We start from the raw sequence: 93,265 nt of genomic DNA on the forward strand, positions 1-93,265 counted from the left end.
CTACTAATTGGAGGCAGCACCTCGGATATCAGGCCAATACTGCCGGTAAATATCCCAGCTACAAATTTACCTAACGCCAACAATCCGCTGATAATCATCGAGTTTCTGGCAACGGTCTGCTTTTCATTGTGCATAGTACGGCTCTGATACGAATTAAAAAATCAGCTTTTGTTTCTTGAGGAACATTGCCAGATAAAAGCCACCAGCAGCATACTTGCGGAACCCGTCAGCAACAAACAGGAAAGAAATGCGGGTTGACCGGTTGAGTGTAGATAAATTTCATTAATACCTGCCGAGATCATAAAAATAGCGTAAAGCAACCCAAGTATAAAAATCATCATCATCGTCACGCGCGGTGAATACCGTCAGTTTATGGCTGTTGTTTCATCCTCCCCGCAACGATTGATGAGGTCACAGGGAGGATGATTCTAGGTGGATCTTTTTCGTTCATTAGTCATCCCATCGGGTGCTCAAGTAGGCTGCAGCCAGCCCCATTGTGCTGATGAAAAACAAAAAGCCCATAAAAACCATCATATTTCCCATAATGCTATCCTCGGTTAGCTGTAATCTATAACGACCTCTGTGATTAAAAATGCGTTGGAAACGTAGTCCATAGTATTGACGCACCTCCATGGTGACGGGCCTCTGCACCGGCAGAAACCCGCCAATTGCTTTATATACCCAGTACTGCCTGAGCAATTTTGAAATAGATAATCAGCCCGGTACCGTCAATAAAGGTGGCGATAAACGGAGCGGATACCACTGCTGGATCGATCCCAGACTTTTTCAGTAACATAGGAATAATGGAAGAGACGATAGCGCTCCACACCGTGATCGCCACTAACGACAGGCTGACCACCATGGTGACATCCATGCCGACGCCCATTATCCAGGCCCGTACCCAGGCAGCCAGCCCAATGGTGACGGCAATCAACAGTGAAGTGCTCACCTCTTTGCGGATCACCGAACCCAGGTTACGCAGGCTGACCTCTCCCAACGCCATTGCCCGTACCAAGGTTGATGTGATCTGCGTACCGCTGTTACCCCCGGTGCCTATCAGTAGCGGAATAAAGAAGGCCAAGGCAATGGCTGCTTCCAGTTGCTCCTCAAACGCTTTCAGCACGTTGCCGGTATAGGCTTCAGCTACAAACAGCAGCAACAACCAGACCACGCGTTTACGCCATAATGCCCAGGGGCTGGTTTCCAGATAAGGCTTATCCAGCGGCAGGCTGGCGCCCTGACGTTGCGCATCCTCGGTATTTTCGTCTTCAATCAACCGAGCGATTTCTTTTTCGCCAAGCACACCCACCAGCGTTTTGTTGACCACCACCGGCACCACATCCAGGCCACCTTTGCCCAATAAATGTGCCACATCATTTCTGTCATCATCCGGAGAGACGTGGAAATAGGTATGGTTCATCATCGAACCGATAGCCCTGTCGCCTTCCCGGCATTGCAGCAATTTTTTTACCGACAGCATGCCCCGGAGATGGTAATCATCCGCGGTGATAAACAGTTGTGTTGGAATTTCATCGGTTTGCAACTGCGTGAGGAAGTAATCCTTGGCTTCATCGACCGTCATGGTGCCGGAGACGGTAATAAAGTCAGCGCTCATATAGTTGGCAATGGATGACTCGTCATGTGCCGCTGGTGCGGCAACGGCCATCGCCGAAGAGTATGGAATTGATTTAATCATGTTAGTCCCTATTGCTGTTTAAACTTCAACAGTGAATCGCATAGGGGCGTTAACCAAAGAGGGAGTGCAGGAAGCCTATCTCCGCGTCCAGGTTTTAGCACTATACAACGTATCTGAAAAAATCTTCAGAAGTTACCTTGGGCTAAACCTTAATCCGATAAAGCCTGTCTTAACCTTGGGCATCTCTCGATGTCGTCAGATCAGTAACCTGTGTTTGTATAGGAGCCTCGCCAAACGAGATACTGCAAATTACTACGCGGCGATTATAGGCTCGCTCGCACCAGGAGTGCTCGATAATCAGCAGTTCGTTGAGGTTATATTTAGGAAGTTTCTGGCTTGCTGCTCCGTATTTAAATGGGTTGTTTATATTAAAGGTTATTAATAAAATGGCATCTTTAGAGAATGTCTTCCGGTAATACGATCTGATATTCAGGTGAGAAATATAAGCCTATTACGTCAAGCGATATATATAAAACATGGCCAGCGGATTAAATGATTTACCCAGTGACATAAATGAAAAAACCGACCTTTTACAGTCGGTTTTCCAGAGTTACAACGGTGCAGGCATACACCCTTACCGCATGGTCACGAACTCTTCCGCTGCGGTCGGGTGGATCGCCACGGTATTGTCGAAGTCTTTCTTGGTTGCGCCCATTTTAATCGCCACGGCGAAGCCTTGCAGGATCTCATCCATACCAAAACCAATCCCGTGCAGGCCAACGATCTTCTCTTCTTTACCCACGCATACCAGCTTCATGCGGCACGGCTGGCGATGCTGAGTCACGGCACTGTACATGGCGGTGAAAGAGGATTTATAGACCTTCACGTTGTCTTCGCCAAACTGCTCTTTCGCCTGTGGTTCGGTCAGGCCAATGGTGCCGATCGGCGGATGGCTGAACACCACGGTGGCGATGTTGCTGTAATCCAGATGCTCGTCCGGCTTGTTGTTGAACAGGCGCTCAGACAGGCGACGGCCAGCGGCCACGGCTACTGGGGTCAGCTCAACCGCACCCGTGTTGTCACCCACCGCGTAGATGCCTTTCACGTTGGTGTTCTGGAATTTGTCGACCTCAATGTAACCTTTGGCATTGGTTTTTACGCCAGTTGCCGCCAGGTTGAGGTTGTCGGTCGCAGGCTCGCGGCCGATAGCCCAGACCAGGCTGTCGACGGTGAACTCTTTGCCGTTTTCCAATGCCAGAGTCAGGCTACCGTCGGCGTTTTTGACGATGGATTTAGGAATCGATTCGGTGTGCAGGGTTGGCCCTTCGGTGTTCATCACCTCAACCAACGTTTCTACAATCATCGGATCGAAGGTACGCAGCGGGGCGTGTTTACGCACGAACAGATGCGTTTCTGCACCCAGTGCGTTCATCACACCGGCAATTTCTACCGCGATATAGCCTGCACCCACCACTGCCACGCGTTTTGGCATGGCATCCAGCTCAAAGAAGCCGTCGGAGTCGATGCCGTATTCGGCACCCGGGATAGACGGATGGCTCGGGCGGCCACCGGTGGCGATCAGAATATGGTCGGCGGTGATTTTCTCACCGTTGACTTCCACGGTATGCGCGTCGATAAAGCGGGCAAAACCTTTGATTACGTCGACCTTGTTTTTGCCCAGCACGTTGTCGTAAGAGGCATGGATGCGATCGATGTAAGCAGTGCGGTTAGCGATCAGACGCTTCCAGTCAAAGGCGTTGACGGTGGTATCGAAGCCGTAATCCGGGCCGTACTGGTGAATGGCCTCGGCGATCTGTGCCGCATGCCACATGACTTTTTTCGGGACACAACCCACGTTAACGCAGGTGCCGCCAAGTTCTTTGGCTTCAATCAGTGCGCATTTCTGGCCATACATGGCTGCCCGGTTGATCGATGCGATACCGCCGCTGCCGCCGCCAATTGCTAGATAATCGTAATGTTTCGTCATCTGGGTTTTCCATGAGTTGTGTGATTCGAGAAGGGTAAGAGTTTAACGCCTGATAGGGGGTTGTCGCAAAGATTGCGTCGATGGCTGTAATAGGCAGAGGCTTGATCCTCTGCCCGGTTGATTTTACACGATAATTAATTCGGGTTTGGCCCTGTCGAGCGCCTGGCGATCGGTACTGCTGATGCCCGTATCGGTAATGATCATGTCAATCTGGCTCATCGGCAGCACCAGATTGAAACCACGGCGGCCGAACTTGGTGGAATCGACCACCGCGACCACGCGCTTGGCCGCCTGAGCCATCACGCCGCTAATCGAATAACCTTCATTAAAGGTGGTGATGCCGTTGGTGGCGTCCAACCCATCGGCCCCGACGAACATCACGTCACCGGCAATGCCCTGTAAGGAGAGTTCCGCTATGGAGCCGTGCATGGAACGCGTCTTGTGGCGCAATGTGCCACCACACAGCACCAGCGTGATGTCTTTATTGTCGGAAAGCGCAAAGGCGGCGGGCAGGTTATTGGTGATCACCGTGATATTGCCCATCTTGACCAGCTCTTCGGCGATCAGCATGGTGGTGCTACCGCTGTCGAGGATCACCGTATCGCCGGGGTTGACCATCGCCGCCGCTTTTAACGCAATGCGCTTTTTCGGATCTTTGGCCAGTTGGTAGCGCTCCTCCAGGATGACCTCTCCGGTGGTTTTTGGCGCCTCGACCTCCTGTTCCAACTGGCTGCCCGGCCTGGCGGCACCGCCGTGGAAGCGGATCAGCAGGCCTTTTTCTTCCAGCAGGCGCAGGTCAGCGCGGATGGTAACCTCAGAAATTCCGAAGGAGTTCGAAAGATCGCTGACCAAGATGCTGCCGTTCTGCTGAACCAAGTCGACAATTTTGTTTCGTCTTTCAAAAGAATTCATCATCCTGACCTATCGAAATGTTTTGCTTTTATTTTATGCGAAAGGGATATGAAAGGGGAGCTAAAGATCGAGGAGATGAGAATTGAGGCTAAATAATGGCTGCCTCAGGGCAGCCAGTGGCTAAATATCATTCTTCGCCGAGTTTGAGCATGATTTTTCCCTGCATCGGCTTGCCAGCCAAGGCCGCAACGCTGGCGGCGTATTGCTGCGGTCGATCGATGCTGGCAATCAACGGTTCCAGCGCCAGGTCCGCCGATTGGAACAGCTTCATGGCCTGCTGCCACTCTTCCCCTGGCCATGGAGCCGAATAGTTCATCCAACTGCCCAGCAGCGTCAGCTCCTTGCGCAGGATCTGGCTGAAGGTGCTGTAGGACAGGTGCAGATCTTTATGCAGTGTTCCCACCAAGGCGATTTGTGCACGGGGCCCGGCGATATCCAGCGCCAGCCCGACCGTTTGCGGCGTGCCAGCGGTTTCCAAAATCAGCTGATCGAAGCGGCGCTCCTGCAAGCGTTCGGCTATCTCCGAGGGGCTAAGCTCCGCGCTGTTAAACGCCTCTTCCGCGCCGATCTGGCGTGCCAGCTTAAGCCGATCATCATTGATATCGATCGCCGTGACGCTGCGCGCGCCCATTGCTCGGGCACACTGGATTGCCAGTTGGCCGATGGTTCCGGCCCCAATGATGATCACCTCTTTGCCCTGACAGCCCCCGGCCAACTGAATGGCATGCAGGCCGACGGTGATAGGCTCAATAAACGCCCCCTGCAATAAGCTGACGTTGGCAGGCAACTTCACCAGGTTGGCACGTTTGACCACGATAAATTCCGCATTGCCGCCGTGGCTGCGTGAGCCGACGAACTGGTAATGCTTGCACAGCGAATAGTAATGGCGCTGGCATTCCGGGCAGTCAAAGCACGGTAATAAAGGGACACAGGCCACGGCATCATGCTCACGCAGATCGGTAACCCGGTCGCCGCAGGCCACGACCCGGCCACTGAACTCATGCCCCAGGGTAATCGGGTAAAAATGCGCGCCCTTGGCGAAAATGCGGGGGATATCTGAACCGCATAGTCCGGAATAGGCCACCCGAACCAACACCTCGTCGGCGGCCTCAATAGCAGGAGCGGGGCGTTCTTCAACGCGCACTTCTCCCTCCGTGTGGATCACGACTGATTGCATAACTTGAACTCCGTAGAGATAGAGAGGGGGGAGGTAAGCTCCCCCGAAGGATCAGGACATAGCGTTGAGGCTTTTGGCAGCCTGTTGTTTGGCAGTGGCTTCAGCCTGAGCAAATTGACGGGCACGGCGCCAGGTGAGGAACACCCCGATGGCGTAAATGGCACCGATAACCACCAGACCCACCACGTTTTGCCAGGTGAGTAGCTGGATCAGCAGATAGGTAATCGGTGAGCCACCTTGGTCCATCGAAGCCACGACGCCGCCCGCTTTCAGGGCACCGGCATTGGCAGCCAGTTGGGTATGCAGCCCGATGGTTTGGGTGGCGATCCACAGCGTGATGCTCATGATGATGAAACCCGAGATCAGCGTGCGGAACAGGTTGCCCTGATGCACCGCGACGGCGATCGCCACAAAGAAACCGATGGTCGCCAGATCGCCAAACGGCAGCACCTGGTTACCAGGGACGATCACGGCGATCAGAATGGTCAGCGGGATAAAGATCAGGCTGGCGGAGACCACGGCGGTATGGCCAAGCAACAGTGCCGGATCGAGGCCGATAAGAAACTCCTGGCCACCAAAACGCGCTTGCAGGCGTTTACGGGCATGCTTGGCGATTGGCGTCAGGCCATCCATGATCGGTTTGATCACCCGTGGCATCAACAGCATCACCGCCGCGGTTTTTACCGCCAGTTGCAGAATGCCCTTCAGGTCATAACCGGCCAGCGCACCGATGATCAGCCCCATCACAAAGCCGACGGTCACTGGTTCGCCGAACGGGCCAAAGCGTTTCTGGACGTCGTCTGCGCTGAAGTGAATACGGTTCAGGCCAGGGATCTTCTCGATAATAGTGTCCACCAGCACGGCGATCGGTCCCATATAGGCGGAGGTGCCGTGCGGAATGGCAATTCCTTCCAGCCCGAAGAAGTCGCGGGTGTCTTTGGCGAACCAGTCCCCCAGTTTGTAGACGAAGGCGGCATGCACCACCACGCCCAGCATACCCAGCCAGTATGAACCGGTGGCCAGATGCACCATGGCACCGGTAAAGGTCATGTGCCAGATGTTCCAGATATCCACGTTAACTACGCGGGTCATACGCGTCAGCAGCATCACAATGTTGACCGCAATCGCCACCGGGATAGCGATCAGGGCAATCTGTGAGGCCCAGGTCATCGGTGAGGAACCTGGCCAGCCGATATCCACCACGTGCAGGTTGATCTGGAACTGCTCGGCCATCGATTTTGCCGCCGGGCCGATCGAGTCCAGCATCAGACCGATGACCAGCCCGATACCGACGAAACCGATGCCAATATGAATGCCGGATTTAAATGAATCCCCTAATTTCATCCCTAAAATCAGCGAGAAGATGATGATCACGATAGGCAGCATCACCGTAGGGCCGAGATCGAGGATGTAACGCATGATGTCGGTAAACATGGGCTACTACTCCGTCAGAATGGTCAGTATTTTTTGTTTCAGCGCATCGATACCCACGCCGGAAACAAACGGCATGCCGTGGACCAATGGAATATCGCCAAACTGCCGGTCGACGCGGGCGGTGGTGCAGATCAGGTCGGCATCGTCCATATAGGTTTCAATCTCGGTCACGCGGCACTGCACCAAATCCAGTTCGATGTGGTGCTCCGCGCACAGCTCTTTGATCTCTTCTGCGGCCATGGTGGAGGTGGCAACGGCACCGCCGCAGGCAACGATAATTTTACGTTTCACAGTGTGGCTCCTTCATATTGTGTTTTTTGTTGTGGTCGGGAGGGCGAAGTGAAAACCCGCTGGGCAAAAATATCGCCCAGTTGGTCTTCCGGGGCGGTCAGCAGCGCATTGATAAATTCGGGATGCTGCAACTGGCCAAACAGCGTGCGCAGTAAAACCAACTGTGCCGCCGGGTCGGTAACGATCAGCGCGATAATCAGCGCCACGTCGATCGTGCCGTCATCATCCGCCTGTGCGAAAGGCACTGTCTGGTCAGGGCGGATCAGGTAAATAGCCGGAGCGCGTGCATGCTCCGCTTCACAATGGGGGATGGCAACCGCGTGCTGCTCAAGGGCGATGCCGGTGGGATAAGTGTTCTCGCGTACCAGCAACGCCTGCGGATAGCTGCTGTGAACCACTCCGGCGTTGAGCATGGTGATGCCAATGTGCTCCAGCGCCTGCTGCGCATCGGCAAAGCTGATGCCGGTGCGAACGAACAGTTGGCTGCTATGCATGGGCGCTCTCCTTGGCGTTTTTGGTTTGTTCTGCGGGGGTACAGCCGAAGCGATAGGCGCGTAGCACATCCTGAATTTTGTCGATCATCAGCGCATGAGGTTGTTTTGCCAGCTTGCGTTCCATTACGCGCTGATATTGCAGCGGGAAGTATTGGCTCAGCAGCCCGGCGGGGATCTCTTGTTGGTCGAGATTATTCAGTAGCGTAGTCATACTCTGCGCGATACGTGGGTGAGGCCAGTAGTAACGGATACGGTCCGACAGGCTGAAATGCAGGTCGATCAGCGAGCGGCTGAACGTCGGGTGGTAATACTTTTTCCAGTAATCCGGCTCATCGAGCATCACTGCGTCAATGACCGCCAGGATCTGGCTGCGTTTTTCCGGGGCGATCAGGGCCTGCTCGATGCTGGCCAGCGCAAATACCGCTTCGCGCAGGGCGAACGTCAGGGCTGGTCCCACCTTGAGAATGGCGAAGTGGTCGCGCACCAGTTGCTGATAGGCATCTCGGGTTTGGTAATCGGTAGAGTGCGCCTCATAGACCAGCGGTGTGGTGGTAATAAACTGGGAAAGCTCGCGTGCCAGCTGCGGTTGGTAAGCGATCACCTGTGAGTGGTCGAATTCCACTCCTGGCTGTACGACTACGGCGATGATCCTAGGGAGCGCCGCTGCCAAGCCAGCCTTGCGGAACGCCTGATAGTGAGTTTCCAGCGTGTCGGCGGCATCCGTCGCGTGAGTGATATGTACGCTGCCAATGGCGGAGGATTCCCCTCCAGGAACCGGCACTTCGGTGCCGATCACATAGGTCAGCTGTTGTTTTTGCTCCGGGGTGGCGACCTGCTCGGCGATTTGGCACAGGCGGGCGGCGCGTTCTGCCACGACATGGGGATCCAGTGGGATCGGATCATCGGCACAGGACATGGAAGCATCTAGGTGGATCTTGCTGAATCCGGCTTTGACGTAATCGGCGATCAGCACTTCGGCCTTTTCCATTGCGCTGGCTGCGGGCTCGTTTTGCCAACAGTTAGGGCCTAAATGGTCGCCCCCTAACAGCAGCCGGGAGAGCGGAAAGCCGACGGTTGCCGCGATATCGCAGACAAACTGCCGAAAATCCGCCGGTTTCATACCGGTGTAACCGCCAAACTGATTAACCTGGTTGGAAGTGGCCTCGATCAGCACCTGACGATCGCTGTGCAGATCCAGGCGTAATGCGGCTTCAATCACTAATGGGTGCGCCGAACAGACAGAGCAGATACCGATCGGCTCCCCGGCTTTGTGTCTTGCGATAATATTTTTCATTCTACCCTCCGTTTTCTTACGAATATAATCGTAATGTTTCGAAAGGTTAGCAATCCACTTTTGTATTATTCGTGATCAAGATCGAAATCTTTACCGCTATTTTTCGTGGCGGTACTTTCAGTGTGATGGGGAGTGATTATGAGGGAGTTTATTTTATATGTTTAAAATCAGTTTATTAGGTTTTTTCAGTTACGAGCGGAGCGGTCATTCGCAATAAAGTGAAAGTGTAGTTTCCCCCTCACCCCAACCCTCTCCCATAGGGAGAGGGAGCCAGCGCGGCGTTGTGGTTGGGACAGGTGCACATTTTGGGCTGGTTAAATTGAGGCGTTGGTGCGGTTGGATGCGAGGCTAAATTGTGGCACGTACAGTCCCCTCTCCCTGTGGGAGAGGGTTAGGGTGAGGGGATTGTCGCAAAGTCTAAAGCCTGCCTTCACAACCACAAACCTGAATCACCTTTTGCACCACCTGCTGCATCGCCAGCTTGGCAGGCTGCATATAGTAACGCGGATCGTTGGCCTGCGGATGTTCTGCCAAATGCTGTTTCAGCGCATCGGAAAAGGCGATTTTCAGCTCCGTTGCCACGTTCACTTTGCATACTCCCAACCGAATCGCCTGCTGAATATCAGCATCTGGCAAGCCCGATGCACCGTGCAATACCAGGGGGATACTGACTCGGTCACGGATCTGGCCAAGGCGGATGAAATCCAGCTCCGGCTTGCCCTGATAGAGCCCGTGAGCCGTACCAATTGCCACCGCCAGTGAATCGATGCCGGTGGCGTGAACAAACTCCTCGGCCTGCTGCGGCGAAGTATAGCGAGCGTCCCTGGCATCAACGCTGATGCCATCCCCCACTCCGCCAAGCCTCCCTAGCTCCGCTTCAACGCTGACATCATAGCGATGGCAAAACTCTGCCACCTGCCGCACCAGGGCAATATTTTCCGCAAAGGGCAGATGCGAGCCATCGATCATGGCCGAGCGGATCCCTGAATTCACCTTGGTTGCAATATCCTGCAACGTTTCATGGGGATCCAGATGCACAGCCAGCGGGATACGGTATTCAGCGGCCAGTTGTTTGACGATGGCGACAACATTGGCTGTTCCCGCATAGAGATAGGTGCCAGGCGTACCGGCCAGGATCACCGGCGAGCGCATTTGTGCGGCGGTTTCTGCCACCACCTGCATGGTTTCCAGGTTATGGATGTTAAAGGCCGGTACGGCATAGCCCTGTTGTTGTGCCTTTTGCAGCATATTGTGGGTCGAAATGATGAACACCGGCTGCCTCCTGTTTTTAGTTACGTTATCTTTCGATATTCATCATCTAATCGAAAGTTAAAATAAGCAAACAGTTATTTTTCGCGTGTGATCCCGATCGGCAAAAGATCGAAGCAAAAGGAAGGGTGAAATTGGGAGAGAATTGAGAAGGGAACTGCGGTTGGTCGCCCAGGCGGGCGACCAACAAAGAACTTATTCTGGCACGACCCAGCTCACCAGATGGTGACCAATGCCGCTCGGCACCAGCACGTTGTGCAGCCATGGCAGCACGTTGTTCATCTGCTGTTCCAGTTTCCAAGGTGGGTTAATCACGATCATGCCTGAGGCGGTCATCCCGCGTTGATCGCTGTCGGGTTTCACCGCCAGTTCGATTTGCAGGATACGGCGAATGCCGGTCGCTTCCAGCTCTTTGAGCATGCGTTTGATCTGCTGGCGCATCACCACCGGATACCACAGGGCATAGGTGCCGGTGGCAAACCGCTTATAGCCTTCCTGAATGCCTTTCACCACATCTTGGTAATCGGTTTTCATCTCATAGGGTGGGTCCATCAGGATCAGGCCACGGCGTGATGCGGGCGGCAGCTGAGATTTTAACTGCTGATAACCGTCGGCGCGCAGCACCTTGGATCGCTCGTCTTTCTGGAATTCATTACGCAGCAGCGGGAAATCGCTTGGATGCAGCTCGGTCAAATGGAGCTCATCCTGCGGGCGCAGCAACTGGCGGGCGATTAGCGGCGAACCAGGGTAGTAGCGCAGGGTACCAGAACGGTTGAAGTTATGGACGACGCTCATGTAGGCCGCCAGTTCTTCCGGCAGATCGTCACGTTGCCACAGCAGGCCGATACCCTCCAGGTATTCCCCGGTGCGTTCGGCGTGCTCACCGCTCAGCTGATAGCGCCCGGCACCGGAGTGGGTATCCAGATACAGCAGCGGCTTATCTTTTTCTTTCAGCGCCTCAATGATCAGGCTCTGAACGGTATGCTTGAGCACGTCGGCGTGGTTGCCGGCGTGAAAACTGTGGCGGTAACTTAACATTTATTTTTATCCGATTGATTTTAATGCACTATTATCGAAAGCATTTATTCTGGCAGGTTGAGAGTTCTCGACGTGAAAAAGCTTGGATAAACCTGGCTTAAAACTATGCGACTTCCTGAGCCTGCATTGTGGCATATTTTTGGTTTACCTGGATATCGAAGTCGGTAAACAGTGCCATGTTGCTGGATCTGTAGGGGCGCCGCATGCTGCGCCCGCTTACTCATCCAGGCTGCGGCTATGGTCCCCACGGTAACGATAATCGGCCTGATCTGCCAGCGTATTGGCAGGTTTCACCACTTTAAGCGCTGAAGATCCCGCAGGAAGCGCACGTTCTAATGTCAGCGCATCGCCGGTTTGTTGCAGTATTTGCTCGAGTTTTTGCTGTTCGCCACACCAGATTGACTCAATATCACTATCTCGCTGCGTATCCCGCTGTTCAGAGAAGGCCACCGCCCGCACCTGGAAGCGTTCACTCCCCTGTGCTCCGGCTAGCTCAAGACCATAGCCTGGCGTTGCCGGTTTGCCGATCACCACTTTCCCCTCTTCGGACCAGGTTTGCGCATCGCTTTCATGCACCTCGTAGCCCAGCTTTGCCAACCCGGTGAGCACGGCTTCACGCCTGGCCAGCGCGGCAATATGCAATTGCTGCTGTTCCGTGGCGGCCTGAGCCGTAGCAATCGCGTCGAGTAATAGCGGTAATTCACGGGAAGTGAGCACCAGATTTAAACGTGCTATCAATTCGTTGGCTTCGGCGGTGTTATAGCTGCCCAATCCGGCAATCAGCAGGCCAAGCTGTTGCCTTTGTTCCGCCAGTGTTCTGGCAGCGCGCGTCGCTTCGGCCAAATCCAGCGTGAGCGAATCACCGAGCATGTTCCAGCTCTCGTCCTGCGCAAGCCGTTCCAGCTCCGCTGCCCGGTGAGTAAAGGCGCTGATATCCCACTGCGGATCCAGGATGGCTAATTCGGCGATATGGCGGTCAATACGCCCCAAGCGCTGAGAGGCAGGATGCTGCTCGTGCTGGTGGCTAGCCATAAGCTCTGGCTGCGTATCTTTCAGACGTTGCACCAGCGCTTGCTGTTCTTCAGTCAAACCTCTTGGTTGTTGCTCGGTGGCCAGCATCGTCTGGCGTAAAGCCAGCTCCGCATCGGTACTGCTCTGCCGCGCTCGTTGCCGTTGGCGCTGCTCAGCATGCTGCTCAATCAGTATTTCCTGCGTTTGTGCAATATCCTGGCGAATAAACGCGATCATACCTGGAATTTGTGCGGTCAAACTGGCGAAGCTCTCAACACTATGTAGGTAGAGATTGGCGCTATTGCGTTGCATTCTCTGGTAGCGCTGGCGTATTTGCTCCAGCGCCAGCGGATCGGCGGCGTTATTTTGGCGATTGAGCGCCTCCCACTGCTTCATCAATGCGCCCAGGCAGGCCATCGAACGGCGGTTGTCGGCAATATCTTCACTTTTGGCCCGAATAGTATGGACTGACGAACTCATAGCATTTCCTCGCTGATAGCCTGTTCGGCGGTAACCACCGGCTGCTGCTCCAAACCCATGGCTTGGGTGATGGCCTGCGTTAAACGCAGACGCTCCTCATGGCCATGGTGATACCATTGTTGAATCGAGATACGATGACGCATTGCGGTCACCCGTTTTAATACCGATGGGCGCCATAGCTCCCGCGCTCTGGCATGTTGCAACAGCGCATGACGTGGCATATCGCACTCAATACCCAGTAAATAGCGGCCCGTTGATGGGTCTTCGATAATGCAGTCAAAATAGAAAGCGCCATCCTGCGCAGACTCGGCAATTAACCAACCTTGCGACTGGATATACTCAACGACCGATTGCACAAAACCATCACGCTGCTCCGTCGGTGCCCGGCTGGCTAACTCGGTACGGTTCATGCGCATCAATAGCGCCTGACTTTGCGCAAACTCACCTGCTGTTAAACAGCGGGCATATTCCAGATAGCCTTGCAGGAAGTCGCGTGGAATATCCGGCTGACGACGGGTGGTCAGCAGATCGGAAATCTCCGCAATCGGCATGGAGGAAATAATCATCACCTGATTTCTGGCACGGGTGATGGCCACGTTCAAGCGTCGTTCTCCCCCCTGTTGGCCAAGAATACCGAAGTTACGCCGGAAGGTACCCTGGGTATTACGGCCAAAGGTGGTGGAGAAGATAATCACGTCCCGTTCATCCCCCTGCACGTTTTCCACGTTCTTCACAAAGAAGGACATATCCTCATCCTCTTCCAGCCGCTGTTGCTCTTCGCGGTAAGCCTGGCGGAAACCGTCAGACTGTTCGGCCCAGGCTTCCAGCACGTTTTGGATCAACTGCGCCTGCTTTTGGTTGAACGTCACCACACCAACGGACGGGCGTGCTGCATAAGGCTGCTGCCAAATTTCCGCCAGCACGCTGGCGACCTGTTCAGCCTCCCGCTGGTTACTCTGGTTTTGATATAGCCCATTGACCATCATCAGCGACACCGGCTTGACCGCCGCAATCATTTTGCCCGAGTGCTGGACCGGAATGTTTAGCCGGTTCTCATAGAACGCATGGTTGGAGAAGCTAATCAACTGCCGATAGGCAGAGCGATAGTGGATGGCCAGCGTTTGGCTCGGTAATACCGTGCGGGCCAGGTGCAGCAGGTCCGGGCAGTCGCTGATTTGCCGATAGTCCCAGCTTTCGGCCTGCTCTTCCTGCTGGGCACCATCTGTTTCAAGCAGTTCTTCGTCATCATCAGCATCGTCTTCGACCACGGCCTTGCCTGAGAAGAACGCGGATGGCGGCATCTGTTTTTCATCCCCGCTGACCACCATGTTGCGGCTGCGAAACAGCGTCGGCAACGCATATTCCACCGGCATCTGGGAGGCTTCGTCATAAATTACCGTATCGAATAGCCCGGCCTTCAGCGGCAATACCTGGCTGGCAACGTCCGGTGTCATTAGCCAGACTGGTCGCAGATGCATGAGCCCCAACGAGCTGCCTTGCTCGATAAACTCCCTCAGCCGGCGAGCTCGCTTGCCGGTCAGGCGGGTGATCTCCTCCCAGGCGCGCAGCGGGCTGACATTCTCCATTTTGATCGCTTCCGTCAGTTCCAGCTTGTTCAAGGCGCGCATTTTGCCGTCGGCGATGGTCAACTGCTCAATCCGATCGTGGATCGCTGAAGGGGGTTGCAGCAGTATCGGCAACCGCCATTCCAACTGCTGTTTCCAAACCAGGCGCATCTCGCGATCTAACGCCTGCTCAACCACTAATGCCAGCCGCTGGGGTTCGAAGCTCGCCAGCGTGGTGGTCTGTTGGCGCAAAATAGCCAGAATGTTCAGGCTGGTGGCATCCAGTTGGGCGGCAACGGGCCGGAACTGCTGATAGGCTGCTAACGTAGGTAGCGCAGCGGTAATGGCCTCAAGGGTGGCGCTTAGCGGGCGATTTTGCTGGATGGCTTGGGCAAAGGTTTCGCTGGCAGCATTTTCCAGCCAGCCTTGGAGCTCTTCTAACGCTTCGGCGCTGGCCTTTCGGGCCACACAGCGCGCAATAGCGGCGGCGATCTCTTCACATTCCCGTGCAAAACCAGCCTGCTGGTGGTCAATAATGGCGGGGATCAGGCGCTGAATACCCGCAGCGCTCGATAAGCGCAGATATTGTGCGCGGATATTGCGCAGATCCCGTTGGGTGGTAGCTAACTGGCGGGTTAATGCCAGGCTGTCCAACGGCCCTATGGCCGGCAAGCTCAGACGTTGATGCAAACGGTTCAGTTCTGTTCTGACGCTGCGCCACTGCTGCTCTGAACGGGCTGAAATCAGCAGGCGTGCCAGAGTATCCGGGGAGTTTTGCAGCCCAACCTGTTGCAGGAATAATTGTAATTTACTGCGGCGCAGGTAGTACCAAGGGTTGAGACGCTGCCACAGCGTACGCTGCTCGGCTTCTGCTGCCGCTTGGCTTAATTGCACTAGCCGTTGGCTGTCGCAGTTGGCTAACGGGGCAAACAGCAATGGATCGCTGCCAGAAGAGTCGATCTCCTGTAACCGGGCGGCAAGCTGCTCCAGTTGAGCCAAAATTTGCTCGCCCTGTACGACGCTGCCGTTATGAGCGTAAAACAACGGCAGCCATTGGGCAAGATCCGCCCATTCTTGCGCCGTTAACGAAGCCAGTGCAGTCTGGTACGTCACCAGGCTTTGTTGATATTCCTCGCTCTCGGTTACCTCAAAGGCCCGGTGCGGATTGGCCAGTTCCTGCTCCCTGTGCTGTTCAACCTGGCAAAACCGTGTGAAACGGGCGGTAAAATCCTGCAACGTGGCTTGATTAGACAGGAACGGGCTGAGCTGCGCCAACGGGCTGTGTTCGTAATCCGCCGCCAGCCAAATCGCAATGGTTGGCATAATGGCGCGTTTGATGCCCTCAATCTGCGCCAGCGTACAATGTTGCAGTACCGGTTGCAGCGCGGGTAGCTCCAAACGTTCGGTATGCGTTGCCAGCACCATCAGTTCACTGAGCAAATCCCGGTAGCTGATGCCAGTAGACTCATCCGGCTGATATAAGGCGCGATAATAACCATCCAGATCCTGTTCTAACTGATCTAGCTGACGGCCGGTATTTTCGCGTGATGCGATCCAGGGATTGACCTGGTTGGTTTCGGCGGGTTGATACAGCGTCTCAAGCTGGGCCCGTATATTACGGATGATGGTATCGCGGCCTTTCTGCGCGTCTTTGACCATCACCACGCGATCGCCCAGGCCGCCCGCCATAATGCGTTTAAATACCACCTCCAGCGCTGCCGGTTTCTGGCAGATGATCAACAGGCTGCGCTGCTGACCAATGGCATCCGCGACCATATTCACGATGGTCTGGCTCTTGCCGGTGCCAGGCGGGCCTTCAATCAACAGCCCTGGTGCATTACGCGCGGCCAACACGGCAGACTCCTGCGAAGGATCGCTGGCAGCGGTAAAATAGCACTCTTGTGCCGAGGTTGGCTGAACGACAGGGGTAGCATCCGGCCTTAAGCCCAACGCTGTTTCCAGCGAGGTACCCGCAGGGGAAAGTTGACGCAACTGGCGTAAATCCTCCCCGATCGCCTGGCCGATAAAGGCCGCATGGAATAGCACGGCGGAACCCACCAACCGGCTGGTGTCATCCGGTATTTCAACGCTCAGAGGAGGGAGGCGAACCAGTTGATGATCCTGGACAGGCACCAGTGCTGCAAAGCTTTCGATAACCTCTTCGGCACTCAATGCGGCCTGGCTCAGCAGTTGGTCGGCAATCTCCTGCCAGCGTTTAACCGCTGGAATACCAACAAAATTCTCCAACGCCGGGTTTAAACACACGGCTCCACGATCGTGATCGAAACGCAGGCTGGCAATGCCACGAATGCCTGCTTCCATATTGATGTTAATCGGCCATAGCAGCAGAGGAGCGATACGCGGCTTCATTTGCTTGGGCTGGGTATTCACCACGATGAAGGGAAACCCGAGATACATCCCGTTAATGCCGGTATCCCGCATATAGAGCTGGGTTTGCGCATACAGCGTGCGTAACTGCCGGCCAGCCTGCTCACTGTCCAACAGGATTTGGCTATCAACGGAGATAGGCAGGCGGCTACGGGTCAATAAATGGTTGAGCAGCGTTTCGGCACTATTTCTTTGCCCGCCCAGGCCAGTCAGATCGACCCGTCCGGCATGGGGGGGGATGTTCATGCGTACCAACGAACCGCGCATCGTTGAGGCGGTAATCTTACGCGTAAAGAAATCCAGCACCTGATGAATATAGCGCTGCTTTTCCGGCACCAGCCACTGTGCGGGCGGGATGGCTAACATCACCAGCGCCTGCTCCAACGGCAGGCGACGCGTCAGCATAAAGCGGGCGGCCCAGTCGTCAATATCGTTGATGCCGCAGCGGTTAAACCCATTGATACGCTCAGCTAACCGCTGGTAAATCTCCGTACGGGAGAGCGCCAGTAGCGCGCGCGATTCATCCCGATCGAAGCTCATTATATGATATCGGCCAGCCAGTTCGCTGGCCTGTACCAGCAAGCTTGCTGCCGAGGTGAATTGCTCGATGCTGGCACTGAGCAGCAGGATAAGCTCATCTTCGTTCAGGTTACGCCGATCGATGAGCGTTCTCAGCCCGCTATGAGGGGTATCCGGAAATAGCTTGCGCTGCTCTTCCCAAATCGCCAGTAGGCGCGCCCGCGAGGTGGCCAATAAGTGAATGCGTAATAGGTCTTCATTAAAGACGATCTTCAGGTTTGCCCCGCGTTGGCGAACCCGCTCTTGCCGAGCTTTTAGCTGGGACAACCAATGTGTGGGCTCGCGTTGGGCAAGGAAATCCGGTAACGAACTGACCAACAAGGCATGGCCTTCCTGCGGATGCTCCAGCAGCCAGGAAGGCGTGACAATCTCTCCCCGCAGGATCAGCGGCATAGGGGGATTGAGCACCTTAAGCACCAACATCAGGCGATAGTCGTCATTCAGATCGGCCAGCTCCACCGCTTGCTGCAACTGAGTGAGTAATGTGTCGGTCAAACCGGCCTGCTGTGCCCACGAAACTAGCGTTCCCCGCTGCATTAGCGTTAACGCTTCTTGCCAGTGAGGCTGTTCTGCCGCCGACAAGGCAAACACGGCGGGTTGCGTGTAACGCCGTTGGTTTAGCGTAATCCCGATCTGCTGATTGTCGGCGGCGGAGTGCGCTTCATCCGCAACGGCCACCGGCCGCCCATCCAGCCAGGCTTGTACTTCTGGCCACTGCCAGCGCAAGTGGCGATCGCGAGTTAACAGCCCGCGCAGCAACAGCCGTGTCTGTGGATCAAGCTGCTCAGGCAGGGTGACGCCATTGGCCAACACCTGGATTAAAAATGCGTGAGGATGGATATTGTCAAAGCAGCGACCTTGTGTGATCTGCTCGAGCAAAATGATCCCCAGGCTCCACCAGTCAGAGGCGGCCGCAACGCCACCGGCCAAGGTTTCTGGTGCGCTATAGCGCGTGATCTCCAGCGGCGAAACGATATCCAGATCGAATTCGGACAGGCAGGCTGAGCCAAATTCGATAATCACCAAATCCAGCGGATGACGGGTGCGGATCAGCAGGTTGCTGGGCCGAAGATTGCGGTGGCGTAGACCATGCTCTGCAAAGCTGGCCAAGGCACTGCCCAGCTCTCTGACGATATGGGGGATTTCTTCTGGCTGCCAGAAGTCACCTTGAGTGGCCGCGTCCGCCAGCGATCCGCTGGTGATTTCCTCCGCGACCTGCCAGGCCCGGGCATTCCAACGGCCCGTTTCCAGAATTTCTGGCACATGTTCGCGAGGCAGGTTGCGCACTACCTCATAAACGGCCATATCGGGCTCTGCGCCATAGGCGTACAGCGTCAGTATGCCGTGCTGGCCGCTTTCCTGATGCTGTGCCTGATAGCGTTCACGAATGCTGTCGTGCTGGTTAATGCGCCGCAGGATTTGCCAATGCCCGATTTGGGTCACCGTGCCGAAATCCGCAGGTGGGGTGATGGTTGGCGGAGGCGTTGCCACATCAGCCACATCCGCACCGCATACCATACAGATCAGATCCCCGTCTTCCATCGGGTGGCCGTTTTGGCAATGTGCTGTCTCTGGTAAGGCGGCAAGGCTCTCGTTGGCTTCCTGCACGATTTCTTGAGCGCTGACTACGGCGATGGGCCGCCATCCATTGGCGTGAATGGGCTCGGAAGACAGATCCCAATCGCAGGGATGATGGTTGATGTGGCCCTCACAGAAAATTTCTGTTAATCCACGTTCCGTATGGCAATTAGGGCAAAAACGCATCATTGCGGTAGCTTCCAGGCGCTGAGTTATTTGGTGACAGGGGAAAAGGAGTGCCCCTGCTGTTCGAGCAGGGTACGTAGCCGAATTAAATCATCCCGGCGCGGAATGCCGATCAGGCTGACTCTTCCCTGTTGATCAAGCGTCATATCCAGTACTTTTTCGTGCTCATTGAGTGGCTGGTGGTAGTCACTAAAATGAGTTTTACCCAGCTCGGTCAGTAAATGCAAAACTTGGTTATCACTGCCGCGCAGTTTGAGCGTTTGTGGGCTTTGTTGTTCAAACGGGCCGGAAACCAGCGCATCGATCAATCCCACCATGGAATTCAAATGGGGGAGGATGGCGTCATAGGCGTGGCCGCTAAACACCAGAATATTGCCGCTAAAATCCTGACGAATGGCCGATAGCAGGCGGCCTAGTGCCTCAGGCTGATCGAAAGGCTCTCCGCCGGAGAGGGTGATGCCATCCGCCTGGGAATACCACGGGCGCAGCTGTGCTACCAGCGCCTCAATCGCTATCTTGTCGCGGGTGAATCGCCAGGTTTCTGGCGACAGGCAGCCGGGACAACGCAAAGAGCATCCCTGAAACCAGATCCCAATACGTTTCCCCGGCCCCAGGGTGGTCACCGGAAAGTGCAAACGTGCCAGGCCCACCGTCATCAATGTTGCCTGCTCAGGATTAGCTGTGTGGAGGCTCCTGTCAGCAGCTCGATTACCTGGTAGCTTTCACCCGGTTGTGCGTCGCAATCAAACAGCGCCCGTGAAAGTGGGTTAACCAAATGCGCTTCCAGATGGTTACGAATGCCACGCCCACCGTTGGATAAGTCGGCCAGACAAAGTTCACGCAATCGCTCCAGAGCCGCCTCGCCAAGGGTGACAGTCAGTCCTAGCCTGGTTAGCCCTGCCAACGTGTTCTCTGTCATCTGGTTGAATATCTGCCCGGCAACCTCGGGACGGATAAAGTCAAAAACGATAATGTTTTCACCGATGCGGTTAAGCAGCTCTGGGCGGTTGAGCACCAGCTTGAAGTGGCGTTCAATCTCGGCTTTGACGTTTTTCTGCACCGTTTCAAACGGCTCTTCCGGCAGCACGTTGGCCACCCGTTCACCGTGATTATCCAAGCGATAGATACCCAGGTTGGAGGTGAAAATAATCAGGGCTTCGGAGAAATAGACCCGGTCGCCACGGCCGGACGTCAGCACGCCGTCATCGATAATCTGTAAAAACTTATCCATCAACCGTGGGTGGGCCTTTTCTATCTCATCAAACAGCACCACGCTAAACGGCTTCTCCCGAATGGCGTTGGTCAACTCGCCGCCCTGGTTATAACCAATATAGCCAGGCGGAGCACCAATCAAACGTTGATCCGCATGTTCGGCACTAAATTCCGACATATCGAAGCGGATATAGGCACTTTCGTCGCCAAACAGCAGCTCGGTGACGGTTTTGGCCAGCTCGGTTTTCCCCACACCGGTCGGGCCAGCTAAAAAGACCACGCCACGGGGGCGACCCCCTTGTTTTCCGCCACCGACGCCTGTTACCGCACGCTTGATGATGTCCAACATATGGGTAATGGCGTGCGTCTGCCCTTTGACGCGTTTTTGGATGGTACCTTCGGCCTGACGAATTTTCGCTTTCTCAATTTTCAGCCAGGGGTCTTCGGTGATCCCTACTTTATAGCGTCGAACCGCGTCGCTAATCTGCTCTTGGGCCACCCCTTCAATGCGGGCCAGCCGGGCAATAGCGTTCATATCCAGCAGCAGTAACCCTTCCGTTTCATCCACAAACTCCTGAGCCGCTTGCTCTTGGCGAGCTGCGTCAGCAGATTGGCCTGGTAGGGAACGTAACAGCGCGGGGGCTAACATATGGCGGGCAATGCGATCGGGTTTGGCAACCGGGATAGGGCGGATCAGCGGGTTGTTGATTAAAAACCAGTCTGGTAAATCGCCTTCTTTATCCACCACCCACAACACGGTATTAAAAAATGCCCGCCGCTGTTCACCGTAAGGGCGTGCCCGGGCCTGATGGGATAGCACCAATGCGCGAGTAAACAGGCTATGCTCCGCCGGTGAGAGGTTATCCCGGTGGTTAATCAGGCAAGAGGCGAAATCCACAATCAGCGCCACCGGTTCACTGGGGAGTTCAATCAGCCTTTCCAGCGTGGCGCTCAACAGATCCATTCCACCGCTGGCGCGACCATCTACCACGTTAAGGCCCAATTGGCTCAGCAGCTTGTGTGTGGGTGCAGGGTCTTCGCCCGGCGGCACCATCGGCATAAAACCATTCAGCAGATTAAAAATCACCACGTGCTGATAGCCTGCTTCCCGCAGTGCATTATGCAGCGATTGGTTAAACGCCAGGGGGGTGACGATGCCGGGGCTAATCTCACAGGCTTGCAGATCGCGCACGTTGCCTGACAGCACGAACTGGCTTTTTAAGGGTAAAAAGCGCAGCAGGTCGCGCATCCAACGGGGTTGCTGATAACGATTAGGCTGTTGCATTGAGATCCCTTGTGATTGTTTCCGCCGGAGTTCGTCCCGCTTCTCTTGCAGAGAGCAGCATCCGTACCGCATCCTTATTAGCCGTAAGGATAATTCATCCTGGAGATGACAGATAGGGTGCGCTTGAACACTACTCAATCTGAAACGGGCTGAATACCACGCATCACCATTGATTTTCCCACCGATTAGCACCATGTTAGAGAGAAGTTTATTTTTGTCTGGCCTGGTGTACACATCGGGCCAACCACCCTAATCAGGACTTCCTCTATGACCAACCCGTTGCTGACACCGTTTGCCTTACCGCCATTCTCTGCCATTCGCCCTGAAGATATCGTCCCTGCGGTGACATCCGCCTTGGCGGATTGCCGCGCTGCGGTCGAGCGGGTGGTTGCTCAACCGGGGCCATTTACCTGGGATAATTTGTGTGAGCCGCTGGCTGAGTGTGACGACCGTCTATCGCGTATCTGGTCACCAATCAACCATCTGAACTCGGTAAAAAACAGCCCGGAATTGCGCGAAGCCTATGAGCAGGCGTTGCCGTTGCTTTCCGAGTACGGTACCTGGGTTGGCCAGCACGAGGGGCTGTATCAGGCCTATCGCAGTCTGAAAGAGGGAAGTGATTTCGCCAATCTGTCCACGCCACAGCGCAAGTCGGTAGAAAATGCCCTGCGTGACTTTGAGCTGTCAGGCATTGGCCTGCCGGTAGAAAAACAAAAGCGCTACGGCGAGATCGTTGCGCGTCTGTCCGAGCTGGGTTCGACCTATAGCAACAACGTGCTCGACGCCACCATGGGCTGGAGCAAACTGATTACCGACGTCAGCGAACTGAGCGGTCTGCCAGAAAGCGCGCTGGCCCAAGCCCAGGCGATGGCGCAGGCCAAAGAGCAGCAAGGCTGGTTGCTGACGCTGGACATGCCGAGCTACCTGCCGGTAATGACCTATGCCGATAACCAGGCGCTGCGTGAAGAGATGTATCGCGCCTTTACCACCCGCGCCTCCGATCAGGGGCCAAATGCCGGTAAATGGGATAACAGCGAAGTGATGGCGGAAACGCTGGCACTGCGCCATGAATTGGCACAGCTGCTGGGCTTTGCCAGCTATGCAGAAAAATCGCTGGCGACCAAAATGGCCGAAAGCCCGGAGCAGGTGCTCGGTTTTCTGAGCGATCTGGCCAAGCGTGCTCGCCCACAGGCAGAGCAGGAACTGGCACAGGTAAGCGCTTTCGCCAAAGAGCATTATGGGGCGGAAGTGCTGGAAGCCTGGGATATGGCGTATTACAGCGAAAAGCAGAAGCAACACCTGTTCTCCATCAGCGATGAGCAACTGCGCCCTTATTTCCCAGAACAGCGCGTGCTGGAAGGCCTGTTTGAAGTGGTTAACCGTATTTACGGCATCACAGCCAAAGAACGGCAGGGTGTCGATACCTGGCATCCGGAGGTGCGTTTCTTCGATCTGTTCGATGCCAAGGGCGAACTGCGCGGGAGTTTCTATCTGGACTTGTATGCCCGTGAGAACAAGCGCGGTGGTGCATGGATGGATGATTGCGTCGGCAGCCTGCGTAAAGCCAATGGCGAATTGCAAAAGCCGGTCGCTTATCTGACCTGTAACTTTAACCGTCCGCTGGGTGACCAGCCGGCGCTGTTTACCCATAACGAAGTCACCACGCTGTTCCATGAGTTTGGCCACGGCCTGCACCACATGCTGACGCAGATCGATACCGCCGGAGTCTCTGGCATCAATGGTGTGCCTTGGGATGCGGTAGAGCTGCCAAGTCAGTTTATGGAAAACTGGTGCTGGGAACCGGAGGCATTGGCGTTTATTTCGGGCCACTTCCAGACCGGTGAGCCGTTGCCGAAAGACTTGCTGGACAAAATGCTGGAGGCGAAAAACTATCAGGCGGCGCTGTTTATCCTGCGTCAGTTGGAGTTTGGCCTGTTCGATTTCCGTATGCACGCCGAATATAGCCCGGAGAAAGGGGCACAGATCCTGCCAACCTTAGCCGAAGTGAAGAAAATGGTGGCAGTGATACCTTCGCCAAGCTGGGGCCGTTTCCCACATGCGTTCAGCCATATCTTTGCTGGTGGCTACGCGGCGGGTTACTACAGCTACCTGTGGGCAGAAGTGCTGTCGGCTGATGCCTACTCGCGCTTTGAAGATGAGGGGATTTTCAACGCCGAAACCGGTAAATCCTTCCTCGATAACATCTTGTCACGCGGGGGTTCCGAAGAGCCGATGGAATTGTTCAAACGCTTCCGTGGCCGTGAACCGAAGCTGGATGCTATGCTGCGCCATTACGGTATTAAAGGGTAACCCGCCAAGTGAGCGTGTTTTTATTGTGTGAAGAAGGCGCCGACCCCGGCGCCTTGTCTATTCTGGCCGAGCGTTGGCAACTGGTCTCCGAGCCGGACGCATTGATGGTGCTGGTGCTGACGCCAGAACGTTTGGAACTGCGTAAGCGTGACGAGCCAAAGCTTGGCGCTATCTTTGTCGATTTTATTTCCGGCCCGATGGCCCATCGGCGGCGTTTCGGTGGCGGCCGTGGCGAAGCGGTGGCCAAAGCGGTCGGGATCAAGGGCCGCTATGTGCCTAGCGTGGTAGATGCAACGGCTGGATTGGGGCGTGATGCGTTTGTGTTGGCGTCACTGGGTTGCCATGTTCGTATGCTGGAGCGCAATCCAGTGGTTGCCGCCCTGCTCGATGACGGTCTGCAACGGGGCTATCAGGACGCAGAGATTGGTCCTTGGCTGAGTGAGCGTATGACGTTACTGCATGCCTCCAGCCTGACGGCGCTGAGCGATCTCGATCCGCGCCCGGAAGTGGTGTATCTCGACCCGATGTATCCCCATAAGCAGAAAAGCGCGTTGGTGAAAAAAGAGATGCGGGTATTTCAGTCGCTGGTGGGCAGTGACGACGATGCCGATGGTTTGCTGGGGCCAGCCCGCAGGCTCGCGACCAAACGGATTGTGGTGAAACGCCCGGACTATGCTCCGCCGCTGGCTGATGTTCCTGCTCATGCCGCGACGACGACCAAGAACCACCGTTTCGATATTTATATGCCGCTGTGAGCCCCTCTTCCTAACCCTAAGGAGTAATGTTAGTCAGTTAAGCAACGCAATACTTGGCTAGCGTGCCGTGGTGCCCCTCACCCTAGCCCTCTCCCACAGGGAGAGGGGACCGATCGTGCCACAGATTATCTCTTGCACCTGACCGCGACTCCAGGTTAGCTCCCTCTCCCCATACAAGTGTTTATGAAACTCTCAGCCTTTACATCGGGAGAGGGCTGGGGTGAGGGGAATTCATTGAACTGACTCACATTTCCCGTGTTCATTCTGTAATCTCACTGGTAACGCTGAGATGTACGTCTCATAATCCTGTTTAATTACAATCAACTATAATGAAATTTCATGATGAAAAAGACGCTGCTTTCCCTGCTGCTTTGCTTGAGTACCTCTGCTATGGCCGCTGAACCGGTAAATATCACCATTCTGGGCACTTCCGATCTGCATGGCACCTTCGTGCCTTGGGATTACTCTACCGATACCGAAAACCTGGCGGGCAGCCTGAGCCAGATTGCCACTCAGGTACACAAAGTGCGTGCCCAACAGCCGAACGTGATCCTGGTTGACGCCGGGGACACCATTCAGGGCAACTTTGTTGAAACTTTCAAGAATGACAAAACCAGCCCGATGATCCTCGGTTTTAACGCGCTGGACTATGACGTATGGGTGATGGGCAACCACGAGTTCGATTTTGGCCTGAAAGCGCTGGCAACCCCCCTCAGCCAGTTCAAAGGAACGGCGCTGGCGGGCAATATCTTTTGGGACAGCGGCAAGCCTTACCTACCGGCATATAAGATCGTTGAGCGCCAAGGGGTGAAGATTGGCATTATCGGCATGGATACGCCGATGACTGCGGAATTTGCCAAGGGCACCGATCGCATCGATGGCCTGACGTTTACCGATCCGGTGCAGGCGGTGAAGACGGTGATCCAGCAGATCCACGGACAGGTAGACGCCATCGTACTGGTGGCCCATATGGGGATCGATAATGAGAACCAGCGGCCAGGTACTGGTGTGGGCGACATTGCGCGGGCCAACCCGGAGCTGGCAGCGATCGTTGCCGGACATATGCACGTTAAGGTGGATAAAGAGGTGATCAACGGTGTGATCGTCACCGAACCGGACAAATATGGCCGTGCGTTGTCGCGCATCGATCTGCAATTTGAGCAGCAAAACGGCAAATATGTCCTGATCAACAAAGACAGCTACACCTATCCGATCAAAGGCGTCACCTCCGATAAAAAGCTCGAAGAGATCTACCAGCCATTCCATACCACCCTGCGTGCCAACGCCAACCGGCCGATTGCCCAACTGACCGGCCAGGATCTGGTGCCGCCAGACGCGGTGAAAGGCATCCCGCAGGTGCATATTCAGGATACCGGAATCAGCGCGCTGTATCAGGAAGCGGCCCGTCATTACGCGCCCAAGGCGCAGGTGATCGCCTTGCAGATTGATAACGATAAGCCGAAGCTGAATGTGGGCACCATAACCGCCAAGGATATCGCCTTCAACTATCAATATGCCGGTGGTGAAATCACCGTCTACCAGTTGACCGGTAAAGAACTGAAAAAGTACATGGAGTGGTCAGCGGACTACTTCAATCAGCAGCATGATGGCGATGTTACCTACAGCTTCAACCCGCAGCGGCGGGCGTCCAAGTATTCGACCAATGACTTCTTTGATGGCGTGACCTATACCATCGATCTGCGCCAACCGGTTGGGCAACGTATTACCGAGTTGAAGCTGAACGACGGTACGCCAGTGACCGACAGCACGCCGATCCAGTTGGGGATGAACAGCTATCGCATGGGCCACCTGACGCAGAAAGGCGGCGTACTGGAAGGGATGCAGTTCCCGGTGCTGTCAGATACCAAGGCGGAATTTGGTGAGGAAGCCGGGACGATCCGTAATCTCACCATCCGTTATCTGACCGAGGTGAAGAAAGGTGAGTATCAGGGCAAAACCATGCAGCGTTGGCAGCTGGTGGGGCTGGAAGGCTACGAGCGTGAGCGCAAGATTGTGGACCAACTGCTTAATGACGGCAAAATCAGCGTGCCGACCACCGATGACGGCCGTTATAGCAACGTGGCCTCCATCAACGTCAAAGGGCTGCTGTTTAAGGATCCTCAAGCGATGAAGCAGCAGATTGTGGCGCTGCAACAACAGGCGCAAGCGGTGACCGATCCCGTCGCCAAACAGCGCTTGAACGACCAGATAGTGATTATCGAAGCGATTAACTGAAGTAGATCTCGTTAACAAGGCAAAAAAATGCCGGCAATATGCCGGCATTTTTCATGGAGTGGGGAGGTTAGAGCACGCCCTGAGCCAGCATCGCATCGGCAATCTTGACGAACCCGGCAATGTTGGCGCCGTGCACGTAATGCGTTTGCTTGCCTTCGCCGCCGTATTCAACGCAGGACTGATGGATATCCGCCATGATATGACGTAAACGGATATCGACTTTCTCTGCTCGCCAGTTAAGGCGTGCGGCGTTTTGTGCCATCTCCAGCCCGGAAGTGGCAACACCACCGGCGTTGGCGGCTTTACCCGGCGCGAACAGCACGCCCGCTTCCAGGAAGGCATCGGTCGCCTGGATGGTGGTTGGCATATTGGCACCTTCGGCCACGGCTTTGACGCCGTTGCGGATCAGCACCTGTGCGGCTTCCAGATCCAGTTCGTTCTGGGTAGCACAAGGCAGAGCAATATCCACCGGCACGTTCCACGGGCTTTCACCGGCCAGGAAGGTCAGGCCACGTTCGCGGGCGTAATCGGCAACCCGGCCATAGCGCTGGTTTTTGATTTCAGCCAGATGCGCCAGTTTTTCGGTGGTGAAGCCTGCTTCGTCCACCACGGTACCGCCAGAATCGGAAACGGTGATCACTCGCGCATCCAGCTCCAACGCTTTCTCAATGGTGTATTGCGCCACGTTGCCGGAACCGGAAACCGCGACACGCATCCCTTCAAAGCCCAAGCCATGGCGTTGCAGCATGGAATCGGTGAAGTAAACCAGGCCGTAGCCGGTGGCTTCCGGGCGGATCAGGCTACCGCCGAACGACAGGCCCTTCCCGGTAAATACGCAGCTGGTATTGTTCGACAGCTTTTTCATCATGCCGGCCATAAAGCCAACTTCGCGACCACCCACGCCGATATCCCCGGCTGGCACGTCGGTATCCGGGCCCAGGTGACGGTACAGTTCGGTCATCAGCGATTGGCAGAAGCGCATGACTTCGCCCTGGCTTTTACCTTTAGGATCAAAGTCTGAGCCCCCCTTGCCGCCGCCCATAGGCAACGTGGTCAGGGCATTCTTGAAGGTCTGTTCAAAACCGAGGAACTTCAGAATGGAGGTATTCACCGAAGGGTGGAAACGCATCCCTCCTTTGTACGGCCCAATGGCGGAGTTGAACTGGATACGGTAGGCACGGTTGACCTGAACTTTGCCCTGATCGTCGATCCAACTGACGCGAAACTGAATGATACGCTCAGGCTCTACCAGGCGCTCTAACAGCGCGTGGTCACGATAATGCGGGTTACGTTCAATGAATGGCCACAGAGAAGTAAAGACTTCGCGCACTGCCTGCAGATATTCCGGTTGGTGCGAGTTATGACGTTGTAAGGATTTTAGAAAGGATTCTAGCGATACAGCCTGTTCCATGGATAGCTCCTGTTTAGCATATTGGTTCCCCTGTTTTTATGATGTGTCTCACAGTTGGGGAGGATGTTGTGTCTACCTCGACTATATCACTGTGGGGTGGCTGATTAACAAGCAATAAATAACGGGGATCAATGAAAAACGCCCGCGCAGGGCGGGCGTTGGTCAAACAGGTTAGCGAATACTTACTTTTCTTCGTCGCGCAGCGGCACAATCAGCATATCGATGTGTACCGTGTTGATTAACTGGCGCGCAGAGGACATCAATTTGCTCCAGAAATCCTGGTGGTGTCCGCACAGCACCAGGTCCATATCGTATTTCTTGATAGCATCAACCAGCACCTGCGCCAGATCGCCGCTGCCGCTCAGGGTCTCGGTGATTGGATAGCCCGCATTCTGCGACAGCTCGGTTAACGCATGGTGGGTTTCTTCGGAAATACGTTTTTGCATATCGCCAAGATTAACGTCGATCAGGCCGGTATACAGATCGGAATAATTTACATCAACGTGGATCAGAGAGACCTTGGCATTGTACGGCCGCGCCATTGAAACCGCTTTCTCGACCAGGATTTTGCTTTCCGGTGATAGGTCAACCGCAATCAGTATGTGTTTGTAAGCCATGAGAATACTCCTTCCATATAATGCCGATTAAAGGGGGCAGGCATTCAGTGTTCCAGCTTGGCGTTTTCGCCTTACCTGCATAGTACCATTCAGATAACACAGTGATATGTTGGGGCGATCACACTGCATCGCATCAATCGCCCTGGTTTATACGTTTACCCACCCGTTTTACACTGCCAGGGCAAAAAATCCTATGGCTTATACGGCTATCCGTCGTTTGAACGATTGAATTATAAGCATTGTTGTCCAAAGTATAGCCTATGTCTGTTTTCCGGGCGCAGAGCGGGTAGATGAAGAATTTTGCTCTGACTGTAAATTTTATCCGGCACCGGGATCTGTTTGCGTTTCATTATTCTACACTAGTGAATGTGGACCCCGCTTATTTCCTCTGATCGTTGCAAAGCGGTCAGAGGTTGTGGGTATCTTCGGGTCCGTAAGGTGCTAGGGGGATGGGAGCCAAGGCTCCGGCAGCATAAGGTATGAAGTAGGGCCGTTGGCCCGGCGGGTAGCCGGGATGGCAACGCCTTGAGGGGGCAATCATGATTAGTACCATCGCGCTGTTTTGGGCATTGTGTGTGGTCTGTGTGATTAACATGGCCCGGTATTTTTCTTCTCTGCGTGCGCTGCTCTTTGTTTTGCGCGGCTGCGACCCGTTACTGTACCAATATGTCGATGGCGGGGGGTTCTTTACTTCGCACGGCCAGCCGAGCAAGCAGATACGCCTGGTGCGCTATATCTTCACGCAACGCTATGTTGAGCATCATGATCCGGAGTTTATCCGCCGCTGTCAGCGTGTGCGCAGCCAGTTTGTGCTGACATCTTCGCTGTGTGGCCTGGTGGTTATCAGCCTGGTGGCGTTGGCAATCTGGTATTAGCCCGCGGGTTTCAGGGCAAAAAAAATGGCGGCCATGTGGCCGCCATTGTCTTGCTGGGCAATCGTCAGATCACTTTCAGCGCCAGCCAATACAGGCCGCCGGAAAGCAGGATCGAGACTGGCAGGGTCAGTACCCAGGCCAGCAGGATGTTCTTGACGGTTTTGCTCTGTACGCCACCACCGTCCACGATCATCGTCCCGGCAACCGCCGAAGAGAGTACGTGGGTGGTGGAGACTGGCATACCGGTGTAGCTGGCCACGCCAATCGACAGGGCGGCCGTCATCTGTGCCGACACCCCTTGAGCGTAGGTCATGCCTTTCTTACCGATTTTCTCACCGATAGTCGTAGCAACACGACGCCAGCCCACCATGGTACCGAGAGACAGCGCCAAGGCCACCGCTACGATAATCCAGGTTGGTGCATACTCAACGGTTTCCAGCAGGTCTGAACGCAGGTTCTTCAGGAAACGTTGGTCGTCGAGTGAGGTTTCCGGCAGCTTGGCAACCTTGTCTGCGGTTTCCGTTACGCACATCAGCAGGCGGCGCAGATGGCTGCGCTGGTCAACCGTCAGTTGATCGTAGCTTTGCAGATTGTTCAGCAGGCTCAGGGAACGGTCTACGGCGATCAGCGCACGTGAACTGTCACAATGGAATTCCACTGGCTGATTAGGCGTTGGTGTCACCACATCTGTCGGTGCAGGAACCAATGGTGCCTGCACGCTGACATGCGCCAGTGAATCGCCATGCTGTTGGTAGAATTGCTGCAGGTGGCTCACGGCATCACGAGTACGGGTAATGTCGTAACCGGTCGCACTCATGTTGAGCACGAAGCCCGCAGGAGCAACACCGATCAGCACCAGCATAATCAGACCGATACCTTTCTGACCGTCGTTCGCGCCGTGTGAGAAGCTCACGCCGATAGCCGACAGGATCAGCGCGATACGCGTCCAGAACGGTGGCTTACGTTTGCCATCGACCTTCTCACGTTCCGCCGGAGTCATATGAATACGCTGACGTTTTTTGGTATTGCTCCAATAACGGCGCAGCACAAACACCATCAGTCCGGCAATCATCATCCCGACCAGCGGTGAGAAGATGAGTGACAGGAAAATGGTGATCATTTTTGGCACGTTCAGCGCGTCAACCACGGAGGTGTTGGTCACCAACGCATTGGTCAAGCCGACACCGATAATGGCGCCAATCAGGGTGTGGGAGCTGGAGGCCGGCAGCCCGAAATACCAGGTGCCGAGGTTCCAGATAATTGCCGCCAACAACATGGAGAAGACCATGGCTAACCCGTGTGCTGAACTGACGTTCAACAACAGATCGGTTGGTAGCAGGTGCACAATGGCGTAGGCAACACTCAAACCGCCGAGCATCACGCCAAGAAAGTTGAACAGGCCAGCCATAACGACCGCAATTTGCGAGCGCATAGCACGGGTATAAATTACAGTAGCGACCGCATTGGCCGTATCATGGAAGCCGTTAATGGCTTCATAGAACAGCACGAACAACAATGCGAGAATTAACATCAGGCCGGTATGGAAATCCAGGCCAGTGAACAAATGCAGCATAAGCGTTACGCCAGGTTTGTGGACATGAACGCCGCGCATTATCGGCGACAACCGGTGTCGGGGAAAAGGAAAATATGACGTTTTTTTAATTTGCCTGCTGCCAAGGGGCGCTTGGTCACGGCTGAATCGATGCAATTTCAGCATGTTACCGCTATTTACGCCCGTTAACATTTTCTTACGTTGGCGTTGCCCACCGATGCCTTTACAATCCCTCACCGTGGATTTAGCGGTATACAGGCAGCGAAATGGCGTAAAATGCGCGCTACTTGCCGCGATTGTTGTGGTTATTGCAAAGAGAGGTCTGGGTGGAACAGTTCGATGTTGTCGTTATTGGTGCGGGTGCCGCTGGGATGTTTTGTGCTGCGCAGGCAGGGCAACTCGGTTGCCGGGTACTGTTACTCGACAACGGTAAAAAACCAGGCCGCAAGATCCTGATGTCTGGCGGTGGGCGCTGCAACTTTACCAATATGTCGGTAGAACCGGCAGCCTATCTCTCGAATAACCCTCATTTCTGCAAATCGGCATTGGCGCGTTATACCCAATGGGATTTTATCGATCTGATTAACCGCTACGGTATCGCCTATCACGAAAAAACGCTGGGGCAGCTGTTTTGTGATGACTCAGCGCAACAGGTGGTCGAGCTGTTGGTGAAGGAGTGCGAGCTGGGTCAGGTAGTCACACGCCTGCGCAGCGAAGTGCTGAGCGTCGAAAAAACCGACGCTGGCTTCGAATTGGCGCTTAACGGAGAGAGTGTAAGTGCTCGCTCACTTGTGGTGGCGAGCGGCGGACTTTCGATGCCGGGCCTGGGGGCCACACCCTTTGGTTATAAGCTGGCAGAACAGTTTGGCCTGAAAGTATTACCCACTCGGGCTGGTTTGGTGCCTTTTACACTGCATAAGCCGTTGCTGGAGCAATCTCAGGCGCTGTCTGGCGTTTCGGTTCCTGCCGTGGTTACGGCAGAGGATGGCACCAGTTTCCGCGAAAGCATCCTGTTTACTCACCGCGGGCTTTCCGGCCCGGCTATCTTGCAGATATCCAGCTACTGGCAGCCTGGTGAGTTTGTGAGCATTAACTTACTTCCTACGCTTGACCTGGCGGGCTTCCTGAACGAACAGCGCCAGGCACATCCCAATCAGAGCCTGAAAAATACCTTGGCTTTGCACCTGCCCAAGCGCCTGGTGGAATTGTTGCAGGAGTTGGGACAACTACCAGAGGCCACGCTCAAGCAGCTCAATCCCGCGCAGCAGGCGGCGTTGGTAGAAAGTTTGCAGAGCTGGCGTGTACAGCCCAATGGCACCGAGGGCTACCGTACAGCGGAAGTGACTCTGGGCGGTGTGGATACCAAGGCGCTTTCTTCCAAAACCATGGAAGCGAACAAGGTGCCGGGCCTGTACTTTATCGGTGAAGTGGTAGACGTGACGGGCTGGCTGGGCGGCTATAACTTCCAGTGGGCCTGGAGTTCTGCCTGGGCCTGTGCTCTGGCCTTGGCTAAACAATAGAATATTACCCAGCCATGCGATGCTGCGCCCGTGTGGATAATCAATCGTCCACTTTAGGAGCATTGGCGATAGGAACAGTGCAAGTCATTAACTAATAATGGGGTCGGCTCGTACGTTCAGACAAGCGCACTCTATTATTCAAATAATTACATGGAAAGTTCTGCTCATGAAAATCAAATGCGGTTTAGCCTTGCTGGCCTCTCTGGTGCTGGTTGCCGGCTGTAGCCAATCTCTTACCTCTTCGCGCACGGCGGCTGAATCGGCCTCTGCACCGGCTCCGGTTGCCCAGGAACATAAACTGGGAACGGCTTGGGGCGAGGACGTGAGCTCCAAAGTGACCACGGTAGACGCAACGCGTCTGCGCCAGACACCCGATAGCGTCGCCAAGGTGCTTTACAGCGCGGCTCCTGCCAGTAATGGGCAATACACCAATGAGATCGTGTTGTCCTCTGTCAGAATGCGAGTGCAGACCGAACACAACCGTGATTTCGCGCTTAATCGTTATAAAAGCGGCGAGTTTTCCTTCTCAGCCAATGACGGTGAGCGCTACCAGCTGTTTTTCTATAACACCAGCCCCAGTAAAACCTATGAGGTAGTCACTGCCGTTGACGGCCTCGACGTGATCTCTGGCCGCAGTGGTTCTCTGCGCAATTCCGGCTATCTGGTGTCACCAAAAGGGACGCTGGTGATTGAGGGCTTCCGTAAAAGTGATTCGTCCGTTGCCGCGTTCCGTTTCGCAAAACCGGATGACTCCTACGCCGCGAGTTCGCTGGCGGGCGAAATAGAGAATACCGGCGTGATTGGTGTAGCGGTTTATGAAATGGCAAAGCCAGGCTTGCCGGATTGCCAACCACAGGCGTTCCCAGGCGATTCGCAATACGCCCCGGCCCCTTGTAAGAAAAAGTAATGACAGAAAAGCCCGGTCGGTATTCTGCCTACCGGGCTACAGACCAGACAACTTCTCCCTGTTTTAAGTCGATGACGCAGGATCTCCCGTGCTCCATCGTGGCTATCGAACATACAGTGCGCTGCTGAGCCAGAGGGTGTGAGCACTGCTTCCTTACCGAAAATGGCACCCCATTCCCTAAAGAGCACCGATCCCTGCTTATCGCGTTGCACTTGGCTGCCAGGACTAAGGTTTTGGCAGGTTTTCAACATAATAAATGGTGTATAGGAATTGTCTGGGTGGTAATAATTTTATTTTTGCAATTCTTGGGTTTTTGCAGAATATTCCTCTTTATCTGCTGATCGCGTTTTCCTATTGGCTTTAAGAGGTAACTTGCGGGAAAACCCGTTTTTTTTTACCCAATTTCGCTTAGGAACAGGTCAAAACGCCGATAGGAATTTTATCTTTTTTTCAGTAAAAAAGTGGCTCTGGTGCAATTCTGCGAATTGTCTTAACAATGGTGGCAATATAAAAAATCGGCGATCTTTGTGCAATGTGACCTATATCAATAAACCATGGCTGGAAAAACCTATCTTGTATAGGGCCAGCTTGGTTAGGGGCGTTTACGTTTTGTTGTGTGTCGTTAATGCATGTTAACGTGCTGCTCATTATTCAAATCTTGGCAAGGCAAAGAGTCTTAGAGGAAAGTGGTTATGCCATGGAGTCATGAAATTCAACAGGCAATTACCTTGTTACAGGCATGCCAACATCGTCATCTGGACAGTCTACCCTGTCCAGCCAGGGGGGATGAACCTGGTGCCGTAGGGACTTGTGCAGAAAAAATCATGCCGTCGATTATCCTGCTGAATGCGTTTGCCGATGTGCTTCCGCAGCATCAGGAATTACATCGCCTCGGTATGGTGCTGGAAGCCCAGGGCCTGATTGAAAAGCTAGCCCCAGGGGAGAGCTATAGCCAAAGTGCATTAGGGTACTTGCGCGCTCAGATCGAACCCTGACAGTTCCATTAGTGCCCCTTCTATTTTAGCGAGGGGTTGCTTTTTGGTTAGTATGGTACACCGCGCTATTAGCGAGCTATTTATTTCAGCGTATTCTGAAGTGAGGCAGTAATTTACGTGTAGGGCTCAGGGGCAATATAAGGTAAATGTCTCATTTTTTTCACTGATATAACTTAGCGGATCCTTATGATTGCCGCCCAGCTTAATATTAATTATTTTTACACGCAGACATATAACCCTGTCGTTGAGTGTTAATACTGTCAGCCGTATTCGTGCAGTATTAATCCGCCGCCAAGAGTTACCTCAATGCCGCTCGGCCCAGTAACCTTTTTTCATACCAGCAGTTCTCGGCATGTCTTACCCTAACTGCTTCACGGACTGACTAACGGCTTGCCTGAATGTTTTTACAGGCAGAAAATACCCTCATGGATTTCAGCTTGCGGCCAGCAGTTCGCAGCTGAAAAAGGGGAGTCGTGTAACAAGCTGGAGTGAGCATGAAGGGCAGTAATGAAATACTGGTATTGGAGGGAGTCCATTATCAAATCGACGAGCAGGTTATCCTGGACGCCGTTTCTTTCACCTTGAAGTTAGGCGAATTCAAGCTGATCACCGGGCCTTCAGGGTGTGGCAAAAGCACCTTGTTAAAGATAGTTTCCTCCTTACTTAGCCCAATCCGTGGCAGCATTACCTTCAACGGTAAAAATATCGATGATATTGCCCCGGAAGAGTACCGTAAGCAGGTTTCTTATTGCTCCCAAACGCCAGTTCTGTTTGGTAATACCGTCTACGATAACCTGGCGTTACCCTATCAAATTCGCCAGTTGAAACCTGATGAGAAGAAAATGCATGAGGGTCTGGCACAGTTGGCATTGCCGGATAGCATGTTGAAAAAAGGTATCGACGAACTCTCTGGCGGTGAGAAGCAACGTATTTCCTTGATCCGGAATCTGCAGTTTATGCCAAAGGTACTGCTGCTTGATGAGATCACCAGTGCTCTGGATGAAGACAACAAGCGAAACGTCAACGAGTTGATCCAGCGCTTAGTGGCCGATCAAGGTCTGGCGGTGCTATGGGTTACGCATGATAAAGATGAAATCGAGCATGCTGACGAGGTGATCACCTTGCCAGTGAGTCGCGTCAACAGCCAGGAGTCCCCCCATGAATCAGCATAATATCACCAACGAGTCATTGGGTCTGTCGATGCTCCTAGTGCTGGTTGCGATTCTGATCAGTCACAAAGAGAAGTTGGCGCTGGAGAAAGACATTATCTGGAGCATTTGCCGCGCGGTGGTACAGCTGGTCATCGTCGGCTATGTTTTGAAGTATATCTTTGATGTCGATAATGAAATATTAACGGTGTTAATGGTGCTGTTTATCTGCTTCAATGCGGCATATAACGCGAAAAAACGCAGTAAATATATTGATAACGCGTTTACCATTTCGTTTATTGCCATTACTACCGGGGCGTCGTTAACGCTACTAGTGTTGGTATTGAGTGGCTCGATTGCCTTTACGCCAATGCAGGTGATCCCTATCTCTGGCATGATTGCGGGCAACGCGATGGTGGCGGTGGGTCTGTGTTACAACAACCTTGGGCAGCGTTTTAAAGACCAACAGCAGAAGATCCAGGAAATGCTCAGCCTGGGCGCTTCCCCTAAATTCGCTTCTGCGGCACTGATCCGTGACAGTATTCGTGCATCGCTGATCCCGACGATAGATTCCGCTAAAACGGTGGGGCTGGTTAGCCTGCCAGGAATGATGTCCGGCTTGATCTTTGCCGGTATCGATCCGGTAAAAGCCATCAAGTATCAGATTATGGTGACATTTATGCTGCTTTCTACCGCCAGCCTGTCAACCATCATCGCCTGCTATCTGGCTTATCGGAAGTTTTACAATCAGCGTGATCAACTGGTGGTTCGCACGCTCAAATAGGCACCTTTCACGCTACGCCGTATGTGGAAAGCGAAGCCCCCGAACCCACGGGGGCTATGCGTTTATCCCTGCAGCAATGCGATACTTTGGCGGATCTCACGTTCGATATCGCCCTCTGTCCAAGTATTGAGTTGTGAAGAGAACGGCTCGAAGGAATAGATCCCCTGGTAGCCCAAACGCTCCAGGTTCTGCACTTGGATTACGCTCGCCAACCGGTCTTTATCGCTCAGCATAATGCGTTCTTCATCGCTCAATGCGCCTTTGATGCGTGGATCCTCGACGCCTGAGAGATGCACCAAACCAATCTGCTCAACTCGAATCTGAGCGTCGAACTCAGGTTGTGTCACGTCGCTCAGGTAGTGATGGAAAGTATCCAGCACCAGCTTATAGGGCGCGCCAGAGTCGTGAATGATTGATTGAGCCAGCAGGGAAGAGCGTAGCGAACTGATGCCAAAGCCTAGCGGCTCGACATAGCCTTCGACGCCATATTGTTTAAAGAGTGGGGCCAGCAGTTGTAGGGCTGCCAGCGTATCTTGCCTCTTCTGTACCTCGCTACGCCGATCGCTGGTGCTGCAATGTGGGCACATTACCAAGGCCTTGCTGTGGATCGCTTTCGCCTGGATCAGCAGCGCCTCGGCGTTTTTCAACAGTGCAGTCTGGTCTTCTAACAGGTTGAACATCCCCAAGGCGTTAATGGTGACGATCTCAATGCCGAACTCCGTGGCTAATGCATTTAGCTGCTCGTTGCTCAGGTTGTCGGTCACTTTACCGCTTGGCATATCGTTCCGCAGTTCGACCTTGCTCAGCCCACACTTCTTCACCAACTGGAAGAACTTCTCCAGCTCAAGGTTAGGGGCGATCTTACGGTTGATACAAAAACGTTCTAATGCAATGGCCATAGTGCATCACTCCTGGAGATATTGGGGGGTAGATTCAGGCTTTGCCATCTTCTACCGGTACGATTTCAGGTAACGGCTGGCGATAGCGTTTTGCCATTACCACATCTTCCATTTTTTCCAGCGATACCCCTTTGGTTTCCGGGATAAAGCGGGCGATAAACCAATAGCTGAACAGGCAGCAGACGGCAAAGACCCACATTGGGAAAGCCCCGTGGAAGGTCGAGAACAGATAAGGCTGGTCATTGATCATCGGGAAGCTCTGGGCTACCACGAAGTTAGCCAGCCACATACAGCCAACGGCAATGCTCATCCCCTGTGAACGCATACGGTTAGGGAAGATTTCAGAGACCAGTACCCAGGCACCCACGCCCCACGACATGGCGTAGAACACCATAAAGAACAGCATGCCAAACAGTGCGAAGTAGCCGGTGGCTTGGGTATACAGGGCATAAGAGGTGATCAGCAGGCCAACGATGGTGCCCAAAGTGCCCCAGCGCATCAATGGGATACGGCCTATGCGATCCATCAACATTGCGCCGATCACCGAGCCGACCAGTTGCAATACGCCGATCCAGATTGTCTGGAACAGGGCTTCCTGCGCATTTTCGGTCACGGTTTTCAGCACGACGGGGGCGTAGTACATCATCACGTTAACCCCGGTTACCTGTTGCAGCATGGCAATCATGCAGCCGACAAACAGAATGAAGCGTACGCGTACATCGCTGTAATTCAGTTTCTGTTTGCGGTGCTGTTCGTCCTGGCGAACCGAGTCTTTGATTTCTTTCAGCACGCTTTGTGCGTGCTCCGCATTTGAAACGCGGGTCAACATGGCTAATGCCTGGTCGTCGCGCCCTACCATTACGCTCCAACGTGGTGACTCAGGGATGATAAAGACCAGGGCAGTAAACAGCAGGCAGGGAATAACCTCTGAGCCAATCATCCAGCGCCAGCCCATTTCAACCAGCCAGGCTTCGCTGGCGTAGCTGGCAATCTTGAAGTTAACGTAAAAAATCACGATCTGGCCGAACACAATGGCGAACTGCTGCATGCTGAGCGCCCGGCCCCGCATATCTTTCGGCGAGACTTCCGACATATACATGGGGGATACCGTAGCGGCGAGCCCGACGGCCAGCCCCCCAATGATGCGATAGATAACAAACCAGGTGAAGGTGGTAGCCAAGGCAGCACCGACCGCAGAAATGGTAAACAGCAAGGCGGCGACAACCAGAGCTTTTTTACGCCCATAACGCCCGGCCAGCGGCCCGGCACCAAAGGCACCGACCACACAACCGATCACCACGTTGGAAACGGCCCAGCCGGTCTCTGCCGGGCTAAGGTCAAAGTAGCTTTTAAGGGCTTCGATCGCGCCGGAAATCACGGCGGTGTCGTAACCAAACAGAATGCCACCGAGTGCTGCAATCCCGCAGATGCGCAGAATATACCCAGTATTGTGTTTACGCTGATGTGACATATGTTGCTCCGATTTTTATCCTGGCTTCTGCCTACTTGGGTGACTTGTAGGGGTCGAGGGAGGCAGAAGGGTGAACCGTGCCTGTCATCAAGGCGGTGTTTATCAGGGTGTCCTTTACCAGACAAGAACATTTATTTCATAATTAGTGAATAATGAAATATTAATTTTTAGATCCAGTTCAAAAATTTGAGTGTAAATAGCGCAAATGGCTCTGCTGATCTGCATGGATCATTGGAAAACTGACCCGCCCTGGCGAAAAAACGTATCTTTATAAAAACTAGGGATTAGTAGGTAAGGCCCTGCCGTTACTGGATCGCAGATAGATTTATTCGCGACCCTGCATTCGGCTGACTGACATGACAAATTTGCGATCGGTGGCGCTAAAAACAAATTTTCTAAAATATTTTATTTGAAACTTTTTTTTCAATGAAATAGAGTTTGATTCATCTGGTCAGGATTTAATCTGCCTGTGGGCCGTACTCTTGCAGGCGGCACGATGAGCGTCACGGCATGCGGCAACGCGTCGAGCCGTGGCGATAGCGGACTTTAAAGAGGGTGAAACATGAAAACCGTGGGTAACTTTATTGGTGAGCAGGTTTGCCTGAGCAGCAGTCATCAGACCGTCGACGTGCACAATCCGGCGACCGGCCAGGTTGAACGTCGTGTGACACAGAGCACCGCCGCCGAGGTGAAACAGGCTATTGATGTCGCCCATCAGGCATTTACCGACTGGGCGCGCACCACGCCGCTACGCCGGGCGCGTATCATGTTCAATTTCAAAGCATTGCTAGAGCAGCACCGTGAAGAACTGGCACAGTTGATCGTCAGCGAGCATGGCAAAGTCTATTCCGATGCGCTGGGTGAATTGACCCGCGGCATGGAAGTGGTGGAGTTTGCCTGTGGCATTCCGCACCTGATCAAAGGGGAGTTCTCACCGGACGTGGGCACGGGCGTAGACAGTTTCTCGCTGATGCAGCCGCTGGGCGTAGTGGCAGGGATTACACCGTTTAACTTCCCAGCCATGGTGCCGATGTGGATGTTCCCTATCGCACTGGCCTGCGGCAATACCTTCGTGTTGAAGCCCCCTGCGCTGGTGCCTTCTGCTTCCGTGCGTCTGGCCGAACTGCTGAAAGAGGCGGGTCTGCCGGATGGGGTGTTCAACGTGGTGCACTGTGGCAATGAAGAAGCCTCACAGCTTTGTACCGATCCACGCATTCAGGCGGTGAGCTTTGTCGGTTCATCCACCGTTGCGGAACATATTTACACCACTGCCAGCGCCCACGGTAAACGTGTACAAGCTTTTGGGGCCGCTAAAAATCAGGCTATCGTCATGCCGGATGCGGATCTGGATGCTACGGTCAATGCGTTGATGGGAGGGGCATTTGGCTCAGCCGGCGAGCGTTGTATGGCACTGCCGGTGGCCGTTGTCGTCGGTGATAGCACCGCAGATAAACTGATTGCCAAACTCAAACCGCTGATCGCCCAACTGCGCGTTGGGCCGGGTATGCAGCAAGGTGGTGAAGAAAACGAAATGGGGCCGCTGGTCTCATCCGTCCATCAGAAAAAGGTGCTGGGGTACATTGATATTGGCGTCGAAGAAGGTGCAACGCTGGTGGTTGATGGCCGCAATTATCAGGTACCGGGTTATCCGGAAGGTTATTACGTAGGGGGAACTCTATTTGATAACGTCACACCGGATATGCGCATCTACCGCGAGGAGATCTTCGGGCCAGTGCTGGGTATTGTGCGTGTGGCAGATTACCAAACGGCTATCGATACGGTGAACAGCCACGAATTTGGTAACGGCAGCGCTATCTTTACCAATAACGGCCACTATGCTCGCCAGTTTGTGCATGAGGTTCAGGCGGGGATGGTCGGGGTTAACGTGCCGGTACCGGTACCGATGGCCTTCCACAGCTTTGGTGGCTGGAAACGCTCGGTATTTGGTGCGCTTAACGTACATGGCACGGACGGCGTGCGATTCTATACCCGCATGAAGACGGCTACCGCCCGTTGGCCAACTGGCCAGCAAACGGTCTCCGAATACAGTATGCCAACGCTGGGCTAAGTCGCAGCCAGATAAACCGGGGCCGTTATTCCATCGGGATAGCGGCCGCTGTTGCTGGTATCAACGCCTTGTAGCCACATTTATAAGTACGGGATTAAAGGAGAATGGTCATGTCATCACTACTTGCGAAATGTCAGCAACCGGATGCCCAGGGGCGTATTCAGTCAGTTACCCCAGAAAATGCCCACTGGCGTTTTGTCGGGTTCGAGGTCTATCGGCTAGCGGCTGGGCAGTCGTTGCAGTTGGCTAGTGGCGATAAGGAGCTTTGCCTGGTGCTGGTGGCGGGAATTGCCTCTGTGGCAACTCAACGTGCGGAATATCCCCACATTGGCAAGCGGATGAGTCCCTTTGAGCGTACTCCACCTTATTCCGTTTATGTTCCGCATCATGATCATGTTGAGGTGCGGGCAGAAACCGATCTGGAACTGGCGGTATGCAGCGCACCGGGTGAAGGACACTTGCCTTCACGCCTGATCACTCCGGCCGATGTCGGCGTAGAACGGCGGGGTAAAGGCCGTAACCAACGGCTGGTGCACAATATTCTGCCGGACAGCCAACCGGCCGACAGTCTGCTGGTGGTGGAGGTCTATACCGACGAAGGCAATACCAGCTCCTACCCAAGCCATAAGCACGACCAGGAAAACTGCCCGGACGAAACCTACCTGGAAGAGACCTATTATCACCGTCTTAACCCTGAGCAAGGGTTCTGCCTGCAACGCGTCTATACCGACGATCGCTCGTTGGATGAGTGTATGCCGGTGTATAACCGCGACGTGGTGAAAGTACCGCGTGGTTACCACCCGGTGGCCACCTTGGCCGGTTATGACAACTACTATCTTAACGTGATGGCGGGGCCGGTACGCATGTGGAAGTTCACCTGGGAAAAAGATCACGCCTGGATCAACAGCGACAGCTATTGATCGACTATGTAGGGGCGCCGCATGCAGCGCCCGATTAGCCACATACCGCGCCCGCTCTGTAATTACAACTCCTTGGCGTTATTCAACGCCAAGGATACCGCTAGCGTCTGCGCCAGGCACATGGAGGCCACCTGCGAGCGGAACCCGTCAACCTGAGCTTCACGCACCACAAAACAGACGTCGCTAAAGGCGGCCAGCGGGCTGACCTGGCTGTCGGTAATGGCGATTAGCTGTGCGCCCTGCTTGGCTCCCAACTCAACCAGTTCTACCGCCTCTTTGGCATAAGGTGAGTAGCTGATGGCAACTACCACGTCCTTGGGTTTCACCATGCTGAGCTGCTCGGTAAACATCCCGCCTAATCCATCGATCAGGAAGGCTCGCCTTTCCAGATGGCGCAGGGCATAGGTGAAATAAGAAGCCACGCTGAATGAGCGGCGTAGGCCGATCACGTAAATATTTTCCGCGCTATTCAGCAGTTCTACTGCCCGATCCAATTGCTCGGCGCTGGTTTGCATCGCCAACTGTTGCAGCGCCTGCGAGTTGACCATCGTGAACACGTTGAGGATTTCCGCCGGCTTTTCCGGGGCAACGCTGTCGTCGGTGGAGGTTTGGCGGAACAGGCGTGCACGCTCGGTATAGTTCACCGTTTCTTCCATCAAATGCTGGCGGAAGACCTGTTTCATTTCGTTGAAGCCGCTGAAACCAAAGGCGTTGGCGAAACGGATCAGGGTAGAAGGTGGCACGCTGGCCTGCGCGGCGATGGAGGCAACGGTATCGAAAGCAATGCTGTTACTGTTATCCAGGATGTAACGTGCCACCTGTTTCAAGCGCTTGCTCAGCGTTTCATAACGGCGGCGTATCTCGTCCTGTAACAGCGAAAGTTGAGTTGGGTTAGTCATCCATTCGGCTCGCAGTATTGGCTGAAGCGTATTGGTTGATACGCTTAAAATAGTGTCCGGTTATTCTAACAGATGGTGCGGACATTTCATTTCGACAAAAAGCGATTTATTCCATCGCCGGTTGCGTTAGTTCACAGAAAATCGGCAAAAAAATCCCCTTAAAGCAGTGAAAATCACTTTAAGGGGCGGGTTCGTCAACGCGCAGACTCAGCGCTGGTTGGTTTGACTCGCAGGCTGCGAGCGATATTGTCGCCAGAAACCGATCAGCGTCAGGTATTTCTGTTTCACCTGTTCGATCAGCCCGGCATCATCGATCTCACCTTGCAGCCAAAGGCGTGATGGAGCGCCAAAAATAGTGCGGCCAACCGCGAAGCCTTTTACCCAGCGGGCATCGGCAGCCGCGGCGAATCCGGCTTTCAGCGTTTCCTGCGGAGAGTCTAGCCCGAGGATTAACACCCCGCGGCAGAACGGATCGTGAGTTTCAATCAATTCACCCACTTTTTGCCAGTTGGCGGCGCTAAGCGGCGGCAACTTCCACCAGTCTGGTTGAACGCCCAACCGGTAGAAATGTTCCATTACCTGCAAATAGTTGCGCTCGTCTTTGTCGGCATTGCTCTCTGGCAAAATGACCTCTAACAGCAGCTCATGACCTGATTTGCAGCAGCCATGATATACGTCAACGATCAACTCATCCTGTTCACGCCGCAGCGCCTCAGCATCCTGTGGATGATAAAAGACCAGGCATTTGACCACATGCTCTTGTGGCCAGTCGATCAGTTGCGAGCCAATATTACCGTGCTCCAACCGTAAAGGGCGGGAGCTTGGTAACTCCACCGGGCGGCCAATCCACCAACCCTGGCCAGTAATGGCATTCAGCGCCGCCTGGCCGTAAGTCGTATCGGCAAGAATGCCGCTGTTGCCGTGCAATCCTGCCTCTGCAGCCGCAGCCTGTGCGGCAGCCAACAACAGTGTTTTTAACTGTGGGATCCGTTCCGTGCTCACGCCTGATCCACGCGCCATCTCCGCCAATTGCTTGCGGTGATCGAAGGCGAATACACATAGCTCAGGCCACTGCTGCTTACGTGTGGTAACGCGGTGCAGATGGTTCAGGCGGGCATCCAGATCCGGGCGTTTCACTTCTTGTTCGCGTTGCAGGTAATCGTCCAGTTCCAGCTTGGTCGGCATCGCGGGGGCGCAGCCATGGCGTGACACCACCAGTGCGCCGCAGGCATTGGCGTAGCGACAGGCTTGATCCCAGCCCTCGTCATTGAGATAGCCGCGCAGCAGGCCAGACATAAAGGCATCACCTGCGCCGAGCACGTTCAAAACCTCAACGCGAACGCCGGAGTGCAGTTTGACCTGCTGCCAATTGGCCGGGATCTCCCCTTCAAATACCGAGCAGCCTTGCGCCCCACGTTTGCACACCAAGGTAGCCTGGGTAACCTGACGAACGTTTTGCAGCGCAACCAGTGTATCGGTACTGCCACCCGCGATATGGAACTCTTCCTCGGTTCCCACAATGAGATTGAAATGGTGCAAAACTTCCTGTAGCTCGCGAGTCACCTTCTCCGATTCGATAAAGCGAGTTTCGCCATCGCCCAATGAGGTTAGCCCCCATAACACCGGCCGATAATCGATATCCAATGCGGTACGTAGCCCGTGACGGTGGGCGTACTCCAATGCTTTTAGCACCGCTGCGCGCGTTTTGGGATGGGAAAGGTGGGTGCCGGTGATTGCCAAGGCGCGTGATGAGGCAATGTAGTTTTCATCAATATCATCGGGCGTCAGCGCCATATCGGCGCAGTTTTCGCGGTAGAAAATCAGTGGGAAGGTTTCCTGATCCTTGATACCCAGGATCACCAGGCCGGTCAGGCGCTGCTTATCGGTGATTAGGCTCCGCGTGTCGGCACCGACGCGCTGAAGCTCTTCACGTAGGAAACGGCCCATGTGCTCATCCCCCACACGTGCCAGCATGCCGGACTTTAGCCCTTGGATCGCGGTGCCGTAAGCCACGTTGCCGGAAGAGCCGCCAAGGTATTTGGAGAATGAGCTGGCATCTTCCAGGCGTGCGCCGATTTGTTGAGCATAAAAATCGACAGCGATGCGCCCTAGGCAAATGACATCAAGCTGTTTTTGTTGTGTGGCCATACCCGTTTCCTTCTGTCATTAAGCAAAACCGATTGCGACCCGGTAGAGGAGGTAAGCAGGAAGCATGGATCGAATTATGAGGAATAAAAATTTCAATTTCAATATTAAATGAAATTTATACCCCGAAAATGTGATGCATTTAAAAGCGGCTTGTCACGGGAAACTGGCCACCAGAGCGCATTATCATTGACAGAACAACCTGTTGCTGAAATGGACGGCACAAACGGAGGCCATCTTGATGTTTACTGGTTCGATCGAGGAATGGGCGCGTCTGTTGAACACGAGCTATGATGACTTTATGTCTAATTATTTGAATTTTAAATATAACTCTAGCCTGAGTGGTTTGGCATTATGCGATCCTTATCGCAAAATGAAATGTTTTTTCTGTATTGATATTTTATGAAAAATATATTTGTTTATAATCAAAGCACGTTTCAAACTGCTTATTGAATGAGCAGTATGTAACAACCCAGACACGAAAAGCACTGCCTTTGTATAACAAAAGTCAGCGTTACTGCCACCGGATATGTCTGCCTGTTCGCAAGCTACAGCTTGGAGCAGAAAGGGATAACACCAAAAGAAAGGGTGAGTAAAATGGGTAAGATCAAGTTGACCATGGCACAGGCACTGGTCAGGTTTCTCGACAACCAGTACCTGCTGGTAGACGGGGTAGAAACCAAATTCGTAAAGGGTATTTTCGCCATTTTCGGCCACGGTAACGTACTCGGCCTGGGGCAGGCTCTGGAGCAAGACTGCGGCGAACTGGTGGTACATCAGGGGCGCAACGAGCAGGGCATGGCACATGCTGCTACCGGCTTTGCCAAGCAGAAACTGCGCCAACAGATCTATGCCTGCACTTCTTCCATCGGCCCCGGTGCGGCCAATATGATCACCGCTGCGGCCACGGCCACGGCTAACCGCATTCCTTTACTGCTGCTGCCAGGCGATGTGTATGCTTCCCGGCAGCCCGATCCGGTGTTACAGCAAATTGAACAATCCTACGATCTGAGCATCAGCACCAACGACGCTTTCCGTGCCGTCAGTAAATATTGGGATCGCATCGTGCGCCCAGAGCAACTGATGAGTGCCTGTATCAATGCCATGCGCGTGCTGACCGATCCGGCAGAAACCGGTGCTGTCACGCTCTGTCTGCCGCAGGACGTGCAGGGTGAAGCCTATGACTACCCAGACTATTTCTTCCAAAAGCGGCTGCATCGTCTGGACCGCCGCCCGGCCAGCGAGGCTGCGCTGACAGATGCCCTGGCATTGCTGGTGAGTAAGCGTCAGCCGTTGATCATCTGCGGTGGCGGGGTGAAATACTCGCAGGCGGGACAGGCGTTACAGCAGTTTGCCGAGCGGTTCCATATCCCGTTTGCGGAAACTCAGGCTGGCAAAGGCACGGTGCTCTCCTCACACCCATACAACGTGGGTGGCGTCGGCGAAACGGGCTGTCTGGCGGCTAACACCTTGGCGAAACAGGCCGATCTGGTGATTGGCATCGGCACCCGTTATAGCGACTTCACCACTTCGTCAAAATGGCTGTTCCAAAACCCGGATGTGGCTTTCCTTAATATCAACGTCAGCGCATTTGACGCGGGCAAGCTGGACGGTGTGCAACTCTTGGCAGATGCCCGCGCAGCGCTGTCCTCCCTCAGCCCACTGTTGGCACAGGCCGATTACCGTTCAGATTGGCAAGCAAGCATTGATGAGGCACTTGGCGAACAGCACAAAGAGACAGAGCGTGTCTATCAGGTGACCTATACCGGCGCAGGTTTTGTGCCAGAAATTGACGATAGCCTCGAGCGCGAGCGGGTCTTCGCCGAATTTATTGAAAAAACCGGTTCCGTACTAACCCAAAGCCGGGTGCTGGGGGTGCTGAATCAGCACTTACCGCAGGACGGCGTGATCGTTGCCGCAGCTGGCAGCCTGCCGGGAGATTTGCAGCGTGTCTGGCAGAACCGCGGGGAGCACGGCTATCACGTGGAATACGGTTATTCCTGTATGGGTTACGAGGTTAATGCTGCCTTAGGCGTCAAGCTCGCGGAACCGCAGCGTGAGGTTTATGCCATGGTGGGGGATGGGGCATTCATGATGCTGCATTCTGAGCTGGTCACCTCGATTCAGGAAGGCTGCAAAATCAACGTGGTGTTATTCGACAACATGACCAACGGCTGCATCAACAACCTGCAAATAGAACACGGCATGGGGAGCTATACCACCGAGTTCCGTTTCCGTAATCCGCAAGGGGGCAAGCTGGACGGCAATATGGTTCCGGTTAACTTTGCCATGCTAGCGGCCGCCTATGGTTGCAAAACCTACAGTATTACCACCGAACAACAGTTGATCGATGCGCTGGCAGATGCCCGCAAGCAGCAAGTTTCTACCCTGCTGGATATTAAAGTGTTGCCAAAAACCATGGTGCACAAATACCTCAGTTGGTGGCGCGTGGGCGGTGCCCAGGTAGCCGAAAGTGAAAAAATCATCGCCGTCGCCCGCAAGCTGCAAGAGAACATTGATAAAGCCCGCGACTACTGATCACGCATTATCTTGGTCATCGTCGGTGCGGGGAATACGCCGCACCCTCATACGTTTACAGTCCACGAGGATAACGAAAATGACATTGAACATTGGGGTTATTGGTACCGGCGCCATCGGCAGGGATCATATTCGCCGTTGCAGCCAGGTGTTGCAGGGCAGCCGCGTCGTCGCGGTGAATGATATCAATCGAGACAGTGCGGCCAAGGTAGTCAGTGAGCTGAAGCTGGATGCCAAGGTGTATGACAACGCCCACGATCTGATTAATTCCTCAGACGTACAGGCGGTGCTGGTCACGTCATGGGGGCCAAGCCATGAAGAGTTTGTGCTTGCCGCTATTGCTGCTGGCAAACCGGTGTTTTGCGAAAAACCGCTGGCGGTGACGGCACAGGGCTGCAAGAACATCGTGGATGCTGAAGCCAAACAGGGTAAACGCCTGGTGCAGGTAGGCTTTATGCGCCCTTACGATCAGGGCTACCGGGCATTGAAACAGGTGCTGACCAGTGGCCAGATTGGCGAGCCGCTGATGCTGCATTGCGCCCACCGCAACCCAAGGGTGGGTGAAAACTACACCACGGATATGGCGATTACCGATACGCTTATTCACGAGTTGGACGTACTGCGCTGGCTGCTGGACGATGATTACGTCTCGGTGCAGGTGGTGTTCCCACGCAAGAGCAGCAAGGCCCTGCCACATCTGCGAGACCCACAGATTGTACTGATGGAAACCGCCAAGGGTACCCGTATTGACGTCGAAATCTTTGTTAACTGCCAATACGGCTACGACATTCAGTGCGAGGTAGTGGGGGAGACAGGCATCGCCAAGCTGCCAGAACCTTCCTCGGTACAAATGCGCAGCGGTGCCAAACTTTCCACCGAGATCCTGGTGGATTGGAAGGACCGCTTTATCGGTGCCTACGACGTTGAGCTACAAGCCTTTATCAACGATGTCCTGGCCGGAAAATTAACCGGGCCTTCGGCTTGGGATGGTTATGCGGCTGCGGTAGCGGCGGATGCCTGTATCGCCGCGCAGACCAGCGGTGAAGTGATGCCGGTGACTTTGCCCACTCGCCCTGGCTTCTATGGCCAATAAGCCCGTAGCTACTACATTCCCGCTCTAGAGGGACGACTATGAAAATCGCTTTTGATGTCGATGTGATTAAGGATTTGGGCATTACCAAGATGGTGGAACAGGTGGCTGACTGGGGCTATAAGTACATTGAGCAGTCGCCGCATCCGCAGATCAATCCCTTCTATAAGCATCCAAAAGCCGGTCGTGACGTTCTGGCGGAATATCAACGGGCGTTAAAGGCCACCGGGGTGGAGATATCTTCGTTTATCGTGGTGTATCGCTGGTCCGGCCCTGGGGAAGACCGCCGTCGTGCGGCGGTCAAGAACTGGCGGCGGATGATTGAAATCGCGGTGGAGATGGGGGTTCAGGTGATTAACACTGAGCTGGCGGGCAACCCGAACGAGCCGGAGATTTGCGAAGAGCTGTGGTACCAATCGATGGAGGAACTGCTGCCGATAATCGAACGTGAAGGCATTCGCATGGAGATCCAGTCCCATCCGTGGGACTTTTGCGAGCTAAGCAACGAAACCGCCGACATGGTGAAATCGTTGCGTAGCGACAACGTGACCTATCTCTACAGCGTTCCCCACACTTTCTATTACGACCAGGGGCGCGGCGATATCGCCAATATGCTGCGCTATGCAGGCAGCGATCTTTCCCACGTATTGATTGCCGATACCATGAATCACACCCGTCCCTGCCGGTATATCGTCAATCCGCCGGGCGTCGATGCGGTGGTACATCAGCATATGGCTATTGGCGAAGGCGAAGTAGACTTCGCGACCTTGTTCCAAACTCTGCGCGATATGGAGTTTGCCAACCGTACCTTTAAGGTCGGTGGGGAGTCCATTATCTGCACCTCGCTGTTCGGTTATCCGGAGAGAATGCCTGCCCAGGCGGTGGCAACCAGAGAGCGCATCGAAAAAGAGCTGTTGGGTAAATAACTTTCTTGGCCACACCGGCGGGAAAGGTAGCCGGTAAGTGCCTACATGACTGAGGCTGAAAATGAACAAAGACAATGTAAAGCTGGCAATCGCCCCGATTGGCTGGACGAATGACGATATGCCTGAATTAGGCAACGAGAATACGTTCCAGCAGTGCGTCAGTGAAATGGCGCTGGCCGGGTTCACCGGCAGTGAAGTGGGCAGCAAATACCCGCGTGACCCCAAAGTGTTGAAACCGATGCTGGATATCCGGGGTATTCAGATTTGTAATGCCTGGTTCAGCACGTTCTTCGCCGATGGGCTGAAGGAAAAGACCATCGACGAGTTTGTTAACCATATGAATTTCCTGCATGCCATGGGAGCCAAGGTGATTGGTTGTTCCGAGCAGAGCAAAAGCATCCAGGGCACCACCAAGGCGGTATTCGAAGAGAAGCCTTATTTCAGCGATGAAGAGTGGCAGCGAGTGGCACAGGGCTATAACGAGCTGGCGAAAATTGCCGCCGGTAAAGGGATGCAGGTCTGCCTGCACCATCATATGGGCACGGGTATCCAGACCACGGAAGAAATAGACCGCTATATGAGCATGGTCAACGACGACGTTTATCTGCTGTTCGATACCGGGCACGCCTATTATTCCGAAGGCAGCCAGGAGGCGATGCTGGCAATCCTGGAGAAATACCTGCCGCGTATCAACCACGTACACCTGAAAGATGTGCGTGACGAGGTGGTGGCCGAAGTTAAAGCCAAGCACCTGAGCTTCCTGGACGGGGTGAAAAAAGGCACTTTCACCGTACCTGGGGATGGCGTGATCGATTTCCGGCCGGTATTTAAACTGTTGGATGAGCGTGGCTATAAGGGCTGGATGGTGGTTGAAGCCGAACAGGATCCGGCGCTGGCCAATCCTTTTGAGTATGCAGTGAAAGCACGTCGCTATATTCGCGAAACAACCGGGCTTTAGATCTTTGTGGTACCTGGCAGACGGGGCGTTCATATGAGCGCCCCGTTGGCTTATGCAGTTTTGAAGCGAGCCATATGGTAGGCATCAACCATTTCACCGTCGCGGAAAGCGAAACGGCGGCTGGTGCCTTCGATCTCAAAACCAAACTTGCGATACAGCGCGATGGCACTCTGATTGTCGGTGAACACCGTTAACTCGATACGCTCAATGGCGGCCCAGTTATCACAGATATCGATCATGGCCTGCATTAGCGCACTACCCACGCCTTGGCCGTGGTAACCCGCATCTACGCTGATGCCAATGGTCGCCACATGGCGGCGGCGTACCCGCTGGTTGAGCTCCACGAACAATTGTCCCACTACGCGATCGTCAATGCAGGCCACCAGGCTGTAGGTGCCGGGCTGTGCATCATTGATACGTTGCTGCCACATGGCTTTTGACGGTAGCGGTAGTTGTAGCGTGTCACGGTAAACGGCTGGGTGTGAGAATAGCTGATGGAGGGCTTCAGCATCGTTACTTTCCACGTGACGAACTACAATCTCGCTCATTTCTTCCTCTCTTTCGCGTTTACCGTTTGAATAACCTCCCAAATTATCCGTTTACTGTCACGAGTCAATATTATTTCCCATTGGTCAAAAAAACGCTTTACAGGTGCGAATGATAATGATTATTATTGTCATGCGTTCAGAGAGAGTATCAACCTTTGATACTGTTTGCTGAAGGCACGACATTGCTCACATTGCTTCCAGTGTTTACTTAGCCAGCTCGGGTGCTGGCTTTTTTTTTGCCCAAATTCAGCGGCTAACCCATCCCACAAACCCTTTGCTACTCCTTGCCAAACTCCACCTAATTTTTTGAACAGAGGGGTGAGATTTTTGCGCTTTCATATTCCTCTGCCAGGTCTAGACTGTAGAAAACGTTGAGGAGAGTTGAATATGATTTATTTACGTAAGGCACAAGATCGCGGTCATGCCAATCACGGGTGGCTGGACAGCTGGCACACCTTCTCATTTGCTGACTATTACGATCCCGATTTTATGGGGTTCTCGGCACTGCGGGTGATCAACGAAGACGTGATCGATGCCGGGCAGGGGTTTGGTACTCATCCCCATAAAGACATGGAGATCCTGACCTACGTGCTGAGTGGCACGGTGGAGCATCAGGACAGCATGGGTAACAAAGAACAGATTAATGCCGGTGAATTCCAGATCATGAGTGCGGGAACCGGTGTACGTCACTCCGAGTACAATGCCAATAGCGATCGGCCGCTGCATCTGTATCAGATCTGGATTATTCCGGATCAGGTTGGTCTGGAGCCGCGTTATGAGCAGCGTATGTTCGATGCGCCACAGGGCCGCCAACTGGTGCTGTCACCAGATGCTCGTGAAGGCTCGTTGAAAGTGTTCCAGGATATGACCTTGTCACGCTGGGCGCTGAAGAAAGATGAGCAGTCGGTCTATCCAATCCAGGCAGAACGCCGCATTTGGATCCAGGTAGTGCGCGGCAATGTATCGATCAATGGCAATAAAGCCGGGATTAGCGATGCATTCGCGGTCTGGGATGAGGCGGCACTGTCGATCCATGCCGATGAAGACAGCGAAATTTTACTGTTCGATCTGCCACCGGTGTGATGACAGAATGATGATAAGGGCCCAGTGCAGTGTGTGCTGGGCCCTTTTTTGTCTCTGCGGGTCACAGAACCAACAATATCGGAAAGCCGTTTTATTTGCTAAAATAGCGGCCCATCCATGGTTGGCCAGCTCATTGATAATGAAGAAAAAACGCCCGGTACTTCAAGATGTCGCAGATCAGGTTGGCGTCACCAAAATGACGGTGAGCCGCTATTTGCGCAACCCCGATCAGGTTTCCGCCGCTTTACAGCAAAAAATTGCGGTAGCGTTGGACGAGCTTGGCTATATCCCCAACCGTGCGCCGGATATCCTTTCCAATGCCACCAGCCGAGCGATCGGCGTGCTGTTGCCGTCGCTGACCAACCAGGTGTTTGCCGAAGTATTGCGGGGTATTGAGAGCGTTACCGATGCGCATAACTACCAGACCATGCTGGCGCACTACGGTTATCTGCCGGAGCGTGAAGAAGAGCGCCTGACGTCACTGTTTTCTTATAATATCGATGGACTGATCCTGTCCGAACGCCACCATACCGCACGTACCCTGAAGATGATTGAAGTCGCAGGCATCCCGGTGGTGGAGTTGATGGACTGTGTCACACCTTGCATCGATCTGGCGGTTGGGTTCAACAACTTTGAAGCGGCCCGCCAAATGACCCAGCAAATTATCGCTCGCGGCCATCGCCATGTGGTGTACTTTGGTGCACGCCAGGATGAACGTACCATTATCAAACAGCAGGGCTACGAACAGGCCATGCGTGAATCGGGCCTTGAAACCTATAGCATCATGACCGCGCGTTCCTCTTCCTATTCGGCGGGGGGCGAGATGTTGCGCGAGGCGCAGCGCGATTATCCGCAGATCGACAGTATCTTTTGTACCAACGATGACTTGGCGATCGGCGCGGCGTTTGAATGTCAGCGTCAGGGGTTGTCGATCCCGCAGGATATGGCGATTGCCGGTTTCCACGGCCACGATATTGGCCAGGTGATGGTGCCGAAGCTAGCCAGCGTGCTGACGCCGCGTGAGCATATGGGGCAGATCGCCGCAGAACGCCTGTTGGCGCGCCTGCGCGGAGAAGAGGTTTCCCCGCGTATGGTGGATGTCGGTTTCACCGTGGCACCTGGTGGCAGCATCTGAACCTGGGCGCAACAGTTTGCGCCCAGCATGGCTAACCTAGGACTTCAGTGCTGCAACACAACGGTCAACTACGCCTTCAACATCGGTATCAATATCTACGCAAACCACATCTTTTTCGTCAGCCCCAGGCTCTTCCAAGGCATCAAACTGGCTCTTGAGCAGATCGGTAGGCATGAAGTGCCCGGAGCGGGCTTGCAGACGGGCCAGGATCACCTCGAAGCTGCCTTTCAGATAGATAAACACCATGTTGTCATTGTCTTTGCGCAGCAGATCGCGGTAGCGGCGTTTTAGCGCCGAGCAGACAATGATGCCACTTTCGTTCTTGTGATTAAGGCTGTAGGCCGCATCGTTGAGACGTTGCAACCAGGGCGCGCGATCATCGTCATTCAACGGTTGGCCGCTGGCCATCTTCTGGATATTGGCGCGCGGATGCAGATCGTCGCCATCAATAAATTTTGCCTTGATTTCCCGTGCTACCGCCGCGCCAATCGTGGATTTGCCGCTGCCGGAGACGCCCATCAGGATGATGCTTTTTCCCGCCATAAGTTTGATCTCTATCTCAGAATGCGAATTTTGCTGGGTTACCTGGTTCCGAATCTTACCATGTTACCGGTATCATGATACGGGTAACAAATGGAGATGTGATTACCATCACACAGCATAGAACAGGGAAATACCCGTCGTTTTCAAGCCACCAGAGGGTGGGCTGTAATCTGGAAAGCTGTACTCAACCGCCTACTCAGAGCACCAGGAAAGGGCCGTACAAAAAACAAGCACCTTCTTTCGTCGTTGTGGCGTAAAGAGGCCAAGTGATAAAAGGGTTGGAGAAAAATTATGCCACTAGTGATTGTTGCCATCGGCGTAGCCATGCTACTGCTGCTGATGATCCGCTTTAAGCTCAACGGCTTTATCTCGTTGATTCTGGTCGCGCTGGCGGTCGGTATCATGCAGGGTATGCCGGTAGATAAAGTGATTGGTTCTATCAAGGCCGGCGTGGGCGGAACGTTGGGCGGTCTGGCGCTGATCATGGGCTTTGGTGCCATGCTCGGTAAGCTGCTGGCGGACTGTGGCGGTGCGCAGCGGATTGCCACCACACTGATCGACAAGTTCGGTAAACAGCATATCCAGTGGGCCATCGTGCTGACCGGTTTTACCGTTGGCTTCGCGCTGTTCTATGAAGTGGGCTTCGTGCTGTTGCTGCCTTTGGTGTTTACCATTGCCGCCTCTGCGCGTATCCCGCTGCTGTATGTCGGCGTACCGATGGCTGCGGCGCTGTCTGTTACCCACGGTTTCCTGCCACCGCACCCAGGCCCAACGGCCATTGCCACCATTTTCCATGCGGACATGGGTAAAACCCTGCTGTACGGTACCTTGCTGGCGATCCCAACCGTGATCTTGGCAGGCCCGGTCTATGCCCGCTTCCTGAAAGGCATTGATAAGCCGGTTCCGGTCGGTTTATACAACCCGAAAACCTTTACCGAAGAAGAGATGCCTGGGTTTGGCGTCAGCGTCGCAACCGCACTGGTGCCGGTGATCCTGATGGCATTCCGTGCCGTAGCGGAAATGGCGTTGCCAAAAGGCCACCCGTTCCTGTCTTACGCCGAGTTCTTCGGTGACCCGGTAATGGCAACGCTGATTGCCGTGCTGATCGCCATCTTTACCTTTGGCCTGAACCGTGGCCGCACCATGGACGAAGTGATGGGCACCATCAGTGAATCCATCAAAATCATTGCCATGATGCTGTTGATTATCGGCGGTGGTGGGGCGTTCAAACAGGTGCTGGTAGACAGCGGCATTGAGCAATATATTGCTGGCATCATGCACGGTAGCAACGTGTCACCGATCCTGATGGCCTGGTCAATCGCCGCAGTGCTGCGTATTGCGCTGGGTTCTGCGACCGTTGCGGCAATCACCGCCGGGGGCATTGTAGCGCCGCTGATTGCCACTACCGGGGCTAGCCCGGAACTGATGGTCATTGCCGTCGGTTCAGGTAGCGTGATTTTCTCGCACGTTAACGATCCTGGCTTCTGGTTGTTCAAGGAGTATTTCAACCTGACCATTATGGAAACCATTAAATCCTGGTCGGCGTTGGAAACCATCATTTCAGTCTGTGGCCTGATTGGCTGCCTGCTGTTGGCGATGGTGGTTTAAGTCGCAAAGACGGGGCGCAGCGCTATCTGCTGCGCCCTGGCTGTTAAAGATTCAGATAGGCACGCACACCGTCCAGGAACATCTGGGTGGACAGCATCACCAGAATCAACCCCATCAGCCGTTCCAGCGCACTCACCCCTTTGCTTCCCAGTAAACGCAGAAACAGATTCGACATCAGCAGGATCGCCGCAGACAAGCCCCAGGCAATCAGCAGGGCCACCACCAAATGCGAAATCTGGTTGGGGTACTGGTGTGAAAGCAGCATCAAGGTCGCCAGAATTGACGGCCCGGCTACCAAAGGAATGGCGAGCGGTACCAGGAACGGCTCCTCACCGGCGGAAAGATCGCTGCCGCTGCCTTCCTGCGAAGGGAATATCATCTTGATGGCGATTAAGAACAGGATAATCCCGCCGGAGATCGACACGGTTTCGGTGCGCAGGTTGAGGAACGCCAAAATATGTTCGCCAGCGAACAGAAAAATCAGCATCAACACCAAGGCTATCAGCAGCTCGCGGATCACTACCGCCCGGCGACGGCGAGGTTCCAGGTGTTTCAGTACCGACATGAAAATCGGCAGGTTACCCAGCGGATCCATTATTAAAAACAGCAGCACCGTTGCCGCAATCATTTCTGTCATTTATTGCCTCAAAATCAGAAAAAACGACGGGTATAAGCCGCATTGCTGAGAATTGCCCGTGTATCGAATAAATTCACTTTGCGCTTGCGCCGACATTTTGTAAGGTGGGTAGATATTGCACACAACTTATAATTTAACTCTATCTCATGCCCTCAACAGGTAAGAGCATAGTCATCCTCCAAGGCAGGACTGTAAATATGAAAAACGTTGGTTTCATTGGTTGGCGTGGCATGGTCGGCTCGGTACTCATGCAGCGCATGACGCAAGAGCGCGATTTTGACGCCATTCGCCCGGTATTCTTCTCCACTTCGCAGCTCGGTGCTGCCGCCCCGGCTTTCGGCGGCCAGCAGCAAGGCACGCTGCAAGATGCGTATGATGTAGAGGCGTTAAGCGCCCTCGATATTATTATTACCTGCCAGGGCGGCGATTACACCAATGAAATCTATCCAAAGCTGCGTGCCACCGGCTGGCAGGGCTATTGGATCGATGCGGCCTCTTCTCTGCGTATGGAAGACGATGCCATCATCATCCTCGATCCGGTCAACCATGCGGTGATCCAGGAAGGGCTGAACAAAGGCATCAAAACCTTTGTGGGTGGTAACTGTACCGTCAGCCTGATGTTGATGTCGCTGGGCGGCCTGTTTGCCAACGATTTGGTGGAGTGGGCGTCTGTTGCCACTTATCAAGCGGCTTCTGGCGGCGGCGCGCGTCATATGCGTGAACTGTTGACCCAGATGGGTATGCTGCATGCCGATGTGGCGAAAGAGCTGCAGGATCCGGCCTCGGCCATTCTGGATATCGAGCGTAAAGTCACGGAGGCAACCCGTTCCGGTAAGTTGCCTACCGATAACTTTGGCGTTCCTTTGGCGGGTAGCCTGATCCCTTGGATCGACAAGCAACTGGATAACGGCCAAAGCCGCGAAGAGTGGAAAGGCCAGGCGGAAACCAACAAGATCCTCAGCACTTCAAGCATCATCCCGGTTGATGGTTTGTGCGTGCGCGTCGGTGCTTTGCGCTGCCACAGCCAGGCATTTACCCTGAAGCTGAAGAAAGACATTCCACTGCCGGAAATCGAGCAGTTGCTGGCCACGCACAACGACTGGGTGCGGGTGATCCCGAACGACCGCGAACTGACCATGCGTGAGCTGACGCCTGCTGCCGTAACCGGTACGTTGAACACGCCGGTTGGCCGTCTGCGCAAGCTGAATATGGGGCCGGAATACCTCTCCGCATTCACCGTGGGCGATCAGCTGTTGTGGGGTGCGGCCGAGCCGCTGCGCCGCATGCTGCGTATCCTGCTGTAATCCTGAACTGAACTTTCTGAGGGCTGATCTCTTTCAGCCCTCCAATGCCCTGTTTTCCCCGTTTCTGGTTTCGATTGCCGTAGCAATAAAGACGATGTAGGGAAGGCGGCGTCATGCCTGTCGTACCTCAGACTCAGCCACTGTCGGTTGCCCGCTCGGCCGGTTTTCCGAGCAAAAATTTTCCTTGGTAATGCCCCCATGTTTTTAGCAGAGATGACTATGCTTATTAGGTAGATGAAGGGTTCTTCATCAATGGTGAAAATTCGCCTGAAAAATAAGCATAAAGAGCGAAACTGCGAGCATGAAGGCGATCGATTAATCAATAACCGACTGAAATCACGCTTTAGGTAGCAAATGAATTGCATGATAGGTGCAACGGCTGCTTTTTGTTCAGTGTAGCCTTTTAAAAGTCATGCGGTTAATCAAAGGAAGAATGCTATGCCTGTACTTCCCGAACGTGACGTGATCAATCAACTAATTTCCGGTCACTATGCCGACCCGTTTTCCCTGCTCGGCATGCATGTGACCGAGCAGGGGCTACAGATTTGTGCCCTGCTGCCGGATGCGGGCACCGTCTGGCTGGTAGAGAGTAAAACCGGTAACCGTCTGGTTCAGCTCAATTGCGATGACGCCCGTGGTTTTTTCAGCGCTCTCGTCCCGCGTCGTAAAACCCCTTTCCGCTATCAGCTTGAAGTCAGCTGGCGCGACCATCAACAACTGCTCGAAGACCCTTATCGTTTTGGCACCCTGTTGCAGGATATTGACAGCTGGCTGCTGGCCGAAGGGACACATCTGCGGCCATATGAACGGCTGGGTGCGCATCCTGGCGCGCTGGATGGGGTGGAGGGCGTCAGCTTTGCCGTTTGGGCACCCAATGCTCAGCGCGTATCGGTAGTCGGTGAGTTCAACTTCTGGGATGGCCGACGCCACCCGATGCGCAAGCGCCGGGAGAATGGCATTTGGGAGCTGTTTTTACCGGGTGTGAAGGCCGGGCAGCTGTATAAATACGAGATTATCGATTGTTACGGCAATGTGCAGCTCAAGGCCGATCCTTATGCCTTCGAAGCGCAGATGCGGCCAGAGACGGCTTCGCTGATCACGCCGCTGCCAGCGGTGGTGGAAAACACGCCGGAAAGGCAGCGGGCCAATGATTTTGACCGCCCTATCTCGATCTACGAAGTGCACCTGGGCTCCTGGCGCCGCCATACGGACAATAATTTCTGGCTCAGCTATCAAGAACTGGCCGAACAGTTGATCCCTTACGTTAAGGATATGGGGTTTACCCATATTGAACTGCTGCCGATCAACGAACATCCGTTCGACGGGAGTTGGGGCTATCAGCCGTTGGGCATGTATGCCCCCACCCGCCGTTTTGGCACGCCAGCGGAGTTCAAAGCTTTTGTTGCCGCGGCGCATGAAGCCGGGATCAACGTGATCCTGGACTGGGTGCCGGGGCATTTCCCTAGCGATGCTCATGGCCTGGCCAACTTCGACGGCACCGCGCTGTATGAATATGCCGATCCCCGCGAAGGTTTCCATCAGGATTGGAACACGCTGATCTACAACTATGGCCGCCACGAGGTACGTAACTATTTGGCGGGTAATGCGTTTTACTGGCTGGAGCGCTTTGGTATCGACGGTCTGCGCGTCGACGCGGTGGCGTCGATGATTTACCGTGACTATAGCCGTGCCGACGGCGAGTGGGTGCCAAACTACTACGGCGGCAATGAGAACTTGGAGGCGATCTCCTTCCTGCGTTACACCAACCAGACGCTAGGCAAAGAGCGGCCAGGAGCGGTGACGCTGGCGGAAGAGTCGACCGATTATCCGGGCGTTACGTTACCGCCGGATGCCAATGGCTTAGGCTTCCACTACAAGTGGGATCTCGGCTGGATGCACGACACGCTGGACTACATGAAGTGCGATCCGGTGCACCGTAAATACCATCACAACCTGATGACCTTCGGCATGATGTATGCCTACTCCGAGAACTTCGTCCTGCCGATTTCGCACGACGAAGTGGTGCACGGCAAACGCTCCGTTCTGGACCGGATGCCGGGAGATGCCTGGCAGAAGTTTGCCAACCTGCGGGCCTATTACGGCTTTATGTGGGCGCATCCGGGCAAGAAGCTGCTGTTTATGGGCAGTGAATTTGCCCAAGGGCGTGAGTGGAACTTCGATACCAGTCTGGACTGGCATCTGCTGGAAGGGTTGGACGGTTGGCACCACGGCGTGCAGCGGCTGGTACGCGATCTCAATCACTGCTACCAGCAGAACGCACCGCTGTATGAGCGCGATTATCGCCCGGACGGTTTTGAATGGCTGGTGGTCGACGATCACGACAACTCGGTATTTGCCTTCGCACGCTACGATTCTCAGGGCAATGAGCTGATTGCCATCAGCAACTTTACCCCGGTGCCGCGTCCTCATTACCGCATTGGTATTTCACGCGCTGGCGAGTATCAGGAAATCCTCAATACCGATTCACACCATTATCACGGTAGCAACGCCGGTAATCAGGGGCGGGTGATTTCGCAGCCGATCGGCAGCCATGGCCGTGAACATTCGATCAGCGTGATGGTGCCACCGTTGGCCACCGTTTATCTGCGGCGGGAGGCTTGATGGTAGAGCTGACGCCGGGTCTTGCCGCGCCTTTAGGGGCTTGTTACGACGGTAATGGCATCAACTTTACCCTGTTTTCTGCACATGCCACGCAGGTCGAACTGTGCCTGTTCGATGCGCAATATCGTGAAACACGCCTGCCGTTGCCTGCCCGCAGCGGTGATATCTGGCACGGATATCTGCCGGGGGGCGAGCCGGGGCAACGCTATGGTTTTCGGGTGCACGGCCCGTTTGAGCCGCATCTTGGGTTGCGCTTTAACGCCAACAAGCTGCTGCTCGATCCGGCGGCACGGGCGGTAGAAGGCCCGGTGGCCGACCATGTGCATTTGCACGGGGGATACGATCAACAGGATCCACAAGACAGCGCCCCGTTGACGCCTAAATGCGTGGTGATCGATGAAAGTTACGATTGGCAGGACGATCGCCCGCCAGCCACCCCTTGGGGCAAAACGGTGATCTACGAAGCGCATGTCCGGGGGCTGACGTTAACGCACCCGGAGATCCCGGCCGTATTGCGTGGCAGTTTTGCTGCCTTGGGCCACCCGGCGATGATTGCCTACTTCAAGCGGTTAGGGATCACCGCGCTTGAGCTACTGCCGGTGCAACAGCACACCACGGAACCGCGCCTGCAGCGCCTGGGATTGATCAATTACTGGGGCTACAACGTGTTGGCTCCTTTTGCGCCAGATAACCGTTATAGCAGTTTGAGCACCGGTACAACGCCGTTGCGTGAATTCCGCGATGCGGTGAAAGCGCTGCACCGGGCGGGAATTGAAGTGATCCTGGACGTGGTATTCAACCACAGTGCCGAGCTGGATGTGGATGGGCCAACGCTGTCGCTGCGCGGGATCGACAACACCAGTTACTACTGGCTAACCCCAGACGGTGATTACGATAACCTCACCGGCTGTGGCAACACGTTGCGCCTGGATCAGCCAGCAGGTGTGGCGTGGGTGATGGATTGTCTGCGCTTTTGGGTGCGGGAGTGCCATGTCGACGGCTTCCGCTTCGATCTTGGCACCGTGTTGGGCCGCACACCAGCGTTTGACCGTGATGCACCGCTGTTTCAGGCGATGCTGGCGGACGATACGCTGGGGCGCTGCAAACTGATCGCCGAGCCTTGGGACATTGGCCCGGGCGGGTATCAGGTCGGCGAGTTTCCTGGCCGGTTTGCCGAGTGGAATGACCATTTTCGTGACGATATCCGCCGTTTCTGGCTGCGGAACGATCTGACACTGGGCCAGTTTGCCCAGCGTTTTGCCGCTTCCAGCGAGGTATTCAACCAACGTGGGCGCGCGCCCAATGCCAGCATCAACATGCTGACGGCCCACGACGGCTTTACCTTGCAGGACGTAGTGAGTTTCAAGGAGAAGCATAACCAGCCGAACGGAGAGGGAAACCGTGACGGCAGTGACCAAAACTATAGCTGTAACCACGGGGTTGAAGGCCTGATTGCCGACGAAACCGTCTTGCAACGCCGCCAGGCCAGCCAGCGAGCACTGCTTGCCACGCTGCTTCTGGCACAGGGGACACCGATGCTGCTGGCCGGTGATGAGCACGGAAATAGCCAGCAGGGCAACAACAATGCTTACTGTCAGGATAACGAAACCACCTGGCTCGATTGGGCCAATGCGGATGATTCACTGACCGCATACACCGCCGCGCTGATCCGCTTGCGCCAGCAAATTCCTGCCTTGCAGGCAGACCGCTGGTGGCAGGAGGGAGACGGCAGCGTGCAGTGGTTGAACGCGCAGGGGCAGCCGCTCAGTGCGCAACAGTGGGAACAGGGCGATCGCTGCATGCAGATCCGCCTGTCGCAACGCTGGCTGATGGTGATCAACGCCACGCAGCAGGCCGTTGAGATGACGTTACCCGAGGGTGATTGGCAGGTTGTCGCCCCCTTTACTCAGGAACCTTCGCAGGCGGTTTTACCCGCCTGGTGCCAGGCTGCGCATTCGCTTTGCGTGCTGGTAGAGAACAATTAAAAGGAGTCAGTTATGGTTAAGCACGAAAATAAAGACCCTCTGATGTTGGCGCGCCAACTGCCGAATAAATCCGTCGCCCTGATCCTGGCTGGTGGCCGTGGCTCGCGTTTGAAAGATTTAACCTCTACCCGCGCCAAGCCTGCCGTTCACTTTGGGGGTAAGTACCGCATTATCGATTTTGCCATGTCCAACTGCCTGAACTCGGGGATCCGCCGCATGGGGGTGATCACCCAATATCATTCCCATACGCTGGTGCAGCATATTCAGCGTGGCTGGTCGTTCCTGAACGAAGAGATGAATGAGTTTGTCGATTTGCTGCCTGCCCAGCAGCGTCTGAGCACCGAACATTGGTACAAAGGTACCGCAGATGCGGTCTATCAGAACCTCGATATCATTCGCCGCTATGAAGCGGAATACGTGGTGATCCTGGCGGGCGACCATATTTATAAAATGGACTATTCGCGCATGCTGATCGACCACGTCGAAAAAGGGGCGCAGTGCACGGTGGCCTGTATTCCGGTACCGCGCAAGGAAGCCAGCGAGTTTGGCGTGATGAAGGTTGATGATAATGACCTGATCCTCGAATTCCTGGAAAAACCAGCCAATCCACCGGCCATGCCTGGTAACCCGGAAATGTCGCTGGCCAGCATGGGCATCTATATCTTCAACGCCAGCTACCTCTACCAACTGCTGGAAGAGGATATGTCGACTCCTGGCTCTACCCATGACTTCGGCAAGGATCTGATCCCTAAAATCACAGCTCAGGGGGCTGCCTGGGCGCACCCGTTTACTCTTTCCTGCGTAGGATGTGGCCCGGATCTGCCGCCGTATTGGCGTGATGTCGGCACCTTGGAGGCCTACTGGCGCGCCAACCTCGATCTGGCTTCGGTCACGCCTGAACTGGATATGTACGACCGTGGCTGGCCGATCCGCACCTATATGGAACCGTTGCCGCCTGCCAAATTTGTGCAGGACCGTTCCGGTAGCCATGGTATGACCATGAACTCGCTGGTGGCCGGTGGCTGTATTGTTTCCGGTTCGGTAGTGGTGCATTCAGTGCTGTTCTCCAAGGTGCGGGTGAACTCCTTCTGCACCATCGACTCTTCTGTATTACTGCCCGATGTAAACATTGGCCGCTCTTGCCGCCTGCGCCGCTGCATTATCGATCGCGCCTGCCATATTCCTGAAGGCATGGTGATTGGCGAAAACGCCGAGGAAGACAGCAAGCGTTTCTATCGCTCGGAAGAGGGCATCGTGCTGGTGACGCGCGAAATGTTGGCAAGACTGTAACCATTGTGGCCGGAACCTCGGGCGTGGCTAGCTACGCCCCTTATCTCCGTAAAGACGTTTTTACCGAATTTCAGGAGTGATAATGCAGGTTTTACACGTATGTTCCGAGATGTTCCCACTGCTTAAAACCGGCGGGCTTGCAGACGTGGTTGGCGCATTACCGACGGCGCAGATTGCCGCAGGAGCTGATGTTCGGGTGCTATTGCCGGCGTTTCCTGACGTGCGTAACGGGATCCCGGATACGGTACTGGTTGCCGAGATCGACTCTTTTGCCGGGCGCGTAGGCCTGCGTTATGGCACCTACCATGGCGTGGGCGTTTACCTGGTTGATGCCCCCTGGTTGTACGATCGGCCGGGCAGTCCTTATCACGATCAGTCGATGAATGCGTACCCAGACAACCACCGCCGTTTCGCTTTGCTGGGCTGGATGGCCTGTGAACTGGCGAAAGGGTTGGATCATTATTGGCGGCCAAAACTGGTACACGCCCACGACTGGCATGCGGGATTGGCCTGCGCCTATCTGGCGGCCAACGGCCATCCGGCTCGCTCGATCTTCACCGTCCACAATCTGGCCTATCAGGGGTTGTTCTCCGCCCATCATATGTCGGAGCTGTGGTTGCCATCGTCATTCATGAATATCTATGGCCTGGAGTTTTATGGCCAGATGTCCTTCCTCAAGGCAGGTCTGTACTACGCCGACCATATCACCGCCGTCAGCCCGACCTATGCGCGTGAAATTACGCAACCGGAGTTTGGTTACGGTATGGAAGGGCTACTACAGGAGCGGCAGCGGCAGGGGAGATTGAGCGGCATTCTCAACGGCGTTGATGACAAGATTTGGGACCCATCGCACGATGCGCGGCTGGCGGCCCGCTACGACGCCGACAGCCTGAAAAACAAGGCCAAGAATAAGGTTCATCTGCAAAAAGCCATGGGGTTACACGTAGATGAATCGTTGCCGCTGTTTGCGGTAGTCAGCCGTTTGACCAACCAGAAAGGGTTGGATCTGGTGTTGGAAGCCCTGCCAGCCTTGCTGGAACAGGGCGGCCAGCTGGTGGTGCTGGGGGCGGGTGATGCGGTATTACAGCAGGCTTTCCTGGCCGCTGCGGCCGATTACCCGGAGCAGGTTGGCGTGCAGATTGGCTACCATGAGGCGTTCTCTCACCGAATTATCGGCGGTGCGGATGTGATCCTGGTGCCCAGCCGCTTTGAGCCTTGCGGGTTAACGCAACTCTATGGCCTGAAATACGGCACGCTGCCACTGGTGCGCCGCACCGGGGGACTGGCGGATACGGTGGTGGACTGCGCGTTGGAGTTCCTGGCAGACGGTTCCGCCAGTGGGTTTGTGTTTGATAATTGTGATGCGGGCGCTCTGAGCAATGCCATCCGGCGTGCTCTGGTGCTGTGGAGTCGGCCGAAGCATTGGCATCATGTGCAACGCCATGCCATGAGTCTGGATTTTGGCTGGCAAGTCGCGGCAAAGGAATACTTGTCGCTCTATCAACGCTTGTTGTAATCACGTACTTGGGATTGAACTACTATGACTTCACCGTTTAGTTACACCTCACCCACGGTCAGTGTTGAAGCGCTGAAACATTCCATCGCCTATAAACTGATGTTTATTGTCGGTAAGGATCCGGCTATCGCCACCCAACACGACTGGCTTAACGCCGTGTTGTTTGCAGTGCGCGACAGGATGGTGGAACGTTGGTTGCGATCCAATCGCGCCCAGCTTTCACAAGATGTCCGGCAGGTATATTACCTGTCGATGGAGTTTCTGCTTGGCCGTACGCTATCGAATGCGCTGTTATCGATGGGGATTTACCAGGATATCGAAGATGCGCTCGATGAGATGGGCCTGAACCTGAGCGAACTGCTTGAGGAAGAGAACGATCCTGGCCTGGGCAATGGCGGTCTGGGGCGGTTGGCTGCCTGCTTCCTGGATTCGTTGGCCACGTTGGCTCTGCCTGGCCGGGGCTACGGTATCCGCTACGAATACGGCATGTTCAAGCAGAACATCGTCAATGGCCAACAGATGGAGTCGCCAGATTACTGGCTGGAATACGGCAACCCATGGGAATTCCCGCGCCACAATACCCGCTATAAAGTGCGTTTTGGTGGCCGCGTTCAGCAGGAAGGGGCGAAGGCCCGCTGGGTGGAAACCGAAGAGATTATCGCTATCGCCTACGATCAGGTGATCCCGGGCTTTGATACCGATGCGACCAACACGCTGCGTTTGTGGAGCGCGCAGGCCAGTAATGAAATCAACCTGGGCAAGTTTAACCAGGGGGATTATTTTGCCGCTGTAGAAGATAAAAACCACTCCGAGAACGTATCGCGAGTGCTCTATCCTGATGACTCCACCTACTCCGGGCGTGAACTGCGCCTGCGGCAGGAATATTTCCTGGTTTCAGCGACTACCCAAGACATCCTCAACCGTCATTGGACGATGCACAAAACCTTCGACAATCTGGCCGACAAGATTGCCATCCACCTCAACGATACTCACCCGGTGTTGTCGATCCCTGAACTGATGCACCTGCTGATTGATGAGCACAAATTCAGCTGGCTGGACGCCTGGGAAGTGGTGGAAAAAGTGTTCTCCTACACCAACCACACCTTGATGAGTGAAGCGCTGGAAACCTGGCCAGTCGAGATGTTAGGCAAGATCCTGCCGCGCCATCTGCAATTGATCTTCGAAATCAACGACCATTTCCTCAAGCAGGTACAGCAAGTGGTGCCGGGTGATAATGAATTACTGGCACGGGTTTCCATCATCGATGAAACCAACGGGCGTAGGGTGCGGATGGCGTGGTTGGCAGTGGTGGCCAGCCATAAGGTGAATGGCGTGTCGGCATTGCACTCCGAGCTGATGGTGCAGTCCTTGTTTGCCGACTTTGCTCGCGTATTCCCCGATCGTTTCTGCAATAAAACCAACGGGGTAACGCCGCGCCGCTGGCTGGGGCTGGCTAACCGGCCATTATCCAAAGTGCTGGATGACAGCATCGGCCATAACTGGCGTACCGATCTCAGTCAACTTGGTGAGATCAAAGCCAACGCGGATTATCCGAGCTTCTTGCAGGCCGTACAGGCTGCCAAGCGGCAGAACAAAGAACGGCTGGCGGCTTATATCGCTAAAAAGCTCAACGTGGTGGTGAACCCCGACGCGTTGTTCGACGTACAGATCAAGCGGATCCACGAATATAAGCGACAATTGCTGAACGTCTTGCATGTGATCACACGTTATAACCGCTTGTTGCAGGATCCCGATGTTAAACGCGTGCCGCGCGTGGTGATCTTTGCGGGTAAAGCCGCTTCGGCCTATTACGCCGCCAAGCAGATCATTCGCTTGATCAACGATGTGGCTAAGGTGATCAACAACGATCCGCGCGTGCATGATGATTTGAAGGTGGTGTTTATCCCTAACTACGGGGTGAGTCTGGCACAGATGATCATTCCGGCGGCCGATCTCTCCGAGCAGATCTCACTGGCGGGCACCGAAGCTTCGGGCACCAGCAACATGAAGTTTGCCCTCAACGGTGCCTTGACCATTGGTACGCTGGATGGGGCCAACGTCGAAATGCGGGAGCACGTCGGCGAAGAGAACATCTTTATCTTTGGCAATACCGCCGATCAGGTGGAGGCGCTGCGCCGCGATGGGTATAACCCGCGTCAGTATTTTGAACAGGATGAAGAGCTGCATCTGGCGTTGACGCAGATCGCTACCGGTGCGTTCAGCCCTGAGGAGCCTAAGCGCTACAGCAGCCTGTTCGATTCACTGGTCAATCTTGGCGATCACTATCAGCTGCTGGCCGACTATCGCAGCTATGTGGATACCCAGGATAAGGTGGATGAGGTGTATCTCAATCAGGACGATTGGACCAAGCGCGCGATACTGAACATTGCCAATATGGGCTATTTCTCTTCCGACCGGACGATCCAGGAGTACGCGGATGAGATTTGGCATATCAAGCCGATAAAGCTGTAATAGATAAGGGCCGGATATCCGGCCCTTACTTTTAGTTCGTTGTGTAGGGGCGCTGCTGCGCCCGTTTACTTACATTCAAATCAAGAAGCCAATGACAGCGCCTTTGGTTTGGCGTTTTCTGCCAGCCAGGTTTTCACCCGTGCCTGCTGCTCTTCGCTGAGCCACATGCCCAGCTTGGTGCGGCGCCACAGAGCATCATCCAGCTCGACAACCCACTCTTTTTCCACCAGATAACGCAGTTCAGCCTCATACAGGTCATGGCCGAAGTCTTCACCCAAATCGTTCAGGCTATTGGCATTGGCCAGGATGATTTCGCTGTGGCTGCCATAGGTACGGGCGTAACGACGGGCCAGAGATTCGGTCATCCAGCCGTGCTGGCGGCGCAGTTTGGCGGCATAGCTGTCGCGATCGCCATCAATATTGCCCCCTGGCAGGGAACCGTTTTTGGTCCACGCCGGGCCGCAGCCTGGGTAGTAGTGAGCCAGCTTCTCCATCGCATGTTCGGCCAGCTTGCGATAGGTCGTCAGCTTACCGCCGAACACGGAAAGTAGTGGGGCTTTGCCCTGCTCGTCATGCACATCCAGCGTATAGTCGCGAGTTACGGCCTGTGGTGAATCAGATTCATCATCACACAGTGGGCGCACGCCGGAGTAGGTCCAGACGATGTCATCACGGCCCAGTTGTTTCTTGAAGTGGTCGTTATACACCTTCAACAGATAGTCGATTTCGTTATCGTCGATCTTCACGTCTTTCGGATCGCCGTGGTACTCCACGTCGGTAGTACCGATGATGGAGAACTCGTCCAGCCACGGGATGACGAACACAATACGGTGATCTTCGTTCTGCAAGATATAAGACTGCGGCTGGTTGTGCGCCCGTGGTACCACGATATGGCTACCTTTGATCAGGCGGATACCGTAAGGAGACTTGAGCTTCAGGCCATCGTCGAAGAAGTGTTTTACCCATGGGCCAGTGGCGTTGACCAGGCCTTTGGCGCGCCAGGTAAAGGTTTTTCCGCTGTCGACATCGGTAGCTTCCACCATCCACAGGCCATTTTCACGCCAGGCGCGGGTCACTTTGGTACGGGTGCGAACTTCGCCACCGCGTTCGGCCACGGCTTGGGCGTTTAATACCACCAGGCGCGCATCGTCTACCCAGCAGTCAGAATATTCGAAACCGCGCTTTAATTCCGGCTTCAGCACGGATTCTGGTCCAAAGCGCAAACCTTTACTGCCCGGTAGGCTGGTGCGTTTACCCAAATGATCGTACAGGAACAGGCCGGTGCGGATCATCCAGGCCGGGCGCAGATGGGGCTGGTGCGGCAGGCGGAAGCGCATTGGGAAGGCGATATGCGGTGCCAGTTTCAGCAGCACCTCACGTTCGGCCAGTGCTTCGCTGACCAGACGGAATTCGTAGTGTTCCAGGTAGCGCAGGCCACCGTGGATCAGTTTTGAACTGGCGGAAGACGTAGCGCAGGCCAAGTCTTGCGCTTCCAGCAGCAGTACGGACAGCCCACGCCCGGCTGCATCGGCTGCGATGCCGGCTCCGTTGATACCGCCGCCGATAACGATCAAGTCTTTGGTTTCCACGTTTACTTCCTCCTGGTGTTCGAAATAGCTCTTTTATGTTCGTTTTCGCTCATTATTGTAATCGGAAACCAACAAGCAAGCCAAGAGTTAACCAAACAAAAACATTCTTGCGTGATAGAGGTAACAGTTTGGTGATAGTAGATATACAAATAGCATGGGTATTAGGGCGTTGTTTTGGGAAAGCCCCTCACCCCAACCCTCTCCCACGGAGGGAGCGAGAACGCCATAAGCTCTTGTTAGAGGGAGAGGGAGTCAGTCCGGTGTTGTGGGTAAGCCGGTGCTGCTGCGGAAAGTGTGGGGAGGTTCAGCGGACTCGATCGGTTCCCTCTCCTTGTGGGAGAGGGTTAGGGTGAGGGGCGATCAGCAGAGTTCCAGCTGCACGTCGTACTGCTCGATGATTTTCATCACGCTCGGCGGTGGAGCCTGATCGGTAAACAGGTAGTCGATCAGGTTCATATTACCCAGGTTGACCATCGCGTTACGGCCAAACTTGGAGTGGTCGGTAACCAGCATCACGCAGCGCGAGTTTTCGATAATCGCGCGTTTGGTTCGCACTTCGTGATAGTCGAATTCGAGTAGGGAACCATCCATATCGATACCGCTGATGCCGAGAATGCCGAAATCGAGGCGGAACTGGGAGATAAAGTCCAGCGTGGCCTCGCCCGTGATGCCGCCATCACGGGTACGAACTTCGCCACCGGCGAGGATCAGGCGGAAATCCTCTTTGGCGGTGAGCAGGGTGGCCACGTTCAGGTTGTTGGTGACGACCCGCAGATTTTTATGGCCCATCAGTGCGTGAGCGACCGCTTCCGGCGTGGTGCCGATATCGATAAACAGCGTGGCTCCGTCCGGGATCTGGCTGGCAACGCGCTGGGCGATGCGGGCTTTCTCTTCCGACCACATCACCTTGCGATCGTGATATGCGGCGTTCACCGAACTGGAAGGTAATGCTGCGCCACCGTGATGGCGCTGTATTTTGTTCTGATCGGCCAGGTCATTCAAATCACGGCGAATGGTCTGCGGGCTGACGGCGAAATGTTCCACCAACTCTTCCGTGCTGACATAACCCTGCACGCGCACCAATTCGATAATTGCGTCATGACGCTGTGTTTGCTTCACGATAATCCCCTAATACACCGATGTGCCTGGTTGTTATTGTTCGTTGTGCGCGCGATGCCGCGTGTCCCAGAATGCCATTAATAACCCTATCACTAAACCGGCAACGTGTGCCGCATTGGCGATCGACATTCCTAAAATATCGAAATAACCGGCCACCAACCAGAGCGCGGAAAAGACCATCAAGCCCCGTGGCAGATTCAAACCGCGTTCCGGTGCGCGTTCTCCGCTCAGCCAGACGTAGCCCATCAGAGCGTAAACCACCCCGGAAAGCCCGCCGAACAGCGCACCGCTGAATAATGACTGCGCCCAACCGCTGAAAAAGGCCGACACTACGGCGATCACAAACAGCTTGCCGGTGCCGAGGCGTTTTTCCAGTGGACCACCAAGATACCACCACCACATCAGGTTAAAGGTAATGTGCAGCAGCGAGAAGTGTAGAAATGCGTGGCTGACCCAGCGCCACAGCTGGCCGTATTGCGAGCTGTTTTGCGGCCAGGAGAGCCAGAACATGACGGTATCATCACCCAGTACCTGCATCAGGATGTAGACCAGAATGCACAGGCCCATCACCGTCAATGTCAGCGGCCCGGCCTTGCTGCGGATGATTTGCAGATAGGAAAACTGTTGGTATTGCAGACCGGCATCGGTGCTGCCTGCCTGCCAACTGGCGGCCTGATAGCGGCGATTGAGCGGATCGAGCAGAAACTGTTGCAGTTCGTGTTGCACCTGCTCCAGATGAGCTTCGTCCGCCAGCCAGATTTCGGCGGCATCGCCCGTGGCGCGAACTTCAAGCACAACCCCTTGCGTGGCCATGTAATCGACAAAGGCCTGCGCCAGGCGAGGGTTGGATACGGCGATCACTCGAACCATAGATTTTCCGTCTAAGTAGATGACTTTGGCCATGGGCAAAACCGCCGATGGCATTGGCGGCTGATTATACCGTTGAAAACCTGAACACAGGGAAGGGATCTGACAAAAACAGTACGGAATACAGCAATTGGCCACCCAGGCAGGCGGCCTAAAGGAGATTAAGCGGAGGTCTCAACGTCCTGTGGGAACTGGCGGGCCCAGGCTTCAAAACCGCCATCAATGCTGTAAACCGCATCAAACCCCTGATGCAGCAGATACTGTGCGGCACTGCGGCTGCTGTTGCCGTGGTAACACATTACCATCACCGGGCGATCGAACTCGTTCTGCTGCATAAATGCGGACAGGGTGGCGTTGGTGAGATGAAAAGCGCCCGGCGTATGCCCGGCTTCAAAGCTTTGTGGATCGCGGATATCAACCAGCGCGGCACTGCCGTCTTTCAGGCGTTGATGCGCCTGCACAACGTCGATCGTTTCAAACTGTTCCATAACTGCAAAATACCGGGTAATGGGCTAATACCGGTATTGTATCCAACTTTTGCAGAATTAAGACCAGAGCAACGGCAGGGTTTTTATACCCGTCGTCTTTCAAGCTGCAGCGTTGTTACCTGCGCTCACTCACCCCAGTCACTTACTAAAAGTAAGCTCCTGGGGATGAGTGAGCTTGTCGCCTAGCTGCAACTCGAAATCCATAGGGTATGCCAGTATTTGAATTCGAGCCTGACAAGGGACGCCAGCAGCGAAAAGCGTTATCACCAGCGATAGCTCACACCTAAAGTGCCGCCGTAATCCTGGTAGCTGTTGGCCCCCATAGTGACGCCGCCCTCAAACCAAATCTGCATGCTGGCACTGCTCGGTGTCTGCAAGCCCAGCTTTACCTCGAACAAATTATCCAGGGAGTGGGTCTCTACTCGCGTATCATTAAAACTGACGGCGTTATTACCATTAAAGTGCCACCAGTTGGTCGCTAGATAGGCGGTAGTATTATCTTCCTGATCGCTGTACCAGCGAATACCGACACGCGACGTAAAGTCTGGTACATCGGCCTGATGAATATAAACCCCGGTCGGATCCTGATAATCATCGGCATCGAAGCGGTTATAAATAATTTGTAGCTGCGGCTCGATAATCAACTCGAGTGTCGAGAAGGGCTGCAAGGCATAACCGGTTTCCACAGAGACGCTAAAGCCTGTGCTGTCATAATCCTGTTTGCCTTGGGCATAGGTTACGCTGTTGTTAAACCAGGCATATTGCAGCCAGGAATCTACATACGCCCCGGAGTGGTTTTTCTTATCCTGATACCAGGTGCTGTAAGCGCCGATTGAATAACCGTCGACCTTGCCTTCGGACGAGTTTGTGGCGTTGTTAGCACTGCTCTTGGCGTGGCCGTAGCCAGTCATCAGGCCTGCCGTCCACTCTTCCTTATTGTTCTCCAAGGCCAACAAATCTCCGCCCAGCATAAAGACCTGGCGATCGGTATCGACAGATAAGCCGTTATCGCTAATGCTCAGATCCTTGCTGTGATAGCCAGAACCTCGCACCCAGAATTGGCTGTCACCTGGCGCGACCTTTCTTTGGTGCAGGGTATGAGAAAATAAGGTTGATGCGGCAACCTGATTGCCCAGATAAACCCCGGCATCGGGCCGATAACTATAACCGATTATTGGATCTGCGCTTGCCAATGTCGGGGGGAAAATCAGATAAACCCCTGTTATCATAAGTATTTTCTTACTCATTGCCACAATCCCAACTCCATATGGAAATTTGCCGCAATAGTACCCAGATGAAACGACAATGTCATGAAAAAACAGGTCGGTTTTAGATTAAAAATAAGCTATTTTGCACGACCTATTTATTTGGTGGATGTTTTAGGCCTTATATTCACTTTAATTTATAGATATATTTAATAACAGCAAGATTATGGGTCATCCTGGAAAAATTCCCAGGATGACAGAAATAAAAGTGAGGCCTGGCGTAAAGCTTAAACCAGCTGCACATCGACCCCTTGTTGGCGTAGTTGTTCGACTATCGCCGGATCGGCATCGCGCCCGGTAATGACGATATCGATCTGCTCGGTGCGGCTGAACAGCATACCCGCGCGTTGGCCGACTTTGCTGCTGTCCACCAACACCACCAGCTTACCGACATAGTTCAGCATCTTCTGCTCGGCCATGGCGGTGAGCATATCGGTTTTATACAACCCGTCGCTGGTGAGGCCGATACCGCTGGTGAACATCCAGTGCCCGGCATACAGGGTGGCATCGCCGTCTTGGGGAGCCAGGGTGATCGACTGACTTTTATTATACTGGCCGCCCATAATCACCACGCTTTCGTGTTCACGTTCGATCAGATAGTTGGCCAGCGGCAGGTAGTTGGTGATCACCTGCACTTCTTTACCGCACATCTCGCGCCCCAGCAGGAACGCAGTGGAACCACAGTTGATCACTACGCTCTCTCCCGCCTGGCAAAGCTGTGCGGCCGCTTTGGCGATGCGCATCTTCTCGTCCAGATGCTGAGTCTGATGAATATTGAGCGGTGTCCAGGTGGGGCGCGGGGTGCTGGTGGCTTCGGCACCGTTACGCACCTTGCGCAACTTACCGGTCTCATTGAGCTTGTTGATGTCGCGGCGCGCCGTTGCCGGTGAGATCTCAAAGGCGCTAATCACATCGGCCACGGAGATTTGCCCCTTACGCTGTAAGAGATCGAGAATGGCATTATGGCGCTGGGATTCGGTCATGCGGGCTCCGTCGGGAAATGAGAACGTTACCCCATAATCAGGGGATATGCCGTGATTATATGCGCACCTGCTGACGATTTGAATCATCCGTGTGCAGAAGTGCGCATAAAGCTGCGTCGGCGTCCCGTTCTCAAGCTTAACCTTTACAGGAAGGATTTAAACGGCAGATCCGGCTCAAGGGTAAAGCAATCGTCAAAGCCGCGCGGATAGTGGTATTCAAAGTTGTCTTTATCCAGCGGCCAGGTGAATTTGCCCCCCACCTGCCAGATAAACGGCTTGAAGCCATACTTCAGCCGGTCTTTTTTCATTTCCCACAGCACGCGGATTTCCTGCGGATCGGCCTGGAAATTCGACCAGATATCATGATGGAACGGGATCACTACCTTGGCATTCAGCGATTCTGCCATGCGCAGAATGTCGGCGCTGGTCATTTTATCGGTGATACCGCGTGGGTTTTCGCCATAGGAGCCGAGCGCCACGTCTATCTGGTGATCGTTGCCGTGCTTGGCGTAATAGTTGGAGTAGTGGGAATCCCCGCTGTGGTAAAGATTGCCGCCAGGGGTCTTGAACAGGTAGTTGACCGCCCGCTGATCCATGCCGTCTGGCAGCATGCCCGCTGCTTTTTGCTCCACCGGCAAGGTGATCAGCGCTGTGCGGTCGAAGGCATCCAATGCGTGGATCTCTACGTCTTTGATTTTAATGATGTCACCAGGTTTCACCACGATGCAGCGCTCTGCCGGTACGCCCCAGCCAAGCCAGATATCCACGCAGCTCTGCGGCCCAATAAAGGGCACCGTAGCGGCACAGTTCTGCATCACCGCGGCAGCGACGTTGACGTCGATATGGTCGTTATGATCGTGAGTGGCCAGTACCGCATCAATCTGTTTGATGGCAAAGGGATCGAGAACGAACGGCGTGGTGCGCAGATTGGGCTGCAACTTTTTCACCCCGGCCATGCGTTGCATCTGGTGGCCGGTTTTCATCAGTGGATTGCCGTGGCTCTGCTTGCCGGTGCCGCACCAGAAATCGACGCACAGGTTGGCATTTTCCTCTGATTTTAACCAGATACCGGTGCACCCCAGCCACCACATGGCGAAGGTGCCTGGTGCCACCTGTTCCTGTTCAATCTCTTCATTCAGCCAGGAACCCCACTCCGGGAAGGTATTCAGGATCCATGACTGGCGGGTAATGGTAGCGACTTTACTCATGATTTATTCCTCATCATCAGGGTTTTTCATATCATATGTAATCACAAATTATCATTTAATGATTTTTTGTGACTTGTTTTGCTGAATCTAGCACCGTTTGTGCGTGCTGACAACCGGTGTTTAAGCGCTCGAAAACGGGGTTTTAGGCACCATTCACCGACCTTATGTTCAGAGGTTCATTTATTAACTTGTATTTAATTCAATGAGTAATGGAATTGTTGTCAACTTAGTTCGTTGAATGCACAGATTTTTTCCATATAACTTGCGAGGTTGTTCACAAATAATCATTTATGATCTTTTGGTGATTCACTGTGATTGCTATGGTAAGCCTGTCCCTGCGTTACGGTGACGTACTGATCTAGCGACCAGTGGCGTTCCCTACGGCGCATAAACGCTACATGGAGAGCCGTATGGAAACCCTCTACACCATCTTCACCGTATTTTTTAATCAGGTGATGACCAACGCCCCGCTGCTACTGGGCCTGGTCACGCTGCTGGGCTATCTGTTGCTGCGCAAGAGCGCGGCGGTGATCATCAAAGGCACCATCAAAACCATCATCGGTTTTATGCTGCTGCAAGCCGGTTCCGGCATCCTGACCGGCACCTTCAAACCCGTAGTGGCCAAGCTTTCCGAGGTTTATGGCATCAACGGTGCCATCTCCGACACTTACGCCTCAATGATGGCGACCATTGAACGGATGGGGGATGCCTACAGTTGGGTGGGCTATGCGGTATTGCTGGCACTGGCGCTGAATATTGTCTATGTCTTGCTGAGGCGCATCACCGGCATCCGCACCATCATGCTGACGGGCCATATCATGTTCCAGCAGGTGGGGCTGATCGCGGTGTTCTTCTACATCTCGGGCTACGACATGTGGACCACCGTATTGTGTAGCGCCCTGATCGCCTCGCTGTACTGGGGGATCACTTCCAACATGATGTTCAAGCCAACCCAGTCGGTGACGGAAAACAGCGGTTTTTCCATCGGTCACCAACAGCAGTTTGCCTCCTGGGTAGCCTATAAGGTGGCACCTTATCTCGGTAAGAAAGAGGACAGCGTGGAAGACCTCAAGCTGCCCGGTTGGCTGAATATCTTCCATGACAATATCGTTTCTACCGCCATTGTGATGACGGTGTTCTTTGGCATCATTCTCTGCTCCTTCGGGCTGGATACCCTGCAACAGATGGCGGGTAAAACCCATTGGACGATCTACATCCTGCAAACCGGCCTGATGTTCGCCGTCGCCATCTTCATCATCGTGCAGGGCGTGCGGATGTTCGTTGCCGAACTGACCGAAGCCTTCAACGGCATCTCTCAACGTCTGATCCCTGGGGCCGTGCTGGCCATCGACTGCGCCGCCATTTACAGCTTTGCGCCCAATGCCGTGGTGTGGGGCTTTATGTGGGGCACTGTGGGGCAACTGATCGCCGTGGGCGTACTGCTGGCGGTTGGCTCCTCCATCATGATCATTCCCGGTTTTATTCCCATGTTCTTCTCCAACGCCACCATTGGCGTGTTTGCCAACCATTTCGGCGGCTGGCGTGCGGCGATGAAGATTTGCCTGGTGATGGGGATGATCGAAATCTTTGGCTGCGTGTGGGCTATCAAACTGACCGGGCTGAGTGCCTGGATGGGCATGGCGGATTGGTCAATTCTGGCACCGCCGCTGATGCAGGGCCTGAGCTTCGGCCTGTGGTTTATGGGCGTGGTGGTGATTATCGCGCTGCTGTACATGTTCTTCGCCGGGCGCACGTTGCGCGCGGAAGAAGATGCGGAAAAACAACTCACTGAATCGGCTTCAAACTAACTGGAGAGCACATCATGACGGTACGAATTCTGGCGGTATGCGGTTGTGGGCAAGGCAGTTCCATGATCATGAAAATGAAAGTCGACCAGTTCCTCACTCAGCAGGGCGTAGATCATACGGTCAACAGCTGCGCAGTGGGCGAGTACAAATCCGAACTCAGCGGCGCCGACATCATTATTGCTTCCACCCACGTGGCGGATGAGATCACCGTAAGTGGTAACAAGTATGTGGTGGGGGTACGCAACATGCTGTCGGCCGCAGACTTCGGCCCCAAGCTGATGGACGTGATCGGCGCTCATTTCCCCAAAGACATCAAGTGAGGCAACGGCCATGAAGCTGAGTGATTCGCTGGCGCATAACCAGTCGATTTTGTTGCAGGCAGAGGCGCAAGACTGGCAGCAGGCGGTGAAGATTGGCGTCGATCTGCTGGTGGAGGCTGGCGTAGTAGAACCGCGTTATTTCAACGCCATTCTGGCCGGGGTTGAGCAGTTTGGCCCTTATTTTATCTTGGCTCCGGGGCTGGCTATGCCCCACGGCAGGCCGGAGGAAGGGGTATTAAAAACCGGCTTTGCTCTGGTCACGCTAAAAACGCCGGTCTGTTTTGGCGATGAGGACAACGACCCGATCGACATTTTGATCACCATGGCGGCGGTAGATGCCAAAACGCATCAGGAGGTCGGCATCTTACAGGTGGTTAACCTGTTCGAGGACGAGGCCAACTTCGATCGCCTGCGGGCCTGCCGCACGCCACAGCAGGTGCTGGATTTGATTAACCTGACTTCTGCCGCAGCGGCAGAACACTAAGGAGAGTAAGCAAGATGGCAAACACTTTACCGATGTTGCAGGTCGCGCTGGATAACCAGTCAATGGATGATGCTTATCGCACCACGCGTCTGATCGCCAACGAGATCGATATTATCGAGGTTGGCACCATTCTGTGCGTGGCCGAAGGGGTGCGTGCGGTGCGCGATCTGAAGGCGCTTTATCCAGACCGTATCGTGCTGGCGGATGCCAAAATCGCCGATGCGGGCAAGATCCTCTCACGCATGTGTTTTGAGGCTAATGCAGACTGGGTCACGGTGATCTGCTGTGCCGATATCAACACCACCAAAGGGGCGATAGAGGTTGCTAAAGAGTTTAACGGTGATGTGCAGATTGAGTTGACAGGTTTCTGGACCTGGGAGCAGGCGCAGGAATGGCGCGATGCGGGGATCCTGCAAGTGGTTTACCACCGTAGCCGCGATGCGCAGGCCGCCGGGGTTGCCTGGAGCGATGCGGATATCACCGCCATCAAACGCCTGACCAGCATGGGCTTCAAGGTGACCGTGACCGGTGGTTTGGCCCTGGAAGATCTGCCGCTGTTCAAGGGCATTCCAATTCATGTGTTTATTGCTGGCCGCAGCATTCGCGATGCTGCCGATCCCGTGGCTGCCGCCCGTGAGTTTAAGCGTGCTATCGCCCAACTGTGGGGCTGATATTTTGCCCTCCCCCCAACCTTTACGTAGGGGCGCTGCATGCTGCGCCCATGTTAAGGTCAGATGCCGGTGTAAAATCCTGGCACGTTCCGTCCCCTCTCCCTGTGGGAGAGGGTGAGGGGAGAATTAAGCACCATACCCCATCATTTTCAGCAACTGCTGCGCCTGCTGCACTGCTTCCTGTCGATGGGCGACTCCCAGTTTCTGATACAGATTACGGATATGGGTTTTGATGGTGGTTGCCGCTACGGCCAGCTCCCCGGCGATCTGATCGTTGCTGTAACCGGAGTAAATCAGGCCCAGCACCTGCCATTCGCGCTGTGTCAGCGGGCTAGTGCGGATCAGCTCCGGCACCTGCGGGTGAGTCAACAGCTTATCGACGAAGTTCTCGTCAAAATGAGCGAACTTGTGCCGATGATGCTGGTTGATATCGCGCAGAATACGTTGAGCACGATGCTGTTCCATCTCTGGCAGCGTGTTGAGCTGGATCAACTGACGCAGTTGCTGCGCCATGGCCTCTCCCTCGATCACAAAGTGGCTGATAAACCCGGTGCGGTTGGCCAGCGAGAGTGACTCTATCAGCACGCGCTGGGCATCCACTTTGCGGTCCATCTGCCAATAGAGCTGGTTGCTGAGCAATAGGTTACGGTTTAGATCGCTGACCAACCGCAGGCGGCGAGCATTTTCGTTCAATTCGTCCAGCACCACTTCGGCTTCTTCGTACTGCCCAAGCAAGATCTGCACGCGGGCGATATTACGCCATTGCCCCTGCATAAAGTGGTTATTGGCCATCCCCGGTTTTTCGGTATGGCGCAGCCAGTTGGCCGCTGCGGCGGTATCACCGGTCATCTGCCAGTGGATCACCCGCGGTTTATCGGCGTTGGTCAGCCAGTCTCGGTGATATTGTGAACCGTGCAGCAAGACTTCGCTGCGCAGCAGATGGGCATTGGCATTATCTAGATCGCCACGCGCCAACGAGCATTTAGCCAGCATCGCCAGGCATTGCAACTGCTGCTGCGGCTGGTAGTTAGCCAGGACCTTCAGCCCCTCGCGTGCTGCCTCTTCGGCTTCGTCCAGCCGAGACCAAGACCACAGCACCTGTGAGCGAATGCGCAACAGGAACTCGTGCATCGGTAACTGCTCCAGATGCTGTTCCCGCACCAGTTCGAAGGCCTTATCCTGCGTTTCATAGGCGGCTTGCAGGAAGCCTTGTGCGATCAGAATTTCGCTCTGCTGCAATAGCGCCCACAGCGCATAGTGATAAGCCTGGTGACGGCGTGCCATCTGTTCGGTCTGCTGCATCATCGGCAGCGCCCGCGCCAGCTCCCCTTTGCAGTGGTGAACCTCACCGGTGACCGAGGTGGCCACGATACGGCTGTAATAGCTGGAAAGCGGCAGGAATTTCAGCGCTTCAGTGGCCAGACGTTCAGCCTCTTCTGGTTTACCTGCGTTGATTGCCACCTGAGCACGCAACGCGTCAAATTCGGCATGCAGCGTCTGGTCGATAACGATTTTTTGCTGGAGCATGGCCTGCTCAGCGCGTTCTAATTGAGTATTCACTTCGCTGTAACGGTGCTGGCTTTGTGCCAGCCAGGCTTGCAGTAGCGCCAGCTTCGGATTCTGGATCAGCCGTTCGTACGGCAGGGCATTCAGGCATTCTTCCAGCAGCGCCAATTCACTGTGGTGGAACAACGACCAGGCATGCTGCAACAGGATGTCGCGCAGCATGCTGACATCGCTGGCCGCCAAGGCATGGTGGATGGCCTCCGCCGGATAGCCGAGGGCCAGCCAACCTTCTGCGGCAGCACGGTGCAGGCCGGGCAGTTCCAGCGCCAGTTCCCACTGGCAACGCTGGCGCAGGAACGAGGCAAACAGCGGGTGAAAACAGAACCACTCGCCGGTGTCGTCCATGCGGTGAATAAACAGACCTTGGCGCTCAAGCTCTTCCAGGCGCTGTTGGCCGTTGTCTTCCCCGGTCAGGCGGACGATCAGCGCGTCGTTCATTGAACGCAGTACCGAGCAGCGTAGCAGGAACGCGCGGGCATCGGCATCAACGCGATCCAGCACTTCATCCACCAGATAATCGGACAGGTGGCTGGCGTTCAGCCCGGCCAGGCGTTTGGCGGATTGCTGGGCGGAAGAAGTGGATTGGCGGGCGGAGAGAGCGATCAGCTGCAAGGCGGTTGCCCATCCTTCCACTTCGTCGCACAGGCGGCTGCTGTCATTGTGCTCCAGCGGAGAACTAAGACGGCAGTCAAAGAACTGTTTCGCCTCCTGATGATTAAAGGCCAATTGCCGCGTGCTCAGCTCTAATAGCTGATCGCGGACGCGAAGGTTGGCGATCCCCAGGGGCGGTAAGGTGCGCGAAAGGATCAGCAGCGTAAGATTTTCTGGCTGGTGGCGTAGGAAGAAGCGCATCGCTTCATGGATCTGGTCATTGGTGATCAGATGATAATCGTCGATCACCAAGTATAGCGGCTGGTGCCATTCGGACAGCTCGATAAACAGCTGAGCGAACAGCGCCGAAAGGCTGGCGTATTGATGTTTCTGGCTTAACGCTTCGCTTTTCACGCAGTGGCCAGCGGTGGCCTGTTGCAGCGCGGCGATCAGATAACTGGCGAAGCGCTCCGGCTGGTTGTCGCTCTCATCCAGGGAGTACCACCCCAGATCCGATTTTCCTGCGGCCCATTGTGCCACCAGCGTGGTCTTACCATATCCTGCCGGGCAATTGACCAATGTCAGGCGATAGTTTGCCGCACTAGCTAACTTTGCCAGCAGACGATCGCGAACCACGGTATTTTGCAGCCGTACCGGGCGGCTCAGTTTTGATGGGATCAGCATAATATTCCAGATGTAAAGTGCGGTTCCCGCCGCCGAAGGACTGCCCGAGGAAATTCATCTCACCATATTCCTGACTCGGGACCGGGGTTAAATTAATTATTTTGTGGCTCGTAATTAATCCCCCTCCTTAAGGTCGAACATCATCAACGCTATTGCAACAAGCTTGCGCTTTGGCTTGAAGTTAAATTGCGATTGATCACACTTTTTTACGTTTGCCCTGGTATCTGCATTAGAGGTGCTTTACATAACGCCCGAATATCCACACCAGGCGAAGTGTCTCTGTGCTATTTACAGGGAAGTACAAAACTTCATCGGCCAGCATAACTATGCTAACGTCGTGATCGTGGTTCGCCGTCTGTTTTATGCTCATCGACAGTGTCGATAAGCTTCTTTGTTGTACGGAACGAGGGTTAAAAAGTGCCTGAGATCACAGTTTCAGCTACGCCCCAATCCTCCTCCCCAGCTAATCCCCAGGCGGGATGATGCCATTGCTCGTTCTCCCCGGCACGATAGTGAAAAAATTGGCCCATTTACTACCCAATGAAACTCAAGTTGCCGCTTGAAAGACGACGGGTACACCGGATAGAGAGTTTTACCTATGTCACAGCCTATGCTCAAAAAGGACGTTTTTCTGGCTGCACTGACTCGTCAGTGGCAGCGTTTTGGCCTCAGCTCCGCACAGCAGATGACCCAGCATCAATGGTGGGAGGCAGTGAGTGCCGCTCTCGCCGAACAGTTGGCTGCGCAACCTGCGCCGCGTAAAAGCAGCAAGCCGTTGCGCCATGTGAACTACATCTCGATGGAATTCCTGATTGGCCGTCTGACCGCCAACAACCTGATCAACCTTGGCTGGTACGATACCGTTGAAGCCGCGTTGGCAGAGCAGGACGTCAAGCTGGCAGATCTGCTGGAGCAGGAAACCGATCCGGCGTTGGGTAACGGTGGCCTTGGGCGTCTGGCTGCTTGCTTCCTGGACTCGATGGCAACAGTAGAACAACCGGCTACCGGTTATGGGCTGAACTATCAATACGGGCTATTCCGCCAGTCGTTCAAAGAGGGCCATCAGCAGGAGGCACCGGATAACTGGCAACGTGAGAGCTATCCATGGTTCCGCCACAATGCGGCGCTGAGCGTGGATGTTGGAATTGGTGGCAAGGTAGAGAAACTGGCCGATGGCCGCCAACTGTGGCACCCGGAGTTTACCCTGCGTGGTGAAGCCTGGGATCTGCCGGTGCTGGGCTTCCGTAACGGAGTCACCCAGCCACTGCGCCTGTGGCAGGCAACGCATGCTCATCCATTCGATCTGGGGGATTTCAACGACGGCAAATTCCTGCAGGCGGAAAAGCAGGGTGTTGAAGCCGCCAAGTTGACCAAGGTGCTCTATCCGAATGACAACCATCAGGCTGGCAAACGCCTGCGCCTGATGCAGCAGTATTTCCAGTGTGCCTGCTCGGTGGCCGATATTCTGCGTAAGCACCATCTGGCCGGGCGCAAGATTGAGGAGTTGCCGAAGTACGAAGTGATCCAACTCAACGACACCCACCCAACCATCGCGATCCCAGAGCTGCTGCGTATTCTGCTCGATGAGCACCAGTTGGATTGGGATGCGGCCTGGGCGATCACCAGCAAGACCTTTGCCTATACCAACCACACCCTGATGCCGGAAGCCCTGGAGTGCTGGGATGAGAAGCTGGTTCGCAGCCTGTTGCCGCGCCACTTCGCCATCATCAAACAGATCAACGCCAACTTTAAGCAACTGGTGGATAAACACTGGCCGGGCGATGACGCCGTTTGGGCCAAGCTGGCGGTGCACCACGGCAAGCAGGTGCGCATGGCAAACCTGTGTGTAGTCAGCGGTTTTGCGGTTAACGGCGTAGCTCAGTTGCACTCGGATCTGGTGGTCAAAGATCTGTTCCCGGAATATCACCAGCTGTGGCCGAACAAATTCCACAACGTCACCAACGGCATTACGCCGCGCCGCTGGCTCAAGCAGTGTAACCCGGCGTTGTCTGGCTTGATCGACACCACGCTGAAAGTTGAATGGGCCAACGATCTCGATGCGCTGAAGGGGCTGGAAAAATATGCCGAAGACGCCGCCTTCCGCGAGCAGTATCAGCAGATCAAGCGCGATAACAAGGTGATCCTGGCCAATTACGTGCACAGCGTCATGGGGCTGACGCTCAACCCGGATGCGATCTTCGACGTGCAGATCAAACGCCTGCACGAATACAAACGTCAGCACCTGAACCTGCTGCACATCCTTTCGCTGTATCGTCAGTTGCGGGATAACCCGGATCTGGACATTGTGCCACGCGTGTTCCTGTTTGGTGCCAAAGCCGCGCCGGGCTACTACTTGGCGAAGAACATCATCTATGCGATCAATCAGGCCGCAGAGAAGATCAATAACGATCCGATCGTCAAGGATCGCCTGAAAGTGGCCTTTATCCCGGATTACCGCGTTTCCGTGGCGGAACTGATGATCCCGGCGGCGGACATTTCCGAGCAGGTCTCGACGGCGGGTAAAGAAGCCTCTGGCACCGGCAACATGAAACTGGCGTTGAACGGTGCACTGACCGTTGGCACGCTGGACGGGGCCAACGTCGAGATTGCCGAGCAGGTCGGCGAAGACAACATCTTCATCTTCGGTAACACCGTGGAGCAGGTCAAGGCGCTGTTGGCCAAGGGCTATGATCCGCTGAGCTATCGCAAGAAAGACAAACACCTGAAAGCGATCCTGGACGAACTGGCCAGCGGCGCATTCAGCCACGGTGACAAGCACGCTTTCGATATGATGCTGCACAGCCTGTTGGAAGGCGGCGATCCGTATCTGGTGCTGGCGGACTTTGCTTCCTACTGCGAAGCTCAACGGCAGGTAGACAAACTGTATCGTGACCGCGACGAATGGACGCGCCGCACTATCCTTAACACCGCGCGCGTAGGCATGTTCAGCTCGGATCGTTCGATCCGTGACTATCAGCAACGCATTTGGCAAGCCAAGCGTTAAGGAGTGCGAATGAGTAAAGGTATCGATCAGGTAGCAGCCCAGGCTGGGATTGCTGCCGATTACATCAATGCCCATGGCCAGCGGCAGGCGACGCCGCTGGAAACCAAACGTAAGCTGTTGGCGGCGATGAACCCTGCATCATTGCAACCGTCAACGGCTCCCTTGCCGGCAGTGAAGGTTGTTTATCACGGTAACCCGGTGGCGCTGCCGCTGGGCGGAGAAGGCGAGTTTCATTGGGTGTTGTTGCGTGAGGACGGAAGCCAGCAACAGGGCCGGGCCTGCGCACATAAAACGTTGACCCTGCCGGGTGAATTACCGCTCGGCTATCACCAGCTCACTTTGCAGCAGGGTGAGCAGCAATGGGCCTGCCGGCTGATTGTCGCGCCCAAGCGTTGCTACGAGCCGGATGCCTTGCTGACCGGTAAGAAGCTGTGGGGAGCCTGCGTACAGCTCTACACGCTGCGATCCGAGCGTAACTGGGGTATTGGGGATTTTGGCGATCTGCGGGCAATGGTCGGCGAAGTGGGTGAACGCGGTGGGGCCTTTATCGGACTCAACCCGATCCACGCGCTGTATCCGGCCAGCCCGGAAAGCGCCAGCCCTTATAGCCCGTCGTCACGCCGTTGGTTGAACGTGGTGTATATCGACGTCAACGTGGTGGAAGATTTCCAGCTTAGCCAGGCCGCGCAAAAATGGTGGCAGAAAGCCACGACGCAAAAACTGTTGGCTAAGGCACGCAATAGCGATCTGGTGGACTACAGCACGGTAACGGAATTGAAGCTGGCGGCATTGAAGCTGGCTTTCCCGCATTTCCAGGCGCGTAAGCCGCAGGATGCGCTGAAGCAGGAGTTTGAACGCTTCGTTGGGGAGGGGGGCAGCAGCCTGTATCAGCAGGCGGCGTACGATGCGTTACATGCCCATCTCATCACTCAAGACAGCACCATGTGGGGCTGGCCAGCCTGGCCGGAGGAATATCAGCAGGGTAATAGCCCGGCGGTGGAAACCTTCTGTAAGCAGCACGAGGATGAGGTTAGCTTCTACCTGTGGCTGCAATGGTTGGCGGCCCGCCAGTTTGCCGAGTGCTTCAGCCAAAGCCAGCAGCGGCAGATGCCGATTGGCCTGTATCGCGATCTGGCGGTCGGGGTGGCCGAGGGGGGAGTGGAAACCTGGTGTGAGCGTGAGCTGTATTGCATGCAAGCCTCGGTAGGTGCTCCGCCGGATATCCTCGGGCCGCTGGGGCAAAACTGGGGCCTGCCGCCGATGGATCCGCATGTGATGGTGGCGCGGGGCTATCAGCCGTTTATCGATTTGCTGCGGGCCAATATGACCAGTTGCGGTGCCTTGCGTATCGATCACGTGATGGCGATGCTGCGCTTATGGTGGATCCCTTACGGCGAAACGGCCGATCACGGTGCCTATGTGAAATACCCGGTTGACGATCTGCTGGCGCTGTTGGCCTTGGAGAGTCAGCGTCATCGCTGCATGGTGATTGGGGAAGATCTGGGAACCGTGCCGGTGGAGATTGTCGGCAAGCTGCGTGATAGCGGCGTCTATTCCTATAAGGTGCTGTATTTCGAGCATGATGCCGATAAGCAGTTCCGTGCGCCGCAGTCTTATCCGGTGCAGGCGATGGCGACCATTACCACTCACGATCTGCCAACGCTGCGTGGTTACTGGCAAAGCGGCGATCTGACGCTCGGCAACCAACTGGGGTTATACCCGGATGCGCAAGTGCTCAAAGAGCTGTTTGCCGATCGTGAGCGGGCCAAACAGGGGTTGCTGGATGGGCTGCATCGCTACGGTTGTGTCCCGCAAAAGGTGGGTAAGAAAGCCTCATTGCTGAGCATGAGTCCGTTGCTGAATCGGGGTCTGCAACGCTATGTGGCAGATAGCGCCAGCGCGCTGTTGGGTCTGCAACCAGAAGACTGGTTAGACATGGCGGAACCGGTCAATATTCCCGGTACCAGCAATGAGTATCCAAACTGGCGGCGCAAGCTGAGCCAGACGTTGGAAGCCATGTTTGCCGATCCTGAGGTTAATCGTTTATTGAAGGATTTGGATAAGCGACGCAGAAAGGTTTCGGTAGGTTAAATACACAGGGGGTTGGCAAGCCAACCCCCTTTGCGAGTATCAGTAGTAGGAGTGATCGCCGCGCTGGTGTTCGGTGAGATCGCGCACGCCTTTCAGTTCCGGGAACTTTTGCAGCAGCTCTTTCTCGATCCCTTCCTTCAGCGTGACATCCACCATCGAACAACCGTTGCAACCGCCGCCGAACTGCAAGATGGCCAGTGCGTCGTCGGTGATTTCCATCAGCGTAACGCGGCCACCGTGGCCAGCCAGCTGCGGGTTGATCTGTGATTGCAGCACGTATTCTACGCGCTCCATCAGCGGCGCATTGTCGTCGACTTTACGCATTTTGGCGTTAGGCGCTTTCAGCGTCAGCTGTGAGCCGAGCTGATCGGTGACGAAGTCGATTTCGGCATCGTCCAGATAAGGCGCGCTCAACTCATCGACGTAAGCGGACAGCCTCTCAAATTTGAGTTCGGTGTCGGTTGCTTCCACCGCGTCTGGCGGGCAATAAGAGACACCGCATTCGGCCGTCGGCGTACCCGGATTGATCACGAATACGCGGATTTGGGTGCCTTCTTCTTGGCTTGCCAGCAGTTTGGCAAAGTGTTCCTGTGCAGCATCTGTTATACGGATCATAGCATTAGCTCAATAGTTGACTTCTATAGTAGGTTATAATACGCCCATTGCCCTGGTACTACAACGTGCGGCAAACGCACCAAATCTGCAATGAGGCGACGCCCTGACGCTGTAACAGTGTAGCGATTTCCGCCATGGTGCTGCCAGTGGTAACCACATCATCCAGCAGTGCTACATGCCTGCCAGCCAGATCCTCATCACAACGGAAAGCACCGCGCAGATTACGCCGCCGCAGGCGCGCTATCAATTGCTGTTGTGGCGCCGTCGCCCTGATCCGGCGCAATGCCGCAGGGTGATATTCACAGCTCAACCAGCGGGCCAGTGGTCGAGCCAGCAGATCGCTTTGGTTATAACCGCGCCGCCAGCAGCGTTTATCCTGTAAGGGTACCGCTAAAATCACTTCCGGTCTGTTCAGATGTTGCTCTCGGTGTGCTTGCAGCCAGTGCAGCAGGATCAAACGGGCCAGCGTGGGAGCCAGCGCCGGTGTCTGCTGGAACTTGAAATTTCTGACCAGGGTGCTGATGGGCGGGCGGTAATCTGTGGCAAATACCAGCGCTTGCCAAGGGGGCGGTTTTTGCAGGCATCGCCCACAGGGCTGATGGGGATCGCTACTGGGCAAGCCGCAAGTAGGACAGCAACAGGGTTTTACGGGCAGCGAGCGTAGGCAGTAGCTACAGATGCCCTGTTGCATTAGCCGCAATGGCTGTCGGCATAGCCAACAGCGGCTGTGGATTGGTAGCATAGCGTCACCTCCTTTTAACAGGATACTAATTGATGACAGAGCTGTACTGGCAAACGATAGGTGAAGGCGATCGCGATCTTGTGCTGCTGCACGGATGGGGACTGAATGCCGAGGTCTGGGGTTGCACGTTGGAGCGATTGGCTCCGCATTTTCGTCTGCACCTGGTGGACTTACCGGGCTATGGCCGCAGCCAGGGTTATGGAGCCGTCTCGTTAACGCAGATGGCGCAGATAGTGCTGGCCGCCGCACCCAAGCAGGCTTATTGGCTGGGCTGGTCCCTCGGTGGGCTGGTGGCAGGGCAGATCGCCCTTATGCAGTCTGAGCGGGTGACCGGGCTGATCACCGTGGCTTCTTCGCCCTGCTTTACGGCGCACGATGCGTGGCCGGGGATCCGCCCGGAAGTGCTCAGTGGCTTCCAGCAGCAGCTCAGTCATGATTTTCAGCGCACCGTGGAACGCTTCCTGGCGTTGCAAACGCTGGGCACGGAAAGCGCCCGTCAGGATGCACGCCAACTGAAAACCGTGGTGCTCAATCAGCCGATGCCAGGCGTTGAGGTGCTTAATGGGGGGCTGGAGATGCTACGCACGGTCGATCAACGCCAGTCACTGGCGGCACTGACGATGCCGGTACTGCGGATTTATGGCTATCTCGACGGATTGGTGCCGCGCAAAGTCGCATCCCTGCTAGACGAAATGTGGCCGAACTCCACCTCGGTGGTGATGGCCAAAGCGGCTCATGCGCCGTTTATTTCTCATCCAGAAGCATTCGCTAACATTATTAATCACTTTGTCGCAACCGAGTAAGGATGCGGTCTGGCGGGGATATCTTATTGATTACAGATTATAAAAGCACAAAACAGCGGTAAAAAATTAATCAATGGGTGGATAAAAATCGAACCTGTTCGATACTTGAAGAGGTAAATGCGTGGCTGCAAGGTGAATATGTCCGTATCAATTTTCACTTTGGCGATTTGTTTCTGGGCAGAGAGAGCTTCGTCAGGGAAAGCAACGAAGCTGTTAGACGTCGCGGTAGCCAAGCTCGATGACGCATTTGTTGTTAGTCGCTTTCATAAAAACTAATTTATCCATTGAGAGGTATTGTCATGAAATCATTGAAGATGATCGTTGCGGCGTTGATTGTAGGTTCAGTGTCTTTCGGTTCGATGGCTGCAACCTTGCTCACCAAGGACGAGCTGGCTAAGGATCCGGGCAAGTATGAGAAAATTGGTACTGTAACGTCGACCGCCCAAGCGACTGACCCAATGGATTTGAAAGAAGAGCTGTCCAAGCTGGCCGATGAGAAAGGCGGCCAATACTATGTCGTGCTGGCTGCTCGTGAGCACGGCAAATTCAGCGCAGTAGCTGAAGTATATAAAGACAAGAAATAATCTCTAAGCCAGGGGCGCAGGTAAATTATCGCGCCCCTGTATTTACCCCTTCAGACGATAAATCACCGTTTTACACGCCAGCCCTTCCGGGCAACTCTTGCAACTGCCACTCAGACATTCGCTGCTGTCGAGCTCAAGCCGTTCAACTTTCCCTAACGCTGTCAAACGCTCCAGCATGGCCTCAACCAAGGGTAAGGGTGTCGCCAGTTGGTGGCTCAGCTGTTGCGCCTGAGCGCCGCCCTGCAGGGCTAGCGCATCACGGAGTTGCAGCAGGCTGGCCATCAGTGACAGTCACCCTGCGAACTTTGGCAACAGGATGCCGAGGCGGCGCTACGCAAGCGGATCGTTACGCGGCTACGTGCCTTGCGCAAGCCCAATAGCACCAGCGCATTGAACAGCAGCACGATCAGGATCGCCGTGGCGCTGTATTGCGGATGCTGGCTGAAGGTTGCGGCCTGATAGAACAACGTTGCCAGCGAGTAGGCCACATTCAGTCCCCACAGGATAGAGAAGGTCATCCAGCCACGGCTGGATTCCCGCGCAATGGCACCCATCACCGAAACGCAGGGCACATACAGCAACACGAAGATCAGATAGCTATAGGCCGAGATTGACGTGCCAAATTTGCTGCTCATCATGCCCATCGAACCGACACCCATTTCACCATCGCCCTTGCTGGCTTCGATTGGGTTGGAGAGGACGCTCAGGCTGAAGGTATTCTTCAGACCTTGCCAGGTTTCGTTGACGGCGGCACCCAGTTCATCAAGCAGATTGAAATTAGCGGCATCGAAGTGCTCATTGGTGATGTTTTCTGCGGTGTACAGCGTGTTGAGCGTCCCGACCACCACTTCTTTGGCCATCGCCCCTGTCACCAGCCCAACGGTGGCCTGCCAGTTATCATTATGCACGCCCATTGGCTGCAATAACGGTGTCAGCACCTTGGAGACGGAGGCCAAGGCGGAATCATTGATGCTGTCTACCGGCTGGCCGCTGAACGAGAAGCTGTTCAAACCGCCAATAAAGATACTGGCAATCACGATCACTTTCCCGGCGCGCAGCACGAAACCCTTCAGGCGCTGCCAGGTTTGCAGCAGCAGGCTTTTCAGATGCGGCACGTGGTAAACCGGCAATTCCATCACGAACGGCGATGCTTCACCGCGCATGATGGTGTATTTCAACACCAGGCCAGTGAGAATGGCGACCACGATGCCAAGCATATACAGTGAGAACACCACGCCCGCGCCATCCTGGCCAAAGAAGGCGGCGGCAAAAACGGCAAAAATGGCCAAGCGTGCGCCGCAGGACATAAATGGCGCCATCATGATGGTGATCAGGCGCTCACGCGGAGCATCCAGGGTGCGTGCACCCATAATCGATGGCACGTTACAGCCAAAACCGACGATCAGCGGGACAAAGGATTTACCCGGCAGCCCGAGCGCCTGCATCAGGCGATCCATAACAAATGCCGCACGGGCCATATAGCCCGAGTCTTCCAGGAATGACAGGAACAGGTACATCATGCCGATCTGGGGAACCAGCGGCAGCACGGTATTGATACCGCCCCCCACGCCCTGCGCCAGGAAAACGGTCAGCCACTGCGGGAAATGCAGGGTATAACCGACCCACTGGATACCCTGGATAAAGATCGCCGCCGAACCGAGATCGAAGATCGGTTGCAGCGCGCCGCCGATGTTGATCGCCAATACGAACATGATGTACATCACCAGCAGGAAGATCGGTACCCCCAGCCAGCGGTTGAGGATCACCCGATCCAGCACTTCCGTCAGACGGTTTGGCAGCGCCTGCTGTGAGTTGCTGACCGCATCGCAAATGGTGGCGATCGACTGGTAGCGGGCATCGGCAATCACCAGCGCGGGATCTTCCTGATGCTGCTGTTGCAGCGCCAGTCGGGCCTGTGGCAGCAGCTCGGTGGCTTTACCGGCCAACTGATGGCTGTAGATGTCGCCTTCCAGCATTTGCAGGGCCAGCCAGCGCCGCTGCTCGGTAGGCAGTTGTTGAGGCATAGCCTCGGTCAGCGTCGTGATTTCGTTTAGTAATAGGGGTGGATAGGACACCAGCGCTTTCAACTGATTGAAACGGTGGTTGTCGATGGTCTGTTTCAGTAGACCAATGCCGTCAGCCTTGGTGGAAATCATGGACACTACCGGGCAGCCTAGGTGTTCGGCAAGGGCGGTGACATCGATCTCGATATTCTGGCTTTTGGCAATATCCTGCATGTTCAACGCCACGATGCACGGAATACCCAACTCCAGCAGTTGCAGCGTCAGGTAGAGGTTACGCTCCAGGTTGGAGGCATCGACCACGTTGATCAGCATATCCGCATCGCCGCTCAGGATGTAGTGACAGGCGATCTGCTCATCCAGCGAGGTTTGCTCAGAGATGGTAGTGAGCGAGTAGGTACCGGGTAAATCAACCAGCGTCACCTGCGACTGCGGCGTCGTAAACTGGCCCTCTTTACGCTCAACCGTCACTCCGGCCCAGTTACCGACCCGCTGGCGTGCCCCGGTGAGCTGGTTGAACAGCGTTGTCTTGCCCGAGTTCGGGTTGCCGATTAAGCCAATAGTGATTTTTTTCATAAACCAACGTGATATCAGTGAATTAAATACCTGCCGTGTTTGCACACGGCAACAGCCTGAGGCGGGGATAGCGCGTTACGGTTGGCCATCGAGCAGGATCAGGTCTAAATCTTTCTTCCGCAGCACCAGGCTCACGCGGCGAGTTTTTATTTCTATCGGATCGCCCAGCGGTGCCACGCGCACCACGTCAAACTGCGAGCCAGGCAACATGCCGAGCGACAGCAACTTCTGGCGGTAGGCTGGGCTGATCTCGCTGGAGAAGCCGGTAATTTTATAGGTATGTTTAGGAAGCAGCTGCATATTGCCTTCTCAATGCGTTGGGAATTCCCACAGGAATGCCACCTTCAGAACATTTGCTGCCCAGACGACCGGTGAAAAGGTGAATGGGGCCAGAAGCGCCGAGCTATAAAGCGGAGCAATGAATACGCAGAATCATAGTGATAACCATTATCGTATTCAATACAGAATGTGTGGGTAATTGTAAGTAGCGGCTCATTTAGCTGAGACGGTTTGCTTGCCTTAGTTTTAGCACTAAGCCCAACGCACTGCAAATGAGCGCAAAAGGTTAATTAAGTTGCAAATTTGTGCATCTCCTTACTTGGATGAAACAGTTGTAGCCCTATTGGCTCGGCTGAGATATTCATGGTGCGAAGCTGGTAACATCGATTGCTGTAAATGAGAGGGGTAAGTATTTGTGTTTACGGCACAATCACCGTTTTGCCAAGACGGTGTTAATAGAGAGTGTTAACAAAGGGGTATTTTTGCTGGTACGGAGGTGGTGGGGGATAGCACCAAACCAGGGAGCAAAAAATCATCATTTTATTGTTGTGCGTCAAAAATAGGCCCCTCACCTTAAGCTTCTCCCATAGGGCTGGGAGCGGATCGGCGTTGTGAGGATTCTTTGTGGCACGCTAATTCTTCCTTCTTGGGGAGAGGCTTAGGGGGATGGGATTTACGTCGAATTCCCTCCCCTATATTATCCCGCCCCAAAGTTTGGCCTTCTTCACATTGCGTATAATATTCATTAGCAATTTTTATGTTTATACTTTTTTCAGATGGAAGCGTCCTGTAATGTATTAAGGAAATGCGAGACAAGGAGGATGTATGGCAGGTAAGGCCGTGATTTTACAAGGTGACAAAACCTCTCATGGTGGAGTCGTGCTGCAGGGATCGTCAGTGATGCAGTTCTGCGGGACGAACGTCGCGCTGGTGGGGCATTTGGTTTCCTGCCCTCAATGCAAAGGAGTTTTTCCTATTGTCTCTGGTGCACAAACCGCACTGGTCGGTGGGGTGCCCGTGGCCCTGGACGGAATGAAAACCGCCTGTGGGGCCTCTCTGATTGCTTCACAACATGAATGTAATGCCTGACGGCTATTTTATTCGCTGCCGATCAAGAACCCTGCCTGTTTTCACCGCACTGGCGATAAACAAGCCGATGTTTGCCCAGCCCTCACTATCCAGTGTGAAACCGATAGATTCGGTTTAATGGCGTAATACATAGCTCAAAAGCTTGCTCACTTCTCGGTGTTGACTACTCATTTCCATTCCTTGTTGTTCGTAACTACATATCATCTGGTAGCTCTAACGGGCGCAGCATGCAGCGC

71 protein-coding genes and 1 riboswitch are annotated in these 93,265 nt (G+C 54.6%); of the genes, 33 read left to right on the forward strand and 38 right to left on the reverse strand.

What is annotated here, in order from left to right:
* Positions 1-450: 450 nt before the first annotated feature.
* From mgtS to U869_RS0107100, 15 genes are all read right to left on the reverse strand, one after another.
* The gene (mgtS, locus tag U869_RS32865; RefSeq protein WP_369795610.1) at positions 451-633 is read right to left on the reverse strand and encodes a protein MgtS; all 183 of its coding nucleotides are present in this window, start codon (positions 631-633) and stop codon (positions 451-453) included.
* 40 nt (positions 634-673) lie between these two features.
* Entirely contained in the window at positions 674-1,666 is a 993-nt protein-coding gene (locus U869_RS0107035; RefSeq protein WP_369795042.1) for a magnesium transporter, read from the reverse strand.
* 102 nt (positions 1,667-1,768) lie between these two features.
* A riboswitch (M-box (ykoK) riboswitch) is annotated at positions 1,769-1,942 on the reverse strand.
* Positions 1,943-2,270: 328 nt separating this feature from the next.
* Positions 2,271-3,623 carry a glutathione-disulfide reductase gene (gorA, locus tag U869_RS0107040; protein WP_025119311.1) on the reverse strand — a complete coding sequence of 451 codons (1,353 nt, stop codon included), beginning with the start codon at positions 3,621-3,623 and terminating at the stop codon, positions 2,271-2,273.
* A gap of 123 nt (positions 3,624-3,746) precedes the next feature.
* Positions 3,747-4,535: a DeoR/GlpR family DNA-binding transcription regulator gene (locus U869_RS0107045; RefSeq protein WP_025119310.1), complete on the reverse strand. Its 789-nt coding sequence runs from the start codon at positions 4,533-4,535 to the stop codon at positions 3,747-3,749.
* A gap of 127 nt (positions 4,536-4,662) precedes the next feature.
* Positions 4,663-5,712: a galactitol-1-phosphate 5-dehydrogenase gene (gatD, locus tag U869_RS0107050; RefSeq protein ID WP_025119309.1), complete on the reverse strand. Its 1,050-nt coding sequence runs from the start codon at positions 5,710-5,712 to the stop codon at positions 4,663-4,665.
* A 51-nt stretch (positions 5,713-5,763) separates the two neighbouring features.
* A complete protein-coding gene (locus U869_RS0107055) occupies positions 5,764-7,146 on the reverse strand; it encodes a galactitol-specific PTS transporter subunit IIC (RefSeq protein ID WP_025119308.1) in 1,383 nt (460 codons plus the stop codon).
* A gap of 6 nt (positions 7,147-7,152) precedes the next feature.
* Complete coding sequence (gatB, locus tag U869_RS0107060; protein ID WP_025119307.1) at positions 7,153-7,437, reverse strand: PTS galactitol transporter subunit IIB; 285 nt, start codon at positions 7,435-7,437, stop codon at positions 7,153-7,155.
* The gene (gene gatA / locus U869_RS0107065; protein WP_025119306.1) at positions 7,434-7,931 is read right to left on the reverse strand and encodes a PTS galactitol transporter subunit IIA; all 498 of its coding nucleotides are present in this window, start codon (positions 7,929-7,931) and stop codon (positions 7,434-7,436) included. Before gatA ends, gatB begins: the two co-directional genes overlap by 4 nt.
* On the reverse strand, positions 7,924-9,225 hold the full coding sequence (gene gatZ, locus U869_RS0107070) for a tagatose-bisphosphate aldolase subunit GatZ (protein WP_025119305.1): 1,302 nt from the start codon (positions 9,223-9,225) through the stop codon (positions 7,924-7,926). Before gatZ ends, gatA begins: the two co-directional genes overlap by 8 nt.
* 417 nt (positions 9,226-9,642) lie before the next feature.
* Positions 9,643-10,497 (reverse strand): tagatose bisphosphate family class II aldolase, encoded by an 855-nt coding sequence (locus tag U869_RS0107075; protein ID WP_025119304.1) that lies wholly within the window; start codon positions 10,495-10,497, stop codon positions 9,643-9,645.
* A gap of 192 nt (positions 10,498-10,689) precedes the next feature.
* Positions 10,690-11,532, reverse strand: a complete 843-nt coding sequence (locus U869_RS0107080; RefSeq protein WP_025119303.1) for a 23S rRNA (adenine(2030)-N(6))-methyltransferase RlmJ — start codon at positions 11,530-11,532, stop codon at positions 10,690-10,692.
* A 216-nt stretch (positions 11,533-11,748) separates the two neighbouring features.
* Entirely contained in the window at positions 11,749-13,023 is a 1,275-nt protein-coding gene (locus U869_RS0107085) for a hypothetical protein (RefSeq protein ID WP_025119302.1), read from the reverse strand.
* The gene (locus U869_RS0107090; protein ID WP_025119301.1) at positions 13,020-19,322 is read right to left on the reverse strand and encodes an AAA domain-containing protein; all 6,303 of its coding nucleotides are present in this window, start codon (positions 19,320-19,322) and stop codon (positions 13,020-13,022) included. The genes U869_RS0107085 and U869_RS0107090 overlap by 4 nt, the downstream gene beginning before the upstream one ends.
* Positions 19,323-19,345: 23 nt before the next feature.
* The gene (locus U869_RS0107095; protein WP_029987223.1) at positions 19,346-19,975 is read right to left on the reverse strand and encodes a 4Fe-4S single cluster domain-containing protein; all 630 of its coding nucleotides are present in this window, start codon (positions 19,973-19,975) and stop codon (positions 19,346-19,348) included.
* Entirely contained in the window at positions 19,975-21,816 is a 1,842-nt protein-coding gene (locus tag U869_RS0107100) for an AAA family ATPase (protein WP_025119300.1), read from the reverse strand. Before U869_RS0107100 ends, U869_RS0107095 begins: the two co-directional genes overlap by 1 nt.
* Before the next feature lie 267 nt (positions 21,817-22,083).
* Here U869_RS0107100 and prlC point away from each other — a divergent pair, with 267 nt between their 5' ends.
* The 3 genes from prlC (at position 22,084) to U869_RS0107115 (ending at position 27,116) form a co-directional block, all read left to right on the forward strand.
* A complete protein-coding gene (prlC, locus tag U869_RS0107105) occupies positions 22,084-24,126 on the forward strand; it encodes an oligopeptidase A (protein ID WP_025119299.1) in 2,043 nt (680 codons plus the stop codon).
* Between the two features lie 8 nt (positions 24,127-24,134).
* Complete coding sequence (gene rsmJ / locus U869_RS0107110; RefSeq protein WP_025119298.1) at positions 24,135-24,881, forward strand: 16S rRNA (guanine(1516)-N(2))-methyltransferase RsmJ; 747 nt, start codon at positions 24,135-24,137, stop codon at positions 24,879-24,881.
* A gap of 342 nt (positions 24,882-25,223) precedes the next feature.
* Positions 25,224-27,116 (forward strand): bifunctional UDP-sugar hydrolase/5'-nucleotidase, encoded by a 1,893-nt coding sequence (locus U869_RS0107115; protein WP_025119297.1) that lies wholly within the window; start codon positions 25,224-25,226, stop codon positions 27,114-27,116.
* Positions 27,117-27,183: 67 nt separating this feature from the next.
* On the opposite strand, the gene gdhA is transcribed toward U869_RS0107115, so the two are convergent.
* Together gdhA and uspA are read right to left on the reverse strand one after the other, a co-directional pair.
* Positions 27,184-28,527, reverse strand: coding sequence for an NADP-specific glutamate dehydrogenase (gene gdhA, locus U869_RS0107120; RefSeq protein ID WP_025119296.1), 1,344 nt, complete (start codon positions 28,525-28,527; stop codon positions 27,184-27,186).
* A 182-nt stretch (positions 28,528-28,709) separates the two neighbouring features.
* On the reverse strand, positions 28,710-29,144 hold the full coding sequence (gene uspA / locus U869_RS0107125) for a universal stress protein UspA (RefSeq protein WP_021181773.1): 435 nt from the start codon (positions 29,142-29,144) through the stop codon (positions 28,710-28,712).
* A 539-nt stretch (positions 29,145-29,683) separates the two neighbouring features.
* Here uspA and uspB point away from each other — a divergent pair.
* Positions 29,684-30,019: a universal stress protein UspB gene (uspB, locus tag U869_RS0107130; RefSeq protein WP_025119295.1), complete on the forward strand. Its 336-nt coding sequence runs from the start codon at positions 29,684-29,686 to the stop codon at positions 30,017-30,019.
* Positions 30,020-30,083: 64 nt separating this feature from the next.
* Here uspB and pitA read toward each other — a convergent pair whose 3' ends face one another.
* Positions 30,084-31,592 carry an inorganic phosphate transporter PitA gene (pitA, locus tag U869_RS0107135; RefSeq protein ID WP_025119294.1) on the reverse strand — a complete coding sequence of 503 codons (1,509 nt, stop codon included), beginning with the start codon at positions 31,590-31,592 and terminating at the stop codon, positions 30,084-30,086.
* Between the two features lie 305 nt (positions 31,593-31,897).
* Between pitA and U869_RS0107140 the strand changes: the two genes are divergently transcribed.
* The 5 genes from U869_RS0107140 (at position 31,898) to fetB (ending at position 36,925) form a co-directional block, all read left to right on the forward strand.
* Positions 31,898-33,091, forward strand: a complete 1,194-nt coding sequence (locus tag U869_RS0107140) for an NAD(P)/FAD-dependent oxidoreductase (protein ID WP_025119293.1) — start codon at positions 31,898-31,900, stop codon at positions 33,089-33,091.
* Positions 33,092-33,257: 166 nt separating this feature from the next.
* A complete protein-coding gene (locus U869_RS0107145) occupies positions 33,258-33,998 on the forward strand; it encodes a hypothetical protein (protein WP_025119292.1) in 741 nt (246 codons plus the stop codon).
* 692 nt (positions 33,999-34,690) lie between these two features.
* Positions 34,691-34,993 (forward strand): hypothetical protein, encoded by a 303-nt coding sequence (locus tag U869_RS32160; protein ID WP_025119291.1) that lies wholly within the window; start codon positions 34,691-34,693, stop codon positions 34,991-34,993.
* A gap of 494 nt (positions 34,994-35,487) precedes the next feature.
* A complete protein-coding gene (gene fetA / locus U869_RS0107155) occupies positions 35,488-36,165 on the forward strand; it encodes an iron ABC transporter ATP-binding protein FetA (RefSeq protein WP_025119290.1) in 678 nt (225 codons plus the stop codon).
* Positions 36,152-36,925 carry an iron export ABC transporter permease subunit FetB gene (gene fetB / locus U869_RS0107160; protein WP_025119289.1) on the forward strand — a complete coding sequence of 258 codons (774 nt, stop codon included), beginning with the start codon at positions 36,152-36,154 and terminating at the stop codon, positions 36,923-36,925. Before fetA ends, fetB begins: the two co-directional genes overlap by 14 nt.
* 62 nt (positions 36,926-36,987) lie before the next feature.
* Here the strand turns inward: fetB and U869_RS0107165 are convergent, their stop codons facing one another.
* Entirely contained in the window at positions 36,988-37,824 is an 837-nt protein-coding gene (locus U869_RS0107165) for a TIM barrel protein (protein ID WP_025119288.1), read from the reverse strand.
* 34 nt (positions 37,825-37,858) lie between these two features.
* Positions 37,859-39,295: a sugar porter family MFS transporter gene (locus U869_RS0107170; protein WP_025119287.1), complete on the reverse strand. Its 1,437-nt coding sequence runs from the start codon at positions 39,293-39,295 to the stop codon at positions 37,859-37,861.
* Between the two features lie 562 nt (positions 39,296-39,857).
* On the opposite strand from U869_RS0107170, the gene U869_RS0107175 reads away from it, so the two are divergent.
* Positions 39,858-41,363 carry a CoA-acylating methylmalonate-semialdehyde dehydrogenase gene (locus U869_RS0107175; protein ID WP_025119286.1) on the forward strand — a complete coding sequence of 502 codons (1,506 nt, stop codon included), beginning with the start codon at positions 39,858-39,860 and terminating at the stop codon, positions 41,361-41,363.
* Between the two features lie 110 nt (positions 41,364-41,473).
* Positions 41,474-42,283 (forward strand): 5-deoxy-glucuronate isomerase, encoded by an 810-nt coding sequence (gene iolB, locus U869_RS0107180; RefSeq protein WP_029987222.1) that lies wholly within the window; start codon positions 41,474-41,476, stop codon positions 42,281-42,283.
* Positions 42,284-42,345: 62 nt separating this feature from the next.
* Here the strand turns inward: iolB and U869_RS0107185 are convergent, their stop codons facing one another.
* Together U869_RS0107185 and iolC are read right to left on the reverse strand one after the other, a co-directional pair.
* The gene (locus U869_RS0107185) at positions 42,346-43,182 is read right to left on the reverse strand and encodes a MurR/RpiR family transcriptional regulator (protein WP_025119285.1); all 837 of its coding nucleotides are present in this window, start codon (positions 43,180-43,182) and stop codon (positions 42,346-42,348) included.
* Between the two features lie 207 nt (positions 43,183-43,389).
* Entirely contained in the window at positions 43,390-45,330 is a 1,941-nt protein-coding gene (gene iolC / locus U869_RS0107190; protein WP_025119284.1) for a 5-dehydro-2-deoxygluconokinase, read from the reverse strand.
* 594 nt (positions 45,331-45,924) lie between these two features.
* Here iolC and iolD point away from each other — a divergent pair.
* The 4 genes from iolD (at position 45,925) to iolE (ending at position 50,839) form a co-directional block, all read left to right on the forward strand.
* The gene (iolD, locus tag U869_RS0107200; protein ID WP_025119283.1) at positions 45,925-47,865 is read left to right on the forward strand and encodes a 3D-(3,5/4)-trihydroxycyclohexane-1,2-dione acylhydrolase (decyclizing); all 1,941 of its coding nucleotides are present in this window, start codon (positions 45,925-45,927) and stop codon (positions 47,863-47,865) included.
* 79 nt (positions 47,866-47,944) lie between these two features.
* Positions 47,945-48,958, forward strand: a complete 1,014-nt coding sequence (locus U869_RS0107205; protein WP_025119282.1) for a Gfo/Idh/MocA family protein — start codon at positions 47,945-47,947, stop codon at positions 48,956-48,958.
* 38 nt (positions 48,959-48,996) lie between these two features.
* A complete protein-coding gene (locus U869_RS0107210) occupies positions 48,997-49,881 on the forward strand; it encodes a sugar phosphate isomerase/epimerase family protein (protein ID WP_025119281.1) in 885 nt (294 codons plus the stop codon).
* A gap of 61 nt (positions 49,882-49,942) precedes the next feature.
* Positions 49,943-50,839 (forward strand): myo-inosose-2 dehydratase, encoded by an 897-nt coding sequence (iolE, locus tag U869_RS0107215; RefSeq protein ID WP_025119280.1) that lies wholly within the window; start codon positions 49,943-49,945, stop codon positions 50,837-50,839.
* Between the two features lie 50 nt (positions 50,840-50,889).
* On the opposite strand, the gene U869_RS0107220 is transcribed toward iolE, so the two are convergent.
* The gene (locus U869_RS0107220; RefSeq protein ID WP_025119279.1) at positions 50,890-51,387 is read right to left on the reverse strand and encodes a GNAT family N-acetyltransferase; all 498 of its coding nucleotides are present in this window, start codon (positions 51,385-51,387) and stop codon (positions 50,890-50,892) included.
* A gap of 387 nt (positions 51,388-51,774) precedes the next feature.
* Here U869_RS0107220 and U869_RS0107225 point away from each other — a divergent pair, with 387 nt between their 5' ends.
* Complete coding sequence (locus tag U869_RS0107225; protein WP_025119278.1) at positions 51,775-52,470, forward strand: pirin family protein; 696 nt, start codon at positions 51,775-51,777, stop codon at positions 52,468-52,470.
* A gap of 139 nt (positions 52,471-52,609) precedes the next feature.
* A complete protein-coding gene (gene gntR, locus U869_RS0107230) occupies positions 52,610-53,605 on the forward strand; it encodes a gluconate operon transcriptional repressor GntR (protein WP_025119277.1) in 996 nt (331 codons plus the stop codon).
* A gap of 36 nt (positions 53,606-53,641) precedes the next feature.
* On the opposite strand, the gene U869_RS0107235 is transcribed toward gntR, so the two are convergent.
* Complete coding sequence (locus U869_RS0107235) at positions 53,642-54,148, reverse strand: gluconokinase (protein ID WP_025119276.1); 507 nt, start codon at positions 54,146-54,148, stop codon at positions 53,642-53,644.
* 291 nt (positions 54,149-54,439) lie between these two features.
* On the opposite strand from U869_RS0107235, the gene gntT reads away from it, so the two are divergent.
* Positions 54,440-55,756, forward strand: coding sequence for a gluconate transporter (gntT, locus tag U869_RS0107240; protein ID WP_025119275.1), 1,317 nt, complete (start codon positions 54,440-54,442; stop codon positions 55,754-55,756).
* 43 nt (positions 55,757-55,799) lie between these two features.
* On the opposite strand, the gene U869_RS0107245 is transcribed toward gntT, so the two are convergent.
* A complete protein-coding gene (locus U869_RS0107245; protein WP_025119274.1) occupies positions 55,800-56,393 on the reverse strand; it encodes a YhgN family NAAT transporter in 594 nt (197 codons plus the stop codon).
* Positions 56,394-56,590: 197 nt separating this feature from the next.
* Between U869_RS0107245 and asd the strand changes: the two genes are divergently transcribed.
* The 6 genes from asd to glgP all read left to right on the forward strand — a co-directional run bounded on the left by asd (position 56,591) and on the right by glgP (position 67,582).
* Complete coding sequence (asd, locus tag U869_RS0107250) at positions 56,591-57,697, forward strand: aspartate-semialdehyde dehydrogenase (RefSeq protein WP_025119273.1); 1,107 nt, start codon at positions 56,591-56,593, stop codon at positions 57,695-57,697.
* Positions 57,698-58,135: 438 nt separating this feature from the next.
* Positions 58,136-60,319, forward strand: coding sequence for a 1,4-alpha-glucan branching enzyme (glgB, locus tag U869_RS0107255; protein ID WP_025119272.1), 2,184 nt, complete (start codon positions 58,136-58,138; stop codon positions 60,317-60,319).
* Positions 60,319-62,304, forward strand: a complete 1,986-nt coding sequence (gene glgX / locus U869_RS0107260) for a glycogen debranching protein GlgX (protein ID WP_025119271.1) — start codon at positions 60,319-60,321, stop codon at positions 62,302-62,304. Before glgB ends, glgX begins: the two co-directional genes overlap by 1 nt.
* Before the next feature lie 12 nt (positions 62,305-62,316).
* Positions 62,317-63,594, forward strand: a complete 1,278-nt coding sequence (gene glgC, locus U869_RS0107265) for a glucose-1-phosphate adenylyltransferase (RefSeq protein WP_025119270.1) — start codon at positions 62,317-62,319, stop codon at positions 63,592-63,594.
* Positions 63,595-63,676: 82 nt separating this feature from the next.
* Entirely contained in the window at positions 63,677-65,110 is a 1,434-nt protein-coding gene (glgA, locus tag U869_RS0107270; RefSeq protein WP_025119269.1) for a glycogen synthase GlgA, read from the forward strand.
* A gap of 24 nt (positions 65,111-65,134) precedes the next feature.
* Positions 65,135-67,582 (forward strand): glycogen phosphorylase, encoded by a 2,448-nt coding sequence (gene glgP, locus U869_RS0107275; RefSeq protein ID WP_025119268.1) that lies wholly within the window; start codon positions 65,135-65,137, stop codon positions 67,580-67,582.
* Positions 67,583-67,662: 80 nt separating this feature from the next.
* On the opposite strand, the gene glpD is transcribed toward glgP, so the two are convergent.
* The 7 genes from glpD to ulaG form a co-directional block, all read right to left on the reverse strand.
* Positions 67,663-69,171 carry a glycerol-3-phosphate dehydrogenase gene (glpD, locus tag U869_RS0107280; protein WP_025119267.1) on the reverse strand — a complete coding sequence of 503 codons (1,509 nt, stop codon included), beginning with the start codon at positions 69,169-69,171 and terminating at the stop codon, positions 67,663-67,665.
* A gap of 360 nt (positions 69,172-69,531) precedes the next feature.
* On the reverse strand, positions 69,532-70,290 hold the full coding sequence (locus U869_RS0107285) for a DeoR/GlpR family transcriptional regulator (RefSeq protein WP_025123964.1): 759 nt from the start codon (positions 70,288-70,290) through the stop codon (positions 69,532-69,534).
* A gap of 33 nt (positions 70,291-70,323) precedes the next feature.
* Positions 70,324-71,160 (reverse strand): rhomboid family intramembrane serine protease GlpG, encoded by an 837-nt coding sequence (glpG, locus tag U869_RS0107290; RefSeq protein WP_025119265.1) that lies wholly within the window; start codon positions 71,158-71,160, stop codon positions 70,324-70,326.
* Positions 71,161-71,318: 158 nt separating this feature from the next.
* A complete protein-coding gene (gene glpE, locus U869_RS0107295; protein ID WP_021807441.1) occupies positions 71,319-71,645 on the reverse strand; it encodes a thiosulfate sulfurtransferase GlpE in 327 nt (108 codons plus the stop codon).
* Between the two features lie 263 nt (positions 71,646-71,908).
* Complete coding sequence (locus U869_RS0107305; protein ID WP_025119264.1) at positions 71,909-72,874, reverse strand: autotransporter outer membrane beta-barrel domain-containing protein; 966 nt, start codon at positions 72,872-72,874, stop codon at positions 71,909-71,911.
* A 263-nt stretch (positions 72,875-73,137) separates the two neighbouring features.
* Complete coding sequence (gene ulaR / locus U869_RS0107310) at positions 73,138-73,893, reverse strand: HTH-type transcriptional regulator UlaR (RefSeq protein ID WP_025119263.1); 756 nt, start codon at positions 73,891-73,893, stop codon at positions 73,138-73,140.
* 143 nt (positions 73,894-74,036) lie between these two features.
* Positions 74,037-75,101, reverse strand: a complete 1,065-nt coding sequence (gene ulaG, locus U869_RS0107315; protein WP_025119262.1) for an L-ascorbate 6-phosphate lactonase — start codon at positions 75,099-75,101, stop codon at positions 74,037-74,039.
* Between the two features lie 410 nt (positions 75,102-75,511).
* Here ulaG and ulaA point away from each other — a divergent pair, with 410 nt between their 5' ends.
* The 4 genes from ulaA to U869_RS0107335 are packed head-to-tail and all read left to right on the forward strand — an operon-like array spanning position 75,512 to position 78,384.
* Positions 75,512-76,909, forward strand: a complete 1,398-nt coding sequence (ulaA, locus tag U869_RS0107320) for a PTS ascorbate transporter subunit IIC (protein WP_025119261.1) — start codon at positions 75,512-75,514, stop codon at positions 76,907-76,909.
* Between the two features lie 14 nt (positions 76,910-76,923).
* On the forward strand, positions 76,924-77,229 hold the full coding sequence (gene ulaB / locus U869_RS0107325) for a PTS ascorbate transporter subunit IIB (protein WP_025119260.1): 306 nt from the start codon (positions 76,924-76,926) through the stop codon (positions 77,227-77,229).
* Between the two features lie 10 nt (positions 77,230-77,239).
* Positions 77,240-77,713, forward strand: coding sequence for a PTS ascorbate transporter subunit IIA (gene ulaC, locus U869_RS0107330; protein ID WP_025119259.1), 474 nt, complete (start codon positions 77,240-77,242; stop codon positions 77,711-77,713).
* Positions 77,714-77,727: 14 nt separating this feature from the next.
* A complete protein-coding gene (locus U869_RS0107335) occupies positions 77,728-78,384 on the forward strand; it encodes a 3-keto-L-gulonate-6-phosphate decarboxylase UlaD (RefSeq protein ID WP_029987221.1) in 657 nt (218 codons plus the stop codon).
* A 126-nt stretch (positions 78,385-78,510) separates the two neighbouring features.
* Here U869_RS0107335 and malT read toward each other — a convergent pair whose 3' ends face one another.
* Positions 78,511-81,225 carry an HTH-type transcriptional regulator MalT gene (gene malT / locus U869_RS0107340; RefSeq protein WP_025119257.1) on the reverse strand — a complete coding sequence of 905 codons (2,715 nt, stop codon included), beginning with the start codon at positions 81,223-81,225 and terminating at the stop codon, positions 78,511-78,513.
* Positions 81,226-81,823: 598 nt separating this feature from the next.
* Between malT and malP the strand changes: the two genes are divergently transcribed.
* Together malP and malQ are read left to right on the forward strand one after the other, a co-directional pair.
* Positions 81,824-84,229 carry a maltodextrin phosphorylase gene (gene malP, locus U869_RS0107345; RefSeq protein ID WP_025119256.1) on the forward strand — a complete coding sequence of 802 codons (2,406 nt, stop codon included), beginning with the start codon at positions 81,824-81,826 and terminating at the stop codon, positions 84,227-84,229.
* A gap of 9 nt (positions 84,230-84,238) precedes the next feature.
* Positions 84,239-86,320 carry a 4-alpha-glucanotransferase gene (gene malQ, locus U869_RS0107350; RefSeq protein WP_025119255.1) on the forward strand — a complete coding sequence of 694 codons (2,082 nt, stop codon included), beginning with the start codon at positions 84,239-84,241 and terminating at the stop codon, positions 86,318-86,320.
* 39 nt (positions 86,321-86,359) lie between these two features.
* Here malQ and nfuA read toward each other — a convergent pair whose 3' ends face one another.
* Both nfuA and gntX read right to left on the reverse strand, forming a co-directional pair.
* Positions 86,360-86,935, reverse strand: a complete 576-nt coding sequence (gene nfuA, locus U869_RS0107355) for a Fe-S biogenesis protein NfuA (RefSeq protein WP_025119254.1) — start codon at positions 86,933-86,935, stop codon at positions 86,360-86,362.
* Between the two features lie 58 nt (positions 86,936-86,993).
* On the reverse strand, positions 86,994-87,677 hold the full coding sequence (gene gntX, locus U869_RS0107360) for a DNA utilization protein GntX (protein WP_025119253.1): 684 nt from the start codon (positions 87,675-87,677) through the stop codon (positions 86,994-86,996).
* A 32-nt stretch (positions 87,678-87,709) separates the two neighbouring features.
* Here gntX and bioH point away from each other — a divergent pair, with 32 nt between their 5' ends.
* Both bioH and U869_RS0107370 read left to right on the forward strand, forming a co-directional pair.
* Positions 87,710-88,480: a pimeloyl-ACP methyl ester esterase BioH gene (gene bioH, locus U869_RS0107365; protein WP_025119252.1), complete on the forward strand. Its 771-nt coding sequence runs from the start codon at positions 87,710-87,712 to the stop codon at positions 88,478-88,480.
* Positions 88,481-88,779: 299 nt separating this feature from the next.
* Entirely contained in the window at positions 88,780-89,064 is a 285-nt protein-coding gene (locus U869_RS0107370; protein ID WP_025119251.1) for a YdgH/BhsA/McbA-like domain containing protein, read from the forward strand.
* A 42-nt stretch (positions 89,065-89,106) separates the two neighbouring features.
* On the opposite strand, the gene U869_RS0107375 is transcribed toward U869_RS0107370, so the two are convergent.
* The 3 genes from U869_RS0107375 to feoA form a co-directional block, all read right to left on the reverse strand.
* Positions 89,107-89,346: a FeoC-like transcriptional regulator gene (locus tag U869_RS0107375; protein WP_025119250.1), complete on the reverse strand. Its 240-nt coding sequence runs from the start codon at positions 89,344-89,346 to the stop codon at positions 89,107-89,109.
* Complete coding sequence (gene feoB / locus U869_RS0107380; RefSeq protein ID WP_025119249.1) at positions 89,346-91,661, reverse strand: Fe(2+) transporter permease subunit FeoB; 2,316 nt, start codon at positions 91,659-91,661, stop codon at positions 89,346-89,348. The genes U869_RS0107375 and feoB overlap by 1 nt, the downstream gene beginning before the upstream one ends.
* 75 nt (positions 91,662-91,736) lie before the next feature.
* Entirely contained in the window at positions 91,737-91,961 is a 225-nt protein-coding gene (gene feoA, locus U869_RS0107385; RefSeq protein ID WP_025119248.1) for a ferrous iron transporter A, read from the reverse strand.
* Positions 91,962-92,765: 804 nt separating this feature from the next.
* Between feoA and U869_RS0107390 the strand changes: the two genes are divergently transcribed.
* A complete protein-coding gene (locus tag U869_RS0107390; protein ID WP_025119247.1) occupies positions 92,766-93,029 on the forward strand; it encodes a PAAR domain-containing protein in 264 nt (87 codons plus the stop codon).
* Positions 93,030-93,265: the final 236 nt, after the last annotated feature.

It is taken from the genome of Serratia sp. H1w, from assembly GCF_000633355.1.
GTDB lineage: Bacteria > Pseudomonadota > Gammaproteobacteria > Enterobacterales > Enterobacteriaceae > Chania.

Coding starts and splice junctions, on each gene's coding strand:
- U869_RS0107035 (WP_369795042.1), bottom strand. CDS start 1,666: ATGGCCGTTGCCGCACCAGCGGCACATGACGAGTCATCCATTGCCAAC.
- bioH (WP_025119252.1), top strand. CDS start 87,710: ATGACAGAGCTGTACTGGCAAACGATAGGTGAAGGCGATCGCGATCTT.
- U869_RS0107205 (WP_025119282.1), top strand. CDS start 47,945: ATGACATTGAACATTGGGGTTATTGGTACCGGCGCCATCGGCAGGGAT.
- U869_RS0107375 (WP_025119250.1), bottom strand. CDS start 89,346: ATGGCCAGCCTGCTGCAACTCCGTGATGCGCTAGCCCTGCAGGGCGGC.
- U869_RS0107220 (WP_025119279.1), bottom strand. CDS start 51,387: ATGAGCGAGATTGTAGTTCGTCACGTGGAAAGTAACGATGCTGAAGCC.
- feoA (WP_025119248.1), bottom strand. CDS start 91,961: ATGCAGCTGCTTCCTAAACATACCTATAAAATTACCGGCTTCTCCAGC.
- U869_RS0107145 (WP_025119292.1), top strand. CDS start 33,258: ATGAAAATCAAATGCGGTTTAGCCTTGCTGGCCTCTCTGGTGCTGGTT.
- glgP (WP_025119268.1), top strand. CDS start 65,135: ATGACTTCACCGTTTAGTTACACCTCACCCACGGTCAGTGTTGAAGCG.
- glgB (WP_025119272.1), top strand. CDS start 58,136: ATGCCTGTACTTCCCGAACGTGACGTGATCAATCAACTAATTTCCGGT.
- malT (WP_025119257.1), bottom strand. CDS start 81,225: ATGCTGATCCCATCAAAACTGAGCCGCCCGGTACGGCTGCAAAATACC.
- glgC (WP_025119270.1), top strand. CDS start 62,317: ATGGTTAAGCACGAAAATAAAGACCCTCTGATGTTGGCGCGCCAACTG.
- gntT (WP_025119275.1), top strand. CDS start 54,440: ATGCCACTAGTGATTGTTGCCATCGGCGTAGCCATGCTACTGCTGCTG.
- gatZ (WP_025119305.1), bottom strand. CDS start 9,225: ATGAAAAATATTATCGCAAGACACAAAGCCGGGGAGCCGATCGGTATC.
- U869_RS0107175 (WP_025119286.1), top strand. CDS start 39,858: ATGAAAACCGTGGGTAACTTTATTGGTGAGCAGGTTTGCCTGAGCAGC.
- U869_RS0107055 (WP_025119308.1), bottom strand. CDS start 7,146: ATGTTTACCGACATCATGCGTTACATCCTCGATCTCGGCCCTACGGTG.
- U869_RS0107335 (WP_029987221.1), top strand. CDS start 77,728: ATGGCAAACACTTTACCGATGTTGCAGGTCGCGCTGGATAACCAGTCA.
- U869_RS0107165 (WP_025119288.1), bottom strand. CDS start 37,824: ATGGCCATTGCATTAGAACGTTTTTGTATCAACCGTAAGATCGCCCCT.
- ulaB (WP_025119260.1), top strand. CDS start 76,924: ATGACGGTACGAATTCTGGCGGTATGCGGTTGTGGGCAAGGCAGTTCC.
- uspA (WP_021181773.1), bottom strand. CDS start 29,144: ATGGCTTACAAACACATACTGATTGCGGTTGACCTATCACCGGAAAGC.
- U869_RS0107185 (WP_025119285.1), bottom strand. CDS start 43,182: ATGACTAACCCAACTCAACTTTCGCTGTTACAGGACGAGATACGCCGC.
- gatD (WP_025119309.1), bottom strand. CDS start 5,712: ATGCAATCAGTCGTGATCCACACGGAGGGAGAAGTGCGCGTTGAAGAA.
- mgtS (WP_369795610.1), bottom strand. CDS start 633: ATGGAGGTGCGTCAATACTATGGACTACGTTTCCAACGCATTTTTAAT.
- asd (WP_025119273.1), top strand. CDS start 56,591: ATGAAAAACGTTGGTTTCATTGGTTGGCGTGGCATGGTCGGCTCGGTA.
- U869_RS0107225 (WP_025119278.1), top strand. CDS start 51,775: ATGATTTATTTACGTAAGGCACAAGATCGCGGTCATGCCAATCACGGG.
- U869_RS0107080 (WP_025119303.1), bottom strand. CDS start 11,532: ATGTTAAGTTACCGCCACAGTTTTCACGCCGGCAACCACGCCGACGTG.
- iolC (WP_025119284.1), bottom strand. CDS start 45,330: ATGGCCACACAACAAAAACAGCTTGATGTCATTTGCCTAGGGCGCATC.
- U869_RS0107210 (WP_025119281.1), top strand. CDS start 48,997: ATGAAAATCGCTTTTGATGTCGATGTGATTAAGGATTTGGGCATTACC.
- U869_RS0107170 (WP_025119287.1), bottom strand. CDS start 39,295: ATGTCACATCAGCGTAAACACAATACTGGGTATATTCTGCGCATCTGC.
- pitA (WP_025119294.1), bottom strand. CDS start 31,592: ATGCTGCATTTGTTCACTGGCCTGGATTTCCATACCGGCCTGATGTTA.
- gntR (WP_025119277.1), top strand. CDS start 52,610: ATGAAGAAAAAACGCCCGGTACTTCAAGATGTCGCAGATCAGGTTGGC.
- iolE (WP_025119280.1), top strand. CDS start 49,943: ATGAACAAAGACAATGTAAAGCTGGCAATCGCCCCGATTGGCTGGACG.
- U869_RS0107390 (WP_025119247.1), top strand. CDS start 92,766: ATGGCAGGTAAGGCCGTGATTTTACAAGGTGACAAAACCTCTCATGGT.
- U869_RS0107370 (WP_025119251.1), top strand. CDS start 88,780: ATGAAATCATTGAAGATGATCGTTGCGGCGTTGATTGTAGGTTCAGTG.
- uspB (WP_025119295.1), top strand. CDS start 29,684: ATGATTAGTACCATCGCGCTGTTTTGGGCATTGTGTGTGGTCTGTGTG.
- U869_RS0107100 (WP_025119300.1), bottom strand. CDS start 21,816: ATGCAACAGCCTAATCGTTATCAGCAACCCCGTTGGATGCGCGACCTG.
- ulaR (WP_025119263.1), bottom strand. CDS start 73,893: ATGACCGAATCCCAGCGCCATAATGCCATTCTCGATCTCTTACAGCGT.
- U869_RS32160 (WP_025119291.1), top strand. CDS start 34,691: ATGCCATGGAGTCATGAAATTCAACAGGCAATTACCTTGTTACAGGCA.
- glpG (WP_025119265.1), bottom strand. CDS start 71,160: ATGGTTCGAGTGATCGCCGTATCCAACCCTCGCCTGGCGCAGGCCTTT.
- malQ (WP_025119255.1), top strand. CDS start 84,239: ATGAGTAAAGGTATCGATCAGGTAGCAGCCCAGGCTGGGATTGCTGCC.
- U869_RS0107085 (WP_025119302.1), bottom strand. CDS start 13,023: ATGAGTTCGTCAGTCCATACTATTCGGGCCAAAAGTGAAGATATTGCC.
- ulaA (WP_025119261.1), top strand. CDS start 75,512: ATGGAAACCCTCTACACCATCTTCACCGTATTTTTTAATCAGGTGATG.
- U869_RS0107045 (WP_025119310.1), bottom strand. CDS start 4,535: ATGAATTCTTTTGAAAGACGAAACAAAATTGTCGACTTGGTTCAGCAG.
- gorA (WP_025119311.1), bottom strand. CDS start 3,623: ATGACGAAACATTACGATTATCTAGCAATTGGCGGCGGCAGCGGCGGT.
- malP (WP_025119256.1), top strand. CDS start 81,824: ATGTCACAGCCTATGCTCAAAAAGGACGTTTTTCTGGCTGCACTGACT.
- gdhA (WP_025119296.1), bottom strand. CDS start 28,527: ATGGAACAGGCTGTATCGCTAGAATCCTTTCTAAAATCCTTACAACGT.
- gatA (WP_025119306.1), bottom strand. CDS start 7,931: ATGCATAGCAGCCAACTGTTCGTTCGCACCGGCATCAGCTTTGCCGAT.
- fetA (WP_025119290.1), top strand. CDS start 35,488: ATGAAGGGCAGTAATGAAATACTGGTATTGGAGGGAGTCCATTATCAA.
- iolD (WP_025119283.1), top strand. CDS start 45,925: ATGGGTAAGATCAAGTTGACCATGGCACAGGCACTGGTCAGGTTTCTC.
- U869_RS0107090 (WP_025119301.1), bottom strand. CDS start 19,322: ATGATGCGTTTTTGCCCTAATTGCCATACGGAACGTGGATTAACAGAA.
- ulaC (WP_025119259.1), top strand. CDS start 77,240: ATGAAGCTGAGTGATTCGCTGGCGCATAACCAGTCGATTTTGTTGCAG.
- iolB (WP_029987222.1), top strand. CDS start 41,474: ATGTCATCACTACTTGCGAAATGTCAGCAACCGGATGCCCAGGGGCGT.
- ulaG (WP_025119262.1), bottom strand. CDS start 75,101: ATGAGTAAAGTCGCTACCATTACCCGCCAGTCATGGATCCTGAATACC.
- glgA (WP_025119269.1), top strand. CDS start 63,677: ATGCAGGTTTTACACGTATGTTCCGAGATGTTCCCACTGCTTAAAACC.
- fetB (WP_025119289.1), top strand. CDS start 36,152: ATGAATCAGCATAATATCACCAACGAGTCATTGGGTCTGTCGATGCTC.
- U869_RS0107235 (WP_025119276.1), bottom strand. CDS start 54,148: ATGGCGGGAAAAAGCATCATCCTGATGGGCGTCTCCGGCAGCGGCAAA.
- feoB (WP_025119249.1), bottom strand. CDS start 91,661: ATGAAAAAAATCACTATTGGCTTAATCGGCAACCCGAACTCGGGCAAG.
- glgX (WP_025119271.1), top strand. CDS start 60,319: ATGGTAGAGCTGACGCCGGGTCTTGCCGCGCCTTTAGGGGCTTGTTAC.
- U869_RS0107095 (WP_029987223.1), bottom strand. CDS start 19,975: ATGACGGTGGGCCTGGCACGTTTGCACTTTCCGGTGACCACCCTGGGG.
- prlC (WP_025119299.1), top strand. CDS start 22,084: ATGACCAACCCGTTGCTGACACCGTTTGCCTTACCGCCATTCTCTGCC.
- gntX (WP_025119253.1), bottom strand. CDS start 87,677: ATGCTACCAATCCACAGCCGCTGTTGGCTATGCCGACAGCCATTGCGG.
- glpE (WP_021807441.1), bottom strand. CDS start 71,645: ATGGAACAGTTTGAAACGATCGACGTTGTGCAGGCGCATCAACGCCTG.
- U869_RS0107115 (WP_025119297.1), top strand. CDS start 25,224: ATGAAAAAGACGCTGCTTTCCCTGCTGCTTTGCTTGAGTACCTCTGCT.
- U869_RS0107245 (WP_025119274.1), bottom strand. CDS start 56,393: ATGACAGAAATGATTGCGGCAACGGTGCTGCTGTTTTTAATAATGGAT.
- U869_RS0107305 (WP_025119264.1), bottom strand. CDS start 72,874: ATGATAACAGGGGTTTATCTGATTTTCCCCCCGACATTGGCAAGCGCA.
- nfuA (WP_025119254.1), bottom strand. CDS start 86,935: ATGATCCGTATAACAGATGCTGCACAGGAACACTTTGCCAAACTGCTG.